Raw genomic sequence first — 114,799 nt, 5'->3', positions numbered from 1 at the left:
CTGAGCGTGGTGGTCGCCTCGGCCGTCCCGAATCTGCTGCTGTACTCCCTCGGCCGCCTCGACCTGGTCATGTACACGATGGCGGGCTCCCTCTGTGCGCTGTACGGGCACAACCTGCCGTACGCCCGCAGGGCGCACGCCGTCCTCCGTGTGGTCCTGGGAATGGCCGCGGGCTTCGCCGTCGCTCTGATCACCGCCTCGCTCACCGACTCGACCGCCGTGCTGATCGCCGTCGGTGCGCTGCTCGCGGCCGTGCAGAAGACCTTCTGCGACGCGACGCGTATCGGTCCGCCCGGCAACGTGATCTTCGCCTTCGTCACCTCGGCAGCGCTCTTCGCGCCGCAGGAGCTCGGCCAGGTGCCGGGACACATGGCCCTCATGCTGGCGGCGGGCGCCTTCTCCTGGCTGGTCACGGCCGGGCCCGTCCTGTGGCACCGGGAGGGACCTGAGCGTCTGGCCACGGCCCGTGCACTCAACGCGGCCGCCGCCCACGCGGCTGGTCCCGACGCCCGTACCCGGCATGCCGCGGCCGCGGCCGTTCAGGCGGCATGGCAGTCGCTGCTGGCCGCCGGGCGGCCCACCGCCGTACGCCGGGAACTCGAGCGGCTCGTCGTCCACGCCGAGCGGGCCCTCGCCGAAACAGCGACCGGCGGCCAGATCCGTGGCGCAGGCCCCGGAGGCCGTGTCTCCGGCGCGGACCCCGATGAACTGCGCCTGTGGGCGGCGCGGACCCGGGCCCGTGGCCCCGTCCCCTGCCCCCCGCCGGCACCCGGCACCGTCGAACAGCTCTTCGGGATCGACGCCGAGCGGGCCGGGCAGCGGATGCGGCGGGGCCGCCGTGAGGCCCGTCGCAGGCTGCTGCGCGCGCTCGGTCCCGGTTCCCCAGTGCTGCCGGTCGCCTTCCGCACCCTCGTGGGATGCGCACTGGCCGGCTACGTGTCATCGGCGCTCGGCGTGGGCCACCCGTACTGGGCCATCGTTACGGCTGCGTCCGTCTACCAGCCCAACCTCGCCCTCTCCTGGAGCAGGGCCCTGCAGCGGACCGTCGGCAATCTGCTCGGGGTGCTGGTCTTCGCGGCCGTCATCCCGCTCGCCCGGGTCGGCCCGCTCGCCCTCGTCCTGTGCGTCCTGGTCTTCAACTTCGCCGCCGAGGCCCTGATCACCCGCAACTACTGGCTCGGCTCCGTCGCCGTCACTCCGATGGCCCTGCTGATCCTCGAATTCGGCGGGTTCCAGCCCGCGGGCGAACTCATCGCCGACCGTGCCCTGGACACCCTCGTGGGCGTCGCCGTCGGCTTCCTCGCCGCGATCGCCGTCACCAACCGCCGGGCGTCCGGCCGCGTGGAACGGGCGCTCGCCGCGGCGCGAAAGGCCCGGGACCGGGCCGAGCGGGCTGTCGCCGACCCGGCGGCCGACGCCCTCATGCTCGAAACGGCGCGCCGGAGCCTGACCGCATCCCTCGTCGAGCTGCGCGACGCCGGCGACGTCGCATCGGGCGAATGGTGGCAGCGCGCCCTGCCGGAGGAAGAGCTACTGGCGGTGGAGCAGGCGGGACACCGTACGCTCGCGGCGACAGCACAACGGCAGGGGCGGATCGCCCTGCCCCCGGCGAACGGAGCGGTGTGAGCGACGACATCGTGGCCTCGGTGGTACGGCAGTGGCAAGCCGTCAGCCCGGGGCTGGACACCGGACCGATGGAGCTCATCGGCCGCATCAACCGCTGTGCGGCCCTGCTCCAGCAGGCCGAGGACGCCCCCCTGCGGGCCGCCGGACTCAACCGGGCCGAATTCGACCTGCTCGGTGCGATGCGGCGGACCGACCGCGAACTCACCCCCGGTGAACTGGCCCGTGAGACCTTCTCGTCCGGAGCCGCCGTCACCAAGCGGCTGCGCACCCTCCAGGAGTCAGGCCTGATCGGCCGCCGCGGCGACGCCAGGGACCGCAGGGTCACCCACGTCGGCCTGACGGAGGCCGGCCGCGACCTCGTCGACCGCCTGCTGCCGGAACAGCTCGCCTACGAGCGGTCGGTGCTCTCCGGGCTCGACGAGGAGACCCGCAACGGGCTCAGCGGACAGCTCGGCGAGCTGCTGGTGCAGCTGGAGGGCCGGCTCGGCGGCCGTCGCTGACGAAGCGCCGCCGCCGTAGGACTCCTGTCGACGGGCCCTGAAGTCCGGGCCTTACGACAGGCCGCTGCGAGGCGGCGCCGTCGAAGCGGCTCCGCCCGCACGCATCGAGCGCCTACCGGGCTCTCCACGCAGCCGGGCGTCCGAGTTCTCCGCTCGGTCGGCTTCCTGCTCGGGTCCGGGGGCGACCCCGGGGGCCGGGACGAGATCACGGACGGTGAGGGCGCGGCCGGGCCGAGACGACCGCGCCTGCCGGGCTCAGGGGAGCGCCGACCCGAGGGCGGGCTCCCCGCGGTCGCTCCCGTCCCTCCGCTCACACACCCGTCCGTCGCTCAGGTTTCCGCTCCTTTCGATCCGATTCGATCGCATGTGCCCTTGTCCCGCACTGCGGTGCACAAGTCGTCGAATGCGGTGACGATCTTCGCTCGCCGAAACGCCTTGCGAGGCGTTCTCGCAGCTCATGGATCACTGACCATGGTCGATCGTCCCCGCCTCCGACCCGCAGAGCGGGACAAGTGAGTGCGCTTCCTCCCGATTCGTGGATCACGTCACTCACTGCGCACGCTCGACGCCGCTGAGTGCGAAACCTGGCGAGTGTATTACCGCGGGAGTGCCCGCGCAGGGGGTTGGGCGAATATGCCGAGGCACTGCTCTGATCTGTCTAGGCTCACGCCCAGTGAAGTCGAGTTGTTCCGAATTCGAGCACTTGTCCATAACTGTCCGTACAAGTGCGTATACCTCCCGAATCAACCGCCAGAGGGTTTAGATGGTCCGTGTTGAATCACCGCCGACCAACAGAGACATCCCTGTAGTCCGCGCCGCGCTCCTGCCCGTCGTACTCATGGCCGGGGCCACCGCTGCCGGCTCGGTGCCGGTCACCGGAGCGGCGCGTGCGGCAGTCGTGTGGTGTGGTGCGATCGCCACAGTCGTCGTCGCCACGCTCGTCGTCGCACTGAAGCGACGGAACCGGGCGACGCGCGTCCAGCGAGCCGAGTACGAGCGGCGCATCGCCACCCTGGAACGCCGCATCGCCTCGCACGACCAGGAGACCGAACGGCTCAGCAAGGAGCTCCTGCCCACCGCGATCCGCCGACTGCGCGCCAGTAACTCGCCGCAGGAAGTGATGCGCGACGTCGTCGACGCGGACGCGTCGTACCGCAACCTCCCCAAGGCGCAGCGCGCCCTGGTGCTCCAGGTCCTCGACATCATCGACAACGAAGAGGCGATGCGTGACTCCGCGCAGCGCGCCTTCGTCAGCGTCGCCCGCCGGGTACAGGCCATCGTCCACCGACAGGCCAGTGAACTCCGGGAGATGGAGGACCACCACGGGCGCAACCCCGATGTCTTCGACGACCTGCTCCGCATCGACCACGGCACCGCGCTGATCGGCAGGCTCGCCGACTCCATCGCCGTACTCGGCGGAGCCCGGCCCAGCCGTCAGTGGCCCAAGGCCGTACCGCTGTTCAGCGTGCTGCGCGGTGCGATGTCCCGGATCCTCGAATACCAGCGCGTCGATCTGCACTCGATCGCCAAGGTCGCCATCGTCGGCACCGCGGTCGAACCGCTCATCCACGCCTGCGCCGAGCTGCTCGACAACGCGACGCGCTACTCGCCGCCCCAGACCCGGGTGCACGTCACCGCGGTCGAGGTGCAGACCGGCATCGCCATCGAGATCGAGGACGGCGGCGTCAGCCTCAGCGAGGAGGCCCGCGTGAGGGCCGAGAACATGCTCGCCCAGGCCCGGGCCGGCATCAACATGAACGACCTGGGGGAGTCCCCGCGCCTCGGCATGGCCGTGGTCGGCCGGCTCGCCCGTATGTACCAACTCCAGGTGTCCCTGCGGCAGTCCGCGTACGGCGGGGTCCGTGCCGTGCTCATCGTGCCGCGCGACATGATCACCACCGGTCCCGCACCCGGGATCGCGCACGGCATCGGCGCCACCTCACGGCCCCAGAGTTCGCTCGACATGTCGCAGATGCGGCACGTCGTCCCCCCGCTCGGTAAGAACAAGGCGCGGTCCACCGGGCCCGTCCCGTCGCTCGCGCCTCCCGCCCCCGTCCCGGCGCCGGTGGCGTCCGCCGCGCGGCCCGCGCCCACCGCGGCGGCGATGGGTGACGACGAGATCGTCGTGACCGAGTGGACCGAGGGCGGGCTTCCCCAGCGCCGCAGCCGGGGGCGCGCACCCCTCGGTTCGCACAACCTCCCGCAGCAGGCCGCACCGGCCGCGGAGCCCGCCGCACGCTACGGGCACAACGGACACGGCGGGGGCGGCGGCGGCACGGCACCGCCCGGGCTCTGGCTGGAGGCATTCACCCAGGCCGTCAACGGTGTGCCCAAGGACCCGGCGAACGACACAGACTCCGACGACGCGTGGGACAAGGGAGACGAGAAGTGATCCAGCAGCGGGGAAACATGGACTGGATGCTCAAGGAACTGGCCGACGACGTACCGAGCATCCACCAGATCGTGGTGCTCTCCGCCGACGGCCTCCGCATCGCCCGGCACGGCGGCGACCCGGACGTCGCCGACCGTCTCGCCGCCGCCTGCGCCGGGCTGCAGAGCCTGGCCGCTGCCGTCGCCACCGAGATCCCCTACAGCGACGGCCTGATGAAGCTCGTCGTGATCGAGGTGACCGGAGGGTTCTTCTACCTGATGGCCGCCGGAGCGGGCGCCTACCTCGCGGTCCTGGCCGGCGAGACGGTCGACGCCGGACTGGTGGGCGCCCGCATGCGCGACATGGTCGTTCGTATCGGAGCACACCTGACGAGCCCGCCGCGTCATGAGGGGCAGGCCGGATGAGTCCTCCCCGACGAGAACGCCGAAAGGCCGACCCGGCGGTGAGTGACCCGGAACGGCTGTATGTGATCACCGGCGCGCCCGACGGCCGGAGAGCGGCGCTCGACCTCGTCACCATGGTGGTGGCGCAGGCCGAGCCGTCCCCGACGGTCCAGCCGGAGCAGGCGGCGATCCTGCGGCTCTGCAGGGCGCCGCTGTCCGTCGCCGAGATCTCGGCCTATCTGAGTCTCCCATTCAGCGTGGTCACCTCGCTCCTGACCGAACTCCTGGCGACCGAACTGATCGAGTCACGCGCGCCGATCGTCCGCGCCGCGCTCCCGGACCGGTCCCTCCTCGAAGCGGTGATGCATGGACTTCAGAAGCTCTGACACGATCACGGGCCCCCGGAGCGAGGACGTCCTTCCCGACACGGCCACGGCCGCGGTGAAGGTCGTCGTCGTCGGCGGGTTCGGGGTGGGCAAGACGACGATGGTCGGCTCAGTGAGTGAGATCCGGCCCCTGACGACCGAAGAGACCATGACCCAGGCCGGGGTCGGCGTGGACGACAACGTCGGGGTGGAGACCAAGACCGCCACCACCGTCGCCATGGACTTCGGCCGGATCAGTCTCAGCGACGAACTGATCCTCTACCTGTTCGGCACCCCCGGCCAGGAGCGCTTCTGGTTCCTGTGGAACGGACTCTTCGAAGGAGCCCTCGGAGCCGTCGTCCTCATCGACACCAGGCGGCTCCAGGTCAGTTTCGACGTGATCGGCAGGCTGGAGGAGCGCGGCGTGCCGTTCGTCGTCGCCGTCAACACCTTCCCCGGGGCACCGCACCACCCCGTCGAGGCCCTGCGCAGCGCCCTGGACCTGTCGGACGAGGTACCGATGGTCGACTGCGACGCCCGGCTGCGCGCATCCAGCCGGGACGTGCTGCTGACCCTGATGCGCTACCTGCACAGCCTCGCCGTGCCGCTCGCCTGACGACGGCCCGCACCTCAGCCTCCGGACGGGCCCTGTCCCGACTCGCCCGTCCCCGGAGCGCCTTATTCCTGGAGCCCCTGTGACAACCCCCTTCCAGCACGAACCCGGATTCACCGCCGGTCCGGTGCCACCCCCGCAGTGCCCCGCGCACGGCATGGGCATCGGACCCGGCGGACTGCGCCGGCTGTACGGTCCCGAGGCCGAGGCGGACCCGGCGGGCCTGTACGAGAAGCTGCGTGCCGAACACGGCACGGTGGCGCCCGTCCTGCTGCACGAGGACGTCCCCGCCTGGCTGGTCCTCGGACACAGCGAGAACCTCCACATGACCCGCACCCCCTCGCAGTTCTCCCGCGACTCGCGGCGGTGGCGTGGCCTGCAGGACGGCAGTGTGGCCCCGGACCACCCGCTCGCACCGCTCTTCACGTGGCAGCCGGTGTGCTCGTTCGCCGAGGGCGCCACCCACGAGCGGCTGCGCGGCGCGGTCACCGACAGCATGGCGCGCATCGACACCCGCGGCGTGCGCCGCCACATCAACCGGTACTCCAACAGGCTCGTCAACGACTTCTGCGGGGAGGGGCGCGTCGAGCTGGTCAGCCAGTTCGCCGAGCGGCTCCCCATGATGGTGATGTGCGCGATCATCGGCATGCCGGAGGAGTACGACGACCGTCTGGTGCAGGCCGCCCGTGACATGACGCGGGGTTCGGAGACCGCGGTCGCGAGCAACGCCTACGTGATCGGCGCGCTGGACCGGCTGGTCCAGCGCCGCCGGGAGGCGCCCGCCGAGGACTTCGCCACCTGGCTGGTCGAACACCCCGCCGCGCTCACCGACAAGGAGGTCAGCGAGCACCTGCGGGTCGTTCTGATCGTCGCCTACGAGACGACCACCAATCTGATCGCCAACGTGCTGCGCATGGTCCTCACCGACCCCCGGTTCCGCGCCCGGCTCAGTGGCGGGCACATGACCGTGCCCGAGGCGGTCGAACAGACCCTGTGGGACGAGCCGCCGTTCACCTCCGTCCTCGGACGCTGGGCGGTGGGCGACACCGAGCTCGGAGGACAGCAGATCAAGGCGGGCGACGCCCTGATCGTCGGCATCGCGCCCGCCAACACGGACCCCGCCGTCCGACCCGACCTCACCGTCAGCATGGAGGGCAACCGTGCCCACATGGCGTTCAGCAGCGGTCCCCACGAGTGCCCCGGGCAGGACATCGGACGCGCCATCGCCGACGTCGGGGTCGACGCCCTGCTGATGCGACTGCCCGACCTCGAACTCGCCGTCGGCGAGGACGAGCTGAGCTGGGCCGGCAACTTCATGTCGCGGCACCTGGTGGACCTGCCCGCGGGATTCGCCCCGACACCGCAGCAGGAGGTCGACGCCGAACCGCTGCCGGCGGTGGCCCGGAACCGGACGCAGACCGACTGGGAGGTGTCGTCACCCGCCGCCCGACGCGCTCCCGAGACCGCCCCGTCCGCACCACGCACCGCCGAGCCGCACACGACACCCGGGGAAGGCGTCGTCATCCCGGCGCAACGGAGCGGCCCGACGAGGGTCTGGCACGCCGTCGTCCGGTGGTGGAACGGTCACTGACGGCGGAACCGGCCGCCGCTCCGGTACTCCGGGCCTCCGGGTCCGGGGTGCCGGGCCGCCCGCCCCGTACCATCGAGCAGCGTGAAGCTGACAATTCTTGGCGGCGGCGGATTCCGTGTCCCTCTCGTGTACGGGGCCCTGCTCGGTGACCACGCCGAAGGCCGCGTCTCGCGGGTGACCCTGTACGACACCGACGCGGACCGGCTCACGGCCGTCGCGCGGGTCCTGGCCGAACAGGCGGCCGGAATCGACGACGCACCCGACGTACATGCCACCGGTGATCTCGACGAGGCCCTGCGGGGCGCGGACTTCGTCTTCTCCGCCATCAGGGTCGGCGGCCTGGCAGGCCGTGCCGCCGACGAACGCGTCGCGCTCGACGAGGGTGTCCTGGGCCAGGAGACGGTCGGGGCCGGCGGCATCGCCTACGGGCTGCGGACCGTCCCCGTCGCGACGGACCTCGCCCGGCGCGTCGCCCGGCTCGCGCCCGACGCGTGGGTCATCAACTTCACGAACCCGGCCGGCCTGGTCACCGAGGCCATGGCACGGCACCTCGGCGACCGGGTCATCGGGATCTGCGACTCGCCGGTGGGACTCGGGCGCCGGATCGCCCGGGTCCTGGGCGCGGACCCGGACCGGGCGTGGATCGACTACGTGGGGCTGAACCACCTCGGCTGGGTCCGGGGCCTGCGGGTCGGGGGCCGTGACGAGCTCCCGCGTCTGCTGGCGGACCCCGCGCTCCTCGGCTCCTTCGAGGAGGGCAGGCTGTTCGGCCCGGACTGGCTGCGTTCGCTGGGCGCGATCCCCAACGAGTACCTGCACTACTACTACTTCAACCGGGAGGCGGTCCGGGCCTACCAGGACGCCGAACAGACCCGCGGTGCCTTCCTCCGTGACCAGCAGGAGGGCTTCTACGCCCGGATGAAGGATCCTGCCGCCCCGCCGCTGGCCACGTGGGACCGTACGCGCGCCGAACGCGAGGCGACGTACATGGCGGAGAACCGGGACGTGGCGGGGGCCGGTGAGCGCGAGGAGAGCGACCTGGAGTCCGGGGGCTACGAGCAGGTGGCCCTCGCCCTGATGCGCGCCGTCGCCCGCAACGAACGCACCTCGCTGATCCTGAACGTCCGCAACCGGGGCACCCTCGCGGTGCTCGACGAGGAGGCCGTCATCGAGGTGCCCTGCCTCGTGGACGCCGGCGGCGCGCATCCCGTCGCCGTCGACCCCCTCCCGTACCACGCGGTCGGGCTGGTCACCGCGGTCAAGGCCGTGGAGCGGGCGGTGCTCGAAGCGGCGGAGAGCGGATCACGTGCGGCAGCCGTGCGCGCCTTCGCCCTGCACCCCTTGGTCGACTCCGTCTCCGTGGCCCGCCGGCTGGTCGAGGGGTACACCGGGGTCCACCCGGGGCTCGCCTACCTCGACAGGCCTTGAGCGGGGGTCCGGCCCGTCAGGGAGCGGTCACGACCCTCGGCCGGCCCGGCGGACCCCAGGACGGTGCGACGCCGGTGACCTGGCAGACCATGAGGAAGAGCGGAATGGGCGGCGTGTAGGGCGTACGGCTTTCAGGAGCGTGGATCAGGCGCGGGCGGCCCGCGGGGACGTAGGCCCCGGTGGCGTACGACGCCTGCTCCGGCCAGTCCAGATCGAGATCCGAACCCGACGGTACGATCCACCACCACCGGTCCGCGTCGGCGAACACGCATCCAGCGCGCGGCAGATGCGACATCAACCGGAACCCGTACTGAGCGGGTACGCCCACGGCGTCGAAACCGAGGCTTGCCGACAGCGCCGGTGGCAGCGGCAGCCGGACCCGTCCCCCCTCCCCGTCCTCGTCCGCCGGGCGCGGGCGACGGGCGCCGAGAAGCTGGGACAGCGCGGTCCTCAGCATGTCCGCTCCGGGCCGTGTGGCAGCTCCGCCCACACGATGCGCCCCGAGCGGTTGCCCGTGTCGTGGGATCCCCAGGACGCACTCACGGAGTCGACGAGCAGCAGGCCGCGTCCGTGTTCCCCCTCGGCGGTGAGGGACAGCCGCGGACCACCGGGCTGATGGCCCTGGTCCTGTACGGAGATCCGCAGCCTGCCCTCGTCGCAGCGGAGCTCGCAGACCACCCGGGCGCTCGCGGTGTGCACGATCGCGTTGGTGACCAACTCGGAGACGATCAGCACCGCCGCGTCGTGGACGTCCCCGGCCAGCCGCCAGTCCGCCAGCCTGGCCCGCGTGAGGCGCCGGGCGCCGGCCACCGACTCGGGGTGCGCCGCCAGGGCGAAGCAGTAACGGAGCGCCTCCGCCCCGGGGCTGAGGTCCGTGAGCCGGGGGATGAGCGCACTGCCAGGTGCCACGACCGATTCCTCACAGTGGGGGCTGTGTCACGCTTCGCACCGTCCCGGAAAGGCGGACGCGATCACGCGAACTTGGTTCGGTCACCAACTCTCCCCCTGACATGAACACTTGGCAAGAGGCACTCTGAAAAATTCAGAGTGGCTGTGTTCCCGGAGCCGTGCGCATGGCACACTGCTCGCACATAGCGCATCGGGAGGTCTGAAGTGAGCGAACCGCGGTCCGCCCCGACCGTGGGTCAGGTCGTTCTCGGCAAACGCCTGCAGGATCTGCGGGAGCGCGTCGGCCTGAGCCGCGACCAGGCGGCGAAGGTGCTCCGTGTCGCCCCCGGGACCATACGCAGGATGGAGACCGCCGAGGTCGGGCTGAAGATCCCGTACGTCCAGCTCCTGCTCAAGGCCTACGGGATCGCCGACGACGAGACCGACGCCTTCGTCGAACTCGCCGAAGAGGCCAACAAGCCCGGCTGGTGGCAGCGCTTCCACGATGTGCTGCCCGACTGGTTCAGCATGTACGTCAGCCTGGAAGGCGCCGCGAGCCTCCTGCGCACCTACGAGCCGCACTTCGTCCCCGGGCTCCTCCAGACGGAGGACTACGCGCGCTCCGTCCTGCGTACCGGCGCGGTCGGCCAGACTCGGCCCGCGGACATCGAGCGCCACGTGGCGCTGCGGATGGAGCGGCAGGCACTGCTCACCAAGGCGGAGGCGCCGAAACTGTGGGTGGTGATGGACGAGACCGTCCTGCGCCGCCCGGTCGGAAGCCCCGACGCCATGCGGGCGCAGGTCGACCGTCTGCTCGATGCGACCGAGATGCCCCATGTGACCCTGCAGATCGCGGAGTTCGCGACAGGGCATCACCCCGGCACGTACGGCCCGTTCGTCCTCTTCCGCTTCGCGGTCCCCGAACTCCCCGACATGGTCTACAGCGAGTACCTGACCGGCGCCGTGTACTTCGACGCGCGCCCCGAGGTCGCTTCCTACCTCGAGGTCATGGACCGAATGGCGGCTCAGGCCGCAACTGCACAACGCACGAAGGAAATCCTCAGGGACTTCCGCAAGGAGCTGTGATGAACCACATATACAACGGCATGCCGGCCGCCGATCTCGGCACCGAAGGCTGGTACAAGCCGTGGAGCGGTGGTAACGGCGGCAATTGCATCGAGGCCATGAAGCTGGCCGACGGCAGGGTGGCGGTCCGTCAGTCGGCGGACCCGGACGGCCCCGCGCTCATCTACTCCAACGGGGAGATCGCCGCCTTCATCCAGGGCGCCAAGGCCGGACAGGCTGATTTCCTCCTCACCTGACGCGGCGCCACCTACGCTCGCACCACTCACCGTTCGCCCCAGCAGCCGACCAACGGAGTGTGCCATGACCGGGCAGGAATCCCAGACCGTCGAGATCGACACGAGCAAGCCTCATCCGGCGCGGATGTACGACTGGTTCCTCGGTGGCAAGGACAACTACCCGGTCGACGAGCAGATGGCCCGGCAGCTGCTCACCCTGGACTCCCGCGGCCGCGACATGGCCCGGGTCAACCGTGCCTTCATGCACCGGGCCACCCGCTGGCTGACCGAGAACGGTGTGCGTCAGTTCCTCGACATCGGCTCCGGCATACCCACCGAGCCGAATCTGCACCAGGTCGCCCAGCAGACCGCGTCGGACGCGCGGGTCGTCTACTGCGACAACGACCCGATCGTGCTCGCGCACGCGGCGGCGCTGCTGCGTTCCACACCCGAAGGCGCCACGCAGTACATCCAGGCCGACGCCCGTCGGCCCGAGGCCATCCTGGAGGCGGCGGGCGAGTTTCTCGACTTCGGCCGGCCGATCGCCCTCTCACTCCTCGCGCTGCTGCACTTCGTGGACGACGAGGACGGGGCCGCCGAGCTCGTCGACCGGCTCGTGGAGCGGCTGCCCTCCGGCAGCTATCTCGTGCTCTCACACACCACGGGTGACTTCGACCCCGAGGGCGCGGCCAAGGCCCGTGCGATGTACAAGGCGCGGGGGATGACCCTGAGGCCCCGCTCGCGGGCAGAGCTCACCGCGTTCTTCCACGGTCTCGAACTCCTCGAGCCCGGCGTCTCGCTCTCCGCGGACTGGCGGCCCGAGCTCGGTGAGGCCATCGACGTCCCCGGCCACGAGCCGATCCCCGGCTACGCGGGCGTCGCACGCAAGCGCTGACCACACCGGTGCCCGGCGGGTGGTGCGTCGCGACAGGCAGACGCCGGGCATCTTCACCACGAGTACGTCGTCGCCGTCACCCCCGGCCGGGGAACGCGCCGGGCGCCTCCACGGTCCCGGCCGAGAACCCGGCCCGCCGGGCGCCGGGGCGACCGGCGACAATGGGAGCATGTCACGACGCACCTCCCGCCCGACCGGATCCGGCGCCCCCTCCGCCAGGGCTCGTGCCGGAGCGAACCCCGGACGGACGGCCCCGGAATCCCCCTGCCCCTGCGGTCTGCCCGCCACGTACGCCGACTGCTGCGGCAGGTTCCACTCGGGTGGTGCGGCCGCCCCCACCTGCGAGGCACTGATGCGCTCGCGGTACGCGGCCTTCGTGGTCCAGGACGCCGGCTATCTGCTGCGTACCTGGCACCCGGACACCCGCCCGCCGGCCGTCGACTTCGACCCGGCCATGCGCTGGACCGGCCTGGACATCCTCGAAGCGACCGACGGCAGCGCCTTCCACAGCACCGGAACGGTCACCTTCCGGGCCCGCTACACCGACGGCGGCCGGCCCGACGCGCTTCACGAGAAGAGCCGGTTCGTCCGCCACGAGGGAGCGTGGGTCTACGCCTCCGCGGTGTTCATCGACTGAAACCCCGTTGCCCCGGCCCGGCGGTCCTTCCTAGGATCCGCGCATGAGCAGCGAGGACACGGCGAAGCCGAACGCGGAACGCACACACTGCTGGCGCGGCCGGGGCATCGCCTTCACCCCCCTGGAGATCACGGACGCCGAACTCCTGCACCGCTGGCGTTCCGATCCGGTGGCGGCGCACGAGACGGGCGTCTGGCCCGGCTCGCTGTACGAGCTGACCGAGCGCATCGAACGCCAGCTCGACGACAACTCGCGCGACGACTTCCTCGTCCTGCTGCCCGACGGCACACCGGTCGGGCTCATCGCCCTGTACGACCAGCAGCTGGCCGAAGGCACCGCGGAGGCCTACCTGATGCTGGCCAGGGAGCACCGGGGGCGCGGCCACGCCGTCGCCGCCCTCGACGCCCTCACCGACCTGGCCTTCGGTGAGCTGCCGATGCACCGGATCGAGGCCTTCACCCACACCGACAACGCCGCCTCCCTCACGGTCCTCGCCGCTGCCGGTTTCGCGTCGGAGGGCGTACGACGCTCGTCCTGCTTCCACCGGGGCCGCCGCTACGACAACGCCGTCCTGTCGCTGCTCCGTGCGGAGTGGGAGGCCCTGGACCGTCCCCGGTCCTGGGAGCTCTGAGCCGGAGGCGTCAGACGGGTGCGGAGCTCCGCCCGGCCGACGGGGCCAGCTGCTGCTCCAGGTCCTCCGCGAGGAGCCGTTTGGCGATCACGTCGACGGCTGCCCGGAGCTCCCGGTCGTCGGGCCGGGCGCCGTCCTCGGCCAGCCGTGCGTTCAGCCAGCGGCCCCAGGCAGCCGAGATCGTCGCCGCCTCACGACTGCCCGCCGCAGTGTGGGTGAAGAGCCGGCCGTCCCCGGTGAGGTAGCCCTCCTCGATCATCCGGTCGAAGACGGGCACCAGCACCTCCGGCGGGATCCGGTGCCGGGCGGCGATCAGCCGGAGCCCCGCGTGGCCCACCATCCGGGTGAAGAGGTCGACCTGCATGACGGCCCAGGCCCCGGCCATGTCGAGGCGGGTGTCGGACTCCGCGACGATCCGCCGGGCGGCGTCGGGACCCGCCTGGTGCAGGATCCTGGCGACGGAGGATTCGAGCACCTTCGCCGGGTCCCCGGTGCTCGGCTGGGCGAAGCCCTCACCCATGTCCGTGGAGCTCGCCCGGGCGCTGTCGCGCAGCTTCACCTGCTTCAGGAAGAGTGAGACGACGAACCCCAGCAGGGCCACCGGCACCGTCCAGAGGAACACCGTGTGCAGGGTGTCCGCGTAGGCCTGGGCGAGGGGTGCGGTCTGTCCGGCGGGCAGGGCGTGCACGGCCTGTGGGCTCTCCGCGGCCCCGGCCAGCGAGGCCGGATCGCCGCCCGCACGTGTTGCCTGCTCGACGCCCTGCGTCAGATTCGGCCGCAGCGCGTTGGCGTAGATCGTGCCGAAGACCGCCGTACCGAAGGAGCTGCCGAGCGTGCGGAAGAACGTCACACCGGAGGTCGCGGTGCCCAGGTCCGAGTAGTCGACCGTGTTCTGCACGGCGATGGTGAGGACCTGCATCGACAGGCCGATACCGATGCCCAGCACCAGCATGTAGAGGGACTCCAGCCAGACCCCCGTGCCCGGCCCCATCCGGGACAGGAGGTAGAGGCCGGCCGCCATCACGAGAGAGCCGACGACGGGGAAGAAGCGGTAGTGGCCCGTCTTGCTGACGACGTTCCCGCTGAAGATCGAGGCCGCCAGCAGACCGATCACCAGGGGGAGGGTCCGCACCCCGGAGAGGGTGGCGGAGTCCCCGTCGACGTACTGCAGATACGTCGGCAGGTAGATCATCGCACCGAGCATGGCGAAGCCCACGATGAAGCTCAGGATGGAGCAGACCGCGAACACCGGGTTGCCGAACAGCCTCATCGGCAGCATCGGCTCCTTAGCCCGCGTCTCCACGAGGCAGAAGAGCGCCAGGGCGACCAGGCCACCGGCGAACAGGGCGATGATGACCGGCGAGCCCCAGGCGTACTCGTTGCCGCCCCAGCTCGTGCCGAGGATCAGCGCGCTGGCTCCGACGGCGACCAGCCCGATGCCCAGGTAGTCGATGACCGGCCGTCCGGCCGCGCGCACGGAAGGGATGTTGCGGGCGGCGGCGATCACCACCACGATCGCGATCGGCACATTGACGTAGAACGCCCAGCGCCAGGTCAGATGGTCGGTGAACAGTCCGCCCAGCAGGGGACCGACGACCGTGGCCACGCCGAAGACCGCGCCGATGGCCCCCTGGTACTTGCCCCGGTCCCGCAACGGGATGACGTCGGCGATCAGCGCCATGGAGGTGACCATGAGCCCGCCCGCGCCGATGCCCTGGAGACCACGCCAGATGATCAGCAGCAGCATGTTCGACGCGAGACCGCAGAGGAACGAGCCGGTGATGAAGGTGACGGCCGAGATCTGGAAGATCAGCTTACGGCCGAAGAGGTCACCGAACTTGCCCACCAGCACCGTCGCCACGGTCTCGGCCAGCAGATAGGCCGTCACGACCCAGGACATGTGCTCCGCGCCACCGAGTTCGGAGACGATCGTGGGGAGCGCCGTCCCCACGATCGTCTGGTCCAGCGCGGCGAGCAGGATCCCCAGCACGATGGTGGCGAAGACGATGTTCCGGCGCCTGGGGTCGAGGACGGGTGGCGCTGCGGCACTCTGCGCGGCGGGTGAGGTCTCGCTGGCAGTGGTCACCCTCGCACCCTCACACCCGGCCCCGTCTCACGCCTGCGGGCGCGGGCCGTACGGGTCAGGCCAGCAGGTCCCGCACGGAGCCCGTCATCCGGGCGACGAACGCCTCGCGGACACCCTCCGGCACCCGGTCGAGCGACAGATACGGATTGAGGTCCTCCAGCTCGACGAGCAGCAGGTCACCCTCCTGCGTCCGGCAGGCGTCCACCCGCTGGATGCCGTGCGAGAGCGTGTTCCACTCGACGAAGCGGCGCGCGAAGTCCAGGTCCGCACGACTCGGCTCGTACGGTTCGAGCACCCAGCGGCTCTCCGGACGCGGTGCGTGGAGGGCGTACTGGAAGTCGTGGTCGACGAAGTAGAAGGACACCTCGTAGCGGAAGTCGATCCGGGGCTGGACGAGCAGGGTGCCGTCGGCGCCCTCGGGAAGCTCCGGACCCCCGGTGAACCGCAGCCCCTGCGAGTCCGCGCCGAGCTTGGGCTTGACCACGTATCCGGCCGCCCGGGGGAGCAGTCCGAGATCCGCGGCACGGTCCACGGTGGGGATCACCGGGAACCCGGCCCTGCTCAGGTCGACCAGGTACTGCTTCCCGGCCATGTCACCGCGCCCGTCGAGCGAGTTGTGGACGCGGATCCCCGCTTCCCGAGCCCGGAAACAGAACGCGTCGTACGCCTCCGGGTAGTGCAGGACCGGACCGCTGTTGCGGACGACCACCGCGTCGAACCCGTCCAGCAGCGCCGCCGCGTCCCGGGGGTGACAGAGCGCGACGTCGAAGGCCTCGCGCAGCCGGGACGTCAGGAAGATGTCCTCGTCGCAGTAGCGCCGCCCGCGCGCCTCGTAGGCGAGATCGGTGACGAACAGGACGGAGGGGCGTGGTGCGCCGGACCGGGCGATCAAGAATACTCCCAGGGGGTTCGGTATCGGGCCGATGGTCAATAGCCTTGCTGGTGCTGCCCGTTCACTGTCATGAAGCACCTGATCTCTGCCCCCACAGGAGCCACACGTGTCCCAGGCATCGTCACCGCCCGACATTCTCTCGCCCGCCTTCGCCGCCGACCCCTACGGGGCCTACCGGACGATGCGCGAGAGCGCGCCCCTCATCCACCACGAGGCCACGGGGAGTTACCTCGTCTCCCGTTACGAGGACGTCGAGCGCGTCTTCAAGGACCGGGCCCAGGAGTTCACCACCGAGAACTACGACTGGCAGCTGGAGCCCGTCCACGGCCGGACGATCCTCCAGCTCAGCGGCAGGGAGCACGCCGTACGCCGGGCCCTGGTCGCCCCGGCCTTCCGCGGGGCGGACCTCCAGGAGAAGTTCCTGCCCGTCATCGAGCGCAACGCCCGGGAGCTCATCGACGCCTTCCGGCACAGCGGGGAGGCCGACCTCGTCGAGGCGTTCGCGACCCGCTTCCCCGTCCTGGTCATCGCCGACATGCTCGGCCTGGACAGGGAGGACCACCAGCGCTTCCACGGCTGGTACACCAACGTCATCGCCTTCCTGGGGAACCTGGCCGGTGACCCCGCGGTCGCGGCCGCCGGGGAACGCACCCGTGAGGAGTTCGCCGAGTACATGATCCCGGTCATCCAGCGGCGCAGGGAGGAGCCCGGGGACGACCTGCTCTCCGCGCTCTGCGCCGCCGAGGTCGACGGCGTACGGATGAGCGACGAGGACATCAAGGCGTTCTGCAGCCTGCTGCTCGCCGCCGGCGGCGAGACGACCGACAAGGCCATCGCCTCGGTCTTCTCCAACCTGCTGGCCCACCCCGAGCAGCTCGCCGCCGTGCGGCGGGACCGTTCCCTCGTCGACCGGGCCTTCGCCGAGACACTGCGCTACACCCCGCCGGTCCACATGATCATGCGCCAGACGGCGGGCGAGGTGGAGCTGTCCGGCGGCGTCGTCCCGGCCGGGGCCACCGTCACCTGTCTGATCGGCTCGGCCAACCGGGACGCGGCCCGCTACGCCGACCCGGACACCTTCGACCTGTTCCGCGACGACCTGACCAGCACCACGGCGTTCTCCGCGGCCGCCGACCACCTGGCGTTCGCACTGGGCCGCCACTTCTGCGTGGGTGCGCTGCTCGCCCGGGCCGAGGTCGAGACCGGGGTGAACCAGCTGCTCGACGCCATGCCGGACCTGCGTCTCGCCGAGGGCGTCAGCCCGGTCGAGGAGGGTGTCTTCACCCGGGGCCCGGCATCGCTCCCCGTGCGGTTCACGCCGGTGGGCGTCTGAGAGGGAGCCGGTGCGGCGGTCCGCCGCACCGGCTCCGGGGGCGGCGTCAGCGGATGTGACGTCCCGAGATGGCCCGGGAGATGACCAGGCGCTGGATCTCGCTGGTGCCCTCGAAGATCGTGTAGATCTTGGCGTCCCGGTACATCCGCTCCACCGGGTGCTCACGGCTGTAGCCCGCGCCGCCGAGGATCTGGACGGCCTTCTCCGTCGCCGCGACGGCCAGTTCGCCCGCGCGGAGCTTGGACATGGAGCCCTGGCCGGCGTCGAAGGGCCGGTCGTTGCGGGCCATCCAGGCGGCCTGCCAGATCAGCAGGCGTACGGCTTCGATTTCTGTCCGGATGTCGGCGAGCGCGAACGCGATCGACTGGTTCTCGATGACGGGCCGGCCGAACGCCTCTCGCTGTCCCGCGTACTCCAGGGCGTACTCGTAGGCGGCCCGGGCGATGCCCAGCGCCTGTGCGCCCACGGTGGGGCGGCTCACCTCGAAGGTCGCCATGGCGGCCTGGCCCTTGGCGGTGCCGCCCTCCCGGGCACGGGCCAGTCGCTTGTCCAGCTTCTCCTTCCCGCCCAGCAGGCAGTGCCCGGGGACGCGTACGTCGTCGAGGAAGACGTCCGCGGTGTGCGACGCGCGCAGGCCGAGCTTCTTGATCGTGCGGCCCGCCTCCAGGCCCTTCGTGCCGGGCGGCACGATGAACACGGCCTGACCGCGGGCTCCGAGCGAGGGATCGACCGACGCGACCACCACATGGACCTCGGCGATCCCTCCGTTCGTGATCCACGCCTTCTGGCCGGAGAGCACCCACTCGTCCCTGGCCTCGTCGTGACGGGCCCTGGTGGCCATCGCCGAGACGTCGGAACCGGCCTGCGGCTCGGAGACGCAGAACGCGGCCACCTTCGGGTCGTCCTCGTCGCCGTAGCACTGCGGGACCCACTCGGCGAGCTGGTCGGGCGTGCCGGAGGCGAAGATCCCGGCGACCGCGAGCGAGGTGCCGAACAGCGCCATGCCGATCCCGGCGTCGCCCCAGAAGAGCTCCTCGTTGGCGATCTGGAGGGAGAGCCCGCTGGGGTCCCCGTACATGTCGGCGAGCGACTCGAAACCGTACAGACCGATCTTGGCGGCCTCCTGGATCACCGGCCACGGGGTCTCCTCCCGGGCGTCCCACTCGGCCGCCGCGGGGCGCACCACCTGGGCGGCGAAGCCGTGCACCCAGTTGCGCAGGTCCTGCTGTTCCTCGGTCAGGGCGAGGGAGAAGTAGGACACGGGCTCAGGCCTTCGGGATGTCGAAGTAGCGGGTCAGTCCCGAGGCCAGGCCGACGTCGCCGGCGACCTTCAGCTTGCGCATCATGAACATCGTCACGGGATTGCCGTTGCCCGAGACCAGCTTGAGGAACTCGGCGTCGCCCATCACCAGTGTCGTACGGGGCTCGGCACCGGAGCGGCCCGCGCTGACCGTGCAGGCGCCGTCGGCTATGGAGGTCTCGTAGACCTCTTCGGTCTCGCCGGTGATCTTCCAGCGGATCAGGGCTTTCAGCTGACCGGCCGCCTCCGGGCGGAACTGCTGCCGCATCCGCCCGAACACCTCGCTCAGCACCCGGTCGCGCAGGTCACCGCGCATGACCTCACCGAGCTGCTTGGCGGAGAGGCCCTTCACGATCCGCGCGAAGTCCTCCGGGGAGACGGCGGCGAAGTCGAGCCCGGACAGTTCGTCGGTGAGGTTGCCGCTGGTGTTGTCGGCCACGCCAAATCCTTACTCCAGAGTAAACTTACTTCTGGGTAAGGTAAGGCGGCCGCCGCCGCAGCGCAAGGAGCGTCACCAGGTGCCGCCGTCGGGTCGTACCGCGAGATGCGGGTGGCGGGCCGACAGCACCTTGTTGGCCCACGCGAGCTCCGACAGCGCCTGCTCGCGGTCGGCCTGGTCCTCGATGCCGAGCCTGGGTCCCCGGAACCTGCGCACCTCACGGGCGGCGCAGTCGGCGTCGAACTCGGCCTGCAGGATGTGCGCCGGCGTGCAGGAACCGATCAGCGCGGCGATCCGGTCCGGGATCGGGACCGGGACGAGGAGGTGCGAGGCGGTCATGTGGGGGTTCCCTCTCGGATGGCTGGCCAGGAGGTGGTGCTCCGCGCCGGCCGGTCGGGCCGCCGCTCCTCCCTATGTAACGGGACGCAGTTCCGCGTTTCTCGTTGAGAACGTCTCCGTGTCGCAACCGTCTGGGACTGACCGTCTATTTCGCCTTACCTGGCGGTAAGTTGACTGCTCGCCGCGAATGTGATGATGCATCAGTTGAGCGACTGGTCGCTGCGGGCCCGTAACTGCGTGGCACGCAGGACGGCTTCGGTCGAGAAGCGGCTCTCGGGATCGGTGAGCTGCTCGCCGAAGATGGCCTCCAGGCTGCGCATCCGGTAGCGGACCGTCTGGGGGTGCACATCCAGTAACTCGCCCATCTGTGCCGCGGTTCCACGGGTGTCGAGCCAGATCCGCAGCGTCTCGATCAGCCGTTCACGCCGGGTGGGGCTGATGCCGGCGACGGCGGCGAGCTCGCGCTCGGCGAGCTGGTCGAGGAGGGCGGGGTCCGAGAGGAGCCAGAGCGTGATGAGGTGGTCCTCGCAGAGGATGACCGGCGCGTCATCGATGATCCCGGCGTCGACCAGCTCGAGAACGCGGCGGGCCCAGCGGATCGAGTCGGCGGCGAGCGTGGTCGGCACGGTCAGACCGATCGCCGCACCACCACCGGGGACGGTACGGTCGAGCATCTCCCTCCGCGCGTCGTTCATCGGCCCGGGGACCAGCAGATGTGGCTGAGGGTCGCCGGGATCGATCAGGACGTCGTGGTCCGCGCTGATCCGGTCGAGGCCGGCCGGGGCGCGCACCGCGACGAGCGTGACCTCCTCGGGCAGCGCCCATCCCGTCCGCTCGCACAGCTCTGCGATGGCACTGCGGGGTACCGGCCGGCCCGCGAGGATCAGATGCAGCAGGCGGCGGCGTACCGTCTCGCCCTGCTGGTCGGACTGTGCCTGCACTTCCATGAAGCCCTCGCGTGACAGCGACTCGAGCTCGTCCACGTACTCGAACAGCGCGTCGGCGAAGCTGAGCATCAGCGCGGGCGAGAAGTTGTAGCTCCGGCCCACCTTCTTCGCTCGCCGCAGTGCCACGCGCGCCCCCAGGCGGTACGCGCCCTGGAGCGCGTCCATGGTGCGGCCCCCGTACGCCTCGAACCTGCCGAATCTCCGGCACATGTCGTCACGCAGGACCGTGGGCGTGGAGGGCTCGGCGACGAGGTCGACGAAGGAGGAAAGGCTCTGTTCGACACCCAGGCGGATGGCCGCGCCATTGGGGCCATTGAGCAGACGCGCGTATTCCGGATAGGCGCGGGTTATTTCCATGCCTATCTCTTTGATCAGGCTCGGCAGTTCGGGCCGCATGATTGCGGCGAACTCCTGGGGGAGAGGCCCCAGTGGGTCTCCGGTGTCCAGCGGCTGGATGAGTCTCGGCATGAACGTCCCCTTGCTTTCCTGGGCCCGGCGTCGTCAAGCAGGTGGGGGAAAGCGCTCCCACGGACCGACAGGTGTATCCCAACATCGGCGCCGAAGATAGACCAAGTGGGGCGGGGTGCACACTGTCTGGACAAGATCGGAGTGTATGGGGCACGCAATGTGCCCCGGTGATGGTGCTCCTGTGCAGGTGGGGCGGGAAATGCTCACTTCCGGACAATGTTTTCGGCCGTGGGCTGCGTCGACGGGGCCGGTGTGACGGCCCGGCAGTCGCACCGTCCGGCCGCCCCGGGGTGTTCGTCGTGTCCCGGGTCGGCACGGCTTGCCCCCGCCCGGGCGCCGGAGACGAGCCGGGTGGCGAGCCGGGCCCCCGGAAACGTCGTGCTGTTTCCGCGGAATATTGCGCATCAAGTGACAAGCGCACGGCGTGAATTAGTGACCTGGTGACGAGGAAAAAAACTTGCCGAACCAATCTTGACCGACAGGATTGTGTTCCAAGTTTCCCGCCAGTAACGTCACGCCCTGTCACAGAGCATGTGTGGCTGAAAGAGCAGCACGGCCCCCACGTAAGGCGATTCACCGCGGCACTCCCTGCGCCTTTGCAGGATCCCGGGTGCTGTCCCCGCAACAGTGCTCCCGCACTGTCGAATCGGAGGAAATCACTGTGCGCAACTCCTTCAAGAAGATCGCAGTGGCAGCCGGTGCTGCCGCCGCTGCCGTCACCCTCGGAGCCACCACCGCCACCGCCGGCGTCGCCGCTCCCACCTGGACCGTCGGCCCCAGCTCGCCGCTGACGGCCTCGGCCGCCTCCACCGGCACCGTCACGCTCAGCCTCAACGGCATCCCGCTGACATGCACGACGTCGGCGGCCACGGCCGCTCTGAAGACCGCTTCCGGCACCACCGGCGTGACGGTCGGCACCATCGCCCCGCTGACCTGGAGCGGGTGCACCAGCCCGTTCGGCCCCGTGACGCCGACCGCCAACACCACCACACCGTGGGGCATCGTGGCGAACACCTACGCCTCCGGCGTCACCACCGGGTACATCTCCAAGGTGAACGCCACCTTGAAGGTTCTCACCTGCACCTTCACGGTGACGGGTGACGTTCCCGCCACCTACAACAACAGCACCGGCCAGCTGAAGGCCGCCAGCACCGCGGCGTCCACCTACAAGCTGACCGTCGCGACCGCCTCCGCGGGTTGCGCCGGCATCGCGGCCGTGGGTCAGAACCCGCTCTACACCGCCACGTACAACGTGGTCAAGAGCGGTACGACCACCAAGCCGACCATCGTCTACACCCCCTGATCCGGCCCTGCGCCGGTAACGGGTGAACGACGGATCGCACGGCGGGCCGGCCCGCCGTGCGATCCCCGCGCCTCACGTCCGGAAGCGGACGCCGTCGCCGAGGCGACTGTTCGGCAGAAACGTTCCTAATGCCTGACAGCCCGTGCCCGCACGACCGTTGTCGAGACCGGAGAAGTCAACTGTGCGCAGGTCCTTCAGAAAGCTCGCGATGGCGGCCGGTGCCGCCGTCGCCTCGGTCGCCTTCGCGACACCCGCTGCCACGGCGGGTGTCGCGGCGCCGGCGTGGACGGTCGGCCCCAACTCGCCGGAGACGTTCTCCGCCGCCTCCGGGCTTGTCGTGTTCGGATGGGGCACGAACGCCCTCATTCCGATGACGTGTCCGTCATCGGCGATGCGTGGCAACCTGACGTCCGCCTCCGGCACCACGAATGTGCAGGTCGGCGCCATCGCCCCGCTGACCTGGAGTGGTTGCTCCAGCCCGTTCGGTCCTGTGGGGCCTTTCGCCGACACGTCCACCCCATGGAAGTTGATGGCGAACAGCTACACCACCGGTGTCACCAGGGGATACATCTCCGGCGTGAAGCTCACGTTCAGGATGCTCACCTGTTCCATGACGGTGTCGGGCCGACTCGCCACCACCTACACCAACTCCACCGGCGAGCTGAAGGTCAACAACGACAGCACCTACGAACTCACGGTAGGGACAGCTTCTGCGGGCTGCGCCGGTCTCACGGCGGTGGGCGACAACTGGGCTTATGAAGCGCTCTATTCGGTGACCACGCCGAGCGGTGGCACCACCAAGCCGAGCATCGTGTACACGCCCTGAACCGGTCGTACGCCAGTCCTGAGTGAGCAGGGAGCCCGTGGTGAGTCCGGTCGCCACGCGATGCACGTCCGGTCCGTCCGAAAGGGGACATCGTCAGTGAGAGGCAGTCGTATGACGGGAACACGGCGGCGCACGGCACGTGGCGCCGCAGTGGCCACCGCGGTGCTGCTGGGAAGCATGGTCCCCGGTGCGCAGGCGGCGTCCGGTGTGCAGGACATCGACACGGAGCTGTCCTACAGCTGCGACCTTCCCAAGGGCGAGCAGTCGGTGAAGGTCAAGGTCACTGCGAAGGTTCCCGAGTCGGCTCAGGCAGGGCAGGTGATCCAACCCGAGGGCATGACCCTGGGCCTCACCCTGCCCGAGGGTGAGCTCGTCGGCCCGGCCGACTCCGCCGCGTCGACCGTGAGTGCCGAGGCACGGCTCTCCGTCGATGTGTCCCAGGGCGGTCAGCAGGCCCAGGCCGAGTGGATCGGGACGACGGCTGAGCCCGTAGTGATTCCCTCCGAGGGCGACCTCGCACTGAGTGCCGCCGGGAGCGTCCCTTACATGAAGCCCGGGTCCTCGGGAGACCTGATGCTCGAGGCATCCGCGCTCTCCGTGGAACTCACCATGAAGTCCGCCGACGGAGCTCCCGCCGAGCAGCCGAACGTCTCCTTGAGTTGTACGCCGGACGCGGGCGAGAGGAGGGTTCTGGCGATAGTGGACGTCAGTGGCGAGGACGCGCTGGAACCGGCACCGTCCGAAGCCTGGCCGGATGAGGAGGAAACGTCGGGCGCGGTGGGCGTGCCCGAGGTCGGAGCGAAGGCCAAGCCGTCCCCCGCAGCCGATGCGCCTCCGTGCGTCGGCGACCCGAACGAAGACCTTGGTCTGGTCGCCTATGTGGCCGGCTACGCCAACGTGACGAAGCTCGACGGCGCAACCAAGTTCCCTGTGGCCTGCTCGAAGATCCTGCAGGGGCCGACCCTGCCGGTTCCCGGCGATCCAGGCATGCACATCTACCAGGACTCGACTGTCGTACTCGACTACAAGGGAAAGCCTCAGCTACCGCCAGCTTCGGGTACGTTCCTGACGTTCGGTTTCATGCCGACCACGGCAACCCTGGAGATGACGCAGATTCCCCCCGGGGCGGGCGCTGACGGAACCCCGGACTACAACGTCAAGTCACACCTGGTGGTCGATTACTCCGACTACTCGTTCTCAGGTGAGACGGTCATCGATCTCGATCTCATGCTCAGGCTCCGTGACGTCAAGGTGAACGGTGTGCCTCTGGACGTCGGTGACAACTGCCGCACCTCCAAACCGTTCACCCTGTCCTTGAAGGGTTCGATGACGTCGACCGGTGGTGTCACGGTGGGCTACACCCTGGCGACCGGTGGTGAACTGATCGGGTCGGTCACCCTCCCCCCGTTCAGTGGCTGCGGTGCCGAAGAGGACCTCGACCACATCTTCACCGCGTCATTGTCCGGTGTGCCCAATTACGTCAAACAGGTGCAGGGGGCGCCCTGCGCCGCCGCGCAGCACGTACCACCCGACCCGGCCAACCCGGCGGGTGACCCGCCCGTCTGCACGGACGAGTACGAGCCGGTCGACATCCCCAAGGCCACCCGCTGATCCCCCGAAGCCGCACCGACCATCGCACCGAGTACAGCAACTCCCTGACCCTTCTGCCGAATTGAGGGAACAATGAGATCTGCCTCGAAGACCTGGATCAAGGCCGCCGGCGCCGTCACCGCGTCCGCCGCGCTGGTCATGCCGCTGACCGCGTCACCGGCCGGTGCCGCCACCACCGCCGCCACTCAGCTCAACGGCGGATGGGCCCCGTTCGACCGCTGCCCGGTGGACGCCCCCGCCATGCTCGCCGCGGACGGTGACACCGACGTCCCGCTGTGCGTGACGTCCACCTCGCCCAACGGGTCGATCAAACTGGGCAAGACCGAGGCGACGACCGGCTCGACGAACCTGCAGTTCGGTGTCCTGCAGCACCCGGCCGAGGGGACCTACACGGTCGTTCCGCCGCCGGAGGGATCCCTCATCAGCGGCAAGACCACGATTCCGGGCGGCCTGCTGGGCCTCATGTGCCCGAGCAAGGTGCCCGTCGTCTCCGCCGTGTGTGACCAGATCACCAACGGGACCATCAACAAGGTGACCGCCACCGTCGAATCGGCCGGCGCGCCGACCGACTTCAGCCTGGTCTCGGGCATATCCTCCGGGTCGATCGTCACCCTGCCGATCAAGATCCGGCTGGACAACCCGCTGCTCGGTTCCAAGTGCTACATCGGCAGCAACAGCAACCCCGTGGTCCTGCACCCCGGCAACCTGAGCATGCCGTCGCTGGCCGTCTCCCGGTTCAACGGTGACGGCGCCGCGAACGACGAGGGCTCACTGATCCAGTTCGGGCTGTCCGGCGCCGGCCAGGGCGACAACCAGTTCTCGGTGCCGAAGGCCAACGGCTGCGGTCTCGGCGGCATCCTCAGCTGGGCGATCGACCTCAAGGTCGGACTGCCGGCGACGGCAGGGACCAGCAACCTCGTCCTCAACGACGCCAAGACCTCCACGATAGGTCTCACGGCTCCGGGCCTGTCGGTGCCCAACGCGGGCAAGGAGCTGGCCGGGAACTGGCACTCCGCGGTGAAGTAGCCCGGAAAGCGCTACGGGGGGTCGCGTCCTGATTCTTGTCACTTCGTGCGCCCGCCCATGACAGCACATGAGCCCGCCCCGACCGGATGCACCCTGGTCGGGGTGGGTTTCCGCGTGTTCCGGAGCGGCTCACGAAACCCGTCGCCCCGCTCCGCGGGCCTCACTTTTCGACAGGTTTGGCGCCCCGATTACTCACTGCGGAACAAGAAAACAGTGCCGCGCGATTGCCCAGGAGAAAATTGTTGAATCGCTATTGCGGACTCAGGTTACTGGCCCGTAACGTCGCATCCGAGCAGCCCGGAAACGTGTCCGTACCTGCTTGTTCGACGCACGCGGAGTCCTGGTCGCGCCCTCTTGACCCGGGATTCCTCCGGGGGTTCCGCCGGCCCGAACGGGGCTGGGTCTCCCAGCCATCGGGGTCTCGTGGTCCCATCCCCCTGGGGTGCGGGATCCCGGTGCACCTGGAGAGCTTGCGCAGATTCCGACAATCCCGCTCGGCGGGTTTGTCATTCGGTGACAAGTGATCCACGCCAAGATCGACGTCCGGCGATTCCCGCTGCTCAACGGCTTGTCCTGGCGGATTCGACGGACATAACGTGCGCCCCCTGGTGCATGTGTGACAACCCGTCGTTGCATGGACCGGAGCCGGAGCGCAGACAGATGACGTCGTTCACCACCACTTCGAGGGAGGGCCGATGGGAATCGAAGTAGTCGTCGAAGGCCTGACGAAATCCTTCGGCAAGCAGAACATCTGGCAGGACGTCAGCCTCACCCTGCCGGCCGGTGAGGTAAGTGTCATGCTCGGTCCTTCCGGCACCGGTAAGACCGTGTTCCTGAAATCCATCATCGGACTGCTGAAGCCGGAAAAGGGCCGGGTCCTCATCAACGGTGTCGACATGGTGAACAGCCCCGAGCGGGAAATCATGGAGACCCGGAAGCTGTTCGGGCTCATGTTCCAGGACGGCGCACTCTTCGGCTCGATGTCGCTCTTCGACAACATCGCCTTCCCCTTGCGTGAGCACACCCGCAAGAAGGAGTCCGAGATCCGGCGCATCGTCATGGAGCGGATCGACATCGTCGGTCTGCTCGGCGCCGAGGGAAAACTGCCAGGTGAGATATCCGGCGGTATGCGAAAGAGGGCCGGCCTGGCCCGCGCACTCGTCCTGGACCCGCAGATCATCCTCTGCGACGAGCCGGACTCGGGACTCGACCCGGTGCGCACCGCCTACCTCTCGCAGCTCCTCATCGATCTCAACGCTCAGATCGACGCGACGATGCTCATCGTCACCCACAACCTCGACATCGCGGCCACCGTCCCCGACAACATGGGCATGCTGTTCTGCCGCAACCTCGTCACCTTCGGCCCCCGTGAGGTGCTGCTCACCAGCGACATGCCCGTGGTCTCCCAGTTCCTCGCCGGACGCCGCGAGGGCCCCATCGGGATGTCGGAGGAGAAGGACGCCGCCACCCTCGCCGCGGAACAGACGAACGGCGAAGCCTGGGGCCGCCCCGCCCCGCGCACCGTCGTACCGCAGCTGGAGCCCTCCCCGGGAATGCCCGTACGGCAGGCGGCCCTGCGCCGCCGGGAGCGGGTCATCTCCATGATGGGCCGGCTGCCGGAGGCCGCCCGCACCGCCATCATGAACAGCTACACGCCGACCTTGGACGGTGGGCGTCGATGACGGCACCCCTGCCCGTACGCCCACCCGAGCCGGCCGCCGCGGAGGCGGGGCAGGAGCCGCCTCAGCAGAGGCCGCCCTCGCGGCTCCTCGCTCCCCTGCGCCAGACCGGCCAGCTGTTCGCGCTCGCCCTGGCCGTCGGCCGGGCCATCTTCCGCCGCCCGTTCCAGGTACGGGAGTTCATCGAGCAGTTCTGGTTCGTCGCCAGCGTCACCATCCTGCCGGCGGCCCTGGTCTCCATCCCCTTCGGCGCGGTCATCGCCCTCCAGGTCGGCTCGCTCACCGAGCAGCTCGGTGCCCAGTCCTTCACCGGCGGCGCCAGCGTCCTCGCGGTCATCCAGCAGGCCAGCCCGCTCATCGTGGCGCTGCTGATCGCCGGGGCCGCAGGGTCCGCCATCTGCGCCGACCTCGGCTCGCGGAAGATCCGCGAGGAGCTCGACGCCATGGAGGTCATGGGCGTCTCGCCCGTCCAGCGCCTCGTCGTCCCGCGCGTCCTGGCCACCATGCTCGTCGCCGTGCTGCTCAACGGCCTCGTCTCCGTGGTCGGCACGCTCGGCGGCTACTTCTTCAACGTCATCATGCAGGGCGGCACCCCGGGCGCTTACTTTGCCAGCTTCTCCGCCCTCGCCCAGCTCCCCGACCTCTACGTCGGCGAACTCAAGGCGCTCATCTTCGGGTTCATCGCCGGCATCGTCGCCGCCTACCGGGGACTCAACCCGCGCGGCGGTCCGAAGGGTGTGGGCGACGCGGTCAACCAGTCCGTCGTCATCACCTTCATGCTCCTGTTCGCCGTCAACATGGTCCTCACGGCGATCTACCTCCAGATCGTCCCCCCGAAGGGGGGCTGAGCGATGTCGATGCTCGGCTGGCTCGACCGCTCGGGTGAGCAGCTCACCTTCTACGTACGTGCCCTGTTCTGGATCCCGCGCACCCTGCGCCGCTACCTCAAGGAGGTGCAGCGGCTGCTCGCCGAGGTGGCCTTCGGCAGCGGCGGCCTCGGTGTCATCGGCGGAACCATCGGCGTGATGATCGCGATGACGCTGGCCACCGGTTCGGTCGTCGGCCTCCAGGGGTACGCCGCCCTCGACCAGATCGGCACCTCCGCCTTCACCGGCTTCATCTCCGCCTACTTCAACACGCGCGAGATCGCCCCACTCGTCGCCGGCCTCGCCCTCTCCGCCACCGTCGGAGCGGGCTTCACCGCCCAGCTCGGCGCGATGCGGATCAACGAGGAGGTCGACGCCCTCGAGGCCATGGGCATACGGTCCATGCCCTACCTGGTCACCACGCGCATCATCGCTGGCGTCGTCGCCATCATCCCGCTGTACGCCATCGGGCTGCTCTCCTCCTACCTGGCGTCCCGCTACATCACCGTCCTGTTCAACGGGCAGTCTGCGGGCACCTACGACCATTACTTCAATCTCTTCCTCTCCCCGGACGACGTGCTGCTGTCGGTGCTCAAGGTGCTGATCTTCAGCGTGCTGGTGATCCTCGCGCACTGCTACTACGGCTTCCACGCCACCGGCGGTCCCGCCGGCGTGGGTGTGGCCGTGGGCCGGTCGGTGCGCAACGCCATCGTGCTGATCAGCGTCACCGACTTCTTCCTGTCACTCGCCATCTGGGGCGCGACGACAACGGTGAAGGTGGCCGGCTGATGCATACGACCAAGGCGCAGACAGCCCGCCGCAGAGCCGCGGGGGTGGCCTTCGTGCTCGTTCCCGCCGTGCTCGTACGGCTGTCGGTCTCCGTGTACGAGAAGGACTTCAGGGACGACGCCACCGTGACGGTGCACACCGCAAGCGTCGGCAACGAGATGCACGACAACGCCGAGGTCAAACTGCGCGGCGTCGTGATCGGAGAGGTGCGCGACATCCGGGCGGCGGGGGACGGGGCGCGTCTGACCCTCGCCATCCAGCCCGACAAGCTCGGCGAGATCCCCGCCGACGTCACCGCCCAGATGCTGCCGACCACCCTCTTCGGTGAGCGGTTCGTCGCCCTCGTACCCCCGTCCATCCCGTCCACGCAGGCCCTCCGGGCCGGTGCGGTGATCCCGCAGGACCGCTCCTCCAACGCCATCGAGCTGGAGGAAGTCCTCGACAACGTCCTGCCGATGCTGACCGCAGTCAAGCCCGAGAAGCTCGCCGCCACCCTCAACGCCGTCTCCCAGGCGCTCGAAGGGCGCGGCGACAAGCTCGGCGAGACGCTGGTCGCCCTCGATGCCCACCTCAAGGAGTTCAACCCGCAACTCCCCACCCTCAACGAGGACATCAAGGAACTCGTCAAGGTCAGTCACCTCTACGCGGACGCCGCGCCGGACGTCCTGGACGCGCTCACCGACTTCACCACCACCAGCGGCACCATCGCCGAACAGCAGGCGGAACTCGCCGACCTGTACGGCTCCACCACCGCCTCGGCCCAGGACGTCACCTCCTTCCTGCGCAAGAACAAGGACAACCTCATCCACCTCTCCGCCTCGGGCCGGCCGACGCTGGAACTCCTCGCCGAGTACTCGGACGCCTTCCCCTGCACCCTGCGCACCATGGCGGGCTTCGTCCCCGCCATGGACAAGGCGCTCGGCAAGGGCACGGACAAGCCGGGCCTCCACGTCACCGTCAAGGCCGTGGAGTCCAAGGGCAAGTACGTGGCCGGCAGGGACACCCCCTCCTACGGTGCGACCGGCGGACCGCACTGCTACTCGGTGCCCTACACCGGCAGCTCCGTACCGACCGCCGACGCCCGGACCGCCTCCTCCACGGGGAGCAGCCCTGCCGCTGAGGTGCGGGAGACCGACACAGCCGAGACCGCCGACACGGCCCTCGGCATACCCAACTCGCCGGAGGAGAGCCGGCTCGTCAACGAGCTGGTCGCCCCCTCCCTGAAAGTCCAGCCGCAGTCCCTGCCCGACTGGAGCAGCGTGCTCATCGGTCCGGCCTTCCGCGGTGCGGAGGTGAAGCTCAAGTGAAGCGCCGCTCCCTGGCGGGACCCCTCGTCAAATCGATCGTCTTCGTCGTGGTGACGGCCCTGGCCACCACCGTGCTGGGCCTGTCCATCGCCAACACGAGTGTGGGTGAGACCACCTCGTACAAGGCGCGGTTCACGGACGCGACCGGACTCGTCGTCGGTGACAGCGTCCGGATCGCCGGCGTCAAGGTCGGCCAGGTCGAGTCCATCGAGGTCGCCGACCGGCGGGAGGCCGAAGTCGGCTTCGCCGTCCGCAAGGGCCGCAAGCTGCCCGCCTCGGTGACCGCGTCGATCAAGTACCTCAACATGGTCGGCCAGCGCTACGTCGACCTGGACCAGGGCGCCGGGCCCGTCGGCGAGAGCTTCAGGTCGGGATCGACCATCCCGCTCTCGCGCACCACGCCCGCGCTGGACCTCACCCAGCTCTTCAACGGCTTCCAGCCGCTCTTCGAAGGGCTGTCGCCGCCGGACGTCAACCAGCTGGCCGGCTCGATCGTCCAGGTGCTCCAGGGCGAGGGCGGCACCGTCGACAGCATTCTCTCCCACGTCGGATCGCTGACCGGCACCGTCGCGGCCAAGGACAAGGTGATCGGCGAGGTGATCAAGAACCTCAACACGGTGCTCAAGACGGTCAATGACCGCGAGGCGGGCTTCAACGACCTCGTCGTCACCCTGCAGAAGCTCGTCACGGGCTTCTCCGGCGACCGTAAGCCGCTCGGTGAGGCCGTCGCGGCGATGGGCGCGCTCACCACCGTCACCGCGGACCTCCTCGAGGACGGACGCAAGCCGCTGAAGGACGACATCGCCCAGCTCGGACGGCTCACCGGCCAGCTGGACAAGAACGCCCCCGAGATCGAGAGCTTCCTGCAGAAGACCCCCGCGAAGATGGAGGCGATCACCCGCCTCACCTCGTACGGGTCATGGCTCAACCTCTACCTCTGCGAAGCCAGGGTCAGCGGAGTGACGACCGAGGACGGCAGCGCGCCGCCCACCGGCATCACGATCGGCCAACCGAGGTGCCAGGCATGAGAATCACGCCCGCGCGGGAACGCAACCCCGTCGCCGTCGGCATCGTCGGACTCCTCGTCCTGACCCTCCTCGGCCTCGCCGCCTACCGCTCCGACGCACTGCCCTTCGTCGGCGGCGGTACCACCTACAGCGCCGACTTCACCGAATCCGCCGGTCTCGACGAGGGCGACGAGGTACGGATCGCCGGAGTCAAGGTCGGCGAGGTCACCGGCGTCACGCTCGACGGCGCCAAGGTGAAGGTGGACTTCAAGGTCAAGAACGCCTGGATCGGCGACTCCTCCACCGTGGGCATCGCCATCAAGACTCTCCTGGGCGACAAGTACCTCGCGGTCGACCCGCTGGGCACCACCGAGCAGGACCCCGGCTCCCGCATCACGACGAGCCGCACCACCTCCCCCTACGACGTCACCCAGGCCTTCAACGGACTCGGCGAGACGATCGACGAGATCGACACCGACCAGCTCGCCGAGAGCTTCGAGACGATTTCCGACACCTTCAAGGACTCTCCGCCCGACGTGCGCAGCGCCGCCGACGGGCTGTCCGCGCTGTCGAGGACGGTGTCCGAGCGGGACGCCCAGCTCGCCACCCTCCTCAAGGGCAGCAAGCAGCTCACCAAGACGCTCGCGAACAAGAAGAGCAGCTTCGAGACCCTCCTCGAGGACGGCAATCTGCTCCTCGGCGAGATCCAGGCACGCCGCGACTCGATCCACCTGCTGCTCACCGGGACCCGGAACCTCGGGACACAGCTCACCGGGCTCGTCGCGGACAACAACAAGCAGCTGAAACCCACCCTGGACTCGCTCGGACGGGTCACCACGGTCCTGGTGAAGAACCGCAAGAGCCTCGACGAGGTGCTCTCCATGGCGGGCTCCTACAACCGTCTCATCGGCAACACCCTCGGCAACGGCCGCTGGTTCGACAACTACGTCTGCGGTGTCGTCCCGAAGAGCTACCTGCCCGAGGGCACGCCCCCCGCCGACGGCGACTGCATGCCACCGAAGCAGGGAGGGCGCTGACATGAGACGCACACGCATCATCGGGATCGGTGCCGGGCTCGCCGTCGTGGCGGTCGCCGCCACCTCGGGCGTCATGGCGCTGGACGACCAGGGGACGACCACCGTCACCGCCTACTTCGACCAGGCCACCGGCGTCTACGCCGGTTCCGATCTGCGGATCCTCGGTGTGAAGGTCGGCACCGTCGAGTCCGTCGATCCACAGGGCGAGGAGGTCAGGGTCGTCCTGCGGCTCGACAAGGACGTCAAGGTCCCCGAGGAGGCGCACGCCGTGGTCGTGGCCCCCAGCCTCGTCGCCGACCGGTACGTGCAGCTCGCGCCGGCCTACACCGGGGGAGCGCGGCTCGAGGACGACGCCGTACTCCCCGCCGCGGACAACGCCACCCCCATCGAGGTCGACCAGCTGTACGAGTCGATCACCGAGCTCTCCACGGCGCTCGGCCCGGAGGGCGCCAACAAGGACGGGGCGCTCGCAGCACTCCTCGACACCGGCGCGAAGAATCTCGACGGCAACGGCAAGGCCATCGGGGACTCCATCGAACAGTTCGGCAAAGCGACGAAGACGCTCGACAAGAGCAGCGGGAACCTCTTCGACACGCTGTCCTACCTGCAGACCTTCACCACGGTGCTGAAGGACAACGACGGCGAGGTCCGGGCCGCCGAGCAGCAGTTGAACTCCGTCACCGGCTTCCTCGCCGACGACAAGAAGAACCTCAGCGCGGCCCTGAAGGAGCTGGGCAAGGCACTCGGCCAGGTCAAGACCTTCATCAAGACCAACCGCGGCGCCCTCAAGGAGAACGTGGACCTCCTGGTGCCGCTCACCCAGACCCTGGTCGACCAGCGCGCCTCGCTCGCCGAATCCCTCGACACGCTGCCCCTCGCGGCGGGCAACGTCCTGAACGCCTACGACCCCGCCAACCGAACCCTCAACGGGCGCACCAACCTCAACGAGCTGTCGATGGGCGGACCGCTCACCCGACCCGGGGCCGCAGCCGCCGGCATCACCGGGTTGAAGCCTGCGGACACCGCTCGGCAGAAGGCTCTGCCCGCACTGCCGCTGCCAGCCATCGGCACCGTCTACGGCACCCCGGAGAAGACCGGGGCGAAGAAGACCGGGACGAACGAGAAGAAGGAGGTGACCCCGTGAGCCCCGCCCTGCGCAGACCCGGCAAGCGAGCCGTCACGGGCCTCGGCGCCCTGGCCGCCGCCGGCGTCGGCCTCGTCCTCGTCGCCACGACCGTCGGCCTCCCGTCGTTCTCGGGCATCGAGCAGGTGCCGCTGCCCGGCGGCGCCGACCTCGGCGACCACCCGTACGAGATCACCGCAGAGTTCGGGGACGTCCTCAGCCTCGCACCGCAGTCCTCCGTCAAGGTCAACGACGTGGCCGTGGGCCGGGTCACCAAGATCGCCCTCACCCCGGGCGGCTGGACCGCCAAGGTCACCATGCGGGTCAACGGGAAGATCAAGATGCCCGCCAACGCCTACGCGCACCTCGAACAGTCCAGCCTCCTCGGCGAGAAGTTCGTCCAGCTCTCGCCCCCGAGCACCGGCACCGCACGCGGCGCCCTCGCGAACGGCGACCGGATCCCGCTCGCCCGCACCAACCGCAACCCGGAGGTCGAAGAGGTCTTCGGCGCCCTGTCGATGCTGCTCAACGGAGGCGGGGTCGCCCAGCTCAAGACCATCACCACCGAGCTCAACAAGGCACTCGCAGGGCAGGAGCCCGAGATCCGATCGATGCTGAAGCGGGTCGACACGCTCGTCACCGACCTGGACGACCACAAGGAGGACATCACCGAGGCACTCGACGGCGTCAACCGGCTCTCCACCACCCTCGCCACCCGCAAACAGGACGTCGGTACGGTCCTCACCGGGCTCAGCCCAGGCATGAAGGTCCTGGAGAAGCAGCGAGGCTCGCTCCTCACCATGCTGCGCTCGCTCGACTCGCTCTCCACCGTCGCCGTCGACACGATCGACAAGAGCAAGGCCGACATGATCGCCGACCTCAAGGCCATCGCACCCACACTGACCGCACTGGCCGACTCCGGCAACGACCTTCCGGACTCCCTCCAGGTGCTGCTCACCTACCCGTTCACCGACGAGGTGCTCCGCGGAGTGAAGGGCGACTACCTCAACGTCTACCTGGACCTGACGGCCGTGCCCGGCACCCAGATCATCCCCGCGCTCACCCCGCCCACGACATCAGAGGCCCAGAAGAAGCCGGGGGCAGCACTGCCTCTGCCGCTCCCCTCGGTCACCACACCGGGAACGGAGGGCACCCGCTGATGATCACCCTCGCCATCCGCCTCAAGAACATCGCCTTCCTCGTCATCGCCGTACTCGTCCTCGGCTTCCTGGGCGTGCGGTACGCCGACCTCGGCCACTACGTCGGCCTGCGCGACTACTACACGGTCAAAGTCCAACTCCCACAGACCGGGGGCCTGTTCACCCACTCCAACGTCAGCTACAGGGGCGTGTCCGTGGGCAGGGTCGGCCCGATCGAGCTCACCGACGAGGGCGTCGAGGCCGAACTGCGCATCGAGAACGACGCGCCGCGAATACCCGACAGCCTGCAAGCCGTCGTCGCCAACCTCTCCGCGGTCGGCGAGCAGTACATCGACCTGCGTCCCACCCGCTCGGACGGACCCTTCCTGGAGAACGGCTCGGTCATCGACCAGGCCGACACCACCATCCCCGCACCCGTCACCGACGTCCTCACGAGCGTCAACGACCTGACGGCCTCCGTCGACACGGAAGCCCTTCGCACGGTCGTGGACGAATTCGGCACGGCGTTCAACGGGCGCGGCGACGACCTCCAGGTCCTGCTCGACACCAGCAGCGAATTCGTCCAGGCCGCCGACGACGCCCTGCCGACCACCACCAAGCTGATGGCCGACGGCAAGATCGTGCTGCGCACCCAGGTCGAACAGGGCGAGGCGCTCAAGGGGTTCGCCTCCGGCGCCGAGGAACTCGCCGCCGAACTCAAGGGTTCCGACACCGACCTGCGCCGGCTCATCGCAGCGGCACCCGACGCCACCGAACAGATCAGCGGACTGCTGCGCGACCTCGACCCCGCTTTCGGCGTGGTCGTCGCCAACCTCCTCACCACCTCCGAGGTCGCCGTCACCCGGCAGCGCGGGATGGAGGAACTCCTGGTCAAGGTCCCGGCCGTCGCCGCGGCCGGCGCCAGTGCCATCGACGGGGACGGGGCCAGGTTCGGCATGTCGGTCACCTTCTTCGAACCGCTGCCCTGCACCGCCGGATACGGCTCCACCGCCTACCGCCCCGGCACCGACCTCTCCAAGGCCCCTGCGGCCAACACCAAGGCCCGCTGCGCCTCCTCGCCCACCAGCGGCATCAACGTCCGCGGCAGCGCCAACGCCCCGAAGGGCGGCCCCGTACCCCAGCCGTTCAAACCGGGCTCGGGCCTCCTGCCGGACGCGTCCGGCACCGCCGGAGGCACCGCCGCGCCGCGGTCCGGGGGAATGGCCGGACTGCTCGGCCTGGGAGGCGGCTCATGAGCACCCGTACGAGAACGGGACTCGGCTGGGCCGCGCTGCTCGCCGCCGTCCTGGTCTGCGCGCTCGGCACCTGGTCGTACGCACAGGCGCGGGGGGACGAGACGCTGAGGTACGCGAAGAACCGCGACGCGGCGCTCGCCGACGGCAAGCGGCACCTCACCCTGCTGACCAGCATGGACGGCAAGAACGCCGCGAGCGTCGAGTCCGGCCTCACGGCCTGGCTCGACGCCTCCACCGGACCGCTGCACGACCGGCTGGAGGACACCCGGAAGAAGGACGAGGGCGAGCTCACCGAGTCCGGTGCCACCGCACGCGGCAAGGTCACCGACGCCGCGCTCACCGCGCTCGACGACCGGGCCGGCACGGCGGCGCTCATCGCGACCGTCGACGTCGAGGTCACCCCGCGCACCGGCAAGGGCGGCACGGAGCGCAAGCGCTTCGAGGCGACGCTCGCCCGGACCGGGGACGGATGGAAGATCAAGGTCCTTGACGCGCTACCGGTCGGGAGCGGCGCATGAACGTGAGCACGGAGACAGCGTCGGTCCAGCCGGACCTCGAGCCCGTACCTGACCCTGATCCGGAGGCCGCCCCCGCACGCCGGCGGTGGCTCCGGCCCGTCGCCGCACTGCTGGTGCTCGCCCTGCTGGGCGTGGGCGCCACCCTGTTCGTCCAGGGCCGGCAACTGCGCGACACGCCCGCCACCTCCAACCACGCACTGACCGACTCGGCCGCGACCGCCCGGGTCGCCGGCGACGTGAGCAGCGCGCTGGGCAAGGTCTTCTCGTACAACCCGCGGTCCACCGCCGCCACCAAGGAGTCGGCGAAGGACCTGCTCGCGGGACGGGCGCTCCAGCAGTACGCGTCCCTGTTCGGCCAGGTCGAGAAACAGGCCGCGGACCAGAAACTGACGCTCACCAGCCAGGCCGTACGCACCGGGGTCACCCGCCTCAGCGGCAGCAGCGCCCACCTCCTCGTCTTCCTGGACCAGGTCTACGAGCGCGAGGGGAAGACCGCCACCACGGCGGCGGCGCAGCTGTCCGTGACCGCTGAACTGCGCGGCGGCCACTGGCGGATCGTCGACATCACCTCCAGGTAGGGGAGAGCACCAATGGCACGGGTACGGACGAGGAACCCTCTGTCGGCGGCAGCCGTCACGCTGGCCCTCGCGGCGGCGGTCGCGGCGGGCTGGGGCGGCTGGGCGCGCTACGACGCGGGGAACGACGACTCGGCGGCCTACGCGCAGGCCCGGGACGACGCGCTCGCGGCGGGGGAGCAGGCCGTGCAGAACATGAACACGCTCGACCACGCGAAGCTCGGTCAAGGGCTCGACAGCTGGGAGGACTCGACCACCGGTGCCCTGCACAAGCAACTCGTCGACGGAAGGGACGAGTTCGTCAAGCAGATCGAGACGGCCAAGACCGTCAGCACCGCCGAGATCCTGTCCGGAGCGGTGACGGAACTGGACGACCGGGCTGGCAAGGCCGCAGTGATGGTGGCGCTGCGGGTCACCGTGACCGCCCCCGAGGGCAAGCCCGTCGCCAAGGAGAGCCGGATGCTCGGGCAGCTCACCCGCACCTCCGACGGGTGGAAGCTCGACGCCCTCGGACAGGCGCCCGTCGGCAACACCGCCGGCTGACCCCGCCCGCCCGCCCCGCCTTCGAGAGGACCCACGAACATGTCGACGACCCGACACCTCGTCAACCGCCGCCGTCGGCTCGCCACCGCGGGTGTGGCGACCGCACCGGCGCCTACGAAAGCGGGTCCCGGACCGGATCCCGAGGCGCCGGAGGACCGGACCGCGACGGAAGCGGCCCCCGAGGACGAAGCCGACGCGGAGAAGGAGCCCGCGGGGGCCGGAGCCGGCACGGAGGAGAAGCCCGGCGGGGACGGAGCCCCGCGCAGGCGCCTGCCCCGCCCGCACATCCGGCTGCCCGCGATCCTCTGCGCCGCGACACTGCTCCTCGGCGCCTTCGCCGTATGGGCGTTCACCTCGGCCACGACGCTGCGCGACGAACCGGGCAGGCAGAACACGGCCCTCACCGACATCGGCCGGACCAGCGAGGTCAAGGGGCAGATCGGCGAGGCGGTCGGCGCGGTCTTCTCGTACGACTACGCCTCGCCCGAGAAATCCGACGCGGCCGCGCGGAAGCACCTGACCGGCAAGGCGGTGCGGCAGCACGAGGACATGCTCGCCGACGTACGCGCCCAGGCGCCGAAACAGAAGCTCGTCCTCACCACGACCGTCACCGAGAGCGGCGTCGAGCTGCTCGACGGGGACCGGGCCCGGCTGCTGATCTTCGCCGACCAGAGCAACACCCGTACCGGCAAGGACGAGGAGACGACGTACGCGGCGGCCATGTTCGCGGTGGACGCCGTCCGCCGCGGTGACACCTGGCGGATCGCGGCCATCGACACGTTCACGCGATGACCCAGGAGAAGGAGGACACATGAGGTTCAACGGAAGCATGCGCCGCGGGCTCGGCGGTACGGCGACCGCGGTCGCCGCCATGGCGGCGCTCACCGCCTCCCAGGCCCCGGGGATCACAGACGGCGGTGCCGGCGACCCGAAGAGCGTGGCATCGGACGACGTCGTCTGGACCGAGGTGCCGAACGACGACAGTTACCACACCGAGCTGCCGCCCCTGCGGTCACCGGAGCCGCCGAGGACCACCGGCGGAAAGCCCGTCGGTCCGGCCGTCGTGCAGCCGGCGGCCGAGGCCGGCATCCCCGCCACCGTCCTGGCCGCCTACCGCAACGCGCGAAGCGCGCTTAGGCGCACCGACCCCGGCTGCCGGCTGCCGTGGCAGTTACTCGCGGCGATCGGCAAGGTGGAGTCCGGCCACGCGAGCGGGGGACGGGTCGACGCGGCGGGCACCACGCTCACCCCGATACTCGGCCCGGTTCTCAACGGCGCCGGATTCGCCAACATCCCGGACACCGACGGCGGCGCGTACGACGGCGACTCCCGGTACGACCGGGCCGTCGGACCGATGCAGTTCATCCCGTCCACCTGGGCGCACTGGGGCAAGGACGGCAACGGCGACGGGCGCAAGGACCCCGACAACATCGTCGACGCGGCCCTCGCCGCCGGCCACTACCTCTGTGCCGGGACCCGTGACCTGTCCGTAGGGGCCGATCTGGACCAGGCGGTCCTCAGCTACAACCACTCGGACACCTATCTGCGTACGGTCCTGTCCTGGCTGGAGTACTACCGCAAGGGCGTCCACGCCGTCGCCGACGGTACGGGCGTGGTCCCGCGGAGCCCCGGTGCGGGGGGCCCGCGTGCGCCGAAGGCGCCGGTCGGTGGCCCCGGCAAGGGCGGTGGCGGCATCGTCGTCGGACCGCAGCCCAGCGGCAGACCGTCCCCGTCCACCCCTCCGGGCGCCACTCCCTCTCCCACCCCCACACCGTCGGAGTCGGGGAGCCCGGACCCCAGCGATACGCCGACGCCCACCGACCCCGGTCCCGGCCCCAGCCCCTCCGACAGCGGCTCCACGGACCCGACGCCCACCCCCGACCCGACCACCACGCCGGACCCCACCACGACGCCCGACCCCGACCCCAGCACCTCCGCCCCGGACTGCCCCACGCCCTCGGCGGACAGCGATCCCACGGACGCACCGTCGGACGAACCCTGCCCCACTCCCACCGCCTGACGGATCAGCGGCCGTCGAGGACCTCTGACAGGTCGTACCGCACCACCTCCTCCAGCTGCGCGTAGGTGCAGCCGGAGGGGGTGCGGTCCGGCCGCCACCGCCTGAACTGGGTGGTGTGGCGGAAGCGGTCGCCCTCCATGTGGTCGTACGCCACCTCGCAGACCCGTTCCGGAGCGAGGGCCACCCACGACAGGTCCTTCTTGCCCGACCAGCGGCTCGGCGCGCCCGGAAGCCGCGAGCCCTCGTGCGCGGACGCGTCCGCCCAGGCCGCCCACGGATGATCCGCGGGTTCGATGCGCAACGGGTCGAGTTCCTCGACGAGTTCGGCGCGACGCTTCATCGGGAAGGCCGCGCACACCCCCACGTGCTGCAGGGCGCCCCCGGAGTCGTACAGGCCGAGCAGCAGCGAGCCCACCACGGGGCCGCTCTTGTGGAAGCGGTAGCCCGCCACCACGCAGTCGGCGGTCCGTTCGTGTTTGATCTTGTACATCGCGCGCGTGTCGGGTCTGTACGGGAGACCGAGCGGTTTGGCGACCACCCCGTCGAGCCCCGCCCCCTCGTACCGCTCGAACCACTCCCGCGCGAGGTCCGGGTCCGTGGTGGACGGTGCGAGGTGCACGGGTGCCGAGGCGCCGGCCAGCGCGCCCTCCAGGACCGTCCGCCGCTCGGTCTGCGCGGCGGCGAGCAGAGAGGTGTCGCCCAGAGCGAGGACGTCGAAGGCGACGAAACTCGCCGGGGTCCGCTCGGCCAGCGTCCGCACCCTGGAGTCGGCCGGATGGATGCGCTCGCTCAGCCGGTCGAAGTCCAGCCGTCCCTCGTACGGCAGGACGATCTCGCCGTCGATCACACAGCGCGGCGGCAGGTTCTCCCGAACGGCGGCGACCACCTCGGGGAAGTAGCGGGTGAGGGGCTTCCCGGTCCGGCTGCCGATCACCACCTCGTCGCCGTCCCGGTACACGATCGCCCGGAACCCGTCCCACTTCGCCTCGTAATGCATGTCCGGTGGAATGGCGGACACGGACTTGGCGAGCATCGGTTTCACGGGAGGCATCACCGGCAGGTCCATGGCCACGATTCTCACCCACCGTTCCGTGCCCGTCCTCCGATATGCGGCATATGTGCGCCCGGCCTACGGTGTCCGACATGGCAGCAGGAACAGCGGTGGAACTGGACGCGGACGGACGGGCCGTGCGGCTGTCCAACCCGGACAAGGTGTACTTCCCCCAGAAGGGCTACACCAAGAAGGACGTGGCCGACTACTTCCTGGCCGTGGGGCCCGGCATCCTCCGTGCACTGCGCGAGCGGCCGACCACGCTCCAGCGCTTCGTCGACGGGGTCGAGGGGGACTTCTTCTACCAGAAGCGCGCGCCGAAGAACCTGCCCGAATGGACCCCCACCGCCCGGATCGAATTCCCCAGCGGCCGGCACGCCGACGAGATGTGCCCCACCGAACTCGGCGCGGTCCTGTGGGCCGCCAACCTCGGCACCCTGACCTTCCACCCCTGGCCGGTGCGCAGGGCCGACACCGACCACCCCGACGAACTGCGCATCGACCTGGACCCACAGCCCGGCACGGACTACGCCGACGCGGTGAGGGCCGCCCACGAACTGCGTTCGGTCCTGGACGACCACGGACTGCGCGGCTGGCCCAAGACCTCCGGCGGGCGCGGCATCCACGTCTTCGTCCCGATCGTCCCCGAGTGGACCTTCACCCAGGTCAGGCGCGCCGCCATCGCGGTGGGGCGGGAACTGGAGCGCAGGATGCCGGACCGGGTGACCACGGCCTGGTGGAAGGAGGAACGCGGGGAGCGGATCTTCGTCGACTACAACCAGACGGCCCGTGACCGCACGATCGCCTCCGCCTACTCCGTACGCCCCTTCCCCCACGCCCCTGTCTCCGCCCCGATCCGCTGGGAGGAGATCGACGACGCCGAACCGCGTGACTTCGACCTGCGGACGATGACGGCGCGCTTCGCCGAGCTGGGTGATCTGCACGCCGACATGGACGACCACGCCTTCCGGCTCGATCAGGTGCTGGAGCTCGCGCGGCGTGACGAACACGAGCACGAACTGGGCGATCTGCCCTATCCGCCGGAGTATCCGAAGATGCCGGGCGAGCCCAAACGGGTGCAGCCCAGCCGCGCGCGGCACGACGACGGCGACTCCGTATGACGTCCGGGGCCGGCGGCGGCCACGGGGCGCACGGCAGGCCGCCGACCCGGCGGGAGAAGTGGGAGACGTACAAGAAGTCGCCGTACCTCCCCGGGTTGGTGCTCGTGCTGATCGTGTCGGCGGCCGCGGGTCTCTTCGCCGGCTCCTACACCTACGCCATGGCCAATCCGACGCCCCACCGGATCCCGGCTGCGGTCGTCGAGGGCCCGAGGACGCCGTACGCCGTCGAGTTCGTCAAGGGGATGGAGGAGGCGCTCGACGCCTCCCTCGAACTCAACAGGTATCCGGACGCCGCACAGGCCCGGGCGGCGCTGGACGAGCAGAAGGTCTTCGTGATCCTCAGGAGCGCCGGGAAGGGGGTCGTGATGCAGGTCGCCGGTGCGTCCGGCGCCACCGTCGCCCAGTTGCTGGGCGAGACCGGGATCAAGGTGGCCGACACCGTCGGCGTCCCGCTCACGGTCGAGGACGTCAAACCGCTCCAGGAAGGCGACCCTCGGGGGCTGGCCCTCTTCTACATCTCTCTCGCCGCCGTCATCATGGGCTTCCTCGGTGCGATCCAGCTCAGCGTGCACGCCCGGGCGCTGATCCCACTGGAACGGATCCTGTTCACCGTCGCGTACGCCCTGCTCGGCGGGTTCGCCATCGCGGCGGTGGTGGACTGGGGACTCGGCGCGCTCGACCTGCCCTTCGTGCAGTCGTGGCTGATCCTGGCCTTCACCATGTTCACCTCCGGCATGGTCTTCACCATGTTCAACACCCTGATGGGGCGCTGGGCGATGATCCCGACGTGGGGCGTCATGGTGCTGCTCGGCAACCCCTCGTCCGGCGGCGCGGTGTCCTGGCCGTTGCTGCCCTCGCTGCTCGGGCACGTCGGCCGCTGGCTGCCGCCCGGCGCCTCGGTCAACGCCCAGCACACGGCGGTCTACTACCGGGGCCACCAGTACCTCTTCCCGTACCTCGTGCTGGCTGCCTGGGCGCTCGTCTCCTGCACGGTCTTCTGGGTCTGGCGCCACCGGCACCCAGGAGGCCGCGACCGCATGCCGGAGCATGCGGCCACGGCCGCCCGGGTGTGACGCGCCCCTACAACTCCTGGATGCGGATGTCGCGGTAGGAGATCACGTCCGTGGTGCTGTGGACCTGGAGCCCGATGTAGCCGGAGGCGTACCGCCGGCCGTCGGTGCCCGGGTCGTCGTCCCGCGGCGGCTCGAACAGCTGGCCGCCGTTGTTGTCGAACTCGTTCAGCAGGACACCGTTGCGGTAGACCGAGTAGTGCTGGTCCACCACCCGGATCTCGTAGTCGTTCCAGGTGCCCTTGGGAGTGACGCCGGCCCCTCCGAGACCGACCCGGTCGAACCCGTAGAGGGAACCGGTCTTGTACATGTCGCCGTCGGGCCGGTCGTTGACCTGGATCTCATGGCCGTACTTGATGGCGACCCACTCCGGACGTGACTCCTCCGGGTGGTCGTGGACGTTCGGGAAACGGACGAACACCCCGCCGTTGGCGTTGCCCGCGCCGGGGGCGTCGTCCCGCCACTGGAGCTTCAGCGAGAAGTCCCCGTACTGCCTGGCCGGGAACCACAGCATCCCCATGCCGTCCACGGTGGTGGAGCTCGTGATCGAGCCCTCCTCCTCGTTCAGCGCGAACTGTCCGCCGCCGACCTGCTGCCACTTGGCGAGGGAGCCGGCCGTGCCGTCGAACAGCTTGCGGTAGCCCTCGTCCTGGCCCGGCTTGCCGATGCCGGACTGCTTGGCCGCCCGGTAGATCTTCTTGTGCTCACGGGCGTCGACGACACCGTCGGTCAGGAGCTTGTCCAGGACCTTGTCCACGTGCTTGAGGAACAGCGCGTGCGAGGACCAGTCCTTCTCGTCCTCGATGAGCTCGTTGATCGTGCAGCGGTTGCCGGTCAGCCGGTTGGGGACACCGGTGTCGACCGTGCCGACGATGACCGTGAGCCGTTCGTCGAACTCCGGGCAGTTGGGGGCCGGGACCCCGCCGCTCTGCGCGACGGTGAACGAGACCTTCTTCGCCTCGGAGGTGTTGCCCGCCTTGTCCGTCGCCCGGTGGGCGAACGTGTGGTAGCCGACGCGGTCGACGACGACGGGGGAGGAGTAGGCCAGGTACGGGCCGCCGTCGAGGGAGTACTCGACCTTGGCCACACCCGAGTCCGCGTCGGTCGCGGTGACCGTGGCCTCGGCGCTGGTGATGAACGCGCCGTCCGAGTTCTTGTCGCCCGTCACCACCACGGAGGTCGTCGGCGGTGTCTTGTCCTGCGACGGCGGCTCGACGACGGTGAAGTCCGCGGACTTCACCGCCGCGACGTTGCCGGACTTGTCCGTGGCGCGGTAGCGGACGCTGTGCGTGCCCACCTCGTGCACCATCACGGGCGCGGTGTACGCCTTCCACGCACCGTCCGCCCCGACGGCGTACTCGATGGTGTTGACGCCCGAGCCGGTGTCGGACGCGGTCACGGTGACCGTGGCCATGCCGAGGTAGGCGCCGGCGTCGTCCTTCTCGCCCGACACGGTCGCCGAGGTCTCCGGCGGGGTCTCGTCGTCCGTCGGCGGCGCTGCGACCGCGAAGTCGACGGACTTCTCCGCCGCCGCGTTGCCCGCCTTGTCGGTGGCACGGTAGCGGATCGTGTGCGTCCCCACCTCGTCCACCACGACGGGCACGGTGTACGGCTGCCAGGCGCCGTCCGCCCCGACGGCGTACTCGACGGTGTCCACGCCCGAACCGGCGTCCGTGGCCGCCACTGTGACGGTGGCCTGGCCGATGTACGCGCCGTCGGCGTTCTTGTCGCCGTCCACCGTGGCCGAGGTCTCGGGAGCGGTGGTGTCTTCGCCGCCGCCGTCGTCCTCGGTCACCGTGAGGATGCCCTGCATCGAGCCGTGGCCGGGAATCGTGCAGTGGTAGAAGTACCGGCCGGGCGTGAGATCGACCTCGACGCTGTGCTTGCCGCCCTCGCTGTCACTGGGGTTGGCCAGGATGTTGACCGCGACGTCGTTGTTGAACTCCACGTCCGAGACGCTGAACGTCAGTGTGTGCGGCATGCCCGTCGTGTTGCCCGTGGCCGCGCTGTTCTCGAAGACGATGGTCGCGGCGCCGGCCACAGCGGTCTTGGGCGCCGACAGGTAGTGGTCGATGGGGTCGCCTGCGGTCCACGTGAGGACCTGGTCGGCGGCAGCCGCCGCCCGGTCGTCGTCGCGGCCGTACGCGGCGGTCGACGCCAGCCCGAGGACCATCAGGAACGAACCGAGCAGGGCCAGCCACCACCGGGCGGGTCCGTACCGCTTTCGCGCGAGGAGCGAAGGGTGTCTCACTGCGCTGCCGCCTTCCTGGCCAGGTCTGCGGCGGCCGGGGTCGGACCGCCGCCCTTGTACGTCACGCGCCACAGCGCGGACTTGGAGTCGGAGGTGAAGAAGCCGCGTCCGTAGTCCAGGACGTAGAGCGAGCCGTCCGGGGCGAACTTCCAGTCCATGAGGTTGCGGATGCCGTCCGCACCGACCGGAATGATCTTCTTCAGGGACTCGGCGTGCGTGGGCAGGCCGCCCTTGCCGACCGTCTTCGGGTCGGTCAGCACGGCGTGACGCGGCTGGGTGTCGTCGTAGAAGTCGCCGACGAACCACTTGCCGTCCCAGTACGACGGCCACTTGGCCTTGCTCGTGCTCGCCGCGTCGTAGCGGTAGACCGGGCCGTTCATCGTGGCCTGGCCGCCGCCCTTGAGCCAGGGCAGGAGCTGCTTCTGGTCCTCCACCTTGTAACTGGGCACGCCGTTCGCGTCACGCGGGTAGTCCACGCCGCCGCCCTGGGGGGAGTACCAGATGGTGTTCGACGTGACGGGAGGCAGCTTGACCAGGCCGTCGTTGTTGGGCGACTCGTTCTTCGGGGCGTTGCAGTCGTACCAGCCCAGAGGCTTGGACGGATCGGGCAGGTTGCGGTCCCGGTAGGGCTGCTTGTTGCCCATGCAGTACGGCCAGCCGTGGTTGCCGGCCTTGGTGATCGCCGCGAACGTGTCGTACTTCGCGGGACCCCAGGTCGTGCTGGGAGCGCCCGCGTCGGGGCCGACCCAGCCCGCGTACAGCGTGTCGGTCGACGTGTCGATGGAGATGCGCGCCGGGTTGCGGACGCCCATCACGTAGATCTCGCCACGGGTCTTGCCCCCGCCCTCGTCCGGCTCCTCGCCGGTGAAGAGGTTGCCCTCGGGCAGGGTGTAGGTGCCGTCGTCCTCGGGGTGGATCCGCAGGATCTTGCCGTTGAGGTTGTTGGTGTTGCCCGCCGTGCGGCGGGCGTCGGCGAACGACACGCCCTTGTAGTTCGGCTCCGGGTTGTTGCCCGAGTAACCGTCGCTGAAGCCCGAGGAGTTGTTGTCACCCGTGGCGACGTAGAGGTTGCCCTTCGAGTCCCAGGCCATGCCGCCGCCCGCGTGGCAGCAGCTGTGGATCTGGACCGGCCAGTGCAGCAGCACCTTCTCGGACGCCAGGTCCAGCTTGTTCGTGGCGTGGTCGAAGGTGAAGCGCGAGACCTGCCGCACCGCCGTCTGCTTGTCGCGGTCGATCTTCGCGTGCGGGGTGTAGTGCAGGTACACCCAGCCGTTGGTGGCGAAGTCCGGGTCCAGCTCGATCCCGAGCAGCCCCTCCTCGACCTTGACCAGCTCGTCGCCGCCGCCCTTGTTGCCGAAGACGCTCAGCTTGCCGGCGAGGGTGACCTTCTTGGTCGCGGGGTCGTATACGTGAACCTCGCCCTCGCCCTTGCCGATGTTCGGGTCCTTCCAGTCGGTGACCACCGGCACGCTGCTGTCCGCGCCGCCGCGCCCGATGTAGAAGACCCGGCCGTCCTTGGCGGTGACCAGGCCGTGGGGCTCGCCGATCTGGTCGTTCCTGCCGGGCTGGTTGGGCTGGGTGAGCCGCTCCGCCGTGTAGTTGGAGTCGACGGTGGCCTTGCAGTCCGCCTGCGAGATACGGCTCGTCCAGGCCAGCGCGCCGCGCAGGTGGTCCCGGAAGTCGGTCTCGGCGAAGCCCGCTGCCGTACCGCCCATGGCGGTGTAGAAGGAGCGGCCGCCGTCGTAGTCACGGCACCAGGAGACCGGGTGGTCCCAGCCGTTGGCGCTCTTGCCGGGGGAGTAGGTGAGCTCGCGGACGCGGGCCACGGTGTGGACGTCGCCGGACGGGTTGTCCTTCCAGTTCAGCCACTTGTCCGGGCGCTTCCACTCCAGCGGGAGGTTCTTCGTCGCCGGGTGCTGCCGGTCGCCGATCTCCACGGTGGCGCGCTGGACGGCCGTCGGGCTGTCGGCCGCGGGACGTGCGCCGACGAGACCGGTGAACCAGTCGGAGTACGGCTCGGTGCGCGCCGCGTCATGGATGCCGAGGAAGCCGCCACCGGCCTCCATGTACGCCTCCAGACCCGCCTCCTGCTCCGGGTCGAGCACGTCGCCGCCGCCGGTCAGGAAGACGACCGCGTTGAACCTGCCGAGCTTCTTGCCGTTGGTGAAGACCCCGGCGTCGTCCGTGGCGACGGTCTTGAAGCGCCCGGACTCCGGACCGCTGAGTCCGATCTTCTCGATGGCCGCGATGCCCGCGTCCACGGTCTGGGGCTCCTCGCCCGCCGAGGCGTGGAACACCAGGACCCTGACATCGGACCCGCCCGGCGGCGAAGGCAGGGACAACGTTGTCGCCATCCTCTCCTTCAGCCCTGGATCCGGATACGGGCTGGCGGTGGCCGCCTGGCCGCCGAGCAGGGACGCGGTCAGAGCCCCTGCCGCCACGGCCGCCGCGACACCGCGACGCGATCTGGACCTGCGATGTGGTGTGCGCTGCATGTGGTCACCCACCCCTCTTGGTCACTTCTCCGGTCACTACTTCGTCACCGCACCTCTGTTGGTCACTGCGACAGCGCACGAAGCTAGACCTCTTTTCATGACTCGCCAATAGGTATGGCAGCAATCGAACGAACTTTGTCCTGAGTGTGGATAAACCAACGCTCCCCGGCTACCGTGTGGGCCGTCCAGGGGAGCAGCGCGTCAGTTTCCGTCTCGCATTGGGGAGTTCGACATGGACCGAAGGACCTTCAACCGCCGGATGCTGGTGGGCGGCGGTGTGGCGGCGGCCACCGGGGTGACATCGATGTCACTCGGTGCGGTGCAGGCCACTTCCGCGGAGAACCCGGCGAAGACGGCCCCCGCGGGCGGGGTCGTCCGACATCTCAAGCTGTACGCGGAGAAACTGGCGGACGGTCAGCTCGGGTACGGTTTCGAGAAGGGGAAGGCGTCGATTCCCGGGCCGCTCATCGAGATCACCGAGGGCGACACGCTGCACATCGAGTTCGAGAACACCACGGACGTCGACGCCAGCCTCCACGTCCACGGCGTCGACTACGACATCGCGAGCGACGGCACCCGGATGAACCGCAGCCACGTCGAGCCCGGCGGCACCCGCACGTACACCTGGCGCACCCACGTCCCCGGCCGCCGCAAGGACGGCACCTGGCAGGCGGGCAGCGCAGGCTACTGGCACTACCACGACCACGTCGTCGGCACGGACCACGGCACGGGCGGCATCCGCAAGGGCCTGTACGGGCCACTCGTCGTTCGCCGGAAGGGAGACGTCCTGCCGGACAGGACGATCACCATCGTCTTCAACGACATGACGATCAACAACAAGGCGGCCCACGAGAGTCCGAACTTCGAGGCCACCGTGGGCGACCGGGTCGAGGTCGTGATGATCACGCACGGCGAGTACTACCACACGTTCCACATCCACGGGCATCGCTGGGCGGACAACAGGACCGGCCTGCTCACCGGCCCGGACGACCCGAGCCGTGTGATCGACACGAAGATCTGCGGCCCCGCCGACTCCTTCGGCTTCCAGATCATCGCGGGCGAGCACGTGGGGGCCGGTGCCTGGATGTACCACTGCCACGTCCAGAGCCACTCCGACATGGGGATGGCGGGGCTGCTGCTCGTCGCCAAGGCGGACGGCACGGTCCCCGGATACGACCCGCCGCACCACGCGGCAGGTGCGGCCGAGGCCCACGAACACTGAGGCCCCGCCGTCAGACCTCGGCGGCCAGCCGCATTTGTTCCTCCTCGACGATGCGCCGGGCGAGGTCCCCGTCCGACACGTCGACGGCGTCGGGCGTCGCCTCGGCGACATCGCTGCGCCGCGCGTACGCGTCGAAGAGCCGGTCCTTGCGCGCGAGGATGTCGAGCATCCGCTGATCCACGCTGTCCGCCGCGAGGAGCCGGTGGACCCGCACGGTCCGTATCTGCCCCATGCGGTGCGCCCTGGCCACGGCCTGGTGCTCCATCGTCGGCTTGATCTGCGGCTCGCACAGGATGACGACCGACGCCGCCTGGATGTTGAGCCCGACGCCCCCCGCCTGTATCTGGCTCAGCAGCACCGCGTGGCCCTCCGTCGCGCCGAAGGAGTCGACCAGGTCCTGCCGGCGTGCGGCCGGGACACTTCCGGAGAGAGGACCGAACACCCCGTCGCCCAGGGCCTCCTGGACGGTCCGGAGCACTTCGCGGAAGTAGGAGAACACCACGACCTTGAGCCCGTTGTCCTCGGCCTCCGAGACGAGTTCACGCAGCCGGTTCAGCTTCGCCGACGTCTCCGGCCGGGCGTACGCGGCGCGGCGCATCCGCATGAAGTGCCCCGAGCCGACGGCGTCGCGGTACGCCTCGAGGTCGGCGGGCGAGAACTCCTCCCATTCGTCGGCCTGCACCAGGGCCGGGAGTTCCCCCAGGACGTCGTCCTGATTCCGGCGCAGGTAGGCGGGGGCTACGGCTCTGCGGAAAGCGTGCGAGCCGGCGACGCCGTGGGTGGAGGTGACCAGCGGCGCCGATTCGGGACGGAGTTGGTGCATCAGGCTGCGGAACTCCTCGACCCGGTTCTCCATCGGCGTGCCGGTCAGGAACAGCACCCTGTCGGTGTGCCGTGTCCAGCCGCTCACGGCCCGGGAACGGCGCGTCGCGGGGTTCTTCACGAAGTGGGCCTCGTCGACCACCACCATGCCCGGCCTGACCCCGCCCCCGGGACCGTCCGGCAGCGAGTGCAGCGCGTCGAAGGTGGTGAGGGCGACCCCGCCCCGTTCCCGCCACTCGGTGAACGCGTCCTGCCGCTCCGGACCGTGCACCGGCACGGCCCGCAGGGTGGAGCGGGCCTCGATCTCCCGCCGCCAGTTGATCAGGACGCTCGCCGGGCACACCACCAGGAAGTGGGTCTCGCCGCCGGCCGCGAGGTGAGCCAGCGCGGCGATGGCCTGCACGGTCTTGCCGAGCCCCATCTCGTCCCCGAGGATCACCCGCTTCTGGGTGAGCGCGAAGCGCGCGCCGAAGGACTGGTAACCGCGCAACGAGACCCGCAGACACGTGTCGTCCAGCCGCAGCCCGCGGACCCGGTCCGCGATCCCGGCAGGCAGGAATCCCTGGGCCGCGTCCCGGTCGGGACCGCTGCCGGACAGCTCGGCGAGCAGGCTGTAGTAGTCGGCCGGGCGCAGTTCGAAATCGACCCACGCCTCGGCCTCCGACACGGGTCCGCGCAACAGATCGACGGACACCTGTGCGAACAGGGTGCGCAGTTCACGCGCGTCCGAGTCCCGTAGGACCCCTCGTACGGCGGCCACGGCGGCCAGTGCCAGGTCGCCGGCCGCCCGCCCCGAGAAGAGCATCCGCAGTCGGCTCCGGGCCGGCGCGGCCGTCGTGAGCAGCGGCTCCAGCTCGGCGGTCAGACGCCGGGCGGCATCGACGGCCCGACGTACGTCGGGGCCGCCACCGACCAGCCGGTGCAGGGCGACGAGCAGAGAGGTCGTGGCCGCGTCGGGCGCGTCCACGTCCATCCGCACGGCGACGGAGTCACGGACCGCGCGCGCGATCTGCCGTGCGGCCGCCAGCACCTGGTCAGCCGTCTGCGCACCGACACCCGGGATCTGCCGGAGCTCGTAACGCCCGGCTCCGTGGACCCGGCCGACCGTTCCGTATCCGGCCTGCTCCAGCGCGCCGAGCCGCAGCCGGCCCTCCGTGACCTCCGTCAGCCGGGAGACGGGGATGGAGGCCAGCCCGTGGTCGACGAGGGAGTCGAGCAGGGGATCGAGTGCGGCGCGCGCGGTCTCGACGGCGCCGCGGTGGTCGTCCAGCACCGCCCGGGCCGAACCGGCGAGCACCTGGGCGTTCCCGAGCAGTGCCCGTGCGGATCTTCCCGTGGGTACGTCGCCCGTGGGTCCGGCCTGAGTCATGTACGTCCTTCTGTTCCCGCCACCGCGGTCCGCAGTCGTCGCGGCCCGCCACCGACCGGCTTCATCGTGCCACGACACCTGCGGCGTCCCGCACGGTGCGAACTGCGGTCGTCGGTGCCTGGTGCAAGACTCGGAGATGCGCGGCACCTCCATCTCCGACAAGACGAGCGGGACCACGGGACCCGCCGAAGGAGCACATCATGCTCGACCCGGCTTTCGTCACCGGCGCCCCCAACTGGATCGACCTCGGCACCCCCGACATCGAGGCGGCCACGGCCTTCTACAACGGTCTCTTCGGCTGGGACCTGGTCCCCGGCGGCCCGGAGACGGGTGGCTACGGGATGTACCAGCTGCGGGGCAAAAACGTCGCGGGGGTCATGACCGTGCCGGAGGACCAGGGGCAGCCCGCCTGGTCGGTCTACTTCCAGACCCCCGACGCGGACGCCACGGCCCGGACGGTCGAGCTGGCCGGAGGGTCGGCGGCGTTCCCTCCGATGGACGTGCTCGACTACGGGCGCATGGGTGGCTTCACGGACAGTCTCGGCGCGTACTTCGGCGTCTGGCAGCCCGGGACCAACCCCGGCCTCGGAATGATCATGGAGAACGGCGCGTTGATCTGGTCCGAGCTGTACACGCCGGACGTTCCCGCGGCGGCCGCCTTCTTCCACACCGTCTTCGGGTGGCAGACCGACATCATGTCCTTCCCCAGCGGTCCCTACACGATGATCCGGCCCGCCGGAAGTGATGGAGCCGAGTCCTTCTTCGGAGGCATCCAGCCCCTCGACGCGGTGCCCAGCCAGACCGGTGCCGGGCCTCACTGGCTGCCGTACTTCGCCGTGGAGGACACCGACGCGGTGGCCGCCGGCGTGGAGCGGCTGGGCGGACGGGTGACCATGGCTGCGGTGGACCTGCCCGACGTCGGCCGGATCGCCACCTTCGCCGACCCGGCGGGTGCCGCCTTCGCCGTGATCAAGCCCCTGCCGATGCCGCAGGACTGATCCGCGGGGCCGGGCGTGCCGGGAGCGAGGAGTCCGCTGTCGGCCCGGCCGTTCAACGATCGTTGATCGCTTGTTTGTCGCGACCGGGCACCGTGGGCCCCATGCCGATCAACACCATGACCGACGAGCTCCTATGGCGGGAGACCGCGCTGTGCGCGCAGGCCGGGCCCGAGTTCTTCTTCCCGGCGCCGGGCAGCTCCACCCGCGAGGCCAAGCAGCTGTGCAACGCCTGCGAGGGCCGCGTGGCGTGCCTGGAGTACGCACTCGCCCACGACGAGCGCTTCGGCGTCTGGGGCGGCATGTCGGAGAAGGAGCGGGACCGACTGCGGAGAAGCCGCTCCGCACGAGGCTGAGCGTCGGCCCGACGGGCCCGTGCGTCGGCGAGTGTTCCGTCCGGCCCTCCCGTCAGGCCACCGACCGGCCTTCCCGTCAGGTGATCCGTCAGGCGTCGCCTTGTACCTGCCGCACCAGGGGCTGCTTCGTCCCTCGGCGAGAGCCGGTCGGCGATCAGGGGCCCGCGGGGCCGGGCATGGGGACGCGCCGTGCCGTCGCCGCCCTCCGCGGCCGTGCCGCCGACGCCGTCGCGGCGCGCCGGAAGCCGTAGAAGCCGTTCGCCCCGACACCTGGGCCGTGCGGGACCGTCGCGTCGTACTGACGAACCGCCCCGGTGCTCCGAGGCCGTCCGTCTTCTTCGTCCCGAGTGGCGCACGCGCGATACGTGCGGCCGACGCCGTCCGGCCGGGGGCGGGGAGCGGATCCCGATCCCGGCCGGGACGGATGCCGGGCGGATCAGCCCTGGTCGGCCCGGGCCGCCAGGCGGGCCTTGCGGGCCGCCAGCTTCTCGTCGAACTTCGACGCCTCGCTGTCCAGACCGCTCATGTACAGCCCGAGCTCCTCCTGCGCCTTGAGGCCCTCCGGACCGAGGCCGTCGATGTCGAGGACCTTCAGGTACCGCAGGACGGGCTGGATCACGTCGTCGTGGTGGATGCGCATGTTGTAGATCTCGCCGATGGCCATCTGCGCGGCGGCCCGCTCGAAGCCGGGCATGCCGTGACCGGGCATCCGGAAGTTGACGACCACGTCGCGGACGGACTGCATCGTGAGGTCCGGGGCAAGATCGAAGGCCGCGCCCAGCAGGTTGCGGTAGAAGACCATGTGCAGGTTCTCGTCGGTCGCGATCCGGGCCAGCATCCGGTCGCACACCGGGTCGCCCGACTGGTGACCGGTGTTGCGGTGCGAGACGCGGGTCGCGAGCTCCTGGAACGCGACGTACGCCACGGAGTGCAGCATCGAGTGGCGGTTGTCGGACTCGAAGCCCTCCGCCATGTGCGCCATGCGGAAATGCTCGAGCTTGTCCGGGTCCACGGCGCGCGAGGTGAGCAGGTAGTCGCGCATCACGATGCCGTGCCGGCCCTCCTCCGCGGTCCAGCGGTGCACCCAGGTGCCCCAGGCGCCGTCGCGGCCGAAGAGCGAGGCGATCTCGTGGTGGTAGCTGGGGAGGTTGTCCTCGGTCAGCAGGTTCACGACGAGGGCGATGCGACCGATGTCGGTGACCTTGGACTGGCTGGTCTCCCACGCCTCGCCGTCCTCGAAGACACCCGGGAAGTTCCGGCCGTCGGAGAACGGTACGTACTCGTGGGGCATCCAGTCCTTGGCGACCTTGAGATGGCGGTTGAGTTCCTTCTCCACCACCTCCTCCAGCGCGTACAGCAGCTGGGCGTCTGTCCACGCCTTCGAACTGCCCAGATGGGGAGAGGTGATCGTCACGGGGGGCTCCTGGGGACGGGAGAAATATACCTACGGCTTCGTAGGTTACGTGACCGTAGGTTAAGGCGGCAGTAAGGCCATAGCCAAGCCCGCTCCTCGTGGTGTCTGTTCACCGAGTGTTATCCGCGCAGGTCAAAGGTGTACACCGGCGGACAAGTCAGGCGTCCTGGGGCCCGAGTCCCGGTAGCGCCCCGGGGGTGGTGTCCCGGAGCCCTTCCGCGTCCAGGAGCAACCAGCGGGTGATCCCCAGCGACTTCAGGAACGGCATGTCGTGGCTCGCCACGATGAGCGCGCCCTCGAAGGCCTCCAGCGCCGAGGTCAGGCGGCGGACACCGGGCAGGTCGAGGCTGTTCGTCGGCTCGTCCAGCATCAGCAGCCGGGGAGCGGGCTCGGTGAGCAGCAGTGCTGCCAGTGTGGCCCGGAAGCGCTCACCGCCCGAGAGCGCGTCGGCCGGCCGGTCCGCACGCGCGCCCTTGAAGAGGAAGTGCGCCAGCCTCGCCCGGATGGCGTTGCCGGTGGCGCCGGGCGCGACGCGCGCGACGTTCTCGACCAGGGACATCGCACCGTCGAGGACGTCGAGACGCTGCGGCAGGAAACCCACCGGCACCTGCGCGGCCGCCTCGCCCGACACCGGATCGAGCTCGCCCACGATGGTACGCAGAAGCGTCGTCTTCCCCGCGCCGTTACGGCCGACCAGTGCGATCCGCTCCGGGCCGCGCAGGTCCCATTCGCCCCGCACCCGTCCCCCGTGGGCGAGTTCGAGATCGCGGAGCACCAGCACGCCGCGGCCCGGATGCACCCGGGTGTGCGGCAGTTCGATCCGGATGGCCTCGTCGTCCCGAACCGCGTCGACCGCCTCGTCGAGACGTTCCTCGGCGTCCGCCAGCCGCTCCGTGTGCATGATGCGGTGCTTGCCGGCCGACTCCTGGGCCGTCCGCTTGCGCAGGTTCATCACGGCCTTCGGCTCACGCTTGGTGTCCCACATCTTCTGCCCGTACCGCTTCCGCCGGGCCAGCTTGACGTGCGCGTCGGCGAGTTCGCGCTTCTGCCGCCGCACGTCGGCCTCCGCGACCCGCACCATCCGCCCGGCCGCCTCCTGCTCCACGGCCAGCGCCTCCTCGTACGCGGACAGGTTGCCGCCGTACCAGGTGACCGCGCCGTCGCGGAGGTCCGCGATCCTGTCCACCCGCTGCAGCAGTTCCCGGTCGTGGCTGACCACGACCAGCACCCCCGTCCAGGCTTCCACCGCCTCGTACAGCCGCTGTCGGGCGTACAGATCGAGGTTGTTGGTCGGCTCGTCCAGGAGAAGAACGGAAGGCCGTGCCAGCAGCAGGGCCGCCAGCCGCAGCAGCACGCACTCACCGCCGGACAGCTCCCCGACGGTGCGGTCGAGGCCGATGCCGGACATGCCGAGCCGGCCGAGCACGGCGCGGGCGCGTTCCTCGACGTCCCAGTCGTCACCGACCGCGGCGAAGTGCTCCTCGCGGGCGTCGCCCGCCTCGATGGCGAGCAGCGCAGCCCGCGCGCTCGCCACCCCGAGGACCTCGTCCACCCGCAGAGCGGTGTCCAGGACGAGGTCCTGGGTGAGGTGGCCGATGTCGCCTGCCGTTGCGATGTGTCCGGCGGTCGGTCCGAGTTCACCGGCGATCAGACGCAACAGGGTCGACTTCCCACAGCCGTTGAGTCCGATGAGCCCGGTTCGGCCGGGGCCCACAGCCAGGTGGAAGTCGTCGAAGACCTCGCTGCCGTCCGGCCAGGCGAACGAGAGGGAAGAACAGAGGACATGGGTCGAGGATGCAGGCACGAGGGCCTCCCGGATGCGTCGGGAAAACACGGAGAACGGCTCGGACATCGGGGTGGGTCACGCACGGCACACGCGCCTCGGGGCGCGCGGCACGGCCGGCGGACACCTCAGATGTGGAGCAACGTCCTTCTCCGATCCGACGACGACAGGGACACCGGTGACGCTACGAGAGGCCTCGCCGCCACGCAACCGAATTCGGGCCGTGCGGGCGACATCGGGCGAGGCGGGCGTCCGCGGGCCCGCTGACCGCGGCCCGTCGGGTGGACGCGCCGCGCGACGTGGGTCGGCCAGGCCCCGTGCCGCGCCGGCTGAAGGAACCCTCGGCTCAGCACTGCGGCGACGGTCAGGAGGCGCGGCTCAGGAGGACCCGCCCAGCAGGTCGGTCAGATCGCCGTCCAGATCGAGGAAGAGGTATTCGTCCCCCGCCGGAACCAGTTCCTGCGCCCGCTTCAGGAAGCGGCGCAGCTCCGACGTCCGCACGTGCACCATCGCGATGCCCTCGACCGCGTGGAACTCCAGGACCGTGCGGTCGTACCCGAACGGCCGGACCCGCACGTCGCCGGCGCCGGCGGGTGAGTCCATGCCCGTGGCGAGCAACTCCCGGGAGAACTCCCAGGAAACCTCGGTGCCTTCGAGGGTCGCGGGCGCCGGGAACGCCATGCGGACGGCAAAGGGGTCCTCGCGGTCGTAGTGCAGAGTGGCGGGCAGGGTCTCCATACGCGGTGCGGACGCGACCATACGTGCCTGCACGGACTGCTCGATAACGCTGGACAAGACCTGCTCCCTCTCGCCTCGGACGAACGGTTCCCGGCATTGGAGTAGACGACGGAACGTCTCGATCCGTGCACTGCCGGGCAGCGTGAGCTGCGTCACCGCTGCACCCTCTCCGATCAACTGCCCCGTTTCGCGCGGCGCACCCTGGACTGCCGCCCACGGGTGGGTTAGCTTCCAGCGCCATGAGGGCCATGGGGAAGATGAGAAGGCTGATGGCACCGGTGCTGTGCGGCGCTGCGGTGACCGCCGCACTGGTCGCACCGACGGCGCGGGCCGCACCGGTTGGGCACCCGGACCGGGACCCGGGGTGGGTGCTCACCGCCACGGGTACGGAGGTGCGCCTCCGAGGCCTTGCGGCCGTAGGCCGCGACGCCGCCTGGGCAGCGGGCACCGGGGGCACGGTGCTGCGCACCACGGACGGAGGGCGCCACTGGCAGGACGTCTCGCCGGCCGGTGCGGCCGGGCTGGAGTTCCGTGACATCGAGGCCTTCGACCGACGGCGGGCCGTGGCGTTGTCCATCGGAGAGGGTGAGGCGTCCCGGGTCTTCCGCACCGAGGACGGCGGCACGACCTGGTCGGAGTCCTTCCGCAACACCGATGCCCGGGCCTTCTACGACTGTCTGGCCTTTTTCGACCACCGCCACGGCCTGGCGATGAGCGACCCGGTCGACGGGAGGTTCCGCGTCCTGTCGACCTCCGACGGCGGACGGAACTGGCGGGTGCTTCCCGACGCGGGGATGCCCCAGGCACAGCCCGGAGAGGCCGGGTTCGCAGCGAGCGGCCAGTGCCTCGTCAGCTCGGGCACGCGGGACGTCTGGCTCGCCACCGGCGGCGCGGCGACCTCCCGGGTGCTCCACTCCGGTGACCGCGGTCTGAACTGGACGGAAGCCGCGTCCCGCATCCCGGCCGGGGACCCGGCACGTGGGGTGTTCGGCCTCGCCTTCCGCGACCGTGCGCACGGCATCGCGGTCGGCGGCGACTACCGGGCGGACCAGCCGTCGCCGGAAGCCGCGTCCGTGACCGGGAACGGCGGCCGGAGCTGGCGGAGCGCGGACGCCCCGCCGCCGGCCTATCGGTCCGGGGTCGCGTGGCTGCCGCACAGCCGTTGGTCGGCGCTCGCGGTGGGTCCCACCGGAACCGATGTCACGCGGGACGGCGGCCGGACCTGGCGGACCGTGGACACCGGCTCGTACGACACGGTCGACTGCGCCTCGGACGGCGGCTGCTGGGCCGCGGGTGAGAAGGGCAGGGTCGCGCGGCTGCGGTAGCGGCCCTTCGGTACGGACACGTGACGCCCGCCCCGCGACCGGGCCCGCGGGCCCCGGTCGCGGGCGGGGAGGTGCCGGCGACCCGCGAACCGGTCGGCTGAGGACGGATCGGACGACTGATCAGCGGTGTGCGGTCCTGCGGCCCAGGGACCGTGCGACGGCGTCCCAGGAATTCGTCGCCCGTGTGGGCGTCGACGCGCTCGACCGAAGCGGTGCGGGTCGCCCCCGGATCGGACATGATCGCCGGACCGGCGAGCTCCTAGACTGACCGGCCATGACGACTTTCCGGATGCCCGCCGACGAGGCCGAAGCCCGCTCCGTACAGGACGCGTTGCGCGCACGGGTGGTGCTGGACGAGCCGGGGCCGCCGCCGGGTACCGGCCGGGTCACCGGAGTCGATGTCGCCTACGACGACGAGCGGGACCTCGTCGTGGCGGCGGCCGTCGTCCTGGACGCGGCGACCCTGGAGGTGGTCGCCGAGTCCACCGCCGACGGCCGTGTGACGTTTCCGTACGTGCCCGGGCTCCTCGCCTTCCGTGAGCTCCCGGCCGTCCTGGCCGCGATCGAGGGCCTGCCGGTGGACCCCGGGCTCGTCGTCTGCGACGGCTACGGACGGGCCCACCCCCGCAGGTTCGGCCTCGCCAGCCATCTCGGCGTGCTCACCGGCCTGCCGGTCATCGGTGTCGCCAAGAACCCCTTCACCTTCCGCTACGAGCAACCCGGGCCCCGGCGCGGGGACTTCACCCCGCTCATGGACGGCGACGAGGAAGTGGGGCGGGCCCTGCGCACCCGGGACGACACGAAACCCGTCTTCGTCTCCGTCGGACACCGCACCGGCCTGGACAACGCGTGCGCCCACACCCTCGCGCTGGCCCGCGGCTTCCGTCAGCCCGAGACCACGCGCAGAGCCGACGCCCTGTGCCGGTCCGCTCTCCGGGAGGCCACCGGCTGACCGGGCCCGGCTCGGTGATCTGTTGCCAACTGAGTACACATACGGATGTTCCTCGTCGAACATCAGGGGCAGGCTGGTACACATGATCGACCACCACACCCCTCAGCTGAGTGCCGGAACCGTACGCCTCTCCCAGCGCGGCGTCGCCGTGGGCATGACCCTGGGCGTCCTCGCAGGAGCCGCCTGGACCGTGTCCATGGTCGTCACGCTGGCGTCCTGGATGCTCTGACCGCCGGAACGGCCGTCATCCCGGGTTTCAGCGCACCGCCGCGACCCGGAAGCGCAGCCCGGCCGCGGTCAGGCGCCCCAACAACGCATCGCCCATCGCCACGGCCGTCGTGACCTGACCCGACGTCGCGGGCAGGTCGTCGAGTGCGAGCGCCAGAGCCGCCTCCGCCAGCATCTTCGCCGTCTCGTCGTAGCCGGGGTCGCCGCCCGAGACCTCCGTGCAGACCCGGCGGCCGCCGCCCTCACCGACGAAGCGGACCGTGAACCAGCTCCGCCCCCTGCGCGCCTCGCCGGGACCCGTGCCCGGCTCGACCCGCGACGACAGCCACTGCCGCGCGGCCGGGATCTGGGCGGCCCCCGCCAGCAGGCCCATCGCCGCCGTGCCGCCGAGTGCCATGGGCAGGTGCTTCACCGAGGCGAAGTGCCGATAGCGGAAGTCGGGGCCGTAGCGCTTGAGCCCCCGCGCGGACCGCTCCACCACGCGGGGGTCCAGGGTAGGCAGCGGCAGTGCCCAGGTGCCGGTCTCCGGACTGAAGTGCGGTGACCCCTGCGGGGCGCGGGCGCGCCGGCCGACCAGGCGAGGCTCGTGCAGACGCCGTTCGCGGGCGGCCCGCGCCATCTGCGGGCCGCGTCCCATCGCGGTGAGCGCCGAGGCGAACGTGCCGCCGGAGAAGGCGGCGTTGGTGCGGACGTAGCCGTCGACGGTCAGCGGAACACCCTCGGGCAGCTGCTGGACCGTGAAGTAGGCGCCGAGGTCGTGGGGCACGGAGTCGAAGCCGCAGGCGTGCACGAGGCGGGACCCCGTCTCGCGGGCCCGGCCGTCGTGCTCCAGGTACATCCGGTCGACGAACTCCGCCTCCCCGGTGAGGTCGGTGTAGTCGGTCCCGGTCTCGGCGCAGGCGGCGACCAGCTTCTCGCCGTACCAGACGTACGGTCCCACGGTGGACGCCACCACGTGCGCGGAACCGGCCAGCTCGCGCAGGGAACCGGCGTCGTCGGCGTCGGCCGTCAGCAGCGGCAGTTCCGCGCAGTGCGGGTTCTCCGCGGAGAGGCGATCGCGCAGCTCCGCCAGTTTGCCGCGGCTGCGGCCGGCCAGCGCCCAGCGGCAGCCTTCCGGGGCGTGTGCGGCGAGATATTCCGCCGTGAGCGTGCCCACGAAGCCGGTGGCCCCGAAGAGGACGACGTCATAAGGGCGTTCTGCCCCGTTCTGCCTGTTCATGAGTGCCTCCGCGGGGCCCGACGTCGATGTAGCAGCCAGAGGGTAGCGGAGGCGTTCGTGGCGCTGCGCGGCCGGGAGGGTCTCCGTGCGAGAGGATCCGGGGAAGAGCTAAGCGCTTGCTCGGCCAAAAGGGTTGTGCGGAGCGCGGTCCGTTCTTAGCATCATCGATGTTACATCAGTTGTGTCACACTGCTGGGGGCTTGATGACAACGACAGGACACGGGTCGCAGGGCCCGCTGACCGGAGTGCGCGTCGTCGAACTGGCGGGCATCGGCCCGGGGCCGTTCGCCGCCATGCTCCTCGCCGACCTCGGTGCCGACGTCGTGCGCGTCGACCGGCCCGGAGGCTCGGTGATCGGTATCGAGCCCGCCTTCGACCTCACCAACCGGAACAAGCGGTCGGTCCTCGTCGATCTGAAGGCGGAGGGCGGAGCAGGGCAGGTGCTCGACCTCGTCGAGCGTGCCGACATCCTCATCGAGGGCTTCCGGCCCGGGGTGGCCGAACGCCTCGGCGTGGGCCCCGACGCCTGCCTGGAACGCAACCCGCGCCTCGTCTACGGGCGGATGACCGGCTGGGGCCAGGACGGGCCGCTGGCCGAACGCGCGGGACACGACATCGGATACATCGCGCTCACCGGCGCCCTTTCGATGATCGGCAGATCCGGCGAACCACCCACGGTGCCCGCCAATCTGGTCGGAGACTACGCGGGCGGCTCGCTCTACCTCGTCGTCGGTGTGCTCGCGGCCCTCCAGCACGCCCGTACATCCGGCGGGAGGGGGCAGGTCGTCGACGCGGCCATCGTGGACGGCGCGGCCCACCTCGCCACGATGATCCACGGCATGCTGGCAGCCGGCAGCTGGCAGGACCGGCGCGGTTCCAACCTCCTCGACGGCGGCTGCCCCTTCTACGGCTCCTACGAGACGTCCGACGGCCGGTACATGGCGGTCGGAGCCCTGGAGCCGCGCTTCTACGAGGAGTTCGCGGAGCTCCTCGGACTCGGGGAGGAAGCCCCCGACCGGAACGACCTCGGACGCTGGGAAGAGCTGCGCGCCCTCGTCGCCGACAGGTTCGGCACCCGCACGCGCGCCGAGTGGACCGAGATCTTCGAGGGGACGGACGCCTGCGTGGCCCCCGTCCTCTCGCTCCGTGAGGCGCCCCGCCACCCCCACCTGGCCGCCCGCTCCACCTATGTGGAGCACAGCGGCCTCACCCAGCCCGCCCCCGCACCCCGCTTCTCGGCGACGCCCGTCTCCGTGCGCAGCGCACCCGCGCTGCCCGGGGCGGACACCGGGGCCGTCGCCGCGGACTGGGGCCTGCCGGGCCTGCTGGCGACCGGGAAGGAAGCCACCCGCTGATGGAACTCTCCCTGCCGCTGAACTACGCGGGCGATCCGCGCGCGGCCTGCGACGAGGTCGCCGGACTCGAGTCCGCCGGCCTCGACGCCGTGTGGGTCGCAGAGGCGTACGGCTTCGACTCGCCCACCCTCATGGGCTACCTCGCCGCCCGCACCGAGCGCCTGAGGATCGGCGCGGCGATCCTCAACGTCTACTCCCGCACCCCCGCCCTCATCGCCCAGACCGGCGCCGGGCTCGACGCCGTCTCCGGCGGCCGTGCCCTGCTCGGACTCGGCGCCTCGGGACCACAGGTCGTCGAGGGATGGCACGGCAAGCCGTACGACCGGCCGCTCGGCAGGACCCGCGAGACCGTCGAGCTGTGCCGGCGGATCTGGCGCCGCGAGGTCATCGACCACCACGGCATCACCGACATGCCCCTGCCGAAGGAGAAGGGCGGCAAGCTCGGCAAGCCGCTGAAGATCCTCACGCGGCCGGTGCGCGACACCATCCCCCTCTACGTCGCCTCCCTCGGCCCCGCCAACGTGGCGCTGACCGCCGAGATCGCAGACGGCTGGCTGCCCACCCTCTACATCCCGGAGAAGGCCCCGCAGGTCTGGGGCGCGGCACTGGCCGAGGGCACGGCGAAACGCGACCCGGCACTCGGCCCCCTGCAGACCGTCGCGGGGGGCCTGCTGGCGATCGGCGACGACGCGGCCGCCGTCAGGGACCTCGCGCGTCCGCAGATCGCGCTGTACGTAGGCGGTATGGGCGCACGGGGCAAGAACTTCTACAACGACCTCGCCGTCGCCTACGGCTACGAGCAGGAGGCCGCCACCATCCAGGAGCTCTACCTCGCCGGGAAGAAGAGGGAGGCGGAGGCCGCCGTGCCGGACGAGTTCTGCGAGCTCATGACGCTCTGCGGCCCCGAAGCGTACGTACGCGACCGCATCGAGGCCTTCCGCGAGGCAGGAGTCACCATGCTCAACGTCACGCCCGTCGGCCCGGAGCCGGCGCGGCTGATCTCCACCGTCAAGAACTGGCTCCAGGGGGCTTGAAGTGCAGCGGCAGATCTTCACCGAAGAGCACGACGCGTTCCGCGGGACCGTCCGCACCTTCCTGTCCAAGGAGGTCCTCCCGCACTACGAGCAGTGGGAGCAGGATGGCATCGTCTCGCGCGAGGCGTGGCTCGCGGCCGGCCGCCAGGGGCTGCTCGGCCTGGCGGTCCCCGAGGAGTACGGGGGCGGAGGCAACGCCGACTTCCGCTACAGCGCCGTACTCGCCGAGGAGTTCACCAGGGCCGGGGTCTCCGGGCTCGCGCTCGGGCTGCACAACGACATCATCGGCCCCTACCTCACCGGTCTCGGCACCGACGAGCAGAAGCGGCGCTGGCTGCCCGGTTTCTGCAGCGGCGAGACCATCACCGCCATCGCCATGACGGAACCCGGCGCGGGCTCCGACCTCCAGGGCATCCGCACCACCGCCGACGACAAGGGTGACCACTGGCTCCTCAACGGTTCGAAGACCTTCATCTCCAACGGCATCCTCGCCGACCTGGTGATCGTGGTCGCGAAGACCTCACCGGAGGGCGGCGCGAAAGGCCTCTCGCTACTCGTCGTCGAGCGCGGCGCCGAGGGCTTCGAGCGGGGCCGCAACCTCGACAAGATCGGGCAGAGGTCCCAGGACACCGCCGAGCTGTTCTTCAACGACGTACGCGTCCCCAAGGAGAACCTCCTCGGCGAGCCCGACGGCGCCTTCATCCACCTCATGACCAACCTGGCCCAGGAGCGGATGGGCATAGCGGTCGCCGGAATCGCCGCCGCCGAACACCTCCTGGAGATCACCACCCGGTACGTCAAGGAGCGTGAGGCCTTCGGACGCCCGCTCTCCAAGCTCCAGCACATCCGCTTCGAGATCGCGGAGATGGCCACCGAGTGTGCCGTCACCCGCGCCTTCCTCGACCGCTGCATCGTCGACCACTCCGAGGGGACGCTCGACGCCGTGCACGCGTCGATGGCCAAGTGGTGGGCCACCGAGCTGCAGAAGCGCGTCGCCGACCGCTGCCTCCAGCTCCACGGCGGCTACGGCTACATGACGGAGTACCAGGTCGCCAAGGCCTTCACCGACGGCCGCATCCAGACCATCTACGGCGGGACGACCGAGATCATGAAGGAGATCATCGGCCGCTCGCTGCTCGCCTGACCTCCCCGCCCAGCACCGACCCCGAAAGGCAGCTGCCTTGAGTACCGAAGCATTCGTCTACGACGCGATCCGCACCCCGCGCGGCCGCGGCAAGGCCAACGGCGCCCTGCACGGCACCAAGCCGATCGACCTCGTCGTCGGCCTCATCCACGAGATCCAGGGCCGTTTCCCGGACCTCGACCCCGCGGCCATCGACGACATCGTCCTCGGAGTGGTCAGCCCGCTCGGAGACCAGGGCTCCGACATCGCCCGTATCGCCGCCGTCGCGGCCGGACTCCCGGACTCCGTGGCGGGCGTACAGGAGAACCGCTTCTGCGCCTCCGGTCTGGAAGCGGTTAACCTCGCCGCCGCGAAGGTGCGTGCCGGCTGGGAGGACCTCGTCCTCGCCGGCGGCGTCGAATCCATGTCCCGTGTGCCGATGGGCTCCGACGGCGGCGCCTGGGCCATGGACCCCATGACCAACTTCGAGACCGGCTTCGCCCCGCAGGGCATCGGCGCCGACCTCATCGCCACGATCGAGGGCTTCTCGCGCCGTGACGTCGACGAGTACGCCGCGCTGTCCCAGGAACGCGCCGCCACCGCCTGGAAGGAGGAGCGCTTCGCCCGTTCCGTCGTCCCCGTCAGGGATCGCAACGGGCTGCTCGTCCTCGACCACGACGAGCACATGCGCCCCGGTACGACCGCCGACTCCCTGGCCTCCCTGAAGCCCTCGTTCGCCACGATCGGCGAGATGGGCGGATTCGACGCCGTGGCCCTCCAGAAGTACCACTGGGTCGAGAGGATCGACCACGTCCACCACGCGGGCAACTCCTCCGGGATCGTCGACGGCGCCGCCCTCGTCGCGATCGGCTCCAAGGAGACCGGCGAGCGCTACGGACTCACACCGCGCGCCAGGATCGTCTCCGCGGCCGTCTCCGGATCCGAGCCGACCATCATGCTCACCGGTCCCGCCCCGGCCACCCGCAAGGCGTTGGCCAAGGCCGGACTCACCATCGGCGACATCGACCTCGTCGAGATCAACGAGGCCTTCGCCGGAGTCGTGCTGCGCTTCGTCCGGGACATGGACCTCTCGCTCGACAAGGTCAACGTCAACGGTGGCGCCATCGCCCTCGGCCACCCGCTCGGCGCGACCGGCGCGATGATCCTCGGCACGCTCGTCGACGAACTGGAGCGTCAGGACAAGCGCTACGGACTCGCCACCCTCTGCGTCGGCGGCGGCATGGGCGTCGCCACCGTCATCGAGCGTCTCTGACCGTCCCCGGCCACCCCTGCTTACGGAGAAATCGCAATGACCGAGAGCACCACCATCCGCTGGGAACAGGACGAGACCGGCGTCGTCACCCTCGTACTCGACGACCCCGACCAGTCCGCCAACACGATGAACCAGGGCTTCAAGGACTCCATCGCGGCCGTCGCCGAACGCGCCGAGGCCGAGAAGGACTCCATCCGGGGCATCATCTACACGTCCGCCAAGAAGACCTTCTTCGCGGGCGGCGACCTCAAGGACATGATCAGGATCGGTCCCGAGAACGCCCAGGCGGCGTTCGACGCCGGAACCGCCATCAAGAAGTCGCTGCGCCGCATCGAGACCCTCGGCAAGCCGGTCGTCGCCGCCGTCAACGGCGCCGCGCTCGGCGGCGGCTACGAGATCGCGCTCGCCGCGCACCACCGCATCGCCCTGGACGCCCCCGGTTCACGTATCGGCCTGCCCGAGGTCACCCTCGGCCTGCTGCCCGCAGGCGGCGGAGTCACCCGCACCGTGCGGCTGATGGGCATCGCCGACGCCCTGCTGAAGGTCCTCCTCCAGGGCACGCAGTACACCCCGCGGCGGGCCCTGGAGAACGGCCTCGTCCACGAGGTCGCCGCGACCCGCGAGGAGATGCTCGACAAGGCCCGCGCCTTCATCGACGCCAACCCCGAGTCGCAGCAGCCGTGGGACGTCAAGGGCTACCGCATCCCCGGCGGCACCCCGTCGAACCCGAAGTTCGCGGCCAACCTTCCCGCCTTCCCCGCCAACCTGAAGAAGCAGCTCGCCGGCGCGCCCATGCCCGCGCCCCGCAACATCCTGGCCGCTGCCGTCGAGGGGGCGCAGGTCGACTTCGAGACCGCGCAGACCATCGAGGCGCGCTACTTCACCGAGCTGGTCACCGGCCAGGTCGCGAAGAACATGATCCAGGCGTTCTTCTTCGACCTCCAGGCCGTCAACTCCGGTGCCAGCCGCCCGTCCGGCGTCGAGGAGCGCCAGGTCCGCAAGGTCGCGGTCCTCGGCGCCGGGATGATGGGTGCGGGCATCGCCTACTCCTGCGCACGCGCCGGCATCGACGTCGTCCTCAAGGACGTCTCCACGGAAGCGGCCGCCAAGGGCAAGGCGTACAGCGAGAAGCTCCTCGCGAAGGCGCTTTCCCGGGGCCGTACGACCGAGGCGAAGCGGGACGAACTGCTGGCCCGCATCACCCCGACCGGGGACGTGGCCGACCTCGCGGGCTGCGACGCCGTGATCGAGGCGGTCTTCGAGGACACCGCGCTCAAGCACAAGGTGTTCCAGGAGATCCAGGACGTCATCGACCCCGACGCCCTGCTCTGCTCCAACACCTCGACGCTGCCCATCACCGTGCTCGCCGAGGGCGTCAGCAGGCCGGTGGACTTCATCGGGCTGCACTTCTTCTCGCCCGTCGACAAGATGCCGCTCGTCGAGATCATTAAGGGCGAGAAGACCGGGGACGAGGCCCTGGCACGCGCCTTCGACCTCGTGCGCCGGATCAGGAAGACCCCGATCGTCGTCAACGACTCGCGCGGCTTCTTCACCTCACGGGTCATCGGCCACTTCATCAACGAGGGCGTCGCGATGGTCGGCGAGGGTGTGGAGCCCACGTCGGTCGAGCAGGCGGCGGCGCAGGCCGGCTACCCGGCCAAGGTGCTCTCCCTCATGGACGAGCTGACGCTCACCCTGCCCCGCAAGATCCGCGACGAGACCCGGCGCGCCGTCGAGGAGGCGGGCGGCACCTGGGCCACACACCCCGCTGACGGGGTCATCGACCGCATGGTCGACGAGTTCGGGCGCCCCGGCCGCAGCGGGGGAGCGGGCTTCTACGAGTACGGCGAGGACGGCAGCCGGGGTGCGCTCTGGCCGGGCCTGCGCGAGCACTTCACGAAGCCCGGTACCGACGTGCCCTTCGAGGACATGAAGGAGCGGATGCTCTTCTCCGAGGCACTGGACAGCGTCCGCTGCCTGGAGGAGAACGTCCTCATGACCGTGGCCGACGCCAACATCGGCTCCATCATGGGCATCGGCTTCCCCGCCTGGACCGGTGGCGTGCTCCAGTACATCAACGGGTACGAGGGCGGCCTGCCCGGCTTCGTGGCGCGCGCCCGGCAGCTCGCCGAGCGCTACGGCGACCGCTTCCTGCCGTCCGCGCTGCTGCTGGAGAAGGCGGAGAAGGGCGAGACCTTCCACGACTGACGGCGCCCGTGCGGGCCGTGTTCACTGCTCCTCGCCCGCGGTGAACGCGGCCCCCAGCTCCTCCTTCAGCGACCGCTGGAAGGCGGTCAGCAGCGCCTGGAGCACCATCGGCTGCATATGGGCCGAGAGCGACTTCATCGCCTTCACGTGTTCCGGGTCCGACTCCCGCTCGCGGTAGGGGTTCCACACCTCGTCCCGGAACAGCCGGGTCAGCTCGTGGGCGGCCGAGCGGGTGTGCTCCAGCAGGACGGTGCGCGCGGCCAGGATCGTCTCGTGCGCGATGGGCACGTCCAGGAGCTCCACCCCGAGCCGCAACAGACCCGGATCCACCAGGCACGGCCCCTCGGGCACCGTCGGGTGCTCCAGCACTCCCATGGCCGCCAGCCGGTCCAGGTCCTGCTCGCTGAGGGTCCGGCCCGCCCGACGCTCCAGTTCGGCGCGCTCCATGTCCTCGGCCGAGTCGGGCGCCCAGGAGGCCACCAGGGCGCGGTGGATCGCCAGATCCTGCGCGCTCAGGTCGGGTGGCAGCTGCTGGAGGTAGCGCTCGATGGCGGCCAGCGTCATGCCCTGGTGCTGGAGTTCCTCGATGAGGGCCAGCCGGGAGAGGTGGTCGTTCCCGTAGTGCCCGACGCGTCGGGGGCCGATCACGGGAGGCGGCAGCAGGCCTCTGGTGCTGTAGAAGCGCACGGTGCGCACGGTGACGCCCGCGCGCGCCGCCAGTTCGTCGACGGTCAGCGTCGGCTCGTCGGTTCCGGTGGCCATGGCTGCTCCTTGTCGCGGACAGGCCCGTCCTGACGGGTCTGGGTCGATCAGGTGCAACAGTATTGCTGTCGCACCACTGTTGTGAAAGTGCTCAGGGGTGCCCGCCCTGGGAGCCCCGACCGGTCTGCGGAATGTGGCTGCGAGAGTGCGTACCCCACCCTTCGCGCTCACGACTGGAGCAGTGGTCGGCGACCACGCCCGCCGACGCCGACATCATGCGGCATCCGTCAGGATCTCGTCCGGCGGTTGATCATTCTGTCAGGGGCAGGGATTCCAAGTGGTCGGCTCCGGAGTCCTTCGCGGGTCGGTCATGCCAAGGGCCGGAGACCGTCTTCCGGGGCTATCTGCGCGACGGCGGCACCGTGGAACAGGCTCTGGGCGAGGACGGCTGGTTCGCTGCAGGCGACGTCGGGCGCCTGGACGAGGACAACTTCCTCCGGCTCACCGACCGCAAGACGGAAATGATCATCACCTCGACCGGGAGAACGTATCCCCGGCACTGGTGGAGAACACGCTCAAGGAGCATCCGCTGATCGGCCAGGCGTTCGTCCACGGTGACGGACACTCCTACCTGGTGGCGCTCCTCGTGCTGGACGCGGAGATGGCACCTTCCTGGGTGGCGGCCCGCGGAATCGAGGGCGACCCGGCCACCTGCCCCGAGGTACGGGAGGAGATCGCACGTGCCGTCGAGGCCGCCAACGCCCGGCTGAACCGCAGCGAACAGATCAAGCGCTACCGGCTGCTGATGCGGGAGTGGGGCCCGGAGACCGGTGAACTCACTCCCTCGCTGAAGCTCCGCCGCCGGTTGACCCGCGACCGGTACAGCGAGGTCCTCGACGCGCTGTACACCGAGGGCGGGGCCTGAGCGACGGGCTGTTGTCGGTGGCGGCCCGTACGGTGGGTGCATGCCGGGGATCACGTATGTGCAGGGGGACGCCACCGCGCCGCAGGGCAAGGGCGTCAAGCTGATCGTGCACGTGTGCAACGACCTGGGCGGCTGGGGCAAGGGCTTCGTCCTGGCCGTGTCCCGACGCTGGCCCGGGCCCGAAGCCGCCTACCGGAGCTGGCACCGTGAGCGCGCCGGCAACGACTTCGGTCTGGGGGCCGCGCAGTTCGTCCAGGTCGAACCCAACGTCTGGGTGGCGAACGTGGTGGGCCAGCGAGGGATACGCACCGGCAGCAAGGGCGTTCCGGTGCGTTACGAGGCGATCGACGAGGGGCTGCGGAAGGTGGCGGTGCGGGCCGTCGAGCTGGGTGCGTCGGTGCACATGCCGAGGATCGGCTGCGGCCTGGCGGGCGGCACCTGGTCCAAGGTCGAACCCCTCGTCACCGAGCGGCTGGTGAACCGCGGCGTCGACGTCACGGTGTACGACTACGGGTGAGGCCGCCGGCCCGGTGCCTCCCGCCGGATCGACGGCACCCGGCTCGATCTCGGACGCCAGGCCAGCCGGCCGGTGCCGCAGGGCTCGGAAGGAGCCGGTCGGCCGGACTGCTCGCGTCCGCGCGCTTCCGGGCACGTCCGCGAGCGTGTCCTTCGGGATCCGAGCGGCAAGGCCCGGCATTTCGCCGCGAGGAGGAGCCCTTCCGCGTCGGGACCCGCCATCAGCTGGGCCCATGCGCGGTCCGTGTGCCGGCCACGGTCGACCGGCAGCCGTGACATCCGTGGAGAAGACGTCGTTGACCTCGTGGCGGCCCAGCGTCTCCGTCGGCCGAAGGCCGCCGGCCGGGTGTGGAGCGACGGGGCGTGCGGGACCGCCGGTCCGCGGCCAGGGCGTCGCGCTGCTTACGCGTGCCGCACTCGCGCCGCGGAGAAGTCGCGCAGGGGCGTGACGAATGCCCGTCGCTCGGGGGAGAGCGATCGCGGGAGGGCGGCGTGGACGGTGCCTCCGGGAGGGAGAGTTACAAAGAGACGGATTGAGTAACGCTGTTTCTGTATCGATGTGGTTGAGTGGTGGCAACGGACGGGGAGGGCTCATGGCGGCACCGGGTACCAACGAGGCACTGCTGGCCAGGGCGCTCGTCGAGACGCCACCGTCCGACGCGCTGAGCGAACAGATCCTGGACGCGGCACGCGAGCAGTTCATGACCTTCGGGCTGCGCCGATCGACCGTCGACGACGTGGCCAAGCGCGCCAAGGTCTCGCGCGTCACCGTGTACCGCCGGATCGGCAACAAGGACAGCCTGGTGTCCGCCTGCCTTCTGCGGGAGTACCGCAGATTCGTCGTGGACGTGGACGAGGCGGCGGCCGCGCTGCCGACCACCGAAGACCGGCTCGTCGCCGGCTTCGTCGCCGTGCTGAAGCACATTCGTGAGCACCCGCTGGTGGGAGGGCTGCTCAGGCTGGAGCCGGAGATCATGCTCCCCTTCCTCACGCTGGAGAGCGGCCCCGCCTTCCTCGCGATACGCGATTATCTGGCCGACCGCCTCCGCCACGCCCGGCGCGCCGAGGGGCGGCCGGAGACGGACCCGACACCGGTCGCCGAACTGATGGTGCGGATCACCGTCTCCTTCCTCCTCAACCCCGTGAGCTGCTTCGAGCTGGACGACGACGAGCAGGTGCGGGCCTTCGCCCGCCGTTATCTGGTGCCGCTCCTCAGCGCCGCGTGACCGTCCTCAGAACCGGGCGTGCTGCTTCCGCCCAGCTCGACGGCCCGGGCCAGGCGAGGGCGTAGTTGATCGATCCCATCGGTGTGTGGAGAGGATAGTTCCAGGGCCCGCTCACCCCGAGCGGTCGGTAGGCCGGCAGGGCCCGCTGGTGGACCGACAGGAGGCCGGACGGTACCCGCCGCCGGCCCAGCACCAGGCGGGCGTTGCGTGCCGCCCAGCCGAGGTGGACCAGTGTCAGCAGCACCTCGGCGCGGGCGTCGTGCACCGGTTTCCCGGTCTCGGATGCGATCACCTGGTCGAACTCGTCCGTACGGCAGGCGAGTTCACGCTTCCACCGGAGCAGCCAGGTGCGCCGTTCCCGTGCCCCGAGCGCGGCCCAGCTTCGGCCGGCGCTCCTGGCCCGCGCCACCGCGGCGCGGATGTCCTCGATCGTCTGCTCCGCCGGGTTCGTTCCGGTCGTCATGGCTTCTCCGTGGGAAGAGGTTCCAGCGGACGGCTCTGGGCCCAGTGCGGGCCGAGGTCGTCGAGCTGGTAACCGAAGGGGTAGCTGCGCGGCCGTGGGCGGGAGGGCAGCCACCGGGGCCGGGCCGGCAGCAGCCGCACACCGTGCGACCGGGCGCGCACCAGGCGAACGGCCGACGCCCGCATCCACCGCGGCTGTTCCGGGAAGCCCAGTGCCCTCAGCAGCGGCTCGTCCAGCAGAGCGAGCGAGAACCTGGCGACAAGGGGGCGCAGCGGGGCCGGGTACCAGGCGGCCATGACCCGGAAGGTGGCGTTGGCGACGCGGCGGTTCGCCGGGTCGTAGGCGAACATCCGGGCCTCGTAGGAGTCGAGCAGTTCCTCGAAGCCCTCGTAGGTGTCGGGAGCGCCCTCGATGCCCATCATGGCGGCCATCCGCCGCCCCACCTCCGCCAGCGCTCCCGCCTCCTGCGCGCACAGGGGCCGCCACCCGAACCGGTCGATCCAGCGTTTGGGGCCGACGACGGTGGTGGCCAGCACGTAGAGGTAGTCCTCGTTCGGGATGCGGTACTTGCCGTGGATGCGGTTGAGATGGCGGGCAGCGGCCCGGGCGCGCTCCGAATCGAAGCCCTCGGCCGCCATCTCGTATCCGAACAGGACGGTGTCGTCGTAGCGCTTCTGACCGTTGCGCTCGAACTCCTGGGTGCGGTCGAGCAGTAAGGAGATCCGCGGGACGCCGTAGTCGCGCAGGAAGGCGACGCTGATGCCCTGACGGTAGTCCCACGGGAATTCGTACTGCGACATCAGCTGGAGTATCTCGGCGCAGTCCCGGGCGGGATCCATGCGGCGGATCTCACGCAGTCGGCTGTAGCGGGCCATGGTGCGGCCTCCTCTGTTGGTACGGCCTTCGGATACGGGGGACGGCGGCGAGGCCGGTGCGGCGGACGCCCTCGGCGCCGACGTCGCGGATGTCGAGCGGCATGCCGTGCTGCCGATGGGGGAGGGGCAGAGCCGATCCCATCCAGTGGGTGTGCCTTGGCCCAACTCCTGTGCCGAGGGAGGTTGTCCGACGGCCCCTCCCGCCCCCGAGAGTCAAAGTTACAAATACTATTGACTTGTTTCACCGGGTGCGTCAACACTGCTGACACAGATTCGAAGAGTGGGCCCGCGCGGAGAAGGGCCAGGGCGGCGAGCCGCGCTCCGCCGCCGGGGATCGCCGCCCCTGCGGATCGTCGGCGAGCGCGCGATCGCATACTGGAACACACACGGGCCGGGCACCGATCCGCGCACCCGTAGACCCTTGGGAGCACTCACATGACCAGCACGGGAGACCCCGTACCGCCCCCGCCGGGCGGAGTCCTGTGGAGCCTCGCCGGCGACGTCCGCGGACTGCTGATGCTGCCCGCCGCCCTCACCCTCCAGGTCGCCCACCCGGCCGTCGGTGCCGGCGTCGACGAGCACTCGGTCTTCCGCACGGATCCCTGGGGACGCGGCGAGCGGTCCCTCAGATCCCTCCAGCTCTGGGTGTACGGGGGAGAGGCCGCCGCGGAGGAGGGCCGCAGGCTCAGGAAGCTGCACCGCACGATCCAGGGAACCGACACCCGGGGCCGCCGCTACAACGCGCTCACGCCCGCGAACTACGCGTGGGTGCACGCCACCGGCTTCCCCGTATACCAGCACGCGTCGCGCTATCTGGTGCGCCCGCTCACCGAGGCGCAGGAACGCGCCCTGTACCGGGAGTGGCTCCAGGTCGGACGGATCCTGGGCATCCACGACCGTGACATGCCGCAGACGATCGAGGACTTCTGGCCCTACTACCGGAAGATGCTGGCCGACGAGGTGGAGGCCACCGTCGTCGTGCGGGAGCTGGTCGCCACGGATGTCTCCGTACCGCCTCCGGACAGGGGGCCCCTCGTCCTGCGGCTGCTCCTGAGGACGCTGTGGCCGGTGCTTCTCCCGCCGCTGGCCCGGTTCCGCTCCTTCATCACCGTCGGGCTGATGCCGCCGGACGCCCGTGAGGCCATCGGGCTCGACTGGACACCGGAGCAGGAGCGCCGGCTGCGGCGCTTCGGCGCCGTGGTGCGACGCGTCGTGCCTCTGCTCCCGGAGCGGCTGCGCTACCTGCCGTCGGCCAGGTCGGCGCGGGCCGAGTGGCGGGCCGGCCGGCCGGGTGCGGGCTGACCCCGGCCCGACCTCTGCGGGGTCTCAGGCCGAGGCCCGGCGGACCAGCTCCGTCGGGGTGATCACGGACTCGGGCCAGGCGTCCGTGTCGCTGTTCAGGCGCTCCATCAGGAGCCGCACCATCAGCCGGCCCATGCCCTCGACGTCCTGACGGATCGTCGTCAACGGCGGTACGGCGGCCTCCGCCACCGAGGTCATGTCGTCGAATCCGACCACCGCGACGTCCTCCGGCACGCGGACACCTCTCTCGCGCAGGATCCGCAGGGCGCCCGACGCCATCAGGTCGTTCGACACGAAGACGGCGTCGAGGTCCGGATGGGTGTCCAGCAGACCCGCCATGGCCCGCGCCCCGCCCTCCGCGGTGAAGTCGCCGTCCGCGACGAGTTCCCTTCCCGCGTCCGGGAGCACGTCGTGATAGCCGTCGATGCGGTCGAGGGCCGATGTCTGGTCCCGTGGCCCCGCGATGTGCGCGATGCGGCGCCGGCCGAGCGAGACCAGGTGACGCACCGCCTCGCCGGCTCCGCCCCGGTTGTCGCAGTCGACGTAGGGCACCTGGGGGGCGTCCCCGCCCGCCGGGTGGCCGGGGCGGCCCCCGAAGACCGTCGGGACCCGGAACCTGCGGATGATCGCGGGCAGTTCGTCGTCCGTGTGCAGCGAGAAGGCCAGCACCCCGTCCACGTGACCACCGGCCAGATAACGGGTGACCCGCTCGAAGTCGCCGCTGCCCTCGACCAGGAGCAGGACCAGCTGTGCGTCGTGGGCGTTGAGCTCGCGGCTGATCCCGCGGATCTGGCGGGAGAAGAACGGGTCGGAGAAGACCCGGAACTCGGGCTCGTCGATGATCACGGCGACGGCGCCGTTGCGCCGGGTGACCAGCGTCCGTGCCGCGTGGTTCGGGATGTAGCCGAGCTCCTCGACGGCTCGGCGCACCTGGTCCACCAAGGGCTGCCGTACGCCCGCCCCGCCGTTGACGACCCGTGAGGCCGTCGCCCTGGACACCCCGGCGCGGGCCGCGACGGCCTCCAGGGTGGGGCGGACGTCACGATGCGGGTCGGGGGTCGGGTCGGGCAAGAGTCGCTCCTCGTACACGCGCGTCCCGGCTGGGAACGGCTGGAACTGGCGGGTTCGGCACGAACGCCGTCAGCCTAACCGCCCGGTACGGGCAGCCGGGCAGGTGAGCGCGTCGCGAGCGTGCGGCATATCAACCTCGAGACGGTCGAGCCGGAACGGCTTGTTGATCCCGCATGAGGGACACCGCCTGTGGTACTGCCTTACGGAGAGCGAAATTTCGCACTGCGTGAAAGGTGCCATCTGTGTCACACGACGAGCAGGATTCGGGAGGGCGGGGGGACTATCTCCCGGTCACGGCCGAACTACCCTCCGACCCGCATCACGGCCGGCGCCCCACGACCGACCGGGTGGTCTTCGGCGTCACGGCGGTGCTCACCGTCGCCTTCGTGGTCTGGGGTTCCACGGCCACCGATTCGCTGGAGAGCGTGTCCAGCACACTGCTCACCGGACTCATCCACAACGGTGGCTGGGCCTTCATGCTGGCGGCTTCGGGTTTCGTGGTCTTCGCCCTCTGGCTCGCGATCAGCCGGTACGGGAAGATCTCGCTCGGACAGGAGGGCGAGGAGCCCGAGTTCCGTACGATCTCCTGGGTCGCGATGATGTTCAGCGCGGGCATGGGAATCGGTCTGATGTTCTACGGGGTGAGCGAGCCGCTGGCCCACTTCGTGCACCCGCCGCCGGGGACCCGTCCCGAGGACGCCGCCGAGGCGATGCAGACGGCGATGGCGACCACCCTCTTCCACTGGACCCTGCACCCCTGGGCGATCTACGCGGTCGTCGGGCTCGCCATCGCCTACAGCGCCTACCGCCGGAACAGAAGGCAGACGATCAGTTCGGTCTTCGTGCCGCTCATCGGCGAGAAGCGTGCCCACGGGACCATCGGCCGGGTCATCGACATCCTCGCCATCTTCGCGACCCTCTTCGGCTCCGCGGCCTCGCTCGGGCTCGGCGCGCTCCAGATCGGCAGTGGTTTCCAGGAGCTCAACTGGATGGAGAAGACCGGCACCGGCCTGCTGGTCGCGATCATCGCCGTGCTGACGGTCGCCTTCGTCGCCTCCGCCGTGTCCGGGGTCGAGAAGGGCATCCAGTGGCTCTCCAACATCAACATGGTGCTCGCCCTGATCCTGGTGGTCTTCGTCTTCATCGCCGGACCCACGATCATCGTGCTCGACCTGATTCCCACCTCCATCGCCGCCTACTTCGGTGACCTCGCCCAGCTCGCCGGGCGCACCGAGGCCACCGGCAAGGGAGAGGTCGCCGACTGGCTCGCCAGCTGGACGGTCTTCTACTGGGCGTGGTGGATCTCGTGGACGCCCTTCGTCGGCATGTTCATCGCCAGGATCAGCCGGGGCCGGACGATCCGTCAGTTCGTCGGCGGCGTGATCCTGGTGCCCAGCACGGTCAGCCTGGTCTGGTTCGCGGTCTTCGGCGGGTCGGCGATCAGGCTGGAGGAGTCGGGGCAGCTCAAGGGTGTCGGCACCACCCCGGAGGCACAGCTCTTCGGTGTCCTGCAGCAGTTCCCGGTCGCGACCCTCATGAGCATCCTGGTGATGGTCCTGGTCGGCATCTTCTTCGTCTCGGGTGCCGACGCGGCATCGATCGTGATGGGCACGCTCTCCCAGAAGGGCGTCCTCGAACCCGCCAAGTGGGTCGTGATCTTCTGGGGCGTCGTCACCGGTGCCGTGGCGGCGGTCATGCTGCTCATCGGCGACGGCCAGGGCGACGCTCTCGCCGGACTGCAGAACCTGACCATCCTCGTGGCCGCGCCCTTCACCATCGTCATGATCGGCATGTGCGTGGCCCTGATGAGGGACCTGCGGCACGACCCGATGATCGTCCGCAGGGAGTTCGGCGTGGAGGCGGTCGAATCCGCGGTCATCGAGGGGCACGCCAAGTACGACGGGGACTTCGAGATCCGGATCGGCCCCGGCACGGCGGAGGTCACCACCGACGAACGCCACAAGCACGACCCCCCGGCCTGACCGCGTGCTGCGGCTCAGCCCACCAACTGGGCCGCAGCACGCGCACAGCCCCGGGCCACCGTCACCCCGGCGCCTCCGTGCCCGTAGTTGTGCACCAGCAGACCGCCGCCCGGCAGCTCCTCCGCCTCGATCCGCACCCCGGCGTCCCTGGCCGGCCGGAGCCCCACGCGGTGGCCGACGACACGGGCCCCCGCGATCTCCGGCCGCACCCGCGCGCAACGCGCCACGATCTCCCGCGCCGTGCGGGCATCGGGCTCCGTACGCGGGTCGTCGACCTCCGCCGTCCCGCCCAGCAGCAGACCGCCCGGCTGCGGGAAGAGATACGTCGTCGCGCTCGACGCCGGATCCGCCCGGGTGAACCACTCCTCGATGCCCGGGTTCTCCACCACGACCAGCTGGCCCCGCACCGGACGCACACCCGGATCCGGAACCAGCTCGCGGGCGCCGAGCCCGGTGCAGTTGACCACCACCCGCGCCTCGGCCGCCGCCTCCGCGAAGCCGCGCACCGTATGCCGCTCGACCGAACCTCCCGCAGCGGACACCCGGCCCTCCAGCCAGCGCAGATGAGTCGGCATGTCGATCAGCGGAAGGGTCACCCGCAGCCCCTCCGGCACGTCGGACACCTCACGCAGGCCGCGGGCCCACGGGCCCAGCGCGGCCGACCGCCCGCCCCCGTGCACCCCGGGGACCATGCGCACTCCGGTCTCCACGGGGTCGGCGGCCAGCTCCTCGTACACCCGGAGCGTCTCGAGCGACCACCCGGCGACCAGTGCTGCGGGCTCGATCCGGTACGGCCACCACAGCGCACCGGCCACGGCCGAGGTCGTCGCCGTTGCCTGATCCCGGGACCAGACCCGCACCCGCAGGCCGCGCTCCGCCAGCACCAGCGCCGTGGTCAGCCCGCTGACCCCGCCACCCACCACGATCACGTCCGACACCGTGCTCACCTCTGTGTCCACGCCGGCCCGCGCCTGCCGAGGGCCGGAGGGGGCATGGTCGCACCCTGGTCCGGCGGACAACACGACCGCTCCGGTTCGTTAGGATCGGCACCCTGATGACTGCCACTCTCGTCGCCAAGGAACTCGCCGCCGGACACGGCGACCGCACGCTCTTCGCAGGACTCGACCTCGTGGTCGCGCCCGGCGACGTGATCGGTCTCGTCGGAGCCAACGGTGCCGGTAAATCCTCGCTGCTCCGTCTGCTCGCAGGGCTCGACCGGCCGGAGGAGGGCGAGCTGAGGCTCTCCCCGCCCACCGCGACCGTCGGACACCTCCCGCAGGAGCCCGAGCGCCGCGAGGGCGAGTCCGTACGGGAGTTCCTCGCCCGCCGCACCGGCGTGGCCGAGGCCCAGGCCGCCATGGACGCGGCGACCCAGGCCCTCGTCGACGGAGCGCCCGGCGCGGACGACGCCTACTCCGAGACGCTGGAGCGCTGGCTGTCCCTCGGCGGCGCAGACCTGGACGAACGCGCCGAGGAGGTCGCCGCCGAACTCGGACTGACCGTCGGCCTGGACCTCCCGATGACGGCCCTCTCCGGCGGCCAGGCGGCCCGCGCGGGCCTCGCCTCGCTGCTGTTGTCGCGCTACGACGTCTTCCTGCTCGACGAACCCACCAACGACCTGGACCTCGACGGCCTGGAGCGTCTGGAGCGCTTCGTCTCCGGGCTGCGCGCCGGTACGGTCGTCGTCAGCCACGACCGTGAGTTCCTGATGCGCACCGTCACCAAGGTCCTCGAGCTCGACCTCGCCCAGCAGGAGATCAACCTCTACGGCGGCGGCTACGCCTCCTACCTGGAGGAGCGCGAACGCGCGCGTACCCATGCCCGCGAGGAGTTCGAGGAGTACGCCGACAAGCGCTCCGCGCTCGAAGGCCGGGCCCAGATGCAGCGTGGCTGGATGGACAAGGGTGTCAAGAACGCCCGGCGGAAAGCCACCGACAACGACAAGATCGGCCGCAAGTTCCGCAGCGAGGCCAGCGAGAAGCAGGCCGCGAAGGCCAAGCAGACACAGCGCATGATCGAGCGCCTCGACGTCGTCGAGGAACCGCGCAAGGAGTGGGAGCTGCGGATGGAGATCGCCTCCGCACCGCGCTCCGGTTCCGTCGTGGCCACCCTCCGCGACGCGTCGGTGGTCCGCGGCGGCTTCTCCTTCGGTCCGGCCACCCTGCAGATCGACTGGGCGGACCGGGTCGCCATCACCGGCGCCAACGGGGCCGGCAAGTCCACGCTGCTCGCCGCCCTGCTCGGCAGGCTGCCGCTCGACGCGGGCCATGCCTCGCTCGGCTCGGGTGTCGTCGTCGGCGAGGTCGACCAGGCGCGCAAGCTCTTCCACGGCACGGAGAGCCTGCTCGACGCCTTCTGCGCCGCAGTCCCCGACACCGAGCCCGCCGAGGTGCGCACCCTGCTCGCCAAGTTCGGCCTGCGCGCCGCCCATGTGCTGCGCCCCGCGACCACGCTCTCGCCCGGCGAACGCACCCGGGCCGGCCTCGCCCTCCTCCAGGGAAGGGGCGTCAACCTGCTGGTCCTGGACGAGCCGACGAACCACCTGGACCTTCCGGCGATCGAACAGCTGGAGTCGGCGCTGGAGGCGTACACCGGGACCCTCCTGCTGGTCACGCACGACCGGCGGATGCTGGAGGCGGTCCGTACCACCCGACGCGTCGAGGTGTCCGACGGCAAGGTCACCGAATCCGCGTGACCCGTGAGGGGCCCGTCCCTCCCAGGGAGAGAGGGACGGGCCCCGGCGGACGGTCCGTGACTCAGTCGACGTAACTGATCTCGGACGAGGAGTAGATGCAGTTGGTGCCGTCCGCGCCCGAGCCGATCTCGCTCGGTTCACCGCTCGTCGTGCCCTTGTACTTGGTGCAGATCTTCATGTCGCGGTCGCCGTCGTCGTAGATCGTGACGTCCGAGATCCGGGCCGTGTCACCGTAGTTGGTGTTGATGCCGACCAGGCTCGTGCCAGGTGCCGTCGCCCAGATGTTCTGCAGCTGGATGTGCCGGGCGTTCTGCGTGGAGCAGTTCCCGCAGGAACGGACCAGCTTCCCGAAGTCGTCGACCTGGAAGTTCTTCACGACCAGGGTGCCGACACCGTTGTGCTGGAACACCTTGTCCTCGGCCAGCCTCGCGCCACCGCCGTCGATCGTGCGGACCGTCGAGGAGGAGCCGCCCCGGAAGGTCGCGGCGTCCTCGCCCACGTCCTCCCACCAGACGTTCTTGATCGTGCAGGTGCCCGCGCAGTGCACACCGTCGGCGGCCGGGGCACCAAGGATGACGTTCTGCAGGGTGGCGCCGTCCGCCAGCTTGATCATCGGTGGTTGGTCCTCGTCCTGACCGCCGGTGCCCAGGTCACCGCTGCCGTACAGGCGCTTCATGCCACCGTCGTACGTCCCCGAGACCTGGATCGTCGAGGAGATGGCCTGGCTGCCGTTGGCGGTCGGCCACGACGGCCGGTCCGTGGGCGGGTCGGTGGGGTCGGTCGGCGGGTCCGTCGGGTCCGTGGGTACGGTGCCCGAGGCGGTGAAGGTCCAGCTCTTGCTGCTCACCGAGTCGCAGGAGTTCTGCTGGACGAGGGCTCCTGCCGCGGTCGAACTGTCCTTCACGTTGAGGCACTTGCCGCCGTTGCTGTTGACGACGCGGTAGGTGTTGCCACTGACGGCGGTCAGTGTCCACACCTGGGTGGCCGCACCGCTGCAGTTCTGCTGCTCCACGGCCTTGCCGGCACTGGTGGAGGCGTCCCGCACACCGGCGCACTTCGCGCTGCTCGCGGCGGCGAGGGTGTAGCCGCCGCCCGACGCGGTGAGCTTCCAGGTCTGCGCGGCGGCGCCGTTGCAGGTGCTCTGGGCGAGTTGGGTCCCCGCCGAGGTGCTGGAGCCGGGCACACCCAGACACAGACCGCTGGCGGCGTTCGTCAGCTTGTATGAGCCTGCGGCCGGGGCCGCCGAGGCGGATCCGCTCGCGAAGAGAGCCGTGAGGCCCGCGGCGAGCAGCGACACCACGACGGCCAACGTGGCGGCCGTTCGACCGCCACGTCTTCTGACGTGCTGATTCTCAGTGCGCACTGGTCATTCCTTTCACCGCCCGCGGCGTCCTCCGCAGGCACCGGTCAGTGGTTGGTGCGGTGGTGAAGGCTGTTCCCGGCTCCGGACCAAGATTCCGTATGGTGAACCGAGTTCTGATATGAGAACGGCGGTGACGGTACGTCACCCGTTGTGAGCGGTCAACACGTTGGCGCGGACGATCAGTCGGCCGATGGATCTGCCGTCGCGGTGGAGTCCCTGACGATCAGTGAGGTGTCCAGCGTGGTCTGCGCCGTGGAGGGCGTCGAGCCCAGCGTCTCCACCGTCTGGATCAGCAGGTCGACCGCTGTCCGGCCGGCCGCCGCGGTGGGCATGGCCACCGTGGTGAGCCGTGGCCGGTTCAGCCTGCCGGCCACGGTGTCGTCCACGCCGACCACGCTGACGTCGCGCGGCACCCGCACGTCCCGTTCGCGCAGGCCTTCGATGAGCCCGATGGCGACCAGGTCGTTGTAGGCGATCACCCCGGTGGCGCCCGTCCTCAGCACGGCTGCCGTCGCCGCGATCCCGCCGTGCTCCGTCGGTGCGTTGGGGCCGAGCACGTCGAGCCGGATCCCCTGATCCGCGGCCGCCCGCCCGGCGGCCCGGCGCATCTGGGCGCTGGTCCACGACCCGCGCGGGCCGCCGACCAGGGCCAGATGCCCGTGGCCCAGCCCCGAGAGGTGTTCCACCGCGAGGGCCGCGCCGTGCGCCACATCCATCAGTACGGCGGAGAGTCCCGCCACCTGGCGGTTGACCAGGACGAAGGGCAGGTCTCCGCCCAGGCGGGCGATGACCTCGTTGGCCAGCCTGGGGCTGACCAGGACCACACCGTCGACCTGCCGGGCCAGGGTCCTGATCAGCTCCTCCTCCGTCGCGACGTCCTCGTCCGTGTCCGCCACGAAGACCTGGTAGCCGTGGACGCGGGCGTATGCCTGAGCCGCCTTGATGAGCGGCGGGTAGAAGGGGTTGGCGATGTCGGAGACGATCAGCCCGAGATTCCGGGTGCGGCCCGTGGTCAGCGCCCGTGCCGTCTCGTTGGGCTGGTAGCCCAGTTCCGCGGCGACGGCCAGCACCCGGTCCCGGGTCTCCCGCTTCACGAGATGGGAGGCCGAGAAAGCACGCGAGACGGTGGAGACGTGCACCCCCGCCGCCTGCGCGACATCACGGATGGTCATCGCCACGGTCGTTTCCCCTTGCCCGCCCTGCGGCATCGGCCGCCCGACCCCGAACGTACCCCCGCCGGACCCCGGTGCATACAGGAGGAGCGGGGCCATGAGCGCCCCTAGGGCCTGACTCTTTGCAACCGGTTGCACGACAGGGCACAGCTCAGGAAGGAGGAGAGTGGCGGGCGGGGGCGGAAGGAATGGCTCCGGGCGCCGCGGCGAGGTCGGCGCGGACGGGTTTTCGCGTCGTGGGGGACATCGGGAGTCCTCTCCGTCGGGGGAGTCGATGAGGGTGCGAGAGGTGGGGAAACCTCACTCCTGCGGCAAGCGGCCCGTGATGCCGGGATGCAACCAGTGCAATGCAACCGGTTGCATCCCGGGCTGGCACTCAGAGTGATGGCGCGTCCTGGGCATGTCAATGCCTCCGACAGCACTCGTCCCACACGCCATCGCCGGGCCCGGTCAGCGGAGCGCGGTGTCCGGTAGAACGACGACGGGCGGACAGGGCCGCTGCCCCGTCCGCCCGTCCGTACCGCCGTCTCAGCGCTTGCGTCCGCCCTTGTCGGAGCCGTCCGTCAGGCCTGCTCGCCGCAGGGCGTCGGCCATCGCGCTGTTGGCGGGGGCCGCGGCGGGCCGCGCCGCGCCAGCGCCACCGCGCCTGTCATGGCGCTGGCCTCCGTTTCCTTGACGGTGGTCCTGTCCCTGTCCCTGTCCCTGCCGCTGGCGGGGCGGCCGTTCCCCGCCGCTCCGCGGTGCGTTCCGCTCGCGCTTCGGGGCCTGTCCGCCACCCTGGCCCGCCGTGGCCTCGTCGTCGAGCCGCAGAGTCAGAGAGACCCGCTTGCGCGGCAGGTCGACGTCCATGACCTTCACCTTCACGATGTCGCCCGGCTTCACGACGTCCCTCGGGTCCTTGACGAACGTCCGGGACATCGCGGACACATGGACGAGACCGTCCTGGTGGACGCCGACGTCCACGAACGCGCCGAACGCCGCCACGTTCGTGACGACACCCTCCAGCACCATCCCCGGGGCCAGGTCGCCGAGCTTCTCGACACCCTCCTTGAACGTGGCCGTCCGGAACGCGGGTCGCGGGTCGCGGCCCGGCTTCTCCAGCTCCCTGAGGATGTCCGTGACCGTGGGCAGACCGAACTTCTGGTCCACGAAGTCGTCCGGCCGCAACGAACGCAGCGTCTGCGCGTTGCCGATCAGCGAGGCGACGTCACCGCCCGTCCGCTTCACCATCGTCCGCACCACGGGGTACGCCTCCGGGTGCACGCTCGACGCGTCCAGCGGGTCGTCGCCGCGGATCCGGAGGAAGCCCGCACACTGCTCGTACGCCTTGGGGCCCAGCCGCGCCACGTCCTTCAGTGCCCGGCGGGAGCGGAACGGGCCGTTCGTGTCCCGGTGGGCCACGATGTTCTCGGCCAGCCCGGACCCGATGCCCGACACCCGCGAGAGCAGCGGTGCCGAAGCGGTGTTGACGTCGACGCCGACCCCGTTCACACAGTCCTCGACCACCGCGTCCAGGGAACGCGACAGCTTCACCTCGGACAGGTCGTGCTGGTACTGGCCCACGCCGATCGACTTCGGGTCGATCTTCACCAACTCGGCGAGCGGGTCCTGCAGCCTGCGCGCGATCGAGACCGCCCCGCGCAACGACACGTCCATGTCCGGGAGTTCCTGGGAGGCGAAGGCCGACGCCGAGTACACGGAGGCGCCCGCCTCCGAGACCATCACCTTGGTGAGCTTCAACTCCGGGTACCTGTCGCACAGTTCACCGGCCAGCTTGTCGGTCTCGCGGGAAGCCGTGCCGTTGCCGATCGCGATCAGATCGACGTGGTGCTCCCTGGCGAGACGCTCCAGCGTGGCCAGCGACCGGTCCCACTGGTTCGCCGGCACGTGCGGGTGGATGACGTCCGTCGCGACGACCTTGCCGGTCGCGTCCACGACGGCGACCTTCACCCCCGTACGGAAGCCCGGGTCGAGCCCCAGCGTCGCCCGGGTCCCGGCCGGGGCGGCGAGCAACAGGTCGCGCAGGTTGGACGCGAAGACGCGCACGGCCTCGTCCTCCGCCGCGGTGCGCAGCCGAAGTCGCAGATCGATCCCGAGGTGCACGAGGATCCGGGTCCGCCAGGCCCAGCGAACCGTGTCACCCAGCCACTTGTCCCCGGGGCGGCCGCGGTCGGCGACACCGAACCGACGGGCCACCATGTTCTCGTACGACGAGGGGCCCGGCTGCTCGGACGGCTCCTCCGGCTCCAGGACCAGATCGAGCACGTCCTCCTTCTCGCCCCGGAGCATCGCGAGGACGCGATGCGAGGGCAGCGCTGTGAAGGGCTCGGCGAAGTCGAAGTAGTCGGCGAACTTCGCGCCCGCCTCCTCCTTCCCGCCCCGCACCTTCGCGACGACCCGGCCGCGCGACCACATGCGCTCGCGCAGCTCGCCGGTCAGGTCGGCGTCCTCCGAGAAGCGCTCCGTCAGGACCGCCCGGGCGCCTTCCAGCGCCGCCGCCGCGTCCGCCACACCCTTGTCGGCGTCGACGAACGCCGCGGCTGCGACGAGCGGGTCCACCGACGGGTCGCCGAGCAGCCCGTCGGCGAGGGGCACCAGGCCCGCCTCGCGCGCGATCTGCGCCTTCGTCCGGCGCTTCGGCTTGAACGGCAGGTAGATGTCCTCCAGCCGCGCCTTGGTCTCGGCCGCCCGGATCTGTGCCTCCAGGGCCGCGTCCAGCTTGCCCTGTTCACGCACGGAATCGAGGACCGCCGCACGGCGGTCCTCGAGTTCCCGCAGGTAGCGAAGCCTCTCCTCGAGCGTGCGCAGTTGCGCGTCGTCGAGCATCTCGGTCGCTTCCTTGCGGTAGCGCGCGATGAACGGCACGGTGGACCCGCCGTCGAGCAAGTCGACGGCCGCCTTCACCTGACGCTCACGTACGCCGAGCTCCTCGGCGATCCTGCCTTCGATGGACGTCGTCACGGTTTTCCCGACTCGCCTTCTCGTACTGGCTGTGCTGGCTGTGCCACTGGGGTGATCCACTCCCGGTGGTCCCCTTCGCCTGCATTGTGCCGGGTGGCCGGGGGCCGTGTCGCGTGACCCGGTCGGTCACGGTGCCGATCACGGCCCCGGCGTCGTGCCTGACGGTCCGGTCATGCGCGACGGGCCCCGCCGCCGCGTGACGCGCCGCCGAAGAGGCCTGCCAGGAGCCGGAAGGGCAGAGTCACCACGGTGGCAACGGCCGATCCGACGGTACTCAGGGCGTTGGCGATCGCACGGAACACGGTGTGCCTCCTTCGTAGGGTGTTCCTACCGCGTGGCCCGTTCCGCCGGTCGTAAACGTGCGGTGGCTCAGCCCTTGCCGACCAGGTCATCGGGGAACGCGCCGGCGGCCGCCGCCGTGAAGAGGAACCCGCGGCCCAGCTCCGTGAGCCGCTCCACGCCCTCGGCGCCGAGGTGCTCGTACGGTGCCGCGTCCATCCGGTCCGTCGCCTCCTCCAGCCCAGCCCTGAGCGCGGTGCCCGCGTCGGTCAGCTCGCCCTCCGCGTCCAGCACACCCCGGTCGCGCAGCCGCTCCACCGCCGCGTCCCAGTCCGCGCGCCGCCAGCCGCGGGTGGCGACGACCCAGCGCGGCGCCATGCCCTTGCCGGTGGCGGTGTGGCTGACCAGGGCCTCGAGCGGATCGAGGCCGGCCGTGAGCAGAGCGGCCAGGTGCCCGTCGCCGCGGTGCTCGCGCAGCAGCGTCGCCGCGTGCCAGTAGGCCATGTGCGGCTGGTCCGGCACGTCCAGATCGGCGTGCGCGGCGTACAGCGGTCGGGCGTGGCGTGTGCAGGCCTCGGCGGCCCGCAGGGCCAGCCCGGCCGCCTCCGCCATCTCCGGGGAGGCGAGTACCTCCTCACCCAGCACCCGGCGCAGGGTCGAGTCGGCTGCCCGCAGACGGGCGTCGAGCGCCGCCCGGGGGGTGATGTCGGACCAGACGGCGGGCAGATGGCGGGCCACCAGCTCGTGGTTGAAGTTGTAGAAGGTCGCGGTGACCGTGCCCGCGCCGGCCGCACCCAGGGCCGCGCCCCGCGCGGCGAAGTAGACCCGGCTGTCGTCGTCGATGCCGAGCTCCCCGAACTCCTTGCCGAGGTCGGGGGAGAAGTACACACAGGAGTGCAGCGGGTTGAGCGCGTTGTGGCAGCGGCGTCCGGCACGCGGGGGAAGAGTACTCATGCCCGCACGTTACCGACTGGTTGGTACGTGGGGTAGACCCGGGTGGGCAGGCGACGGGCCGTCGACTTCCGTGTGGCAGGAAAGGTGGGGAACTCGTCATTGCGGCCATCGGGCCGTCCGCCCAGGATGTCGGACATGAAGCAGCGTTCCGTACTCGTCGTCCTCTTCGAGGGCGTGCAAAGCCTCGACGTGAGCGGCCCGGCGGAGGTCTTCGCGGGTGCCTCCCGCTTTCCCGGGATCGCCTACGACCTGCGCACCGCCTCACTGGACGGTGAGCCCGTCCGCTGCTCCAGCGGCCTCACCCTCGTCCCGGACGGCACGCTCGCGGACGCCCCGGTGCCCGATCTGCTCCTCGTGCCGGGAGGCGCCGGCACGAGGACGCCCGACCCGGAGCTGGTCGGCTGGCTCCGCACCCACGGCCCACGGGCCCGGCAACTGGTGTCGGTGTGCACCGGCGCCCTTCTCCTCGCCGAGGCGGGTCAGCTCGACGGCCACCGGGTCACCACCCACTGGTCCGTGTGCGAGTCGCTCGCCCGCGACCACCCGGCGGTGCACGTGGACCCGGATCCGATCTTCGTACGCGACGGGCGGCTGGCGACTTCGGCCGGCGTCACCGCCGGCATCGACCTCGCGCTCGCCCTGGTCGAGGAGGAACACGGACGGGAGGTGGCGCTCACCGTCGCCCGCCACCTGGTCGTGTTCCTGCGGCGCCCGGGCAACCAGGCCCAGTTCAGCGCCCAGCTCACCGCGCAGACCGCCGTCCGTGAGCCCCTGCGCGAGGTCCAGCACTGGATCACCGAGCACCCCGGCTCCGACCTCTCGGTGGAGGCGCTCGCGGCCCGTGCCAGGCTCTCGCCCCGCCAGTTCGCCCGCGCCTTCCGGACCGAGACCGGCGTCACCCCCGGCCGGTACGTCGAGCGCGTACGACTGGAACAGGCGCGACGGCTGCTGGAGGACACGACCGACGGCGTCATCGCCGTCTCCCGCGCGAGCGGCTACGGCACCCCGGAGGCGATGCGCCGAGCCTTCGTCAAGGCCCTCGGGACGGCACCCGCCGAATACCGGCGCCGCTTCCGCTCCAGGCCCGCGTGAGACCCGGGCGGCCCCCTTCGCCCGGCTTCGACAGCAGCAACGAGAGGAACCTCATGCAGATCGCCGTCGTACTCTTCGACCGTTTCACCGCGCTCGACGCCGTGGGCCCGTACGAGATGCTCAGCCGGGCCCCCGGCGCCGAGACCGTCCTCGTCGCCGAGCGGCCCGGTGCCGTACGCAACGACAGCGGCAGCCTCTCGCTCGTCGCCGACCGTGCGCTCGCCGACGTGCCCGCCCCCGACGTGGTGATCGTGCCGGGAGGCCCCGGTCAGAGCGACCAGATGGAGAACGAGGCGCTGCTGGGCTGGCTGCGGACGGCGGATGCCACCAGCACCTGGACGACCTCGGTGTGCACCGGTTCGCTGCTGCTCGCCGCCGCCGGACTGCTCACCGGCCGGCGTGCCGCCTCGCACTGGCTGGCACTCGACGTCCTGAAGACCTTCGGGGCCGAGCCGACGGGTGAGCGGGTGGTCCTGGACGGCAAGTACGTCACGGCCGCGGGCGTCTCCTCCGGCATCGACATGGGCCTCACCCTGCTCGGCAGGATCGCGGGCGACGACTACGCCGGGACCGTCCAGCTGCTGACCGAGTACGACCCCCGGCCGCCCTACGACTGCGGGTCGCCGGGGAAGGCCCCGGCGGCCATGGTCGAGGAGTGCCGGGCCAGGAGCCGCTTCATCCTGACGTAGGCGCGGACCCGGTGCTGCCCGTCGTCCAGGTGAAGCGGGGGGCTCGGCGTTCCAGGAAGGCGGCGACCCCCTCCGCGGTGTCGCCGCTGCCGTGTGCCTGCTGCGACCAGTACGCGTCCCGGTCCGCGCGCCCGTCGGCGAACTCCTTGGCCGATGCCTGGGTCAGCTGCGAACGGGACGCCAGGACCCGCGCGAACGCGAGCACACGGTCCTCCAGCCCGCCGGCCGGCAGCACCTCGTCGACGAGTCCCGTGCGCAGGGCCCGCTCCGCGCCGATCAGCTCACCGGAGAACAGGAGGTACTTCGCCGTGGAAGGACCCACCAGCGCGACCAGACGCCGGGTCGACGACGAGGAGTAGACGATCCCCAGCTTGGCAGGGGTCACCCCGAAGGAGGCGCCCTCCTCGGCGAACCGCAGATCGCAGGCCGCCGCGAGCTGGCTCCCACCGCCCACGCAGTATCCGCGCACGGAGGCCAGCGTCGGCCGGGGGAACGCCGCCAGGGCCTCCTCGGCCCGGACCGCGAGCGCCTGCGCCCGGCCCCGCGGGTCCTGGAGGGAAGCGATGTCCGCGCCGGCGCAGAAGGTGTCACCGGCGCCGGTGAGCACCAGGACGCGTACGCCGTGGTCGGCGGCCAGCTCCTCCAGCAGCACGGGCAGCGCCTGCCACATGTCCGACGACATGGCGTTGCGCTTGGCCGGGTTGCTGATGACGACAGTGGCGACACCGTCCACGACCGTGTGCTCCAGCCGCGGCTCCGTCCGTGCCGGCTGCTCCGTGAGGTCCATGCGCCGGATGCTATCCGCAGGGCTCGAACCTATGATCAAGAAGGGGTCGCGAAGCGCGCACGCACCGTGAGGAGCTGTCGATGGCCGGACCCACGACCGAGGGCAGGAAGCTCAACCGGAGCTTCGGGGGTCTCGCCCTGCTCGGCGTCCTGCTGGTCGTCGCGGGGCTCGTCGGCCTCGTCTACACCGGCGTAGCCACACTCACCTCGATGATCCTCTTCGGCTGGCTGCTGCTCATCGGAGGTCTCGTCGGCCTCCTGCACGCCGTCCAGGCGCGCGGCACCGCGTTCTTCTGGCTCGGAGTGGTGGTCGCCGCCCTGAACATCGCGGCCGGGGTGGTCGTGATCAAAAATCCGGTCGGTACGGCCGAGGCGCTGACGATGTTCGCGGCTCTGCTCTTCCTCACCGGGGGAGTGTTCCGGCTCGTCGGCAGCGTCGTCGTGCGGGGCCCGCAGTTCGGCTGGACCCTGCTCCAAGGGGCTTTCGGGCTCGTACTGGGGGTGCTGGTGCTCATCGACTGGCCCCACAGCAGCCTCTACGTGCTCGGCTGCTTCTTCTCCCTGGCCCTGCTGTTCGACGGACTCGGACTGATCGCGTTCGGCGTGGGCGGACGACGGGTCGTCAGTCTGGTGACGGACCAGATGACGCCCGAAAAGGGCGAGAAGTAGTCCCATCACCTGACGCCGGCACACTGACCCGGTCAAATTGATTCAAGAAGAGACTACTTGCGGTCAGAGCCGCAGTCCGGACCACACTCTTCCCGACACTCGTTACCCGATGGTCGGTGACGTGCGAGTCGAGAGCGGGTGGCGGTCCATGGAGAGCCGTGGGAGTGTTCCGGCCCATCCCGTTGCGTACGAGGGCGTGTGGCGCTTCACCGCCCCCGCCGTCGACGTCTCGGTCCCCCAGGCCCGGCGCGCGGTCCGGGACCTGATCGACAGGCAGGGCGTACCCGTGGAGGACGACATCCTCCAGGGGCTGCTGGTGATCGTCTCGGAACTCGTCACCAACGCGGTCCGGCACGCGGCACTGCTCTCGCCCGAGCTGGCCGTCGAAGTGGCCATCGGGGCGGAGTGGATCAGGGTCTCGGTCGAGGACAACCACCCCTACCGCCCGACGGCACTCGTCACCGACTACGCGCAGACCGGCGGGCGAGGACTGCTCCTGGTCCGCGAGATCACCGCCGAGGCCGGCGGCACCTGCGACGTGGAGCACACCGCGGGCGGCGGGAAGATCATCTGGGCGGCGCTGCCCCTCAAGACGCAGCTCTGACCGCCCCCTGCGGGGTGTGCGGCCTCACCAGCCCGCGGACGGCCCCGTCAGCTCCCTGACCGCGGGCCGCGCGGCATCCAGCACGGTCATGAACCAGGCCGAGAACGGTGCGGCGGCATGCCGTTCCGCGAGTTCATCAGCGGTGACGAAGGCCGTCTCGCCGACCTCCTCCTCGTCCGGACGCAGGCGCTCCTGCACCATTCCGACGAACAGATGGTTGAATTCCTGCTCCACCAGGCCCGACATCGGATCGGGGTGGTTGTAGCGGACCGTTCCCGCCGCGGCGAGCAGCGAGGGAGAGACCCCAAGCTCCTCGTACGTGCGCCGGGCGGCCGCCGCGAACGGTGCCTCTCCCGGGTACGGATGGCCGCAGCAGGTGTTCGACCACACACCGGGGGAGTGGTACTTGCCGAGCGCGCGGCGCTGAAGCAGCAGCCGCCCCTGCTCGTCGAAGAGAAAGACGGAGAACGCCCGGTGGAGCTGGCCGGGGGCCTGGTGAGCGGCGAGCTTCTCCGCGGTGCCGATGGTGGTGCCGCTCTCATCGACCAGTTCGAGCATGATCGCTTCTGCTGTGCCGTTCGACGAGCTGTTCGCCGCGGTGGCTGGTGTGGTCGGCATACCCATCCTTCGCTTTGGTTCCCGGCCTCGTGCGCCGGGCCCCCTCGAGTGCGGTCAAGTCTGCCGTACAAAGGCCGCTTGTCCGCACTTCGGCCGCTGGCATGTCCGCCCGCCGTGCCCCGGAGGGCACGGCGGGACGGACACCGGGTCAGACTCCGAAGGCCGCCGGGTAGTGGATCGTGCCCTGCGGCACCGGCACGGAATCGTCGAGGACCAGCGCGGTCATCGCCTCGTCGGGGACCTCGAAGCCCGGCCGGATCCCGAACCGTGACGCGGGCACGAAACCGAAGGCCGGGTAGTACTCCGGATGTCCGAGCACCAGGACGAGTGACTCCCCCCGCAGCCGCGCGGCGTCCAGCACCGCCCGGACCACCGCACGCCCGGCACCCCGGCGCTGGTGGGCGGGTGCGGTCGCCACCGGGGCCAGCGCGAGGGCGGGAGTCTCCCCGACCGTGCACCGCGTCAGCAGGGCGTGAGCCGCGACGGAACCGTCCGGGGCCTCGGCCACGTACGAGAGTCCGGGCAGCCACGCCGCCTCGTCGGTGCGGAGGGCGTCGACCAGGTCGGCCTCGGCCCGGGTCGGGAAGGCGGCCCCGACGACCCCGCGCACCGCGTCGCGGTCGGCAGCCGTCTCGGGTCGGGTCCGCCACCGGGGATCGGAGGGGCGCAGCACATAGCCGGCGTAGCCGTACTCCGCGCCGTGGCGGCGGCGTACCTCCAGCTCCTCACGGGCGGCCGCGAGCGCCTCCGGCATGCCCGGAGCCGACGGATCGGCCGAGGCCACCCGGTCGGCCAGCGGGACGTAGTACTCGTCCCAGTCGCCGTCGGGCTGCACCAGCACCCCGAGCACATGGCAGCCCGCCTCCACGGCCGCCGCGGTGTTCCCCAGGACGGGGCGCAGCGAGGCCTGCCGGTCCCAGAAGGCACGAGCCCCGGGCGACGGGGAGCCGGTGGTCCAGACGCACTCGGTGATCACCATCGATCCGCCGGGTGCGAGCAGCCGCTGCCAGTCCCGTACCGCGGTGTCGAAGCCGATGACGTACGCGGAACCCTCGGCCCAGACCAGGTCGTAGGACCCGTCCGCGAAGTCGTGTCCGACGAGATCGGCCATGTCGGCCCTGACGGTGCGGATCCGGTCACCGAGCCCGCGGGCCTCGGCGGCCTCGGTGAGCTCGTCGAGGAACGGCTGGTGCAGATCTACCGCCGTCACCTCGGCGCCGGCCTCCGCGGCCAGCAGCAGGGACGCCCTGCCCGGACCGCAGCCCAGGTCCAGAACACGCGGGCGGCCCGGCCGCGGGCCCGCCATGGCGAGCAGCCGCCGTGTGGTGGCATCGGAACCGGGGTTCTGCCTGGGCAGCCGGTGGTGCAGTGCGAAGAAGGAGTTGTACGTGTGGTCGGTCAAGAGGGGAACCCTTGGGTGAAAGGGCCCCGGCCGACGCGGCGTGTGGGAAGCCGAGCGGTCAGCCGGTGACCCGGAGGACGATGAGGGACCGATTGCTGCGCGGGGCAGCCGTCGTCGCGACCGTCATCAACCTCAGCTCCTTCTGGCTTCACCGGTCTCCGGATCCGGAGACACGAGGCAGACCCTAGCACCGGGCGCCCGGTGGCTCAGTGGCACAGCCGAGCCTCGTGCGCCGCGTGCCCGCTGGGCTCCAGCTGGAAGGTGCAGTGCTCGACGTCGAAGTGGTGACCGAGGCAGCCCTGCAGATCGTGCAGGAGCTTCTCGTGCCCGATCGAGTCCAGCATCTCCTGGTGCACGACCACGTGGGCGGAGAGGACGGGCATGCCCGAGGTGATCGTCCAGGCATGCAGGTCGTGGACGTCCAGCACGCCGGGCAGGGCCGTGATGTGGGCGCGGACCTCGTCCATGTCGACGCCCTTGGGTGCCGACTCCAGGAGTACGTCGAGGGTCTCCCGCAGGAGTTTCACCGTACGGGGGACGATCATGAGGCCGATCAGCAGCGAGGCGATGGGGTCGGCGGCCTGCCAGCCGGTGGCCATGATGATGCCCGCCGACACGAGCACCGTCACCGAGCCGAGTGTGTCCGCGACGACCTCGAGATAGGCACCCCGCACGTTCAGGCTTTCCTGCTGTCCGCGCATCAGCAGCGACAGGGAGACCACGTTGGCCACCAGGCCGACGGCGGCGAAAGCGATGGCCAGTCCGCCCCTGGTCTCCGCCGGGGTGATGAAGCGGTCGACGGCCTCGAAGACGAGGAAACCGCCGACGCCGAGGAGCAGCAGGCAGTTGGCCAGCGCGGCGAGGATCTCGGCACGGGCGAAACCGAAGGTGCGGTTGGGGCCGGCGGGCTTGTTGGCGAAGTGGATGGCCAGCAGGGCCATGCCCAGTCCCAGCGCGTCGGTCGCCATGTGGGCCGCGTCCGCGAGCAGGGCGAGCGAGTCGGCGAGCAGCCCGCCGACGATCTCCATGACCATGACGCCGAGCGTGATGCCCAGGGCGACCCGGAGCCGCCCCCTGTACGCGGCGGCGGCCGTTCCCGTCGGAAGTGGCCCTCCGTGCGTATGCCCATGATCGTGGCCAGCCCCCATGCGAACCCCTCCGCAATCCCGACGCGCGTACCTCGGACAGCTCGGACGCGGCTCGCCCGATGCGGCCAGTGAACTACGGGGGCGGGGCATGGGGCAACACGGCACTGAACACCGTTGTCATGTGCTCTGACCTGCGGAAACGATCGCAGGTCAGAGTGCCGCGCGGTCGCTGTCCCGCTACCGCGGGGTGCGGGCCTCCGGGTGGTTCAGGCACCAGCCCTCCCAGGCCGACTCGACCATCTCGCGCATGCCGCGGCGTGCCGTCCAGCCCAGCTCCCCGGTCATCAGGGCGGCCGACCCGACCGCCCTGGCCGCGTCGCCCGGCCTGCGGGCCTCGACGACGGGCTCCGTGCTCAGGCCGGTGACCTCACCGACCAGCTCGGCGAGACGGCGCACCGACACGCCTTCGCCCCGGCCGACGTTCACCGTGAGGTCATCGCCACCCGGGCTCCTGTCCAGGTGCCCGGCGATGGCGAGGTGCGCCTCCGCCAGGTCGGCCACATGGATGTAGTCGCGGACACACGTGCCGTCCGGCGTCGGGTAGTCGTCACCGAAGATCCGCGGGGCCTCGCCCCGCGTCAGCCGGTCGAAGAACATCGGTACGACGTTGAAGACACCTGTGTCGGCCAGCTCGGGCTCGGCGGCCCCGGCCACGTTGAAGTACCGCAGACAGGCCGTCGAGATGCCGTGGGCCCGTCCCGTCGCGCGCACCAGCCACTCCCCGGCGAGCTTGGTCTCGCCGTACGGGTTGATCGGCGCGCACGGCGTCTCCTCCGTGATCAGCTCGACGTCCGGGACGCCGTAGACCGCCGCGGATGAGGAGAACAGGAAGCGCCGCACGCCGGCCGCGACCACGGCCTCCAGCAGGACGGTCAGGCCGGCCACGTTCTCCCGGTAGTAGAGCAGCGGCTTCTCGACCGACTCACCGACCTGCTTCTTCGCCGCGAGATGCACCACTCCCGTGACGGCGTGCTCCGCAAGAACCCGGTCGAGGACCGCGCGGTCCGAGGCGGATCCCCGTACCAGCGTGACGTCCGCGGGCAGCCGGGCCTCGATGCCCGTCGAGATGTCGTCGAGGACGACCAACCGTTCCCCGGCCCCCGCCATGGCCTTCGCCACATGTGCCCCGATGTAACCGGCTCCGCCTGTGATCAACCACGTCATGCACGTCAGCTTAGACCGGCCGGTGAGGAGGACAGCCCACGGTTCACCGGTCGGCCCGTGCGCTGCCCGGACGCGGTTTGTGAGTCGAGGCGTTGATCGACGATGATGATCGCGAACGGCGCCGGATGATGGCCGATTCGCCCGAACGGAGCGCAAACGGGTGGTGAACTCGGCCTTCCGTTCATCCGATAGCCTCAGCCGACGTGCCGCCGGCCCGCCCCCGGGCCACATGCCGCGCGCCGTTTCCCGTCATCGCACCAAGGAGTGAGTTCGTCTGTCGACCGCCATCCTCACCGGTGCGCCGGTACCCGGATCGTCGCTCGAGGACGATCTGCGGTCACTCGGCTTCGACGTGACTGCCGCAGCCGACGCCACAGAGGCCGCCGAGCTGCTCGCCGCAGTCCCCGCGAGCAGGCGCGTCGCGCTCGTGGACCCCCGTTTCGTCGGCCACGTCCACGCCCTCAGGCTCGGGCTCACCGACCCCCGCTTCGCCGCCGCCTCCATCCCCGGAGCGCTCACCGCGCAGCCCGAGGCCCGCCCCGCGCTGCTCCGCGCCCTGCGCAGGGCCGTCACCGCCGTGGGCGCAGGGAGTCCCGTCGCGCCCCCCGGCGCCGGAGGCGTCACCGAGGACCGCACGGTGCCCGGCCGGCTGGCCGTGGCACTGGACGCGGAGGGCACCACGGTGCAGCGCCCCGAGCTCGGTTCGCTCACGGCCGCCGTGCCCACCGCGCCCGAGGAGCGGAATTCCGCACGCACCGCCGTCGCCGCCGTCGACGACGAGGCCGTACGGCTGCGCAGCGCAGTGAAGGCCCACGACGGCTTCTTCACCACGTACTTCATCAGCCCGTACTCCCGCTACATCGCCCGCTGGTGCGCCCGCCGGGGTCTCACCCCGAACCAGGTCACCACCGCCTCGCTGATCACCGCGCTCATCGCGGCGGGCAGCGCGGCGACCGGAACCCGCGGCGGCTACGTCGCGGCCGGGGTGCTCCTGCTCCTCTCCTTCGTCCTGGACTGCACCGACGGGCAGCTCGCCCGGTACTCGCTCCAGTACTCGACGATGGGTGCCTGGCTGGACGCCACCTTCGACCGGGCCAAGGAGTACGCGTACTACGCGGGCCTCGCCCTCGGCGCCGCCCGCGGCGGCGACGACGTATGGGTACTGGCCCTCGGCGCGATGGTGCTCCAGGCCTGCCGCCATGTCGTCGACTTCTCGTTCAACGAGGCCAACCACGACGCGGTGTCCAACACGAGCCCCACCGCCGCGCTCTCCGACAAGCTCGACAGCGTCGGCTGGACGGTCTGGCTGCGCCGGATGATAGTGCTGCCCATCGGCGAACGATGGGCCATGATCGCCGTGCTCACAGCCGTGACCACGCCCCGGATCGTCTTCTACGCCCTGCTCATCGGCTGCGCACTGGCCGCCTGTTACACCACGGCGGGCCGGCTGCTGCGGTCGCTGACCCGCAAGGCCCGGCGCACCGACCGGGCGGCCGTGGCGCTGGCCGACCTCGCCGACTCGGGACCGCTCGCCCAGGCCGTCGGCACCGTGCTCCGGCGTCCGGGAGGCGGCTTCACCGCGCCGCTCCTGGCGTTCGCCGGAGCGCTGGTGATCGTCGCCGCCGCACTGTACGCGCCCTACGGCGGATGGCTGACCGTCGGCGCCGCCGGCGTGTACGCGGTCCTCTCCGGCCTCGCGGTCTCACGGCCGCTCAAGGGCGCGCTCGACTGGCTCGTCCCGCCGGTCTTCCGGGCGGCCGAGTACTGCACGATCCTGGTGCTGGCCGCCCGCAGTGACGTGCCGCACGCCGTCCCCGCGGCATTCGGCCTGGTCTCCGCCGTCGCCTACCATCACTACGACACGGTGTACCGCATCCGAGGCGGCACCGGAGCGCCGCCCCGGTGGCTGGTGCGCACCATCGGCGGGCACGAGGGCCGGACCCTTGCCGTGGCCGTCCTCGCCGCCGCGCTGACCCACGGTTCAGGTTTCACCACGGCCCTCACCGCGTTCGCGGCCGCCGTGGCTCTGGTGGTGCTCGTGGAGTCCATCCGCTTCTGGGTGTCCTCCTCCGCCCCCGCCGTACACGACGAAGGAGAACTCGCATGATCGGCCTCGTACTGGCTGCCGGTGCCGGACGCCGTCTGCGTCCCTACACGGACACGCTGCCCAAGGCACTTGTGCCGGTGGACGGCGAGAAGACGGTCCTGGACCTGACGCTGGCCAACTTCGCGGCGGTCGGACTCACCGAGGTCGCGGTCGTCGTCGGCTACCGCAAGGAGGCGGTCTACGCCCGCAAGGCCGAGTTCGAGGCGAAGTACGGCGTGACGCTGACGCTCATCGACAACGACAAGGCCGAGGAGTGGAACAACGCCTACTCCCTCTGGTGCGCGCGTGAGGTCCTGAAGCAGGGCGTCATCCTCGCCAACGGCGACACCGTGCACCCGGTCTCCGTCGAGAAGACCCTCCTGGACGCGCGCGGCAAGGGCCAGAAGATCATCCTCGCCCTCGACACGGTGAAGAACCTCGCCGACGAGGAGATGAAGGTCATCACCGAGGGCGACAAGGGTGTCCGCCGGATCACCAAGCTGATGGACCCCGCCACGGCGACCGGCGAGTACATCGGCGTGACTCTGATCGAGCCGGAGGCGGCCGAGGAGCTCGCCGACGCCCTGAGGACCACCTTCGAGCGCGACCCCGACCTCTACTACGAGGACGGCTACCAGGAGCTCGTGAACCGCGGCTTCACAGTCGACGTCGCCCCCATCGGGGAGGTCACGTGGGTCGAGATCGACAACCACGAGGACCTCGCCCGCGGCAGGGAGATCGCGTGCCTGTACTGACCCGCCTCATCCCGTCCCCGGTCGTCGTCGACATCCGGCGCGGCGCCATGGACGACCTGGCCGGTCTCCTCGCGGACCAGCGGATCTCCAATTCCGGCAGGCTCGCCGTCGCCATAAGCGGCGGCTCGGGACAGGCGCTGCGGGAGAAGATCTCGCCGCTCCTGCCCGGCGCCGACTGGTACTGCGTGGCCGGTGGCGACATCGACGCCGCCGTGAAGCTCGCCGACGACATCAAGGGCAAGCGGTACGACGCGGTGGTCGGCCTCGGAGGAGGCAAGATCATCGACGTGGCGAAGTACGCCGCCGCCCGGGTCGGCCTGCCGCTGGTGTCCGTCGCCACGAACCTCGCCCACGACGGTCTGTGCTCGCCGGTCGCGACACTGGACAACGACAACGGGCGCGGTTCCTACGGTGTGCCGATGCCCATCGCGATGGTCATCGATCTCTCGGTCATCCGTGAGGCGCCGGTCCGCTTCGTGCGCTCCGGCATCGGTGACGCGATCTCCAACATCTCGGCCATCGCCGACTGGGAGCTCTCGCACCGGGTCAACGGCGAGAAGATCGACGGACTGGCCGCCGCGATGGCCCGTACGGCGGGCGAGGCCGTCCTGCGTCACCCCGGAACCGTGGCGGACGACGAGTTCCTCACCATTCTGGCGGAGTCGCTGGTGCTCTCCGGCATCGCGATCTCGATCAGCGGGGACACCCGGCCGTCGTCCGGCGCCTGCCACGAGATCAGTCACGCCTTCGACCTGCTCTTCCCCACGCGCGCGGCCAGCCACGGCGAGCAGGTCGGCCTCGGCGCCTGCTTCGCCATGCACCTGCGCGGCGCGCACGAGGAGGCCCTCCGGACGGCGGCCGTGCTGCGGCGCCACGGGCTGCCGGTGCTGCCCGAGGAGATCGGCTTCACCACCGAAGAATTCGTGCGGGCCGTCGACTACGCCCCGCAGACGCGTCCGGGACGTTTCACGGTCCTGGAGCACCTCAACCTGTCCACCGACCAGATCAGGGACGCGTACGCCGACTATGCAAAAGCCATCCATAGCTGAACTCCGCCCCGTCGTTCACCCCCCGGGTGTGAAGGACCGGCGCAGCGGCGAGCACTGGGCGGGTCGGCTCTACATGCGCGAGATCTCGCTGCGCATCACCCGGCGCCTGGTGACCACCAAGGTCACGCCCAACCAGCTGACCTACGTGATGACCGTCGCCGGTGTGCTCGCGGCTCCGGCTCTGCTGGTCCCGGGCATCCCGGGCGCGCTGCTCGGCGTGGTCGCGGTCCAGCTCTACCTGCTCTTCGACTGCGTCGACGGCGAGGTGGCCCGGTGGAAGAAGCAGTACTCCCTGGGCGGGGTCTACCTGGACCGGGTGGCCGCATACCTCTGCGACGCGGCGGTGCTGGTCGGCTTCGGCCTGCGTGCCGCCGACCTGTGGGGCCCGGGACGCATCGACTGGCTGTGGGCCTTCCTGGGCACGCTCGCCGCGCTCGGCGCCATCCTGATCAAGGCCGAGACCGACCTCGTCGGGGTCGCCCGCCACCAGGGCGGGCTGCCGCCCGTCAAGGAGGCCGCGTCCGAGCCGCGCTCCTCCGGCATGGCGCTGGCCCGCCGGGCGGCCGGAGCGCTCAAGTTCCACCGGCTGATCCTCGGCATCGAGGCGTCGCTGGTCATCCTGGTGGTGGCCGTGCTCGACACCGTCAGGGACGATTTCTTCTTCAGCCGTCTCGCGGTCGCGGTCATGGCCGGCATCGCCCTGCTCCAGACCGTCCTGCACCTGGTGTCGATCCTTGCGTCGAGCAGGCTGAAGTGAGCTCTCCCATGAAACTCGGCGCGGTCATCATCACCATGGGCAACCGACCCGACGAACTGCGCACGCTGCTCGACTCGGTCGCCAAGCAGGACGGCGACCGGATCGAGGTGGTCGTCGTCGGCAACGGCGCCCCGGTCCCCGACGTCCCCGCGGGCGTACGGACCGTCGAGCTGCCCGAGAACCTGGGTATTCCGGGCGGGCGCAACGTCGGCATCGAGGCCTTCGGGCCGTCCGGCGCCGACGTGGACGCCCTGCTCTTCCTCGACGACGACGGGCATCTGCCGAACACCGACACCGCCGAGCTCTGCCGGCAGGCGTTCGAGGCGGACCCGAAGCTCGGCATCGTCACCTTCCGCATCGCGGATCCCGACACCGGCGTCACACAGCGACGGCACGTGCCGCGGCTGCGTGCCTCCGACCCGATGCGCTCGTCCCGCGTCACGACGTTCCTCGGCGGCGCGAACGCGGTGCGCAGCCAGGTGATCGCCGAGGCGGGCCCGCTCCCGGGCGAGTTCTTCTACGCCCATGAGGAGACCGACCTCGCATGGCGGGCGCTGGACGCCGGCTGGGCGATCGAATACCGCGCGGACATGGTGCTCAACCACCCCACCACGGCCCCTTCGCGTCACGCGGTCTACCACCGCATGGTGGCCCGCAACCGCGTCTGGCTCGCCCGCCGGAACCTGCCCGCACCGCTGGTTCCGCTCTACGTCGGGGTCTGGCTGCTCCTCACCCTGGTCCGCAGGCCCTCTCTCCCTGCCCTCAAAGCATGGTTCGGAGGTTTCCGGGAAGGCTGGACCAAGCCCTGCGGACCCCGGCGCCCGATGAGGTGGCGTACGGTATGGCGGCTGACCAGGCTGGGCCGGCCACCGGTGATCTGAGAGGCTCTCCTCTGAGACCATGAGCCGTATTCATTCGTACGGGGAACCTGTCCGCCTCGGCCGCGCCCGCGACCGGCTGCGCATTGTGAAGACGAGAGTTCTTAACTGTGAGTGACACGACCCACGACGGCGGGATTGCGCTGAGCAGCCCGCCGTCCGCCGACGAGGGACTGAGCGCGTCCCAGCTCGCCGACAAGTACGGCTTGACGGTGAGCGGAGCCCGGCCCGGGCTGTTCGCGTACATCCGGCAGCTCTGGGGCCGCAGGCACTTCATCCTGGCGTTCTCCAGGGCGAAGCTGACCGCGCAGTACAGCCAGGCCAAGCTCGGCCAGCTGTGGCAGGTGGCCACGCCCCTGCTGAACGCCCTGGTCTACTTCCTGATCTTCGGGATCATCCTCGGCACCGCCAGGGGGATGAGCAAGGAGGTCTTCATCCCGTTCCTGGTGACCGGTGTCTTCGTCTTCACCTTCACCCAGAGTTCGGTCATGGCCGGGGTGCGCTCCATCTCGGGCAACATCGGCCTGGTCCGGGCGCTGCACTTCCCCCGCGCGTCGCTGCCCGTCTCGTTCTCGCTGCAGCAGCTCCAGCAGCTGCTGTACTCGATGATCGTGCTGCTCGCCGTGGCGGTCGGTTTCGGCAGCTACCCGGGGCTCTCCTGGCTGCTGGTCATCCCGGCGCTGGCCATGCAGTTCCTCTTCAACACCGGCCTGGCGCTCGTGATGGCCCGGCTGGGCAGCAAGACCCCCGACCTCGCCCAGCTGATGCCGTTCGTCATGCGCACCTGGATGTACGCCTCGGGTGTGATGTTCTCCATCCCCGTGATGCTGGCGGACAAGCCGCAGTGGATCGCCGACGTGCTGCAGTACAACCCGGCGGCCATCTACATGGACCTGGTCCGCTTCGCGCTGATCGACGGCTACGGCTCCGAGAACCTGCCGCAGCACGTCTGGGCGGTCGGGCTGGCCTGGTCGCTCGTCGTGGGCGTCGTGGGCTTCGTGTACTTCTGGAAGGCAGAGGAACGGTACGGCCGTGGCTGAGGAATCGTCCCAGGGACACATCCCCACCGTGATCGCGGACGACGTGCACATCGTGTACCGCGTCAACGGCACGGGAGGCGGCAAGGGCAGCGCCACCGCGGCGCTGAGCCGCATCATGCGCCGCGGCAAGGGCGAACCGCGCGGTGTGCGCAAGGTGCACGCGGTGCGGGGTGTCTCCTTCACCGCCTACCGTGGCCAGGCGATCGGCCTGATCGGCACCAACGGTTCGGGCAAGTCCACCCTCCTGCGGGCCATCGCCGGCCTGCTGCCGACCGAGCACGGCAGCGTGTACACCGACGGGCAGCCGTCGCTGCTCGGCGTCAACGCGGCGCTGATGAGCGACCTGACCGGTGAGCGCAACGTCGTTCTCGGCGGTCTCGCGATGGGAATGAGCCGCGAGGAGATCCGCGCGCGGTACCAGGACATCGTGGACTTCTCCGGGATCAACGAGAAGGGCGACTTCATCACGCTGCCGATGCGGACGTACTCGTCCGGCATGGCGGCACGCCTGCGCTTCTCGATCGCGGCCGCCAAGAACCACGACGTCCTCATGATCGACGAGGCGCTGGCCACCGGTGACCGCAAGTTCCGGGTCCGTTCCGAGGAGCGGATCCGCGAGCTGCGCAAGGAGGCGGGCACCGTCTTCCTCGTCAGCCACAACAACAAGACGATCAGGGACACCTGCGACCGGGTGCTGTGGCTGGAGAAGGGCGAACTCCTGATGGACGGCCCCACCGAAGAAGTACTCAAGGCGTACGAGCGGGAGACGGGCAAGTAGCCGCCGTACGTCCGTGGGCCCCGACGGCGCGTGGCGTCGGGGCCCACGCTGAGGGACCCGTGGAAGGGGCCCGTGACGGAGGGCCCCAGGGCGCCCCCGGGCGGATCTCCTCCCGGCGGATGACGTCAATCGACGTGTGTCCGGGGAAGGTTGACGGCGGCCGCGGTGTCGTACGGGGCGCGCTGCACCCCGGCGCGGCCCTGTGAGCTGTACAACGTAAGCTGTAACGGTGCTGATTCGCGGCAATGTGGGGTGATACGCCCCCGGCACATCGCCCGTTGTGTGCATGTCGCACTCGGCCGGACGAGCGGCGTGTCCGAAAAGGTATGTTTTGGGTGAGCAGTGTAGAACGGGAGATATGACGGCAATGATGGCAAATCTCCAGCTCCGACGTGGTGTGGCCGTCCCCGCGTCGGGCGGTACGCGGTGACCCGTCCCCGAGAGGCGCGCGAAGACGCCGCCGCAACCGCCACGCTCGACAAGGCCGCGCACGAGAACTTCCCCGTGGCCCCCTTCTTCCTGCCCCGCGCCTGGCGCGAGGACCTGATGGCCGTCTACGGCTTCGCCCGCCTCGTCGACGACATCGGTGACGGCGACCTGGCCCCCGGCGGTGCCGACGCCCGTCACCTCGGCCTCGAACCCGGGCAGAGCGAGGACAGGCTCGCCGCCCTCGACGCCCTCGAAGCCGATCTGCACCGCGTCTTCTCGTCCACCGGCGGAGGGCCGCGCCACCCCCTGATGCGCGCCCTGGGCCCCACGGTGCGGAGCTGCGCGCTGACCCCCGAACCCTTTCTCGGGCTCCTCGAAGCCAACCGGCAGGACCAGAAGGTCCGCCGCTACGGGACCTACGGGGAGCTGCTGGCCTACTGCGAGCTCTCCGCCAACCCCGTCGGCCGCCTCGTCCTGCAGATCACCGGCACCGCGAGCCCCGAGCGGATCCGCCGCTCCGACGCCGTCTGCACCGCCCTGCAGATCGCCGAGCACCTCCAGGACGTCACGGAGGATCTCGGCCGCGACCGGATCTACCTGCCCGCCGAGGACATGGCCCGTTTCCACGTCGGCGAAACCGACCTGGCGGCACCGTCCGCAGGCGCGGCGGTGAGGTCCCTGGTGGCGTTCGAGGCGGAGCGCGCCCGCGAGCTGCTGGCCGAGGGCGTACCCCTGGTGGGCAGCGTCCACGGCCGGCTCAAGCTGCTGCTCGCCGGATTCGTCGGCGGAGGGCGGGCCGCCCTCGGCGCGATCTCGGCCGCCGGTTTCGACGTACTGCCCGGACCGCCCGGACCCACCGCGCCCGGACTGCTGCGCGAAGTCGGGAACGTCCTGCGAAGAGCGCACAGAGAGAGGTGAGCCCGACCGTGGAGGGACAGACGACGTACATGTCGGCACCGGTACAGGCCGCGTACAGCTACTGCGAGGCCGTCACCGGACAGCAGGCCCGCAATTTCGCGTACGGCATCCGACTGCTGCCGTACGAGAAGCGGCAGGCCATGTCGGCGCTGTACGCCTTCTCCCGGCGGGTCGACGACATCGGCGACGGCGAGCTGGATCCGGAGACCAAGCACGTCCGGCTGGAGGAGACCCGGGACCTGCTCGGCCGGATCCGCGACAAGGCGGTCGACGAGGACGACACCGACCCGGTCGCGGTCGCGCTCGCCGACGCCGCGCGCCGGTTTCCGCTGCCGCTCGGCGGGCTCGACGAGCTCATCGACGGCGTGCTGATGGACGTGCGCGGCGCGACCTACGAGACCTGGGACGACCTGAAGACGTACTGCCGGTGCGTCGCGGGTGCCATCGGACGCCTCAGCCTGGGCGTCTTCGGGACGGCGGAGGGCGCACCCGGCGCGGAGCGGGCCGCGGAGTACGCCGACACCCTCGGCCTCGCGCTCCAGCTCACCAACATCCTGCGCGACGTCCGCGAGGACGCCGGCAACGGGCGTACGTACCTGCCCGCCGACGACCTCGCCAAGTTCGGGTGCTCCGCCGGATTCCACCGGGCCACCCCGCCCCCGGGGGCGGACTTCGCCGGTCTGGTGCACTTCGAGGTCCGCCGCGCGCGGGCCCTCTTCGCCGAGGGCTACCGGCTGCTGCCCATGCTGGACCGGCGCAGCGGTGCCTGCGTAGCCGCCATGGCCGGCATCTACCGCCGGCTCCTCGACCGGATCGAACGTGATCCCGAGGCGGTCCTGCGCGGCAGGGTCTCGCTGCCCGGCCACGAGAAGGCGTACGTTGCGGTGCGCGGGCTGTCGGGCCTCGACGCGCGGTACATCTCACGCCGGACGGCGAGGGGGAGGGTCTGATGACGGATCAGGTCCGACGGGCGGCGGGAGCAACCTCCGAGCGTGCGGTGGCGTCCCTCTCCGCGACCACGCGGCGAAGGGAGCGGGCATGACCGGCCGCAGCCCTGGTTCCTCCCGGGCCGTCGTCGTCGGCGGCGGCCTCGCAGGCGTCACCGCGGCACTGCGTCTCGCCGACGCGGGGCTCGGCGTCACTCTGCTCGAAGGCCGTCCCCGTCTCGGCGGGCTCGCCTTCTCCTTCCGGCGCGGCGAGCTGTCCGTCGACAACGGCCAGCACGTCTACCTGCGCTGCTGCACGGGCTACCGCTGGTTCCTGGAGCGGATCGGGGGCACCCACCTCGCCCCGTTGCAGGACCGCCTCGACGTGCCCGTGCTCGACGTGGGGCGGCCTGCCGGGCCCAGACTCGGACGGCTGCGCCGCACCGGGCTGCCCGTACCGCTGCATCTCGCCGGCGGGCTCGCCGCCTACCCGCACCTCTCCCTGGCGGAGAAGGCCGGTGTCGCCCGCGCCGCACTGGCGCTGGGCCGTCTCGACCCCGCCGACCCCGCGCTCGACGGCATCGACTTCGCCACCTGGCTGCGCCGCCAGGGGCAGTCGCAGCGCACCATCGAGGCCCTCTGGGACCTCGTCGGAGTCGCCACGCTCAACGCCACCGCGCCGAACGCCTCCATGGCGCTCGCCGCGATGGTCTTCAAGACCGGGCTCCTCTCGGAGCCGGGCGCCGCCGACATCGGCTGGGCCGCCGTGCCGCTCGGTGACCTCCACGACACCCTCGCACGCAAGGCGCTCGAATCAGCGGGCGTGGAGATCCACCTGCGCACCCGGGCCGCTTCCCTCACCCGTACCGAGCACAGCCGCCGGGCCGTGGAGACCGACGGCGAACGGTTCGAGGCGGACACCGTCGTCCTCGCCGTGCCGCAGGGGGAGACCCATCGTCTGCTGCCCGGCGGCGCGCTCGACGACCCCGGCCGCCTGCTCGACCTCACCGACGCACCGATCCTGAACGTGCACGTCGTCTACGACCGCACGGTGCTGCGCAGGCCCTTCTTCGCCGCGCTCGGCTCACCCGTGCAGTGGGTCTTCGACCGCACGGCGTCCTCCGGCCTCCAGGGCGGCGGCCAGTACCTCGCGGTCTCCCAGTCCGCGTCTCAGGACGAGATCGATCTGCCCGTCGCCGAGCTGCGCAGGCGCTACCTTCCCGAACTCGAGCGGCTGCTCCCGGCGGCGCGAGGCGCCCGGATCCGCGACTTCTTCGTCACCCGGGAGCGCACCGCGACCTTCGCGCCCGCACCCGGCGTGGGGCGCCTGAGGCCGGGTGCGCACACCCGCGACCCCAAACTGCATCTGGCGGGAGCATGGACCGCCACCGGCTGGCCCGCCACGATGGAGGGTGCCGTCCGCAGTGGCCGCACCGCCGCGGACGCCGCGCTCCAGGCACTCGGCCGGCCACACGAACATCCGCTGCAGGAGGCGGCATGAGCAGTACCACCGGAACAAGAGGAGAGTCTGTGACCCCGGCGAATCCGGCTTACGACACCGTGGCGGACACCACGGACGTCACCGCGCTTCTGGAGCGTGGAAGGGCCCTGTCAGCGCCGGTGCTGCGAGCTGCCGTGGACCGGCTGGCGCCGCCCATGGACACCGTCGCGGCGTACCACTTCGGCTGGATCGATGCCCATGGCCGACCGGCCGAGGGCGACGGCGGCAAGGCCGTGCGTCCCGCCCTGGCCCTGCTTTCCGCGGAGGCGGCAGGCGCCCCGGCGGAAGCCGGGATCCCCGGAGCCGTGGCCGTCGAACTCGTGCACAACTTCTCGCTGCTGCACGACGATCTGATGGACGGCGACGAGCAGCGCCGTCACCGCGACACCGTATGGAAGGTGCACGGCCCCGCCCAGGCGATCCTCGTCGGCGACGCGCTCTTCGCGCTGGCCAACGAGATCCTGCTGGAGCTCGGCACGGTCGAGGCCGGCCGGGCGGCCCGCCGGCTGACCACGGCCAGCCGCAAGCTGATCGACGGCCAGGCCCAGGACATCTCGTACGAACACCGCGAGCGGGTCACCGTCGAGGAGTGCCTGGAGATGGAGGGCAACAAGACGGGCGCCCTCCTCGCCTGCGCCGTCTCCATCGGCGCCGTGCTCGGCGGAGCCGACGACCGTACCGCCGACACGCTGGAGGCGTACGGCTACCACCTCGGCCTCGCCTTCCAGGCGGTCGACGACCTGCTCGGGATCTGGGGCGACCCCGATGCCACGGGCAAGCAGACCTGGAGCGACCTGCGCCAGCGCAAGAAGTCCCTGCCCGTCGTGGCCGCGCTCGCCGCGGGCGGGCCCGCCTCGGAGCGTCTGGGCGAACTGCTCGCCGAGGACGCCAAGAGCAGTGATTTCGACAGCTTCTCCGAAGAGGAGTTCGCCGCCCGCGCGGCTCTCATCGAGGAGGCGGGCGGCCGTGAGTGGACCGCCCAGGAAGCCCGCCGTCAGCACGCGGTAGCCATCGAGGCGCTGCACGGCGTCGACATGCCGGAACGGGTGCGGGCGCAGCTCACCGAGCTCGCCGACTTCGTGGTCGTACGAAAGAGATGATCACCATCCAGATATGACTCGCAGTCGCCGGCGGGCGCCCCACGGGGCGCCCGCCGACGGAGACCCCAGCACAGCAGAGGACAGCACTGCACGAAGGGGAAGCCATGACAGCGACGACCAACGGAAGCACCGGGGCCGCGAACCTCCGCGCAGCCCCGGCAGGCGATCCGACCCAACCAACCATTGCCGCGGACGATGTTCTCGCCGTCGCGCGGCAGGCCGCAGAACGCTCGGTGGAGCACCTCCTCGGCCGGCAGGACGAGCAGGGCTGGTGGAAGGGCGACCTCGCCACCAACGTCACCATGGACGCCGAAGACCTGCTGCTCCGTCAGTTCCTGGGCATTCAGGACCCGGACACCGTCAAGGCCGCGGCCCGCTTCATCCGGGGCGAGCAACTCGTCGACGGCACCTGGAACACCTTCTACGAGGGACCGCCCGACCTTTCCGCCACCATCGAGGCGTACGTCGCGCTGCGCCTGGCGGGGGACCGGCCCGACGACCCCCACATGATCCGCGCGGCCGGCTGGGTCAGGGAACAGGGCGGTATCGCGGAGTCCCGGGTCTTCACCCGGATCTGGCTCGCTCTCTTCGGCTGGTGGAAGTGGGACGACCTGCCGGAGCTCCCGCCCGAGCTGATGTTCTTCCCGAAGTGGGTCCCGCTCAACATCTACGACTTCGGCTGCTGGGCCCGCCAGACCATCGTGCCGCTCACCATCGTGTCCGCGATGCGGCCAGTTCGTCCGGCGCCCTTCCCCCTGGACGAACTGCACACCGACCCGGCGAACCCCGCACCGTCCAGGTCCATCGCGCCCGCCGTCAGTTGGGACGGCGTCTTCCAGCGGCTCGACAAGGCGCTGCACCTCTACCACAGGGTCGCCCCGCGCAAGCTGCGGCGCATCGCCATGAACACCGCCGCCCGCTGGATCATCGAACGGCAGGAGAACGACGGTTGCTGGGGCGGCATCCAGCCCCCCGCGGTGTACTCCGTCATCGCTCTTCACCTGCTCGGATACGATCTCGACCACCCGGTCATGCGGGCGGGACTCGAATCGCTCGACCGGTTCGCCGTGTGGCGCGAGGACGGCGCCCGCATGGTCGAGGCCTGCCAGTCCCCGGTCTGGGACACCTGCCTCGCCACCATCGCCCTCGCCGACGCGGGAGTGAGCCCCGACCACCCGGCGCTGGTGAGAGCAGCCGACTGGATGCTGGGCGAGGAGATCGTGCGTCCCGGCGACTGGGCCGTGCGCAAGCCCCGACTGGCACCTGGTGGATGGGCGTTCGAATTCCACAACAGCAACTACCCGGACATCGACGACACCGCCGAAGTCGTCCTGGCGCTGCGCCGCGTCCGGCATCCCGACCCGGCCCGCCTCGAGGCTGCCATCGAGCGCGGAGTGCGCTGGAACCTCGGCATGCAGTCGCGCAACGGAGCCTGGGGAGCCTTCGACGCGGACAACACCAGTCCGCTGCCCAACCGGCTGCCGTTCTGCGACTTCGGTGAGGTCATCGACCCGCCGTCGGCCGACGTCACGGGACACGTCGTGGAGATGCTCGCCGTCGAAGGGCGGGCACAACACCCCCGTACCCGCCGCGGCGTCGAGTGGCTGCTCGCCGAACAGGAGCCGAGCGGCGCCTGGTTCGGCCGATGGGGCGTCAACTACATCTACGGGACGGGCTCGGTGGTGCCCGCGCTCATCGCGGCCGGTGTGCCGTCCGCGCACCCAGCGGTGCAACGGGCCGTCGAATGGCTGAAGTCGGTACAGAACGACGACGGAGGCTGGGGCGAGGACCTGCGCTCCTACCGTGAGGAGAAGTGGATCGGCCACGGCAGCTCGACCGCGTCCCAGACCGCGTGGGCGCTCCTCGCGCTCCTGGCCGCGGGCGAGCAGGAGAGCAGGTCCGTCGAGCGGGGAGTCGCCTGGCTGGCGGAGACCCAGCAGGCCGACGGATCCTGGGACGAGCCGCACTTCACCGGCACCGGTTTCCCCTGGGACTTCTCCATCAACTACCACCTGTACCGGCAGGTCTTCCCCCTCACCGCACTCGGCCGCTACGTGTACGGAGACCCCTTCGCCACAGCCGCCGGTATCGGTGCGGGCAAGGGGGCCTGAACCGATGGGTGGTGCACAGGAGCCGCCCGCCACGCCGCTGCTGATCGCCTGCGCGCTCGGCATCGAGCGGTTCGCGCTGCGCACCGGCAGGACGGGCGGCGCAACGGGCCCGGGCCCCGTGAGCATCATCAGGTCCGGGATGGGCCCCAGGGCGGCGGAGAACGCCGTCCGGACCGCGCTGGGACGGCACGGGGCCGGAGGTACCGCGGTCATCGCCTCCGGCTTCTGCGCGGGGCTGGAACCCGGCATGCATCCGGGCGACCTCGTGGTGGCCGAGGAGACCCGCGACGCCGGCGGCACCACGGCGTGCACCGGTACCGGTCTGCTGGTCGACGCACTGGTCAGGGCGGTGCCCGGACGTACGGTCCACACCGGGCCGCTGGCCGGCTCCGGACACGTCGTCCGGGGGCCGGCGCGGGCCGGCCTCCGGGCCACCGGCGCCATCGCGGTGGACATGGAGTCCGCCGCCACACTCCGCACCGCCGTGCGGACGGGGGCACGTCCGGTTGCGGCCGTACGGGTGGTCGTGGACGCTCCAGAGCATGAGCTCGTCCGTATCGGCACGGTCCGCGGTGGAATATCGGCATTCCGCGTCCTTCGTGCCGTACTTCCGGCTTTTCATGAATGGCACCGTTCTTTGCTGCTCCCCAGGAGGTGAGCCCAGATGGCCATGCCGCTCCGCCAGACCATCAAGGTCGCGACGTATCTCTTCGAACAGAAGCTCCGCAAGAGGGACAAGTTCCCGCTGATCGTCGAGCTGGAACCCCTGTTCGCCTGCAATCTGGCCTGCGAGGGCTGCGGGAAGATCCAGCATCCGGCCGGAGTGCTCAAGCAGCGCATGCCGGTCGCGCAAGCGGTCGGGGCGGTGCTCGAGTCAGGGGCCCCGATGGTCTCCATCGCCGGTGGCGAGCCACTGATGCACCCGCAGATCGACGAGATCGTCCGCCAGTTGGTGGCGAAGAGGAAGTACGTCTTCCTCTGCACCAACGCCATGCTGATGCGCAAGAAGCTCGAGAAGTTCACCCCGTCGCCCTACTTCGCCTTCGCCGTGCACATCGACGGACTGCGTGAGCGGCACGACGAGTCGGTCGCCAAGGAAGGCGTCTTCGACGAAGCGGTGGAGGCGATGAAGGAGGCCAAACGCCGCGGCTTCCGCGTCACGACCAACTCCACCTTCTTCAACACCGACACCCCGCAGACCGTCATCGAGGTTCTCAACTTCCTCAACGACGAACTGAAGGTGGACGAGATGATGATCTCGCCCGCCTACGCCTACGAGAAGGCGCCCGACCAGGAACACTTCCTGGGAGTGGAACAGACCCGTGAGCTCTTCAAGAAGTCCTTCTCGGGAGGCAACCGCGGGCGCTGGAGGCTGAACCACTCGCCGCTCTTCCTGGACTTCCTGGAGGGCAAGGCCGATTTCCCCTGCACGGCGTGGGCGATCCCCAACTACTCGCTCTTCGGATGGCAGCGGCCCTGCTACCTGATGAGCGACGGTTACGTCCCCACCTACCGGGAGCTGATCGAGGACACGGACTGGGACAAGTACGGCCGGGGCAAGGACCCGCGCTGCGCCAACTGCATGGCGCACTGCGGCTACGAACCCACCGCGGTGCTCGCCACCATGGGGTCGCTGAAGGAATCCCTGCGAGCGGCACGGGAGACCGTCGGCGGGAACCGGTGACCTCGTCACCACGAGGCAGCCGGCCGCTCCGGGTCTCCCCGGACCGCCGGCCCGGCCCGGACGCCGCCACCGGCGGCGCGTCCGGGCCGGGCCGGTGCGCAAGCGCCGTGGCACCGGAGCGCCGCACGGCGGCGGCAGAGCGGAACGTGGCGAGGGAGGACGGGGCATGAAGGACGAACGGCCGGGCTTTGATCTGGCGCGGCTCCTCGAGGAGCGAGGAGCCGAACGCTACGAGCTGCACACCCGCCACCTCAACCACCAGCTGCCGCGGATGCTCCACACCCTAGGTTTCGACAAGGTCTACGAGCGGGCCGAGGGTGCGTACTTCTGGGACGCGGAGGGCAACGACTACCTGGACATGCTCGCCGGCTTCGGCGTGATGGGTCTCGGCAGGCACCACCCCGTCGTGCGTCAGGCGCTCCACGACGTCCTGGACGCCTCCCTGGCCGACCTCACCCGCTTCGACTGCCAGCCGCTGCCCGGCCTGCTGGCCGAGAGGCTGCTGGCGCACAGCCCACACCTGGACAGGGTGTACTTCGGCAACAGCGGCACGGAGGCGGTCGAGGCGGCGCTGAAATTCGCCCGGTACGCCACCGGCAAACCGCGGATCCTCTACTGCGACCACGCCTTCCACGGGCTGACGACCGGCGCGCTCTCCGTCAACGGCGAGAAGGGGTTCCGGGACGGGTTCGCGCCCCTGCTGCCCGACACCGCCATTCCGCTCGGCGACCTCGACGCGCTGCGGCGCGAGCTGGGGCGCGGTGACGTTGCCGGCCTGATCGTGGAGCCGATCCAGGGCAAGGGCGTCCACGCCTCACCGCCCGGCTTCCTGCGGGAGGCACAGGAGCTGCTGCACCGGCACAAGGCCGTGCTCATCGCCGACGAGGTGCAGACCGGGCTCGGCAGGACCGGCGACTTCTACGCGTACCAGCACGAGCAGGGGGTCGAACCCGATCTGCTGTGTGTCGCCAAGGCGCTCTCGGGGGGCTACGTTCCGATCGGCGCCACGCTCGGCAAGGACTGGATCTTCAAGCGCGTCTACTCCTCCATGGACCGGGTCCTCGTCCACTCGGCCAGCTTCGGATCCAACGCCCAGGCCATGGCGGCCGGGCTCGCCGTACTCGCGGTGATGGAGCAGGAGGAGACCGTCGCGAACGCCCGCCGCACCGGTGATCTGCTGCGCGAGCGGCTCGCCGCGCTCGTCGGACGCTACGAACTGCTCCACGAGGTCCGCGGTCGAGGTCTGATGATCGGCATCGAGTTCGGACGGCCCTCGTCCCTCGGGCTCCGCAGTCGCTGGACGATGCTGCAGGCGGCCCGCAAGGGGCTGTTCGCGCAGATGGTGGTGGTGCCGCTGCTGCAGAAGCACCGGATCCTCACCCAGGTCTCCGGCGATCACCTGGAGGTGATCAAGCTGATCCCACCGCTGGTCATCGGTGAACCGGAGGTCGACCGCTTCGTCACCGCCTTCACCGCCGTCATGGACGACGCGCACAGCGGAGGCGGGCTGATGTGGGACTTCGGCAGGACCCTGGTGAAACAGGCCGTCGCCAACCGCTGACCGCCCATTTTTGCCTCTGAGGCAAGTGATTTGCCTCAGAGGGAAGGCGGTGGCTCAATGGAGACATGAATCCTCCTGACGGAGGGGTGGCCGACGAACTCCCGGGAATCGGGCCGCGCCTGCGTGACCTGCGTCGCAATCGCGGCCTCACCCTGGAGGCGGCGGCCGGCCGGGCGGAACTCTCCCCGGCCCACCTCTCCCGGCTCGAGACGGGGCGGAGGCAGCCTTCGCTGCCGATGCTGCTCGGCCTCGCCCGTGTCTACGGTACGACCGTCTCCGAGCTCCTGGGTGAGGCGCCACCCGAACGTGACGCGATCGTCCGCGGAGGCCCGCTCGACGGCGCGCCCGGTGGCACCGCGGCGGGCGGCTGGCTCTACCGGCAGGCCGGCGGACCTGGTCGTGCGATGCAGGCGCTGCGCGTCCGGGTCCCGTACGGCACCGAGGGAGACCTCGTGCGCGTCCACCCCGGAGAGGAATGGCTGTACGTGCTCGACGGCCGGCTGCGGGTCGTGCTGGGGGAGACCGTGCACGATCTCGATCCCGGTGACAGCGCGCACTTCGACTCGCTCACCCCGCACCGGATCGCGGCGCCGGACATCACCGGGGCGCGCCTGCTCTTCGTCCACACCCTGCTGCAGAGCCCCGTCGCCGAACTGTGCCCGGGCAGCGGGATCCACCGGCTCTGATCCCGCACGCCCCATTTGCGTACCCTTCGTCACCCCGGCCCGAGCGGTCGGGAGAGAGGACCGTCATGTCCGATTCGGAGTACTACGACCCGCTCACCCCGCGCAGGCCGAAGAGCGCGGACACGCAGGAGCGGCGGATGCCGCGCGGCGTCGTGATCCGGCTCTTCGCGTACCTGGTGGCCGGACATGTCATCGCGGCCTTCCTCTTCCTGCTCTTCACCGTGGCCGGCAAGGGCTGACCCCTGGCCTCGCACGCCCCCGCCGAGGCGCTCACGCGGCTTCGCGTTGCGTCACACTCCCTCGACGAGGCGCTCGCGCGGCTTCGCGTTGCGTCACACTCCCTCGACGAGGCGCTCACGCAGCTTCGCGCGGGTCTCGTGGCTGATCCCCAGCCCTTCGAGGAGGTAGCGGTCGGTGCCGCCCCAGACCTCCTCGATCGTGGCGAACGCGGCGTCGAGGTATTCGGCGTGCGCCCCGAAAAGAGGATTGAGCAGCTCCATCACCTCGTCGGACATTCCCACCGGTGAGGTGTCGCTGCGCCGCACCTTGTAGCGGCGGTGCGCGTCGTTCGACTTGAGGTAGTCGGCCTCGATGGCCTCCCTCTCCACGCCCACCGCGAGCAGCGAGACCGCGATCGACAGGCCCGCCCGGTCCTTGCCCGCCGCGCAGTGCATCAGCGCCGGGACGCTGTCCTCGGCCAGCGCGTGCAGCACACGGCTGTGTTCGGCGGTGCGGTCCTTGATGATCGAGCGGTACGACGCGACCATCCGCTCGGTCCCCTTGCCGTCGGCCAGGATCGAGCGCAGCTGCTGGATGTTCCCGTCACGAACCAGCCGCCAGAACTCCGCGCCGTCGGCCGGATCAGAGAGTGGAATGCTGATATTCCGGACTCCGGGCAGCTCCACGTCGAAACCGTCGAGCTTGTGGTCGGCCGCGTTGCGGAAGTCGAAGACCGTGTGCAGGCCGAGTCCGGTGAGGAAGGCGGTGTCGGTCTCGGTGGCGTGGGCGAGGTGACCGCTGCGATAGAGGCGCCCGTACCGTACGGAGCGGCCGTCCGCCGTCGGAAGTCCGCCGACGTCGCGGAAGTTGCGGACACCGGTCAGATCGACGTCCGCCGGGTCGGGGCCGACCGGCGGGACCTCTGGCAGCTGCGTCACAAGGGCTCCTGGAGTGTCGGGCGTCGGCGCCGCTCGCCGACGGGGGCACGCTCGCGACGATACGACATGGCTGCAGCGCGCAGCCGTCTCGGTCGCCGTGCCGGTACCCGTCGGGCGGCGCGGCATCGGAGCATTGTCCGTAATGGTGCATTTATCAGAACATGCCCCGCTTGTACGGGAGATGGGGTGAGGTGGGTGAGCGGGATCATATCCGTGACGGTGAGTGGTGAAGCGCCCGAGGGGTATTCCGGGCGCTGTGCGGAAAGCCAAGATCCCTAATCCACGGAGTGTGACGGGAATTCCGCGCGGCAATCGACGCTTCGATTCCTGCGCGCAATCCGCGGCTTGTTCGCCGCGTCCCGGCTCGCTTACGGTCACGGTCAATCCGGACGGAACGCCTAATCCTGCCGCCGCCCGGAATCCGCACCGACTCACGTGTGGCAGGAGCGGGGGAACCAGGTAAGCCGCCTGCCGGAGGGATCCGGTACGGCTAGGGGTCAAGTCGCGCACCACGCGGCCGGGCATCTCCAGTCCGAACCCGACAGCTCACCTCGCAGGCGCCGGAGAGGAATTCCCCATGCCCGCAAAAGGCAAGCACCGTCGCACGAAGACCGGCCCGATCTCCCGAGGCGTCATCGCCGCAGGGACCGGCGGCGCCGTTCTCGCCCTTCCGCTGATCGGCGCCACCGGCGCCCACGCCGCCGAGCAGGCCGCGCCGGCCAAGTCCGTCGCCGCCCACAGCACCCCCGCCTCGGCGGCGAAGAGCTCCCCGAAGACCTATTCCGTGGTCGCCGGGGACTACCTGGCGAAGATCGCGGCCGACCAGAAGGTCAAGGGCGGCTGGCAGAAGCTGTACAAGGACAACCGTGACGTCGTCGGCGAGAACCCGAGCCTGATCCTCCCGGGCATGAAGCTGACGCTCGGGGCCAAGGCCTCCGGCCCCGCGGAGAAGTCCGCCGAGGCCACGCCCTCCAAGGCCGCCCCGTCGACAGCGAAGAAGGCCGCTCCGGCGAAGAAGACGGCCGCCCCGGTCGAGGAGACGGCTGCGAAGACCGCCGACACCGGAGCAGCCGCGAGCAGCAGCTCCGGCTGGGCCGCCCCGGTCGAGAACGCCAACGTCACCACCCAGTACCGCGCCTCCGGCGCCAGCTGGTCCAGCGGCTACCACACCGGCTCCGACTTCCAGGCGGCCTCCGGCACCAACGTCCGGTCCATCGGTCCGGGCACCGTGGTATCCGCGGGCTGGAGCGGCTCGTACGGCAACGAGGTCGTCATCCAGCACAGCGACGGGATGTACTCCCAGTACGCGCACCTCTCCTCCCTCGAGGTGTCGGCCGGCCAGACCGTGACCGGCGGCCAGCAGCTCGGCCTCTCCGGCTCCACCGGCAACTCCACCGGCCCGCACCTCCACTTCGAGGTCCGCACCGGTCCGAGCTACGGCTCTGACGTCGACCCGATCGCCTACCTGCGGTCGCACGGCGTGTCCATCTGAGACACACACCCGAGGGTGAAGGAGTGGGGGGGGGGGGGGGGGGGCCCCCCCCCCCCCCCGAGTTGCGGGGTTACAAAAACAAAACCGGGGGGGTTTTTCACCAACCCCCCAACCCCCATTTAGGGGGGGGGGGGGGTCAGAGAGGGGGGC

At 70.5% G+C, this 114,799-nt stretch carries 105 protein-coding genes, 1 pseudogene and 1 riboswitch (1 of these 107 cut by a window edge); of the genes and pseudogenes, 73 read left to right on the top strand and 33 right to left on the bottom strand.

Going from position 1 to position 114,799, the window contains the following annotated elements:
* From JOC24_RS29620 to JOC24_RS29585, 8 genes are all read left to right on the top strand, one after another.
* A protein-coding gene (locus JOC24_RS29620; protein WP_205023513.1) for an FUSC family protein crosses the window boundary here: on the top strand, positions 1 to 1,626 show its 3' portion. It extends 90 nt beyond the left edge of the window; 1,626 of the gene's 1,716 nt are visible here — the last part of the coding sequence; its start codon lies beyond the left edge, outside the window; the stop codon is at positions 1,624 to 1,626.
* Complete coding sequence (locus JOC24_RS29615; RefSeq protein ID WP_205023492.1) at positions 1,623 to 2,126, top strand: MarR family winged helix-turn-helix transcriptional regulator; 504 nt, start codon at positions 1,623 to 1,625, stop codon at positions 2,124 to 2,126. The genes JOC24_RS29620 and JOC24_RS29615 overlap by 4 nt, the downstream gene beginning before the upstream one ends.
* Positions 2,127 to 2,889: 763 nt before the next feature.
* A complete protein-coding gene (locus tag JOC24_RS29610; RefSeq protein WP_205023491.1) occupies positions 2,890 to 4,518 on the top strand; it encodes a sensor histidine kinase in 1,629 nt (542 codons plus the stop codon).
* Positions 4,515 to 4,922, top strand: a complete 408-nt coding sequence (locus JOC24_RS29605) for a roadblock/LC7 domain-containing protein (protein ID WP_205023490.1) — start codon at positions 4,515 to 4,517, stop codon at positions 4,920 to 4,922. Before JOC24_RS29610 ends, JOC24_RS29605 begins: the two co-directional genes overlap by 4 nt.
* Entirely contained in the window at positions 4,919 to 5,287 is a 369-nt protein-coding gene (locus JOC24_RS29600; RefSeq protein WP_205023489.1) for a DUF742 domain-containing protein, read from the top strand. The genes JOC24_RS29605 and JOC24_RS29600 overlap by 4 nt, the downstream gene beginning before the upstream one ends.
* Positions 5,268 to 5,882 (top strand): GTP-binding protein, encoded by a 615-nt coding sequence (locus tag JOC24_RS29595; protein WP_205023488.1) that lies wholly within the window; start codon positions 5,268 to 5,270, stop codon positions 5,880 to 5,882. Before JOC24_RS29600 ends, JOC24_RS29595 begins: the two co-directional genes overlap by 20 nt.
* 79 nt (positions 5,883 to 5,961) lie before the next feature.
* Complete coding sequence (locus JOC24_RS29590; RefSeq protein ID WP_205023487.1) at positions 5,962 to 7,470, top strand: cytochrome P450; 1,509 nt, start codon at positions 5,962 to 5,964, stop codon at positions 7,468 to 7,470.
* A gap of 81 nt (positions 7,471 to 7,551) precedes the next feature.
* Positions 7,552 to 8,898, top strand: a complete 1,347-nt coding sequence (locus JOC24_RS29585) for a 6-phospho-beta-glucosidase (protein ID WP_205023486.1) — start codon at positions 7,552 to 7,554, stop codon at positions 8,896 to 8,898.
* Positions 8,899 to 8,914: 16 nt separating this feature from the next.
* Here JOC24_RS29585 and JOC24_RS29580 read toward each other — a convergent pair whose 3' ends face one another.
* Both JOC24_RS29580 and JOC24_RS29575 read right to left on the bottom strand, forming a co-directional pair.
* Positions 8,915 to 9,355 carry a hypothetical protein gene (locus JOC24_RS29580; protein WP_205023485.1) on the bottom strand — a complete coding sequence of 147 codons (441 nt, stop codon included), beginning with the start codon at positions 9,353 to 9,355 and terminating at the stop codon, positions 8,915 to 8,917.
* Positions 9,349 to 9,807 (bottom strand): ATP-binding protein, encoded by a 459-nt coding sequence (locus JOC24_RS29575; RefSeq protein WP_205023484.1) that lies wholly within the window; start codon positions 9,805 to 9,807, stop codon positions 9,349 to 9,351. Before JOC24_RS29575 ends, JOC24_RS29580 begins: the two co-directional genes overlap by 7 nt.
* Before the next feature lie 204 nt (positions 9,808 to 10,011).
* Between JOC24_RS29575 and JOC24_RS29570 the strand changes: the two genes are divergently transcribed.
* The 5 genes from JOC24_RS29570 (at position 10,012) to JOC24_RS29550 (ending at position 13,250) form a co-directional block, all read left to right on the top strand.
* Positions 10,012 to 10,872 (top strand): helix-turn-helix domain-containing protein, encoded by an 861-nt coding sequence (locus JOC24_RS29570; protein ID WP_205023483.1) that lies wholly within the window; start codon positions 10,012 to 10,014, stop codon positions 10,870 to 10,872.
* On the top strand, positions 10,872 to 11,108 hold the full coding sequence (locus tag JOC24_RS29565; protein WP_014049581.1) for a DUF397 domain-containing protein: 237 nt from the start codon (positions 10,872 to 10,874) through the stop codon (positions 11,106 to 11,108). The genes JOC24_RS29570 and JOC24_RS29565 overlap by 1 nt, the downstream gene beginning before the upstream one ends.
* A 64-nt stretch (positions 11,109 to 11,172) precedes the next feature.
* A complete protein-coding gene (locus JOC24_RS29560; RefSeq protein ID WP_205023482.1) occupies positions 11,173 to 11,982 on the top strand; it encodes an SAM-dependent methyltransferase in 810 nt (269 codons plus the stop codon).
* Between the two features lie 169 nt (positions 11,983 to 12,151).
* Positions 12,152 to 12,619 carry a YchJ family protein gene (locus JOC24_RS29555; protein WP_205023481.1) on the top strand — a complete coding sequence of 156 codons (468 nt, stop codon included), beginning with the start codon at positions 12,152 to 12,154 and terminating at the stop codon, positions 12,617 to 12,619.
* Positions 12,620 to 12,662: 43 nt separating this feature from the next.
* Entirely contained in the window at positions 12,663 to 13,250 is a 588-nt protein-coding gene (locus tag JOC24_RS29550; RefSeq protein WP_205023480.1) for a GNAT family N-acetyltransferase, read from the top strand.
* Positions 13,251 to 13,260: 10 nt separating this feature from the next.
* Here the strand turns inward: JOC24_RS29550 and JOC24_RS29545 are convergent, their stop codons facing one another.
* Positions 13,261 to 15,336 carry an MDR family MFS transporter gene (locus tag JOC24_RS29545; RefSeq protein WP_205023479.1) on the bottom strand — a complete coding sequence of 692 codons (2,076 nt, stop codon included), beginning with the start codon at positions 15,334 to 15,336 and terminating at the stop codon, positions 13,261 to 13,263.
* 55 nt (positions 15,337 to 15,391) lie between these two features.
* Positions 15,392 to 16,228 (bottom strand): ATP-grasp domain-containing protein, encoded by an 837-nt coding sequence (locus tag JOC24_RS29540; protein WP_205023478.1) that lies wholly within the window; start codon positions 16,226 to 16,228, stop codon positions 15,392 to 15,394.
* Positions 16,229 to 16,334: 106 nt separating this feature from the next.
* Between JOC24_RS29540 and JOC24_RS29535 the strand changes: the two genes are divergently transcribed.
* The gene (locus JOC24_RS29535) at positions 16,335 to 17,561 is read left to right on the top strand and encodes a cytochrome P450 (protein ID WP_205023477.1); all 1,227 of its coding nucleotides are present in this window, start codon (positions 16,335 to 16,337) and stop codon (positions 17,559 to 17,561) included.
* Between the two features lie 46 nt (positions 17,562 to 17,607).
* On the opposite strand, the gene JOC24_RS29530 is transcribed toward JOC24_RS29535, so the two are convergent.
* The 4 genes from JOC24_RS29530 to JOC24_RS29515 form a co-directional block, all read right to left on the bottom strand.
* Positions 17,608 to 18,822: an acyl-CoA dehydrogenase family protein gene (locus tag JOC24_RS29530; RefSeq protein WP_205023476.1), complete on the bottom strand. Its 1,215-nt coding sequence runs from the start codon at positions 18,820 to 18,822 to the stop codon at positions 17,608 to 17,610.
* 4 nt (positions 18,823 to 18,826) lie between these two features.
* Positions 18,827 to 19,300 carry an SCP2 sterol-binding domain-containing protein gene (locus JOC24_RS29525; RefSeq protein WP_205023475.1) on the bottom strand — a complete coding sequence of 158 codons (474 nt, stop codon included), beginning with the start codon at positions 19,298 to 19,300 and terminating at the stop codon, positions 18,827 to 18,829.
* 72 nt (positions 19,301 to 19,372) lie between these two features.
* Positions 19,373 to 19,639: a hypothetical protein gene (locus JOC24_RS29520; RefSeq protein ID WP_205023474.1), complete on the bottom strand. Its 267-nt coding sequence runs from the start codon at positions 19,637 to 19,639 to the stop codon at positions 19,373 to 19,375.
* Between the two features lie 200 nt (positions 19,640 to 19,839).
* On the bottom strand, positions 19,840 to 21,054 hold the full coding sequence (locus tag JOC24_RS29515; RefSeq protein ID WP_205023473.1) for a helix-turn-helix domain-containing protein: 1,215 nt from the start codon (positions 21,052 to 21,054) through the stop codon (positions 19,840 to 19,842).
* A gap of 661 nt (positions 21,055 to 21,715) precedes the next feature.
* On the opposite strand from JOC24_RS29515, the gene JOC24_RS29510 reads away from it, so the two are divergent.
* The gene (locus JOC24_RS29510; RefSeq protein ID WP_205023472.1) at positions 21,716 to 22,357 is read left to right on the top strand and encodes a hypothetical protein; all 642 of its coding nucleotides are present in this window, start codon (positions 21,716 to 21,718) and stop codon (positions 22,355 to 22,357) included.
* A gap of 72 nt (positions 22,358 to 22,429) precedes the next feature.
* Here JOC24_RS29510 and JOC24_RS33575 read toward each other — a convergent pair whose 3' ends face one another.
* Positions 22,430 to 22,873, bottom strand: a complete 444-nt coding sequence (locus JOC24_RS33575) for a hypothetical protein (protein WP_239581154.1) — start codon at positions 22,871 to 22,873, stop codon at positions 22,430 to 22,432.
* Positions 22,874 to 22,886: 13 nt separating this feature from the next.
* Here JOC24_RS33575 and JOC24_RS33570 point away from each other — a divergent pair, with 13 nt between their 5' ends.
* The 17 genes from JOC24_RS33570 (at position 22,887) to JOC24_RS29425 (ending at position 39,679) form a co-directional block, all read left to right on the top strand.
* On the top strand, positions 22,887 to 23,183 hold the full coding sequence (locus JOC24_RS33570; RefSeq protein ID WP_239581153.1) for a hypothetical protein: 297 nt from the start codon (positions 22,887 to 22,889) through the stop codon (positions 23,181 to 23,183).
* A 111-nt stretch (positions 23,184 to 23,294) separates the two neighbouring features.
* On the top strand, positions 23,295 to 24,794 hold the full coding sequence (locus tag JOC24_RS29500) for a DUF6801 domain-containing protein (RefSeq protein ID WP_239581152.1): 1,500 nt from the start codon (positions 23,295 to 23,297) through the stop codon (positions 24,792 to 24,794).
* 72 nt (positions 24,795 to 24,866) lie between these two features.
* Positions 24,867 to 25,820 carry a hypothetical protein gene (locus JOC24_RS29495; RefSeq protein ID WP_205023469.1) on the top strand — a complete coding sequence of 318 codons (954 nt, stop codon included), beginning with the start codon at positions 24,867 to 24,869 and terminating at the stop codon, positions 25,818 to 25,820.
* Between the two features lie 695 nt (positions 25,821 to 26,515).
* Entirely contained in the window at positions 26,516 to 27,502 is a 987-nt protein-coding gene (locus tag JOC24_RS29490; RefSeq protein ID WP_205023468.1) for an ABC transporter ATP-binding protein, read from the top strand.
* Complete coding sequence (locus JOC24_RS29485) at positions 27,499 to 28,347, top strand: MlaE family ABC transporter permease (RefSeq protein WP_205023467.1); 849 nt, start codon at positions 27,499 to 27,501, stop codon at positions 28,345 to 28,347. Before JOC24_RS29490 ends, JOC24_RS29485 begins: the two co-directional genes overlap by 4 nt.
* A gap of 3 nt (positions 28,348 to 28,350) precedes the next feature.
* Positions 28,351 to 29,154 carry an MlaE family ABC transporter permease gene (locus tag JOC24_RS29480; protein WP_205023466.1) on the top strand — a complete coding sequence of 268 codons (804 nt, stop codon included), beginning with the start codon at positions 28,351 to 28,353 and terminating at the stop codon, positions 29,152 to 29,154.
* Positions 29,154 to 30,461, top strand: coding sequence for an MCE family protein (locus JOC24_RS29475; RefSeq protein WP_205023465.1), 1,308 nt, complete (start codon positions 29,154 to 29,156; stop codon positions 30,459 to 30,461). The genes JOC24_RS29480 and JOC24_RS29475 overlap by 1 nt, the downstream gene beginning before the upstream one ends.
* Entirely contained in the window at positions 30,458 to 31,489 is a 1,032-nt protein-coding gene (locus JOC24_RS29470; protein ID WP_205023464.1) for an MCE family protein, read from the top strand. Before JOC24_RS29475 ends, JOC24_RS29470 begins: the two co-directional genes overlap by 4 nt.
* Positions 31,486 to 32,505, top strand: coding sequence for an MCE family protein (locus tag JOC24_RS29465; RefSeq protein ID WP_205023463.1), 1,020 nt, complete (start codon positions 31,486 to 31,488; stop codon positions 32,503 to 32,505). The genes JOC24_RS29470 and JOC24_RS29465 overlap by 4 nt, the downstream gene beginning before the upstream one ends.
* Before the next feature lies 1 nt (position 32,506).
* Positions 32,507 to 33,649, top strand: a complete 1,143-nt coding sequence (locus JOC24_RS29460) for an MCE family protein (RefSeq protein ID WP_205023462.1) — start codon at positions 32,507 to 32,509, stop codon at positions 33,647 to 33,649.
* Positions 33,646 to 34,788, top strand: a complete 1,143-nt coding sequence (locus JOC24_RS29455; protein WP_205023461.1) for an MCE family protein — start codon at positions 33,646 to 33,648, stop codon at positions 34,786 to 34,788. Before JOC24_RS29460 ends, JOC24_RS29455 begins: the two co-directional genes overlap by 4 nt.
* Positions 34,788 to 36,023, top strand: a complete 1,236-nt coding sequence (locus JOC24_RS29450) for an MCE family protein (protein WP_205023460.1) — start codon at positions 34,788 to 34,790, stop codon at positions 36,021 to 36,023. The genes JOC24_RS29455 and JOC24_RS29450 overlap by 1 nt, the downstream gene beginning before the upstream one ends.
* On the top strand, positions 36,020 to 36,541 hold the full coding sequence (locus JOC24_RS29445; protein ID WP_205023459.1) for a hypothetical protein: 522 nt from the start codon (positions 36,020 to 36,022) through the stop codon (positions 36,539 to 36,541). Before JOC24_RS29450 ends, JOC24_RS29445 begins: the two co-directional genes overlap by 4 nt.
* Positions 36,538 to 37,119: a hypothetical protein gene (locus tag JOC24_RS29440; RefSeq protein ID WP_205023458.1), complete on the top strand. Its 582-nt coding sequence runs from the start codon at positions 36,538 to 36,540 to the stop codon at positions 37,117 to 37,119. The genes JOC24_RS29445 and JOC24_RS29440 overlap by 4 nt, the downstream gene beginning before the upstream one ends.
* A gap of 12 nt (positions 37,120 to 37,131) precedes the next feature.
* The gene (locus tag JOC24_RS29435) at positions 37,132 to 37,659 is read left to right on the top strand and encodes a hypothetical protein (RefSeq protein ID WP_205023457.1); all 528 of its coding nucleotides are present in this window, start codon (positions 37,132 to 37,134) and stop codon (positions 37,657 to 37,659) included.
* 39 nt (positions 37,660 to 37,698) lie between these two features.
* The gene (locus JOC24_RS29430) at positions 37,699 to 38,451 is read left to right on the top strand and encodes a hypothetical protein (protein WP_205023456.1); all 753 of its coding nucleotides are present in this window, start codon (positions 37,699 to 37,701) and stop codon (positions 38,449 to 38,451) included.
* 19 nt (positions 38,452 to 38,470) lie between these two features.
* Positions 38,471 to 39,679, top strand: coding sequence for a lytic transglycosylase domain-containing protein (locus tag JOC24_RS29425; RefSeq protein WP_205023455.1), 1,209 nt, complete (start codon positions 38,471 to 38,473; stop codon positions 39,677 to 39,679).
* 4 nt (positions 39,680 to 39,683) lie between these two features.
* Here JOC24_RS29425 and JOC24_RS29420 read toward each other — a convergent pair whose 3' ends face one another.
* A complete protein-coding gene (locus tag JOC24_RS29420) occupies positions 39,684 to 40,745 on the bottom strand; it encodes an ATP-dependent DNA ligase (RefSeq protein ID WP_205023454.1) in 1,062 nt (353 codons plus the stop codon).
* Between the two features lie 95 nt (positions 40,746 to 40,840).
* On the opposite strand from JOC24_RS29420, the gene ligD reads away from it, so the two are divergent.
* Positions 40,841 to 41,851 (top strand): non-homologous end-joining DNA ligase, encoded by a 1,011-nt coding sequence (gene ligD / locus JOC24_RS29415; protein ID WP_205023512.1) that lies wholly within the window; start codon positions 40,841 to 40,843, stop codon positions 41,849 to 41,851.
* Positions 41,848 to 42,924, top strand: coding sequence for an ABC transporter permease (locus JOC24_RS29410; protein WP_205023453.1), 1,077 nt, complete (start codon positions 41,848 to 41,850; stop codon positions 42,922 to 42,924). Before ligD ends, JOC24_RS29410 begins: the two co-directional genes overlap by 4 nt.
* Before the next feature lie 7 nt (positions 42,925 to 42,931).
* Here JOC24_RS29410 and JOC24_RS29405 read toward each other — a convergent pair whose 3' ends face one another.
* Positions 42,932 to 45,172 carry an OmpL47-type beta-barrel domain-containing protein gene (locus tag JOC24_RS29405; protein WP_307792780.1) on the bottom strand — a complete coding sequence of 747 codons (2,241 nt, stop codon included), beginning with the start codon at positions 45,170 to 45,172 and terminating at the stop codon, positions 42,932 to 42,934.
* Positions 45,169 to 47,667, bottom strand: a complete 2,499-nt coding sequence (locus JOC24_RS29400; RefSeq protein ID WP_239581150.1) for a ThuA domain-containing protein — start codon at positions 47,665 to 47,667, stop codon at positions 45,169 to 45,171. Before JOC24_RS29400 ends, JOC24_RS29405 begins: the two co-directional genes overlap by 4 nt.
* A 232-nt stretch (positions 47,668 to 47,899) precedes the next feature.
* Between JOC24_RS29400 and JOC24_RS29395 the strand changes: the two genes are divergently transcribed.
* Complete coding sequence (locus tag JOC24_RS29395) at positions 47,900 to 48,889, top strand: multicopper oxidase domain-containing protein (protein ID WP_205023452.1); 990 nt, start codon at positions 47,900 to 47,902, stop codon at positions 48,887 to 48,889.
* Between the two features lie 10 nt (positions 48,890 to 48,899).
* Here JOC24_RS29395 and JOC24_RS29390 read toward each other — a convergent pair whose 3' ends face one another.
* Positions 48,900 to 51,080 carry a DEAD/DEAH box helicase gene (locus JOC24_RS29390; RefSeq protein ID WP_205023451.1) on the bottom strand — a complete coding sequence of 727 codons (2,181 nt, stop codon included), beginning with the start codon at positions 51,078 to 51,080 and terminating at the stop codon, positions 48,900 to 48,902.
* A 200-nt stretch (positions 51,081 to 51,280) separates the two neighbouring features.
* Here JOC24_RS29390 and JOC24_RS29385 point away from each other — a divergent pair, with 200 nt between their 5' ends.
* Together JOC24_RS29385 and JOC24_RS29380 are read left to right on the top strand one after the other, a co-directional pair.
* On the top strand, positions 51,281 to 52,078 hold the full coding sequence (locus JOC24_RS29385) for a VOC family protein (RefSeq protein WP_205023450.1): 798 nt from the start codon (positions 51,281 to 51,283) through the stop codon (positions 52,076 to 52,078).
* A gap of 101 nt (positions 52,079 to 52,179) precedes the next feature.
* A complete protein-coding gene (locus JOC24_RS29380; protein ID WP_205023449.1) occupies positions 52,180 to 52,431 on the top strand; it encodes a WhiB family transcriptional regulator in 252 nt (83 codons plus the stop codon).
* 436 nt (positions 52,432 to 52,867) lie between these two features.
* On the opposite strand, the gene JOC24_RS29375 is transcribed toward JOC24_RS29380, so the two are convergent.
* From JOC24_RS29375 to JOC24_RS29365, 3 genes are all read right to left on the bottom strand, one after another.
* Positions 52,868 to 53,845 (bottom strand): acyl-ACP desaturase, encoded by a 978-nt coding sequence (locus JOC24_RS29375; RefSeq protein ID WP_205023448.1) that lies wholly within the window; start codon positions 53,843 to 53,845, stop codon positions 52,868 to 52,870.
* Between the two features lie 157 nt (positions 53,846 to 54,002).
* Positions 54,003 to 55,649: an ABC-F family ATP-binding cassette domain-containing protein gene (locus JOC24_RS29370; protein WP_307792779.1), complete on the bottom strand. Its 1,647-nt coding sequence runs from the start codon at positions 55,647 to 55,649 to the stop codon at positions 54,003 to 54,005.
* 357 nt (positions 55,650 to 56,006) lie between these two features.
* Entirely contained in the window at positions 56,007 to 56,423 is a 417-nt protein-coding gene (locus JOC24_RS29365; RefSeq protein ID WP_205023446.1) for a spore wall synthesis regulator SsgD, read from the bottom strand.
* Between the two features lie 182 nt (positions 56,424 to 56,605).
* Between JOC24_RS29365 and JOC24_RS29360 the strand changes: the two genes are divergently transcribed.
* The 3 genes from JOC24_RS29360 (at position 56,606) to mmpA (ending at position 58,872) form a co-directional block, all read left to right on the top strand.
* A complete protein-coding gene (locus JOC24_RS29360) occupies positions 56,606 to 57,691 on the top strand; it encodes a beta propeller repeat protein (RefSeq protein WP_205023445.1) in 1,086 nt (361 codons plus the stop codon).
* 274 nt (positions 57,692 to 57,965) lie between these two features.
* Complete coding sequence (locus JOC24_RS29355) at positions 57,966 to 58,643, top strand: endonuclease V (protein ID WP_205023444.1); 678 nt, start codon at positions 57,966 to 57,968, stop codon at positions 58,641 to 58,643.
* A gap of 82 nt (positions 58,644 to 58,725) precedes the next feature.
* Positions 58,726 to 58,872 (top strand): morphogenic membrane protein MmpA, encoded by a 147-nt coding sequence (gene mmpA / locus JOC24_RS29350; RefSeq protein WP_205023443.1) that lies wholly within the window; start codon positions 58,726 to 58,728, stop codon positions 58,870 to 58,872.
* A gap of 27 nt (positions 58,873 to 58,899) precedes the next feature.
* Here mmpA and JOC24_RS29345 read toward each other — a convergent pair whose 3' ends face one another.
* The gene (locus JOC24_RS29345; RefSeq protein ID WP_205023442.1) at positions 58,900 to 60,090 is read right to left on the bottom strand and encodes a saccharopine dehydrogenase family protein; all 1,191 of its coding nucleotides are present in this window, start codon (positions 60,088 to 60,090) and stop codon (positions 58,900 to 58,902) included.
* 203 nt (positions 60,091 to 60,293) lie between these two features.
* On the opposite strand from JOC24_RS29345, the gene JOC24_RS29340 reads away from it, so the two are divergent.
* Genes JOC24_RS29340 through JOC24_RS29320 form a run of 5 tightly spaced genes read left to right on the top strand, consistent with a single transcriptional unit; the run spans position 60,294 to position 67,083 of the window.
* Complete coding sequence (locus tag JOC24_RS29340; protein WP_205023441.1) at positions 60,294 to 61,445, top strand: CaiB/BaiF CoA transferase family protein; 1,152 nt, start codon at positions 60,294 to 60,296, stop codon at positions 61,443 to 61,445.
* On the top strand, positions 61,445 to 62,479 hold the full coding sequence (locus JOC24_RS29335; protein WP_205023440.1) for an LLM class F420-dependent oxidoreductase: 1,035 nt from the start codon (positions 61,445 to 61,447) through the stop codon (positions 62,477 to 62,479). Before JOC24_RS29340 ends, JOC24_RS29335 begins: the two co-directional genes overlap by 1 nt.
* A 1-nt stretch (position 62,480) precedes the next feature.
* Positions 62,481 to 63,623, top strand: a complete 1,143-nt coding sequence (locus tag JOC24_RS29330; RefSeq protein WP_205023439.1) for an acyl-CoA dehydrogenase family protein — start codon at positions 62,481 to 62,483, stop codon at positions 63,621 to 63,623.
* A gap of 37 nt (positions 63,624 to 63,660) precedes the next feature.
* Positions 63,661 to 64,875, top strand: coding sequence for an acetyl-CoA C-acetyltransferase (locus tag JOC24_RS29325; protein WP_205023438.1), 1,215 nt, complete (start codon positions 63,661 to 63,663; stop codon positions 64,873 to 64,875).
* A 36-nt stretch (positions 64,876 to 64,911) separates the two neighbouring features.
* Positions 64,912 to 67,083, top strand: coding sequence for a 3-hydroxyacyl-CoA dehydrogenase NAD-binding domain-containing protein (locus tag JOC24_RS29320; RefSeq protein ID WP_205023437.1), 2,172 nt, complete (start codon positions 64,912 to 64,914; stop codon positions 67,081 to 67,083).
* Positions 67,084 to 67,104: 21 nt separating this feature from the next.
* Here the strand turns inward: JOC24_RS29320 and JOC24_RS29315 are convergent, their stop codons facing one another.
* On the bottom strand, positions 67,105 to 67,845 hold the full coding sequence (locus tag JOC24_RS29315) for a MerR family transcriptional regulator (protein WP_205023436.1): 741 nt from the start codon (positions 67,843 to 67,845) through the stop codon (positions 67,105 to 67,107).
* 326 nt (positions 67,846 to 68,171) lie between these two features.
* Here JOC24_RS29315 and JOC24_RS29310 point away from each other — a divergent pair.
* The 3 genes and pseudogenes from JOC24_RS29310 to JOC24_RS29300 all read left to right on the top strand — a co-directional run.
* Positions 68,172 to 68,710 (top strand): annotated as a pseudogene (locus JOC24_RS29310) (long-chain fatty acid--CoA ligase); the annotation flags it as partial.
* Between the two features lie 40 nt (positions 68,711 to 68,750).
* On the top strand, positions 68,751 to 69,227 hold the full coding sequence (locus JOC24_RS29305; protein ID WP_205023435.1) for a macro domain-containing protein: 477 nt from the start codon (positions 68,751 to 68,753) through the stop codon (positions 69,225 to 69,227).
* Positions 69,228 to 69,819: 592 nt separating this feature from the next.
* On the top strand, positions 69,820 to 70,452 hold the full coding sequence (locus JOC24_RS29300; RefSeq protein ID WP_205023434.1) for a TetR/AcrR family transcriptional regulator: 633 nt from the start codon (positions 69,820 to 69,822) through the stop codon (positions 70,450 to 70,452).
* On the opposite strand, the gene JOC24_RS29295 is transcribed toward JOC24_RS29300, so the two are convergent.
* Positions 70,439 to 70,915 (bottom strand): aldehyde dehydrogenase family protein, encoded by a 477-nt coding sequence (locus tag JOC24_RS29295; protein WP_374104541.1) that lies wholly within the window; start codon positions 70,913 to 70,915, stop codon positions 70,439 to 70,441. The two genes, JOC24_RS29300 and JOC24_RS29295, sit on opposite strands and share 14 nt — an antisense overlap.
* Positions 70,912 to 71,790: an oxygenase MpaB family protein gene (locus JOC24_RS29290; protein WP_205023433.1), complete on the bottom strand. Its 879-nt coding sequence runs from the start codon at positions 71,788 to 71,790 to the stop codon at positions 70,912 to 70,914. The genes JOC24_RS29295 and JOC24_RS29290 overlap by 4 nt, the downstream gene beginning before the upstream one ends.
* 435 nt (positions 71,791 to 72,225) lie before the next feature.
* Here JOC24_RS29290 and JOC24_RS29285 point away from each other — a divergent pair, with 435 nt between their 5' ends.
* Positions 72,226 to 73,092: an oxygenase MpaB family protein gene (locus JOC24_RS29285; RefSeq protein WP_205023432.1), complete on the top strand. Its 867-nt coding sequence runs from the start codon at positions 72,226 to 72,228 to the stop codon at positions 73,090 to 73,092.
* A gap of 24 nt (positions 73,093 to 73,116) precedes the next feature.
* On the opposite strand, the gene JOC24_RS29280 is transcribed toward JOC24_RS29285, so the two are convergent.
* The gene (locus tag JOC24_RS29280; RefSeq protein WP_205023431.1) at positions 73,117 to 74,163 is read right to left on the bottom strand and encodes a LacI family DNA-binding transcriptional regulator; all 1,047 of its coding nucleotides are present in this window, start codon (positions 74,161 to 74,163) and stop codon (positions 73,117 to 73,119) included.
* Between the two features lie 242 nt (positions 74,164 to 74,405).
* On the opposite strand from JOC24_RS29280, the gene JOC24_RS29275 reads away from it, so the two are divergent.
* Positions 74,406 to 76,145 carry a BCCT family transporter gene (locus JOC24_RS29275; protein ID WP_205023430.1) on the top strand — a complete coding sequence of 580 codons (1,740 nt, stop codon included), beginning with the start codon at positions 74,406 to 74,408 and terminating at the stop codon, positions 76,143 to 76,145.
* Positions 76,146 to 76,159: 14 nt separating this feature from the next.
* On the opposite strand, the gene JOC24_RS29270 is transcribed toward JOC24_RS29275, so the two are convergent.
* Entirely contained in the window at positions 76,160 to 77,092 is a 933-nt protein-coding gene (locus JOC24_RS29270; RefSeq protein WP_205023509.1) for an FAD-dependent oxidoreductase, read from the bottom strand.
* A gap of 107 nt (positions 77,093 to 77,199) precedes the next feature.
* Between JOC24_RS29270 and JOC24_RS29265 the strand changes: the two genes are divergently transcribed.
* Positions 77,200 to 78,840, top strand: coding sequence for an ABC-F family ATP-binding cassette domain-containing protein (locus JOC24_RS29265; RefSeq protein WP_205023429.1), 1,641 nt, complete (start codon positions 77,200 to 77,202; stop codon positions 78,838 to 78,840).
* Between the two features lie 61 nt (positions 78,841 to 78,901).
* On the opposite strand, the gene JOC24_RS34085 is transcribed toward JOC24_RS29265, so the two are convergent.
* From JOC24_RS34085 to JOC24_RS29245, 5 genes are all read right to left on the bottom strand, one after another.
* Positions 78,902 to 80,203 carry a pectate lyase gene (locus JOC24_RS34085; RefSeq protein ID WP_307792778.1) on the bottom strand — a complete coding sequence of 434 codons (1,302 nt, stop codon included), beginning with the start codon at positions 80,201 to 80,203 and terminating at the stop codon, positions 78,902 to 78,904.
* A gap of 179 nt (positions 80,204 to 80,382) precedes the next feature.
* Positions 80,383 to 81,375 (bottom strand): LacI family DNA-binding transcriptional regulator, encoded by a 993-nt coding sequence (locus JOC24_RS29255; RefSeq protein ID WP_205023428.1) that lies wholly within the window; start codon positions 81,373 to 81,375, stop codon positions 80,383 to 80,385.
* Between the two features lie 528 nt (positions 81,376 to 81,903).
* A complete protein-coding gene (locus tag JOC24_RS29250) occupies positions 81,904 to 84,336 on the bottom strand; it encodes a Tex family protein (protein WP_205023427.1) in 2,433 nt (810 codons plus the stop codon).
* A 170-nt stretch (positions 84,337 to 84,506) separates the two neighbouring features.
* On the bottom strand, positions 84,507 to 84,638 hold the full coding sequence (locus tag JOC24_RS33890) for an LPFR motif small protein (RefSeq protein WP_307792777.1): 132 nt from the start codon (positions 84,636 to 84,638) through the stop codon (positions 84,507 to 84,509).
* Between the two features lie 67 nt (positions 84,639 to 84,705).
* Positions 84,706 to 85,569, bottom strand: coding sequence for an SCO6745 family protein (locus tag JOC24_RS29245; protein ID WP_205023426.1), 864 nt, complete (start codon positions 85,567 to 85,569; stop codon positions 84,706 to 84,708).
* 135 nt (positions 85,570 to 85,704) lie between these two features.
* On the opposite strand from JOC24_RS29245, the gene JOC24_RS29240 reads away from it, so the two are divergent.
* Together JOC24_RS29240 and JOC24_RS29235 are read left to right on the top strand one after the other, a co-directional pair.
* A complete protein-coding gene (locus JOC24_RS29240; RefSeq protein WP_205023425.1) occupies positions 85,705 to 86,661 on the top strand; it encodes a GlxA family transcriptional regulator in 957 nt (318 codons plus the stop codon).
* A gap of 53 nt (positions 86,662 to 86,714) precedes the next feature.
* Entirely contained in the window at positions 86,715 to 87,350 is a 636-nt protein-coding gene (locus JOC24_RS29235; protein WP_205023424.1) for a DJ-1/PfpI family protein, read from the top strand.
* Here JOC24_RS29235 and JOC24_RS29230 read toward each other — a convergent pair.
* Complete coding sequence (locus JOC24_RS29230) at positions 87,337 to 88,137, bottom strand: enoyl-CoA hydratase/isomerase family protein (RefSeq protein ID WP_205023423.1); 801 nt, start codon at positions 88,135 to 88,137, stop codon at positions 87,337 to 87,339. The genes JOC24_RS29235 and JOC24_RS29230 overlap by 14 nt on opposite strands.
* Positions 88,138 to 88,217: 80 nt before the next feature.
* On the opposite strand from JOC24_RS29230, the gene JOC24_RS29225 reads away from it, so the two are divergent.
* Together JOC24_RS29225 and JOC24_RS29220 are read left to right on the top strand one after the other, a co-directional pair.
* Positions 88,218 to 88,805, top strand: a complete 588-nt coding sequence (locus JOC24_RS29225) for an HdeD family acid-resistance protein (RefSeq protein WP_205023422.1) — start codon at positions 88,218 to 88,220, stop codon at positions 88,803 to 88,805.
* Positions 88,806 to 88,953: 148 nt separating this feature from the next.
* Positions 88,954 to 89,409 (top strand): ATP-binding protein, encoded by a 456-nt coding sequence (locus JOC24_RS29220; protein ID WP_205023421.1) that lies wholly within the window; start codon positions 88,954 to 88,956, stop codon positions 89,407 to 89,409.
* A gap of 24 nt (positions 89,410 to 89,433) precedes the next feature.
* Here JOC24_RS29220 and idi read toward each other — a convergent pair whose 3' ends face one another.
* The 4 genes from idi to galE all read right to left on the bottom strand — a co-directional run bounded on the left by idi (position 89,434) and on the right by galE (position 93,741).
* On the bottom strand, positions 89,434 to 90,027 hold the full coding sequence (gene idi / locus JOC24_RS29215; protein ID WP_205023420.1) for an isopentenyl-diphosphate Delta-isomerase: 594 nt from the start codon (positions 90,025 to 90,027) through the stop codon (positions 89,434 to 89,436).
* Between the two features lie 148 nt (positions 90,028 to 90,175).
* Positions 90,176 to 91,429, bottom strand: coding sequence for a bifunctional class I SAM-dependent methyltransferase/N-acetyltransferase (locus JOC24_RS29210; RefSeq protein WP_239581149.1), 1,254 nt, complete (start codon positions 91,427 to 91,429; stop codon positions 90,176 to 90,178).
* A 206-nt stretch (positions 91,430 to 91,635) separates the two neighbouring features.
* Positions 91,636 to 92,577 (bottom strand): cation diffusion facilitator family transporter, encoded by a 942-nt coding sequence (locus JOC24_RS29205; protein ID WP_205023419.1) that lies wholly within the window; start codon positions 92,575 to 92,577, stop codon positions 91,636 to 91,638.
* A gap of 177 nt (positions 92,578 to 92,754) precedes the next feature.
* Positions 92,755 to 93,741 (bottom strand): UDP-glucose 4-epimerase GalE, encoded by a 987-nt coding sequence (gene galE / locus JOC24_RS29200; RefSeq protein ID WP_205023418.1) that lies wholly within the window; start codon positions 93,739 to 93,741, stop codon positions 92,755 to 92,757.
* A 352-nt stretch (positions 93,742 to 94,093) separates the two neighbouring features.
* Here galE and JOC24_RS29195 point away from each other — a divergent pair, with 352 nt between their 5' ends.
* The 17 genes from JOC24_RS29195 to JOC24_RS29115 all read left to right on the top strand — a co-directional run bounded on the left by JOC24_RS29195 (position 94,094) and on the right by JOC24_RS29115 (position 112,239).
* Entirely contained in the window at positions 94,094 to 95,848 is a 1,755-nt protein-coding gene (locus JOC24_RS29195) for a DUF5941 domain-containing protein (RefSeq protein ID WP_205023417.1), read from the top strand.
* Complete coding sequence (locus JOC24_RS29190; RefSeq protein WP_205023416.1) at positions 95,845 to 96,582, top strand: phosphocholine cytidylyltransferase family protein; 738 nt, start codon at positions 95,845 to 95,847, stop codon at positions 96,580 to 96,582. The genes JOC24_RS29195 and JOC24_RS29190 overlap by 4 nt, the downstream gene beginning before the upstream one ends.
* A complete protein-coding gene (locus JOC24_RS29185) occupies positions 96,570 to 97,631 on the top strand; it encodes an iron-containing alcohol dehydrogenase family protein (protein WP_205023415.1) in 1,062 nt (353 codons plus the stop codon). The genes JOC24_RS29190 and JOC24_RS29185 overlap by 13 nt, the downstream gene beginning before the upstream one ends.
* Positions 97,609 to 98,388, top strand: coding sequence for a CDP-alcohol phosphatidyltransferase family protein (locus JOC24_RS29180; RefSeq protein WP_205023414.1), 780 nt, complete (start codon positions 97,609 to 97,611; stop codon positions 98,386 to 98,388). The genes JOC24_RS29185 and JOC24_RS29180 overlap by 23 nt, the downstream gene beginning before the upstream one ends.
* 8 nt (positions 98,389 to 98,396) lie before the next feature.
* Positions 98,397 to 99,269: a glycosyltransferase family 2 protein gene (locus tag JOC24_RS29175; protein WP_205023506.1), complete on the top strand. Its 873-nt coding sequence runs from the start codon at positions 98,397 to 98,399 to the stop codon at positions 99,267 to 99,269.
* A gap of 107 nt (positions 99,270 to 99,376) precedes the next feature.
* Entirely contained in the window at positions 99,377 to 100,306 is a 930-nt protein-coding gene (locus tag JOC24_RS29170) for an ABC transporter permease (RefSeq protein WP_205023413.1), read from the top strand.
* Positions 100,299 to 101,084: an ABC transporter ATP-binding protein gene (locus JOC24_RS29165; RefSeq protein ID WP_205023412.1), complete on the top strand. Its 786-nt coding sequence runs from the start codon at positions 100,299 to 100,301 to the stop codon at positions 101,082 to 101,084. Before JOC24_RS29170 ends, JOC24_RS29165 begins: the two co-directional genes overlap by 8 nt.
* 426 nt (positions 101,085 to 101,510) lie before the next feature.
* Complete coding sequence (gene hpnC / locus JOC24_RS29160) at positions 101,511 to 102,431, top strand: squalene synthase HpnC (RefSeq protein WP_205023411.1); 921 nt, start codon at positions 101,511 to 101,513, stop codon at positions 102,429 to 102,431.
* Between the two features lie 29 nt (positions 102,432 to 102,460).
* Positions 102,461 to 103,381: a presqualene diphosphate synthase HpnD gene (hpnD, locus tag JOC24_RS29155; RefSeq protein WP_205023505.1), complete on the top strand. Its 921-nt coding sequence runs from the start codon at positions 102,461 to 102,463 to the stop codon at positions 103,379 to 103,381.
* 88 nt (positions 103,382 to 103,469) lie between these two features.
* Positions 103,470 to 104,858 carry a hydroxysqualene dehydroxylase HpnE gene (gene hpnE / locus JOC24_RS29150; protein WP_205023410.1) on the top strand — a complete coding sequence of 463 codons (1,389 nt, stop codon included), beginning with the start codon at positions 103,470 to 103,472 and terminating at the stop codon, positions 104,856 to 104,858.
* Positions 104,855 to 105,958, top strand: a complete 1,104-nt coding sequence (locus JOC24_RS29145; protein ID WP_205023409.1) for a polyprenyl synthetase family protein — start codon at positions 104,855 to 104,857, stop codon at positions 105,956 to 105,958. Before hpnE ends, JOC24_RS29145 begins: the two co-directional genes overlap by 4 nt.
* Positions 105,959 to 106,062: 104 nt before the next feature.
* Positions 106,063 to 108,069 carry a squalene--hopene cyclase gene (gene shc / locus JOC24_RS29140; RefSeq protein WP_205023408.1) on the top strand — a complete coding sequence of 669 codons (2,007 nt, stop codon included), beginning with the start codon at positions 106,063 to 106,065 and terminating at the stop codon, positions 108,067 to 108,069.
* A 4-nt stretch (positions 108,070 to 108,073) separates the two neighbouring features.
* Positions 108,074 to 108,727: a phosphorylase family protein gene (locus tag JOC24_RS29135; RefSeq protein ID WP_205023407.1), complete on the top strand. Its 654-nt coding sequence runs from the start codon at positions 108,074 to 108,076 to the stop codon at positions 108,725 to 108,727.
* A 6-nt stretch (positions 108,728 to 108,733) separates the two neighbouring features.
* On the top strand, positions 108,734 to 109,753 hold the full coding sequence (gene hpnH, locus JOC24_RS29130) for an adenosyl-hopene transferase HpnH (protein ID WP_205023406.1): 1,020 nt from the start codon (positions 108,734 to 108,736) through the stop codon (positions 109,751 to 109,753).
* 166 nt (positions 109,754 to 109,919) lie between these two features.
* The gene (locus tag JOC24_RS29125) at positions 109,920 to 111,314 is read left to right on the top strand and encodes an aspartate aminotransferase family protein (RefSeq protein ID WP_205023405.1); all 1,395 of its coding nucleotides are present in this window, start codon (positions 109,920 to 109,922) and stop codon (positions 111,312 to 111,314) included.
* A 65-nt stretch (positions 111,315 to 111,379) separates the two neighbouring features.
* Positions 111,380 to 112,000, top strand: a complete 621-nt coding sequence (locus JOC24_RS29120) for a helix-turn-helix domain-containing protein (protein WP_205023404.1) — start codon at positions 111,380 to 111,382, stop codon at positions 111,998 to 112,000.
* Positions 112,001 to 112,065: 65 nt separating this feature from the next.
* Positions 112,066 to 112,239 carry a DUF6126 family protein gene (locus JOC24_RS29115; protein ID WP_205023403.1) on the top strand — a complete coding sequence of 58 codons (174 nt, stop codon included), beginning with the start codon at positions 112,066 to 112,068 and terminating at the stop codon, positions 112,237 to 112,239.
* A 93-nt stretch (positions 112,240 to 112,332) separates the two neighbouring features.
* Here the strand turns inward: JOC24_RS29115 and JOC24_RS29110 are convergent, their stop codons facing one another.
* A complete protein-coding gene (locus JOC24_RS29110; RefSeq protein WP_307792775.1) occupies positions 112,333 to 113,157 on the bottom strand; it encodes a tyrosine-protein phosphatase in 825 nt (274 codons plus the stop codon).
* 414 nt (positions 113,158 to 113,571) lie between these two features.
* A riboswitch (cyclic di-AMP (ydaO/yuaA leader) is annotated at positions 113,572 to 113,730 on the top strand.
* 4 nt (positions 113,731 to 113,734) lie between these two features.
* On the opposite strand from JOC24_RS29110, the gene JOC24_RS29105 reads away from it, so the two are divergent.
* Entirely contained in the window at positions 113,735 to 114,649 is a 915-nt protein-coding gene (locus JOC24_RS29105) for a M23 family metallopeptidase (RefSeq protein WP_205023401.1), read from the top strand.
* Positions 114,650 to 114,799: the final 150 nt, after the last annotated feature.

It is taken from the genome of Streptomyces sp. HB132 (genome assembly GCF_016909575.1).
GTDB lineage: Bacteria > Actinomycetota > Actinomycetes > Streptomycetales > Streptomycetaceae > Streptomyces.
This window is presented reverse-complemented; position numbering and strand designations above follow the sequence as displayed.

Coding starts and splice junctions, on each gene's coding strand:
- JOC24_RS29340 (WP_205023441.1), top strand. CDS start 60,294: ATGACAACGACAGGACACGGGTCGCAGGGCCCGCTGACCGGAGTGCGC.
- JOC24_RS29240 (WP_205023425.1), top strand. CDS start 85,705: ATGAAGCAGCGTTCCGTACTCGTCGTCCTCTTCGAGGGCGTGCAAAGC.
- JOC24_RS29285 (WP_205023432.1), top strand. CDS start 72,226: ATGACCAGCACGGGAGACCCCGTACCGCCCCCGCCGGGCGGAGTCCTG.
- hpnH (WP_205023406.1), top strand. CDS start 108,734: ATGGCCATGCCGCTCCGCCAGACCATCAAGGTCGCGACGTATCTCTTC.
- JOC24_RS29410 (WP_205023453.1), top strand. CDS start 41,848: ATGACGTCCGGGGCCGGCGGCGGCCACGGGGCGCACGGCAGGCCGCCG.
- JOC24_RS29385 (WP_205023450.1), top strand. CDS start 51,281: ATGCTCGACCCGGCTTTCGTCACCGGCGCCCCCAACTGGATCGACCTC.
- JOC24_RS29300 (WP_205023434.1), top strand. CDS start 69,820: ATGGCGGCACCGGGTACCAACGAGGCACTGCTGGCCAGGGCGCTCGTC.
- JOC24_RS29395 (WP_205023452.1), top strand. CDS start 47,900: ATGGACCGAAGGACCTTCAACCGCCGGATGCTGGTGGGCGGCGGTGTG.
- JOC24_RS29380 (WP_205023449.1), top strand. CDS start 52,180: ATGCCGATCAACACCATGACCGACGAGCTCCTATGGCGGGAGACCGCG.
- JOC24_RS29425 (WP_205023455.1), top strand. CDS start 38,471: ATGAGGTTCAACGGAAGCATGCGCCGCGGGCTCGGCGGTACGGCGACC.
- JOC24_RS29320 (WP_205023437.1), top strand. CDS start 64,912: ATGACCGAGAGCACCACCATCCGCTGGGAACAGGACGAGACCGGCGTC.
- JOC24_RS29555 (WP_205023481.1), top strand. CDS start 12,152: ATGTCACGACGCACCTCCCGCCCGACCGGATCCGGCGCCCCCTCCGCC.
- JOC24_RS29400 (WP_239581150.1), bottom strand. CDS start 47,667: ATGCAGCGCACACCACATCGCAGGTCCAGATCGCGTCGCGGTGTCGCG.
- JOC24_RS29225 (WP_205023422.1), top strand. CDS start 88,218: ATGGCCGGACCCACGACCGAGGGCAGGAAGCTCAACCGGAGCTTCGGG.
- JOC24_RS29125 (WP_205023405.1), top strand. CDS start 109,920: ATGAAGGACGAACGGCCGGGCTTTGATCTGGCGCGGCTCCTCGAGGAG.
- JOC24_RS29175 (WP_205023506.1), top strand. CDS start 98,397: ATGAAACTCGGCGCGGTCATCATCACCATGGGCAACCGACCCGACGAA.
- JOC24_RS29295 (WP_374104541.1), bottom strand. CDS start 70,915: ATGACGACCGGAACGAACCCGGCGGAGCAGACGATCGAGGACATCCGC.
- JOC24_RS29180 (WP_205023414.1), top strand. CDS start 97,609: ATGCAAAAGCCATCCATAGCTGAACTCCGCCCCGTCGTTCACCCCCCG.
- JOC24_RS29390 (WP_205023451.1), bottom strand. CDS start 51,080: ATGACTCAGGCCGGACCCACGGGCGACGTACCCACGGGAAGATCCGCA.
- JOC24_RS29475 (WP_205023465.1), top strand. CDS start 29,154: ATGCATACGACCAAGGCGCAGACAGCCCGCCGCAGAGCCGCGGGGGTG.
- JOC24_RS29460 (WP_205023462.1), top strand. CDS start 32,507: ATGAGACGCACACGCATCATCGGGATCGGTGCCGGGCTCGCCGTCGTG.
- JOC24_RS29290 (WP_205023433.1), bottom strand. CDS start 71,790: ATGGCCCGCTACAGCCGACTGCGTGAGATCCGCCGCATGGATCCCGCC.
- JOC24_RS29335 (WP_205023440.1), top strand. CDS start 61,445: ATGGAACTCTCCCTGCCGCTGAACTACGCGGGCGATCCGCGCGCGGCC.
- JOC24_RS29480 (WP_205023466.1), top strand. CDS start 28,351: ATGTCGATGCTCGGCTGGCTCGACCGCTCGGGTGAGCAGCTCACCTTC.
- JOC24_RS29115 (WP_205023403.1), top strand. CDS start 112,066: ATGTCCGATTCGGAGTACTACGACCCGCTCACCCCGCGCAGGCCGAAG.
- JOC24_RS29450 (WP_205023460.1), top strand. CDS start 34,788: ATGATCACCCTCGCCATCCGCCTCAAGAACATCGCCTTCCTCGTCATC.
- JOC24_RS29565 (WP_014049581.1), top strand. CDS start 10,872: ATGAACCACATATACAACGGCATGCCGGCCGCCGATCTCGGCACCGAA.
- JOC24_RS29520 (WP_205023474.1), bottom strand. CDS start 19,639: ATGACCGCCTCGCACCTCCTCGTCCCGGTCCCGATCCCGGACCGGATC.
- JOC24_RS29495 (WP_205023469.1), top strand. CDS start 24,867: ATGAGATCTGCCTCGAAGACCTGGATCAAGGCCGCCGGCGCCGTCACC.
- JOC24_RS29430 (WP_205023456.1), top strand. CDS start 37,699: ATGTCGACGACCCGACACCTCGTCAACCGCCGCCGTCGGCTCGCCACC.
- JOC24_RS29490 (WP_205023468.1), top strand. CDS start 26,516: ATGGGAATCGAAGTAGTCGTCGAAGGCCTGACGAAATCCTTCGGCAAG.
- JOC24_RS29265 (WP_205023429.1), top strand. CDS start 77,200: ATGACTGCCACTCTCGTCGCCAAGGAACTCGCCGCCGGACACGGCGAC.
- JOC24_RS29315 (WP_205023436.1), bottom strand. CDS start 67,845: ATGGCCACCGGAACCGACGAGCCGACGCTGACCGTCGACGAACTGGCG.
- JOC24_RS29255 (WP_205023428.1), bottom strand. CDS start 81,375: ATGACCATCCGTGATGTCGCGCAGGCGGCGGGGGTGCACGTCTCCACC.
- JOC24_RS33570 (WP_239581153.1), top strand. CDS start 22,887: ATGGCGAACAGCTACACCACCGGTGTCACCAGGGGATACATCTCCGGC.
- JOC24_RS29135 (WP_205023407.1), top strand. CDS start 108,074: ATGGGTGGTGCACAGGAGCCGCCCGCCACGCCGCTGCTGATCGCCTGC.
- JOC24_RS29145 (WP_205023409.1), top strand. CDS start 104,855: ATGAGCAGTACCACCGGAACAAGAGGAGAGTCTGTGACCCCGGCGAAT.
- JOC24_RS29360 (WP_205023445.1), top strand. CDS start 56,606: ATGAGGGCCATGGGGAAGATGAGAAGGCTGATGGCACCGGTGCTGTGC.
- JOC24_RS29560 (WP_205023482.1), top strand. CDS start 11,173: ATGACCGGGCAGGAATCCCAGACCGTCGAGATCGACACGAGCAAGCCT.
- JOC24_RS29440 (WP_205023458.1), top strand. CDS start 36,538: ATGAACGTGAGCACGGAGACAGCGTCGGTCCAGCCGGACCTCGAGCCC.
- JOC24_RS29345 (WP_205023442.1), bottom strand. CDS start 60,090: ATGAACAGGCAGAACGGGGCAGAACGCCCTTATGACGTCGTCCTCTTC.
- JOC24_RS29580 (WP_205023485.1), bottom strand. CDS start 9,355: ATGCTGAGGACCGCGCTGTCCCAGCTTCTCGGCGCCCGTCGCCCGCGC.
- JOC24_RS29105 (WP_205023401.1), top strand. CDS start 113,735: ATGCCCGCAAAAGGCAAGCACCGTCGCACGAAGACCGGCCCGATCTCC.
- hpnE (WP_205023410.1), top strand. CDS start 103,470: ATGACCGGCCGCAGCCCTGGTTCCTCCCGGGCCGTCGTCGTCGGCGGC.
- mmpA (WP_205023443.1), top strand. CDS start 58,726: ATGATCGACCACCACACCCCTCAGCTGAGTGCCGGAACCGTACGCCTC.
- galE (WP_205023418.1), bottom strand. CDS start 93,741: ATGACGTGGTTGATCACAGGCGGAGCCGGTTACATCGGGGCACATGTG.
- JOC24_RS29245 (WP_205023426.1), bottom strand. CDS start 85,569: ATGAGTACTCTTCCCCCGCGTGCCGGACGCCGCTGCCACAACGCGCTC.
- shc (WP_205023408.1), top strand. CDS start 106,063: ATGACAGCGACGACCAACGGAAGCACCGGGGCCGCGAACCTCCGCGCA.
- idi (WP_205023420.1), bottom strand. CDS start 90,027: ATGCCGACCACACCAGCCACCGCGGCGAACAGCTCGTCGAACGGCACA.
- JOC24_RS29205 (WP_205023419.1), bottom strand. CDS start 92,577: ATGGGGGCTGGCCACGATCATGGGCATACGCACGGAGGGCCACTTCCG.
- JOC24_RS29445 (WP_205023459.1), top strand. CDS start 36,020: ATGAGCACCCGTACGAGAACGGGACTCGGCTGGGCCGCGCTGCTCGCC.
- JOC24_RS29305 (WP_205023435.1), top strand. CDS start 68,751: ATGCCGGGGATCACGTATGTGCAGGGGGACGCCACCGCGCCGCAGGGC.
- hpnD (WP_205023505.1), top strand. CDS start 102,461: ATGTCGGCACCGGTACAGGCCGCGTACAGCTACTGCGAGGCCGTCACC.
- JOC24_RS29230 (WP_205023423.1), bottom strand. CDS start 88,137: ATGGACCTCACGGAGCAGCCGGCACGGACGGAGCCGCGGCTGGAGCAC.
- JOC24_RS29500 (WP_239581152.1), top strand. CDS start 23,295: ATGACGGGAACACGGCGGCGCACGGCACGTGGCGCCGCAGTGGCCACC.
- JOC24_RS29420 (WP_205023454.1), bottom strand. CDS start 40,745: ATGGACCTGCCGGTGATGCCTCCCGTGAAACCGATGCTCGCCAAGTCC.
- JOC24_RS29550 (WP_205023480.1), top strand. CDS start 12,663: ATGAGCAGCGAGGACACGGCGAAGCCGAACGCGGAACGCACACACTGC.
- JOC24_RS29435 (WP_205023457.1), top strand. CDS start 37,132: ATGGCACGGGTACGGACGAGGAACCCTCTGTCGGCGGCAGCCGTCACG.
- JOC24_RS29465 (WP_205023463.1), top strand. CDS start 31,486: ATGAGAATCACGCCCGCGCGGGAACGCAACCCCGTCGCCGTCGGCATC.
- JOC24_RS29485 (WP_205023467.1), top strand. CDS start 27,499: ATGACGGCACCCCTGCCCGTACGCCCACCCGAGCCGGCCGCCGCGGAG.
- JOC24_RS29515 (WP_205023473.1), bottom strand. CDS start 21,054: ATGCCGAGACTCATCCAGCCGCTGGACACCGGAGACCCACTGGGGCCT.
- JOC24_RS29190 (WP_205023416.1), top strand. CDS start 95,845: ATGATCGGCCTCGTACTGGCTGCCGGTGCCGGACGCCGTCTGCGTCCC.
- JOC24_RS29355 (WP_205023444.1), top strand. CDS start 57,966: ATGACGACTTTCCGGATGCCCGCCGACGAGGCCGAAGCCCGCTCCGTA.
- JOC24_RS29595 (WP_205023488.1), top strand. CDS start 5,268: ATGGACTTCAGAAGCTCTGACACGATCACGGGCCCCCGGAGCGAGGAC.
- JOC24_RS29610 (WP_205023491.1), top strand. CDS start 2,890: ATGGTCCGTGTTGAATCACCGCCGACCAACAGAGACATCCCTGTAGTC.
- JOC24_RS29235 (WP_205023424.1), top strand. CDS start 86,715: ATGCAGATCGCCGTCGTACTCTTCGACCGTTTCACCGCGCTCGACGCC.
- JOC24_RS29120 (WP_205023404.1), top strand. CDS start 111,380: ATGAATCCTCCTGACGGAGGGGTGGCCGACGAACTCCCGGGAATCGGG.
- JOC24_RS29220 (WP_205023421.1), top strand. CDS start 88,954: ATGGAGAGCCGTGGGAGTGTTCCGGCCCATCCCGTTGCGTACGAGGGC.
- JOC24_RS29600 (WP_205023489.1), top strand. CDS start 4,919: ATGAGTCCTCCCCGACGAGAACGCCGAAAGGCCGACCCGGCGGTGAGT.